At 54.6% G+C, this 88,484-nt stretch carries 70 protein-coding genes, 1 pseudogene and 1 CRISPR repeat array; of the genes and pseudogenes, 22 read left to right on the top strand and 49 right to left on the bottom strand.

Annotated elements, in window-relative coordinates; all coding sequences use genetic code 11:
- A partial coding sequence (locus ABD76_RS10635; RefSeq protein ID WP_197256706.1) for a DNA polymerase III subunit alpha occupies positions 1-3,072 on the bottom strand: 3,072 nt, incomplete at its 3' end.
- Between the two features lie 155 nt (positions 3,073-3,227).
- On the opposite strand from ABD76_RS10635, the gene ABD76_RS10630 reads away from it, so the two are divergent.
- From ABD76_RS10630 to ABD76_RS10620, 3 genes are all read left to right on the top strand, one after another.
- Positions 3,228-3,554 (top strand): YtrH family sporulation protein, encoded by a 327-nt coding sequence (locus ABD76_RS10630; protein ID WP_006679841.1) that lies wholly within the window; start codon positions 3,228-3,230, stop codon positions 3,552-3,554.
- A gap of 37 nt (positions 3,555-3,591) precedes the next feature.
- Complete coding sequence (locus ABD76_RS10625; RefSeq protein ID WP_197256704.1) at positions 3,592-4,089, top strand: sporulation membrane protein YtrI; 498 nt, start codon at positions 3,592-3,594, stop codon at positions 4,087-4,089.
- Positions 4,090-4,171: 82 nt separating this feature from the next.
- Positions 4,172-4,483, top strand: a complete 312-nt coding sequence (locus tag ABD76_RS10620; protein WP_172878808.1) for a YtpI family protein — start codon at positions 4,172-4,174, stop codon at positions 4,481-4,483.
- Positions 4,484-4,574: 91 nt separating this feature from the next.
- Here the strand turns inward: ABD76_RS10620 and ABD76_RS10615 are convergent, their stop codons facing one another.
- From ABD76_RS10615 to ABD76_RS10580, 8 genes are all read right to left on the bottom strand, one after another.
- Positions 4,575-5,909 (bottom strand): DRTGG domain-containing protein, encoded by a 1,335-nt coding sequence (locus ABD76_RS10615; protein WP_006679838.1) that lies wholly within the window; start codon positions 5,907-5,909, stop codon positions 4,575-4,577.
- A gap of 973 nt (positions 5,910-6,882) precedes the next feature.
- A complete protein-coding gene (gene ant(6), locus ABD76_RS10610; RefSeq protein WP_197256702.1) occupies positions 6,883-7,737 on the bottom strand; it encodes an aminoglycoside 6-adenylyltransferase in 855 nt (284 codons plus the stop codon).
- Between the two features lie 315 nt (positions 7,738-8,052).
- A complete protein-coding gene (locus tag ABD76_RS10605; protein ID WP_197256700.1) occupies positions 8,053-10,728 on the bottom strand; it encodes a YhgE/Pip domain-containing protein in 2,676 nt (891 codons plus the stop codon).
- A gap of 344 nt (positions 10,729-11,072) precedes the next feature.
- Complete coding sequence (locus ABD76_RS10600; RefSeq protein WP_197256698.1) at positions 11,073-12,026, bottom strand: ABC transporter permease; 954 nt, start codon at positions 12,024-12,026, stop codon at positions 11,073-11,075.
- 3 nt (positions 12,027-12,029) lie between these two features.
- Positions 12,030-13,106, bottom strand: a complete 1,077-nt coding sequence (locus ABD76_RS10595) for an ABC transporter permease (protein WP_197256696.1) — start codon at positions 13,104-13,106, stop codon at positions 12,030-12,032.
- Positions 13,093-14,634 (bottom strand): ABC transporter ATP-binding protein, encoded by a 1,542-nt coding sequence (locus ABD76_RS10590; RefSeq protein WP_197256694.1) that lies wholly within the window; start codon positions 14,632-14,634, stop codon positions 13,093-13,095. Before ABD76_RS10590 ends, ABD76_RS10595 begins: the two co-directional genes overlap by 14 nt.
- Before the next feature lie 65 nt (positions 14,635-14,699).
- Entirely contained in the window at positions 14,700-15,734 is a 1,035-nt protein-coding gene (locus tag ABD76_RS10585; protein ID WP_197256692.1) for a BMP family lipoprotein, read from the bottom strand.
- Between the two features lie 63 nt (positions 15,735-15,797).
- Complete coding sequence (locus ABD76_RS10580) at positions 15,798-16,979, bottom strand: phosphopentomutase (RefSeq protein WP_197256690.1); 1,182 nt, start codon at positions 16,977-16,979, stop codon at positions 15,798-15,800.
- Positions 16,980-17,136: 157 nt separating this feature from the next.
- On the opposite strand from ABD76_RS10580, the gene ABD76_RS10575 reads away from it, so the two are divergent.
- Positions 17,137-17,868, top strand: coding sequence for a Crp/Fnr family transcriptional regulator (locus ABD76_RS10575; protein WP_197256688.1), 732 nt, complete (start codon positions 17,137-17,139; stop codon positions 17,866-17,868).
- 281 nt (positions 17,869-18,149) lie between these two features.
- Entirely contained in the window at positions 18,150-18,860 is a 711-nt protein-coding gene (gene deoD, locus ABD76_RS10570; RefSeq protein ID WP_197256687.1) for a purine-nucleoside phosphorylase, read from the top strand.
- Positions 18,861-18,933: 73 nt separating this feature from the next.
- Here deoD and ABD76_RS29470 read toward each other — a convergent pair whose 3' ends face one another.
- The 3 genes from ABD76_RS29470 to ABD76_RS10555 all read right to left on the bottom strand — a co-directional run bounded on the left by ABD76_RS29470 (position 18,934) and on the right by ABD76_RS10555 (position 20,995).
- Positions 18,934-19,284: a prominin family protein gene (locus ABD76_RS29470; RefSeq protein ID WP_242069506.1), complete on the bottom strand. Its 351-nt coding sequence runs from the start codon at positions 19,282-19,284 to the stop codon at positions 18,934-18,936.
- Positions 19,285-19,414: 130 nt separating this feature from the next.
- Complete coding sequence (locus tag ABD76_RS10560) at positions 19,415-19,750, bottom strand: YlbF/YmcA family competence regulator (RefSeq protein ID WP_197256685.1); 336 nt, start codon at positions 19,748-19,750, stop codon at positions 19,415-19,417.
- A 69-nt stretch (positions 19,751-19,819) separates the two neighbouring features.
- Positions 19,820-20,995, bottom strand: coding sequence for a DUF445 family protein (locus tag ABD76_RS10555; RefSeq protein WP_197256684.1), 1,176 nt, complete (start codon positions 20,993-20,995; stop codon positions 19,820-19,822).
- A gap of 155 nt (positions 20,996-21,150) precedes the next feature.
- Between ABD76_RS10555 and ABD76_RS10550 the strand changes: the two genes are divergently transcribed.
- The 5 genes from ABD76_RS10550 to ABD76_RS10530 are packed head-to-tail and all read left to right on the top strand — an operon-like array spanning position 21,151 to position 27,352.
- Complete coding sequence (locus ABD76_RS10550) at positions 21,151-22,512, top strand: YheC/YheD family endospore coat-associated protein (protein WP_197256682.1); 1,362 nt, start codon at positions 21,151-21,153, stop codon at positions 22,510-22,512.
- A gap of 15 nt (positions 22,513-22,527) precedes the next feature.
- On the top strand, positions 22,528-23,682 hold the full coding sequence (locus ABD76_RS10545; RefSeq protein WP_197256680.1) for a YheC/YheD family endospore coat-associated protein: 1,155 nt from the start codon (positions 22,528-22,530) through the stop codon (positions 23,680-23,682).
- Complete coding sequence (locus ABD76_RS10540) at positions 23,679-25,055, top strand: YheC/YheD family endospore coat-associated protein (protein ID WP_197256678.1); 1,377 nt, start codon at positions 23,679-23,681, stop codon at positions 25,053-25,055. The genes ABD76_RS10545 and ABD76_RS10540 overlap by 4 nt, the downstream gene beginning before the upstream one ends.
- On the top strand, positions 25,052-26,161 hold the full coding sequence (locus tag ABD76_RS10535) for a YheC/YheD family protein (RefSeq protein WP_197256676.1): 1,110 nt from the start codon (positions 25,052-25,054) through the stop codon (positions 26,159-26,161). The genes ABD76_RS10540 and ABD76_RS10535 overlap by 4 nt, the downstream gene beginning before the upstream one ends.
- Before the next feature lie 21 nt (positions 26,162-26,182).
- A complete protein-coding gene (locus tag ABD76_RS10530) occupies positions 26,183-27,352 on the top strand; it encodes a YheC/YheD family endospore coat-associated protein (protein WP_197256674.1) in 1,170 nt (389 codons plus the stop codon).
- A gap of 58 nt (positions 27,353-27,410) precedes the next feature.
- On the opposite strand, the gene ABD76_RS10525 is transcribed toward ABD76_RS10530, so the two are convergent.
- The gene (locus tag ABD76_RS10525) at positions 27,411-28,106 is read right to left on the bottom strand and encodes an HAD family hydrolase (RefSeq protein WP_197256716.1); all 696 of its coding nucleotides are present in this window, start codon (positions 28,104-28,106) and stop codon (positions 27,411-27,413) included.
- 199 nt (positions 28,107-28,305) lie between these two features.
- Between ABD76_RS10525 and ABD76_RS10520 the strand changes: the two genes are divergently transcribed.
- A complete protein-coding gene (locus ABD76_RS10520; protein WP_197256672.1) occupies positions 28,306-29,310 on the top strand; it encodes a YpdA family putative bacillithiol disulfide reductase in 1,005 nt (334 codons plus the stop codon).
- Positions 29,311-30,407: 1,097 nt separating this feature from the next.
- Here ABD76_RS10520 and yfkAB read toward each other — a convergent pair.
- From yfkAB to ABD76_RS10495, 5 genes are all read right to left on the bottom strand, one after another.
- On the bottom strand, positions 30,408-31,559 hold the full coding sequence (yfkAB, locus tag ABD76_RS10515) for a radical SAM/CxCxxxxC motif protein YfkAB (protein WP_197256670.1): 1,152 nt from the start codon (positions 31,557-31,559) through the stop codon (positions 30,408-30,410).
- Between the two features lie 163 nt (positions 31,560-31,722).
- Positions 31,723-33,831 (bottom strand): MMPL family transporter, encoded by a 2,109-nt coding sequence (locus ABD76_RS10510; protein ID WP_206765604.1) that lies wholly within the window; start codon positions 33,829-33,831, stop codon positions 31,723-31,725.
- A 191-nt stretch (positions 33,832-34,022) separates the two neighbouring features.
- Positions 34,023-35,108: an HD-GYP domain-containing protein gene (locus ABD76_RS10505; RefSeq protein ID WP_197256714.1), complete on the bottom strand. Its 1,086-nt coding sequence runs from the start codon at positions 35,106-35,108 to the stop codon at positions 34,023-34,025.
- Between the two features lie 199 nt (positions 35,109-35,307).
- On the bottom strand, positions 35,308-36,135 hold the full coding sequence (locus ABD76_RS10500; RefSeq protein ID WP_197256666.1) for an undecaprenyl-diphosphate phosphatase: 828 nt from the start codon (positions 36,133-36,135) through the stop codon (positions 35,308-35,310).
- Positions 36,136-36,156: 21 nt separating this feature from the next.
- Positions 36,157-37,605 carry a bifunctional metallophosphatase/5'-nucleotidase gene (locus ABD76_RS10495; protein WP_197256664.1) on the bottom strand — a complete coding sequence of 483 codons (1,449 nt, stop codon included), beginning with the start codon at positions 37,603-37,605 and terminating at the stop codon, positions 36,157-36,159.
- A gap of 271 nt (positions 37,606-37,876) precedes the next feature.
- On the opposite strand from ABD76_RS10495, the gene ABD76_RS10490 reads away from it, so the two are divergent.
- Positions 37,877-38,938, top strand: a complete 1,062-nt coding sequence (locus ABD76_RS10490) for an HD-GYP domain-containing protein (RefSeq protein ID WP_197256662.1) — start codon at positions 37,877-37,879, stop codon at positions 38,936-38,938.
- An 11-nt stretch (positions 38,939-38,949) separates the two neighbouring features.
- Here ABD76_RS10490 and ABD76_RS10485 read toward each other — a convergent pair whose 3' ends face one another.
- From ABD76_RS10485 to ABD76_RS10435, 11 genes are all read right to left on the bottom strand, one after another.
- Positions 38,950-39,843 (bottom strand): polysaccharide deacetylase family protein, encoded by an 894-nt coding sequence (locus ABD76_RS10485; RefSeq protein ID WP_242069505.1) that lies wholly within the window; start codon positions 39,841-39,843, stop codon positions 38,950-38,952.
- Positions 39,844-40,457: 614 nt separating this feature from the next.
- Complete coding sequence (locus tag ABD76_RS10480; protein ID WP_197256660.1) at positions 40,458-40,655, bottom strand: hypothetical protein; 198 nt, start codon at positions 40,653-40,655, stop codon at positions 40,458-40,460.
- A 46-nt stretch (positions 40,656-40,701) separates the two neighbouring features.
- A complete protein-coding gene (locus ABD76_RS10475; protein ID WP_197256710.1) occupies positions 40,702-41,121 on the bottom strand; it encodes a DUF4183 domain-containing protein in 420 nt (139 codons plus the stop codon).
- Between the two features lie 172 nt (positions 41,122-41,293).
- The gene (locus tag ABD76_RS10470) at positions 41,294-41,578 is read right to left on the bottom strand and encodes a DUF4183 domain-containing protein (protein ID WP_197256658.1); all 285 of its coding nucleotides are present in this window, start codon (positions 41,576-41,578) and stop codon (positions 41,294-41,296) included.
- A 408-nt stretch (positions 41,579-41,986) separates the two neighbouring features.
- Positions 41,987-43,285 carry an IS110 family RNA-guided transposase gene (locus ABD76_RS10465; protein ID WP_197256656.1) on the bottom strand — a complete coding sequence of 433 codons (1,299 nt, stop codon included), beginning with the start codon at positions 43,283-43,285 and terminating at the stop codon, positions 41,987-41,989.
- Between the two features lie 344 nt (positions 43,286-43,629).
- Positions 43,630-45,027 carry a Fe-S cluster assembly protein SufB gene (gene sufB, locus ABD76_RS10460; protein WP_197256654.1) on the bottom strand — a complete coding sequence of 466 codons (1,398 nt, stop codon included), beginning with the start codon at positions 45,025-45,027 and terminating at the stop codon, positions 43,630-43,632.
- Between the two features lie 44 nt (positions 45,028-45,071).
- Positions 45,072-45,497 (bottom strand): Fe-S cluster assembly sulfur transfer protein SufU, encoded by a 426-nt coding sequence (gene sufU / locus ABD76_RS10455; protein ID WP_197256652.1) that lies wholly within the window; start codon positions 45,495-45,497, stop codon positions 45,072-45,074.
- Positions 45,484-46,710, bottom strand: coding sequence for a cysteine desulfurase (locus ABD76_RS10450; protein WP_197256650.1), 1,227 nt, complete (start codon positions 46,708-46,710; stop codon positions 45,484-45,486). Before ABD76_RS10450 ends, sufU begins: the two co-directional genes overlap by 14 nt.
- Positions 46,707-48,014 (bottom strand): Fe-S cluster assembly protein SufD, encoded by a 1,308-nt coding sequence (gene sufD / locus ABD76_RS10445; RefSeq protein ID WP_197256648.1) that lies wholly within the window; start codon positions 48,012-48,014, stop codon positions 46,707-46,709. The genes ABD76_RS10450 and sufD overlap by 4 nt, the downstream gene beginning before the upstream one ends.
- Positions 48,015-48,056: 42 nt before the next feature.
- Positions 48,057-48,839, bottom strand: coding sequence for a Fe-S cluster assembly ATPase SufC (gene sufC, locus ABD76_RS10440; protein WP_197256647.1), 783 nt, complete (start codon positions 48,837-48,839; stop codon positions 48,057-48,059).
- Positions 48,840-49,376: 537 nt separating this feature from the next.
- On the bottom strand, positions 49,377-49,847 hold the full coding sequence (locus ABD76_RS10435; protein WP_197256645.1) for a Dps family protein: 471 nt from the start codon (positions 49,845-49,847) through the stop codon (positions 49,377-49,379).
- Positions 49,848-50,167: 320 nt separating this feature from the next.
- Here ABD76_RS10435 and mtnK point away from each other — a divergent pair.
- A pseudogene (mtnK, locus tag ABD76_RS10430) lies at positions 50,168-51,375 on the top strand (S-methyl-5-thioribose kinase).
- Positions 51,376-51,496: 121 nt separating this feature from the next.
- Here mtnK and ABD76_RS10425 read toward each other — a convergent pair.
- Positions 51,497-51,799: a YunC family protein gene (locus tag ABD76_RS10425; RefSeq protein ID WP_197256643.1), complete on the bottom strand. Its 303-nt coding sequence runs from the start codon at positions 51,797-51,799 to the stop codon at positions 51,497-51,499.
- Positions 51,800-51,974: 175 nt separating this feature from the next.
- On the opposite strand from ABD76_RS10425, the gene ABD76_RS10420 reads away from it, so the two are divergent.
- Complete coding sequence (locus ABD76_RS10420) at positions 51,975-52,643, top strand: hypothetical protein (RefSeq protein WP_197256641.1); 669 nt, start codon at positions 51,975-51,977, stop codon at positions 52,641-52,643.
- Between the two features lie 66 nt (positions 52,644-52,709).
- Here the strand turns inward: ABD76_RS10420 and ABD76_RS10415 are convergent, their stop codons facing one another.
- From ABD76_RS10415 to ABD76_RS10405, 3 genes are all read right to left on the bottom strand, one after another.
- Complete coding sequence (locus ABD76_RS10415; RefSeq protein WP_206765603.1) at positions 52,710-54,614, bottom strand: putative bifunctional diguanylate cyclase/phosphodiesterase; 1,905 nt, start codon at positions 54,612-54,614, stop codon at positions 52,710-52,712.
- A 74-nt stretch (positions 54,615-54,688) separates the two neighbouring features.
- On the bottom strand, positions 54,689-55,057 hold the full coding sequence (locus tag ABD76_RS10410) for a DUF423 domain-containing protein (protein WP_087445208.1): 369 nt from the start codon (positions 55,055-55,057) through the stop codon (positions 54,689-54,691).
- A 370-nt stretch (positions 55,058-55,427) separates the two neighbouring features.
- The gene (locus ABD76_RS10405; RefSeq protein WP_197256637.1) at positions 55,428-55,625 is read right to left on the bottom strand and encodes a hypothetical protein; all 198 of its coding nucleotides are present in this window, start codon (positions 55,623-55,625) and stop codon (positions 55,428-55,430) included.
- Positions 55,626-55,760: 135 nt separating this feature from the next.
- Here ABD76_RS10405 and ABD76_RS10400 point away from each other — a divergent pair, with 135 nt between their 5' ends.
- From ABD76_RS10400 to ABD76_RS10385, 4 genes are all read left to right on the top strand, one after another.
- The gene (locus tag ABD76_RS10400) at positions 55,761-56,354 is read left to right on the top strand and encodes a hypothetical protein (protein WP_197256635.1); all 594 of its coding nucleotides are present in this window, start codon (positions 55,761-55,763) and stop codon (positions 56,352-56,354) included.
- Positions 56,355-56,358: 4 nt separating this feature from the next.
- Entirely contained in the window at positions 56,359-56,784 is a 426-nt protein-coding gene (locus tag ABD76_RS10395) for a DUF4091 domain-containing protein (protein WP_197256633.1), read from the top strand.
- A 175-nt stretch (positions 56,785-56,959) separates the two neighbouring features.
- Entirely contained in the window at positions 56,960-57,733 is a 774-nt protein-coding gene (locus ABD76_RS10390) for an IclR family transcriptional regulator (protein ID WP_197256631.1), read from the top strand.
- Positions 57,730-59,190 carry a sulfatase family protein gene (locus ABD76_RS10385; RefSeq protein ID WP_197256630.1) on the top strand — a complete coding sequence of 487 codons (1,461 nt, stop codon included), beginning with the start codon at positions 57,730-57,732 and terminating at the stop codon, positions 59,188-59,190. The genes ABD76_RS10390 and ABD76_RS10385 overlap by 4 nt, the downstream gene beginning before the upstream one ends.
- Here ABD76_RS10385 and ABD76_RS28990 read toward each other — a convergent pair.
- Positions 59,151-59,294 carry a hypothetical protein gene (locus tag ABD76_RS28990; protein WP_206765602.1) on the bottom strand — a complete coding sequence of 48 codons (144 nt, stop codon included), beginning with the start codon at positions 59,292-59,294 and terminating at the stop codon, positions 59,151-59,153. The two genes, ABD76_RS10385 and ABD76_RS28990, sit on opposite strands and share 40 nt — an antisense overlap.
- Positions 59,295-59,398: 104 nt before the next feature.
- Here ABD76_RS28990 and yhbH point away from each other — a divergent pair, with 104 nt between their 5' ends.
- The 3 genes from yhbH to ABD76_RS10370 all read left to right on the top strand — a co-directional run bounded on the left by yhbH (position 59,399) and on the right by ABD76_RS10370 (position 63,558).
- A complete protein-coding gene (yhbH, locus tag ABD76_RS10380; RefSeq protein WP_197256628.1) occupies positions 59,399-60,550 on the top strand; it encodes a sporulation protein YhbH in 1,152 nt (383 codons plus the stop codon).
- A complete protein-coding gene (locus tag ABD76_RS10375) occupies positions 60,547-61,995 on the top strand; it encodes a SpoVR family protein (RefSeq protein ID WP_197256626.1) in 1,449 nt (482 codons plus the stop codon). The genes yhbH and ABD76_RS10375 overlap by 4 nt, the downstream gene beginning before the upstream one ends.
- Before the next feature lie 579 nt (positions 61,996-62,574).
- A complete protein-coding gene (locus tag ABD76_RS10370; protein ID WP_197256624.1) occupies positions 62,575-63,558 on the top strand; it encodes an Rpn family recombination-promoting nuclease/putative transposase in 984 nt (327 codons plus the stop codon).
- A 234-nt stretch (positions 63,559-63,792) separates the two neighbouring features.
- Here the strand turns inward: ABD76_RS10370 and ABD76_RS10365 are convergent, their stop codons facing one another.
- From ABD76_RS10365 to ABD76_RS10295, 15 genes are all read right to left on the bottom strand, one after another.
- Positions 63,793-64,107, bottom strand: coding sequence for an aspartyl-phosphate phosphatase Spo0E family protein (locus ABD76_RS10365; protein ID WP_111154454.1), 315 nt, complete (start codon positions 64,105-64,107; stop codon positions 63,793-63,795).
- 363 nt (positions 64,108-64,470) lie between these two features.
- Positions 64,471-65,778, bottom strand: coding sequence for a helix-turn-helix domain-containing protein (locus ABD76_RS10360; RefSeq protein ID WP_197256622.1), 1,308 nt, complete (start codon positions 65,776-65,778; stop codon positions 64,471-64,473).
- Between the two features lie 268 nt (positions 65,779-66,046).
- Positions 66,047-68,278: direct repeats of the CRISPR family, unit length 32 nt; unit sequence ATTTCAATCCACGCATCCGCGTAAGATGCGAC.
- A 514-nt stretch (positions 68,279-68,792) separates the two neighbouring features.
- Positions 68,793-69,545, bottom strand: a complete 753-nt coding sequence (locus ABD76_RS10355; RefSeq protein WP_197256620.1) for a PIG-L deacetylase family protein — start codon at positions 69,543-69,545, stop codon at positions 68,793-68,795.
- Between the two features lie 61 nt (positions 69,546-69,606).
- Positions 69,607-70,623, bottom strand: a complete 1,017-nt coding sequence (locus tag ABD76_RS10350) for an N-acetylglucosamine kinase (RefSeq protein WP_197256619.1) — start codon at positions 70,621-70,623, stop codon at positions 69,607-69,609.
- Positions 70,623-72,131: an argininosuccinate lyase gene (gene argH / locus ABD76_RS10345; protein WP_197256617.1), complete on the bottom strand. Its 1,509-nt coding sequence runs from the start codon at positions 72,129-72,131 to the stop codon at positions 70,623-70,625. Before argH ends, ABD76_RS10350 begins: the two co-directional genes overlap by 1 nt.
- A gap of 10 nt (positions 72,132-72,141) precedes the next feature.
- Positions 72,142-72,909, bottom strand: a complete 768-nt coding sequence (locus ABD76_RS10340) for a creatininase family protein (RefSeq protein ID WP_338125098.1) — start codon at positions 72,907-72,909, stop codon at positions 72,142-72,144.
- A 364-nt stretch (positions 72,910-73,273) separates the two neighbouring features.
- The gene (locus tag ABD76_RS10335) at positions 73,274-75,823 is read right to left on the bottom strand and encodes an NEW3 domain-containing protein (protein WP_197256613.1); all 2,550 of its coding nucleotides are present in this window, start codon (positions 75,821-75,823) and stop codon (positions 73,274-73,276) included.
- 128 nt (positions 75,824-75,951) lie between these two features.
- Positions 75,952-77,688 (bottom strand): ABC transporter permease, encoded by a 1,737-nt coding sequence (locus ABD76_RS10330; protein ID WP_197256611.1) that lies wholly within the window; start codon positions 77,686-77,688, stop codon positions 75,952-75,954.
- Positions 77,685-78,782 carry an ABC transporter ATP-binding protein gene (locus ABD76_RS10325; protein WP_197256609.1) on the bottom strand — a complete coding sequence of 366 codons (1,098 nt, stop codon included), beginning with the start codon at positions 78,780-78,782 and terminating at the stop codon, positions 77,685-77,687. The genes ABD76_RS10330 and ABD76_RS10325 overlap by 4 nt, the downstream gene beginning before the upstream one ends.
- A gap of 54 nt (positions 78,783-78,836) precedes the next feature.
- Positions 78,837-79,871, bottom strand: coding sequence for an extracellular solute-binding protein (locus ABD76_RS10320; protein ID WP_242069504.1), 1,035 nt, complete (start codon positions 79,869-79,871; stop codon positions 78,837-78,839).
- A gap of 387 nt (positions 79,872-80,258) precedes the next feature.
- Positions 80,259-81,437, bottom strand: coding sequence for an ROK family transcriptional regulator (locus ABD76_RS10315; protein ID WP_197256605.1), 1,179 nt, complete (start codon positions 81,435-81,437; stop codon positions 80,259-80,261).
- Positions 81,438-81,687: 250 nt separating this feature from the next.
- Positions 81,688-84,375 carry a carbohydrate binding domain-containing protein gene (locus ABD76_RS10310; protein ID WP_242069503.1) on the bottom strand — a complete coding sequence of 896 codons (2,688 nt, stop codon included), beginning with the start codon at positions 84,373-84,375 and terminating at the stop codon, positions 81,688-81,690.
- A 741-nt stretch (positions 84,376-85,116) separates the two neighbouring features.
- Positions 85,117-85,908, bottom strand: coding sequence for an ABC-2 family transporter protein (locus ABD76_RS10305; protein ID WP_197256603.1), 792 nt, complete (start codon positions 85,906-85,908; stop codon positions 85,117-85,119).
- A complete protein-coding gene (locus ABD76_RS10300) occupies positions 85,905-86,618 on the bottom strand; it encodes an ABC-2 family transporter protein (RefSeq protein WP_197256601.1) in 714 nt (237 codons plus the stop codon). The genes ABD76_RS10305 and ABD76_RS10300 overlap by 4 nt, the downstream gene beginning before the upstream one ends.
- 34 nt (positions 86,619-86,652) lie before the next feature.
- Complete coding sequence (locus ABD76_RS10295; RefSeq protein WP_197256599.1) at positions 86,653-87,660, bottom strand: ABC transporter ATP-binding protein; 1,008 nt, start codon at positions 87,658-87,660, stop codon at positions 86,653-86,655.
- A 445-nt stretch (positions 87,661-88,105) separates the two neighbouring features.
- Here ABD76_RS10295 and ABD76_RS10290 point away from each other — a divergent pair.
- Positions 88,106-88,484, top strand: a 379-nt coding sequence (locus tag ABD76_RS10290; protein WP_197255191.1) for a transposase family protein, incomplete at its 3' end; no start/stop codon positions are given.

Genomic DNA, 88,484 nt, shown 5'->3' with positions numbered 1-88,484 from the left:
CCGCCTCCACACTTCCGGGAACAGCACGACCTCGGCCCGCTCCACGCGGTCCTCCAGCTCGGCGAAGGCCATCGGCTTGCCCTTCTTCGTCATAATGGTGCGGAGCGACACGATCATCCCGGCGACGATGCACTCGCTCTCGTCAGGCGCTTCGTGAAGGTCGACAAGCCGGTCGGTGTCGAGCTCCTCCAGCAATTGATCATATTCGTCCAGCGGATGCCCGGACAGATAAAGGCCGAGCAGTTCCCGCTCCAGCTCCAGCTGCTGCGGCATCGTGAGCGGCTGGACCTCGGGATACTCGATCGTCCAGTTGTTCACCTCGACGAGATCGAGGAACTGGATCTGCAAATCTTCCCGATCCTTGCGCCATTTCGCGGCCGCCTCCAGCGTCTCGTCGATCATGGCGAGCAGTTGGGCCCGGTGCCCCGGCAAGGAATCGAAGGCTCCGCCCTGAATGAGCGATTCGATGACCCGCCGGTTGCAGACCCGCAGATCGACCCGCTGGCAAAAATCGAGCAAATCCGTATAAGGCCGCTCCCGCCGCTCGCGAATAATGCTGTCGATCGCCAGCGTGCCGACATTCTTGATCGCGCCCAGGCCGAAGCGGATGCCGCCCGCGACCGGCGTGAACGGCACGAAGCTCTCATTGACATCCGGCGGCAGCACCTCGATGCCGAGCCGCCGGCAATCGTCGATATATTCCGCCACCTTCCGGTGGCTGCCCATATTGGCCGTCAGCATGGAGGCCATGAATTCTGTCGGATAATGCGCCTTCAGATAAGCTGTCTGGAAGGCGAGCACGGCATACGCCGCCGCATGGGCGCGCGGGAAGCCGTAGTCGGCGAAGCGGACGATCATGTCGTACACCCGGTTCGCCTCCTCCGAAGAGTAGCCCTGCCCCAGACTGCCTTCCACGAAATGCTGGCGCTGCTGATCCAGCACTTCGCGCTTCTTCTTCGACACGGCCCGCCGCAGCAGATCCGCTTCCCCCAGACTGAAGCCCGCCATCTTGGAGGCGATGTGCATAATCTGCTCCTGGTATACGATTATTCCGTAGGTGTCCCGGAGAATCGGCTCCAGATCGGGATGCGGGTATTCCACCGGCTTCAGGCCGTGCTTGCTCTGAATAAAATTCGGGATGAACTCCATCGGACCCGGCCGGTATAATGCAAGAACGGATATGATATCCTCGAACGACGACGGCTTCAATTCCCGCAGGACGCGGCGCATGCCCGCCGATTCCAGTTGGAATACGCCCGTCGTATCCCCTCTGCCCAGTAGCGCATAAGTGGCCGGATCCGTGTCGTCAAGCGCGTTCAGGCTGATCTCGTCTCCCGTATCCTTCTTCACCCAGCCAAGCGTGCGCTCGATAATCGACAATGTGCGCAGGCCGAGGAAGTCCATCTTCAGCAGCCCGACCGCTTCCAGATGCTCCATCGAATATTGCGTAAGCGCCGCATGCTCCGTCCCGGCCTGAAGCGGCACGTAATCGGTCAAGGGCTCGCGGCTGATGACGACGCCCGCCGCATGGGTCGAGGCGTGGCGCGGCATCCGCTCCACCTTCGCCGCCATGTCGAGCAGCTCGCCGATGCGCGGCTGGCGCTGCTTCCATTCGCGCAGCTCGCTGCTTGCGTTCAGCGCCTTGGCGAGCGTCATGCCAATCTGGTTCGGGATCAGCTTGGCCGCCCGATCCGTCTCGTTATACGGCACATTCAGCACCCGGCCGACATCCCGTACGGCCGCGCGCGCGGCCATCGTGCCGAAGGTGATGATCTGCGCGACCCGGTCATGGCCGTATCTGTCGGCGACATAGCGGATGACTTCGTCGCGCCGTTCGTCATTGAAATCGATGTCGATATCCGGCATCGTAATCCGTTCAGGATTGAGGAACCGCTCGAACAGCAGCCGGTACTTGAGCGGGTCCACATTCGTAATGCGCAAGCTGTAGGCGACCAAGCTGCCGGCGGACGAACCCCGGCCAGGACCGGTCATGATGCCCTGCTCATGCGCGAAGCGGATGAAATCCCACACGATAAGGAAATAATCGGAGAATCCCATCTTCTCGATCGTGTCCAGCTCATAGTTCAGCCGATCCTGCGCCGCCGCGCGGAACTCCTCTTCCGCCCAGACGGGCAGATCCGCGTAGCGCCGTTCAAGCCCTTCCTGGCACAGCTGCCGCAAGTAATCGGGGGCGGACACCCCCGGCGGCAGCGGCCCGAAGGAAGGCAGAATCGAGGCGCCAAGGTCCAGCGTCACCTGACATTGCTCCGCAATGCGCGCCGTATTCGCCACCGCTTCCGGAACGTGGCGGAACAGCGCGTTCATCTCCTCCGCCGACTTGAAGTACATCTGGGTCGTCCCCATCTTCAGCCGATCCTCGTCTTCCTTCGTCTTGCCCGTGCCGATGCAGATGAGGACATCCTGCACGGCGGCATCCTCTTCCTCCATATAATGGACGTCATTCGTTACCGCAAGCGGAATGCCCGTCGCCTCGCTGAGCGCGACCAGGCCGAGATTGACCTTCTTCTGCTCGGGCAGCCCGTGGTCCTGCAGCTCCAGATAGAATCCGTCCTTGAATATATCCCGATAGCGTTCCGCCGCCTCCCGGGCGGCCTCTTCGCGCCCGTGGAGCACATGCTGGGACACCTCTCCTCCAAGGCAAGCGCTCATCGCGATGATGCCGTCCGCATGCCGGCGCAGCGTGTCCATGTCCACCCGCGGCTTGTAATGAAATCCTTCCAAATGCCCGATGGACGTAATCCGCATCAGATTGCGGTAGCCTTCTTCGTTCTTCGCCAGCAGAATCAGGTGATAGATTGGCTGCTCCTTGCGGGAGCCTTTATCATGAAGCGACCCGGTCGTCACATAGGCCTCCATGCCGATAATCGGCTTGACGCCGTGCGCCAGGCAAGCTTTGTAGAAGGCGATGGTCCCGTACATGACCCCATGGTCGGTAAGCGCCAGCGCTTTCATCCCGTATTGAGCCGCCCGCGCGGCCAGATTCTCGATGCGGGCCGCACCGTCAAGCAGGCTGTATTCACTGTGAACGTGCAGGTGCACGAACGGTTCCATAGCCTTCCCCTCCCCTTCATGTGCCGTGCTATGCATGGGAACATATTTTCGTCTATCCTGTATTGTATCATATTTTTTCACGGAAATTCTATATATGTATAAAGGACATCTTGTCCGCCGTGCACCCGTGGGAGCAGGAAAGGAGAAACCATTCAATGGGTACGTTTCTGTCCAAAGCGCTCATCGATTTTTTCATCGCCTTCGGCGTCGTGCTGGGCGGATCAATATTGGCAGGCATCGGGGCCGTCGTCGCGCTGCAATCGCCGGTCGATACGATGCAGCATATTTCCGAGCAATTGAAAATATGGGCCGTCGTCGCCGCCGTCGGCGGAACGATCGACCCGATACGCGTCATCGAAAGCAACTTCCTGGACGGGAACCTCTCCCCGGTCTTCAAGCAGCTTCTCTACATCCTCGTCTCCTTCATCGGCGCCCATATGGGAACCGAGCTGATTCAATGGATATGCCGAAGCCGAATCTAATCGCAGACAAGCACCGGCCGCGAGAGGGGGCGGGCCTATGCGGTTGAAGGCAGTACCAAGATGGCTGGGCGACATCGCGCTCGTCCTGGTCGGAATCGTCATTGGCGCGGCGGTATATCATGCGATGCACTTGCACCAGTTCAACGAGCTGATGATGATGAACATCGACCTGCAGGACAGGCTCGCCCACTATAAGGCGGAGGCGGAGGATCTGCTTCGCTACAAGAACCGGCGGACGATTGTCAAGAGCATCGAGGTTCATATTTATGAACCCGCCACGGGCACGACTCTTCCCCAGGCCCATGAGACCGAGATTCGGCGCCGCCTGCTCAAGGATTTATCCAGCTTGAAGGGCAGGGACGTCTTCCAGATCGACGAGCATTCGAAGCTGGTCGAGGGGCTGCTGGCCAATAAAATTTATCCCGATGTGCATGAAAAGGATTATGCCGTACTGCTTCGCACGATGCTCGTCACGGAGGGCGTGCTTCACGTGTGGGTCGATGTAAAACCTTATATTCCGGCTAAGGTGCCCTAAATATTGGGATGCGGCGGGATTTGTGATACACTAGGGACAGCCATAACCTATGAAAAGCATGTGAGAAGGAGAGTTCTTCCTGATGGAATGGATTCAATGGACGCTGTTCCTGTTACTGTGCATTACATCCGTGCTGTCCGTCTTTTTCAGCATCCGCTCCCGGCGGCAGACGGACACGGTGCTCCGCGGCCTGTTCGCGGCCAGAATGAACATCTGCATGGGACTGATGCTGCTCTGCCTGGCCGGCATTCAGGCGATCGTGTACTCCGCCTCGACGATGCGCATCATCGTCGGCGCCGTCGTCATGCTGCTCGGGCTGTTCAATCTGCTGGCCGGCGTGCGCAACCATATGCACTTCCAGCGCATTCTTGACGGGGTCGGCTCCTCGAAATAAGCCGCCGCACACCGGTGCTCCCTCGCACGAAGGCGCATAAATAGCCTCTGACCGCGATGGGCAGAGGCCATTGGCCGTGGAAAGGCGGGGATCAGTCGTGATCGATCGACTGCATCGTCATCATCGCTTTGGCCGCCAGCACCTCTCCATGCCGAATCTCGACCTCCAGCTTGCAGAACTTGCGGCTCATTTCGATCAACTGGGGCTTCAGCGTGACGACATCTTCAATCTGGAGCGGACGGACGAAATACGTGGTGATATTGTCCATCACATGATCATAGCTCCGCATTTCCTTGACCGCCCGCAGCGCGGCTTGCGTCATCAGCGTCGTCAATATGCCCTCCGACACCGCGCCGAAGCCGTTGACCATCTGGGGCGTAATCGCCCCGCGGAACATCGGATTTCCTTCCTCGTCCCGCTGTTCCTCGAAGCCGTTCCATATCAAATCAACGAATGTCTCGCCCAATTGCGTCTCCTGGCGCGCGTCCCGCAACGCGTTCAGCACCTCGCGGCGCGTCACGACCGCAATCAGCTTCCGGCTCCGATCGACGACAGGAAGCAGCTCCACCCCTTCCCACACCATCGTATGGGCGGCAGTAGCCAGCGTCGTCTGCAGCGTGGCCGTCAGAGGGCTTCGCGTATACAGCTTCTCGATTGTCTGCTGGGAATCCGCGCCGAGCATATCCTTGTACGTCATCATCCCGATGACGCGGTTCCATTCGTCCACGACCGGGAAACGGCTGTGCCCCGTCTCTTCCCGCATCCGCTCGAAATCATGCACCGTGCTTGAAGGACGCAGCACATACATTTTCGATTTCAACGTGACGATATCCTCGATAATCATAATCTTCTTCTTGATTAAGCGGTCGAACAGCGCCCGGTTAATGATCGAGGCGACCGTGAACGTGTCGTATTTCGACGAAAAAATCGGCAGATTCAGCGCATCGGCCAGCAGCTTGACCTCGCGGCTGGTGCCGAACCCCCCGGTTATGAGGACGCCCGCTCCGTGCTGCAAGGCAAGACGGTGCGCATCCTCCCGGTTCCCGACGATAAGCAGGCTCCCGGCATCGATATAGCGCTCCATCGCGTCCAGCTTCATCGCCCCGATGACATACTTGTTCAGCGTTTTCTCCAGACCTTTGCCGCCGCCCAAAACATGCCCGCCTAAGATGTCGACCACTTCGCCGAAGGTCAGGTTGTCCGACATATTGCGCGGCTTCTTCTCGACGCGGACCGTCCCTATCCGCTCCTTCGTAATGACGATGCCGATGCTCTCGGCCTCTTTGACGGCGCGGTAAGCGGTCCCCTCGCTCACCGACATCTCCTTCGCCAGCTTGCGTACCGATATTTTCGTTCCCGGCTTCAAGCCCTCGATATGATGGAGCAACTGCTCATACTTCGTGACCGTCCCATCATTCCCTTCCATCTGTTACACCCCCGAACTCCGAACTGTTGTATACTGTATTTATGATAGCACATCTTTAAAGAACGATGCAAAAAAATCGGTTCCGTCGCTTCTGGCCCCCATCATGCATGGCAATCTTCGGATTCATCGGCGCTGCTGCGCCGTCGGAGGTCTGTGAAGTGGCGTATTATATTTCGGCGGCATTTGATTATAACAGCAATTTTCTTTCCGAAGCGTTAAACAAACGGTTGGATTCAATGGAAAATGACGGGGTGCAGCCGCTTAAACACCCTTCCGAGCCTCTTGGCATGCTCTCCCACCCGCTCAGGTTGGCGCTCGTATTTATATCCTTTTGTATTCTTATTAGCCGTCTCCCATCCACTCAGCCTCCCCGGGCCATACCGGGCGATCAAACGCCGAGCGATTAGACTTGTCCCCTCTAACCATGTGCTCAATCTCCCGTTCGGTCAGGAGAGAAAAAAATTCACTCGCATACCTCCATCCGTTCCCACGTCAATGCCATCATCTTCGTTCCATTTCGTCCATCATCCTTTAACTGCTCCATGCGCTATCTCCGGTTCAATCCTGATATTTCTTAAAAAAAGGGAATTGCCTTAAGAATATACATCTATTTATCAAAAACCGGCCTGAATCTTTGCTTACTGGTATGCCCCGCGTAAACGACATTAGGTATGCCAAACGTTCCGTGGCGCAAGCGGAGAGTTGCTGGAATGGGAGCCGGACAAAGGCGGGGGCGGGGAAAATGCAAATGCTCTTGATGCAGCAGGACGAGAGCGTGGGGGGGGAGTCATGTGTCTTTTTCTCTGAGTCGCTGGGATATTGGCCATAAGAGGCAAACAACGATAATCGGGTTACCGGAAAAAGGGGACTTCTTTAGGTATTTGCGACTGCTTGACCCTTCTGAGCTATGGGGAGACACGTGTATTGCACAAAAATATAACCGCCCACGTTAAGGGCGGCCATTTTATATCGTTCACATCAATGAATGATAGATATTTTGAGTATACTTCGTGATGGCTTCATCGTAGTCAGGATACTTGTATCCGAGACTTGCGGCCACAGCCTTAGAGTACATGCGAAATAATTCATGGCAAGTAAATAAAGACTGCCACATTTCTTCATAACCGTTCTGCGAATAGGTGGAGAGCAGCGATTCCCAATCTTCCTGCGGAAGATAGCGATCAATAAATTTATAGTTCTTCCCTGTGCTGAAGGTGAAGCCATGTTTTGAGCCAATCTGCCAAGTCATCATTCTCAATAAGTTCGGACGCGCAATTTCGTGGAAATGGTCAATCGCAAACAGGAGTTCTTTTCTCGCCAAGCCTTTTACGACATAAGTGGAAACCATCCAGAACTCATTGCAGCAGTCATCAAATTCTCTTGCAGTCGGCTTTTTTATCCAATATTGACGGTCGTCTGCGATCACTTCGTTGTTGATGCGAGCATCCTTATCAAGCAGGACCTCCACCAATCCGTCGCTCTTGACAAAATAATCCTCCGTCTCGCTAACCGGAATAAGGGTTAGGTCTATTTTGTTGCCGTCCTCGAAAAGAATGATATAGGAAAACCAATTGCCTAACTCCGGCGGAAAAAGCTCCATATCCTCGGGTTTTTGCATCATCAGCCGCTTCCCGAATATGTCCAGCCACTGATCATTTTCCTTGAATGAATCCATATCTGTTACAAAGCAGGAAATGTCATAATCTTGGAACGCGTCCGGGGGAATGTTGCGGTTTGTGCGCGAGCCTTCCAAGGTGACCAGTCGGATTCGCTGATCCTTTCTGGCGAAATCGATGAGCAGATTCATCATTTCTTGTTCACTTCTCAATGCATCGTCCTCCGTTCCAACCTTTTATCTTTTGTACAAAGGAAAGCAATGCGTCTCTGTGGGCGCATCAGTTGCAGGAAGGCTGACATTTGGTCCTTTGCCTCTCAGGACATGTAGCCGCAAGCTTGTTTTCCTTCTTCGACGTTATGTTTTCATTTTCCTGGCTGTCTTCGGAACGGAACCATTGTCCAACACCCGTTGCTGCGCAAAAAAGACGCCGGAACGAAATGTTCCAAGCGTCTTTCTTTTGGCTGCCATAGAGTTTAACCTTTTTCACGGTCTTTCTCTCTGCCGGTTCAGGCTGCTGCCGCAGCGTCAGCCGGTCACCGCGCTTGTGTCCGTCGACGGCTCCGTCTTCGCCAGCTTCCGGTGGCTGAGAATGAAATAGATCCAGCTGCCGATAAGCGACAGGACGAGGAAGATGGACAGCTTGCCGAGATTCAACCAGACGTATTGGATGTCGCCCACCGACACGACGCCGCGGAAGGCCCGGATGGTGTAGGTCATCGGGAACCAAGGGTGCAGCATCTGGAAAAATTTCGGCGTTAATTCAATCGGGAATGTGCCTGCCGTCGATGACAGCTGGAACACGAGCAGCAAAATGATAATGAAGCGCCCTACGTTCCCGAATGAGGTTATGAAAAATTGGATCATGGCAAAGAACGTTAAGCTGGTAACGAGACAGACGACGAAAAACATCGGCACGTTCGTGACCGGCAAATGAATCACATTGAGGACAACCAGTCCGGCAATGGCAACCTGCAGAACGCTCTCCACCGTCATGAACCCGTATTTGCTCGTCATCCAGGCCGTGCCGGAAGGCGGCCGGTTGTAGGTCTCCCGCAGCGGATAGACCATCGAGAACATCAATGCCCCGACGAAAAATCCAAGCGACAGGAAATACGGAGCCATGCCTACGCCGTAGGTCGTGACATCATGATTCTCGACTTTATCGCTGCCGACCGGAGACGTAATCATTTCATATGTCTTATCGGTCGGGTTCTGCTGCGCTTTATCCGCGCCTTCCTGCAGCTTCCGGCGAAGCTCCGCGCCGCCGGACAACAGCTGCTCCTGACCGTCCAGCAGCTGCTCGAATCCGCCGTTGATCGCATCCTTCGCTTGATCCACCTGATTCAGCATATCGCTCATCTTGACGAAGATCATGTCCTGCACCTTTTTGGCGGCTTCCTTCAGCTTCATCTCCGCCATGTCGTGCAGCATGTCGCGCGCCATCGGCTCCAGACTGTTCACCTTGTCATCGGCCGCCTGATGAATCTTGGCAATAATCTCCGGCGTCATCCGATCCAGTTCGTCGTTCGCCTTCCGGTGAAGGCGGGCGACGACCTTCGGCTCATACTCCATCCATTTGGTATCGACCGTATCATGAAGCTTGTCGGTCAGTTGTTTCGATTTTTCCTGATATATATCTTCGGCCACGAGATGCGCCTTGGCCAGCAGCTTCGGCGCCAGCTCATTCGCTTTGGACATCGCCACCTGCTGGGCAAGTGAGCGCACCTGCGGGTAGACCTGATCGAATTTCTGGTCCGCCGCCTGATGCAGCTTGGCGAGCAGCGCCGGCTTCAACTTGTCGAGCTCCTTGTTGACCATGTTGTTCAAATCCTGCTTCACCTTGTCGCGCAGCTGTTCCAGATTGGCCTGAGTCAGGTTTTCTTCGATCTGGGCTCGAACCTCTTCCAGCTGCTTCTTCACCGCTTCCCACTGCTGCTGGAGCTCCGGAGGCAGCTTCTCGCCGATCGGCTTCAGCTTCTCTTCCAGTTGATCGAGGTTCGCCTGGATTTTCCCCAGTTGCTCCTTCCCGCGCTTGATGGCATCGTCAAAGAGCTGATCCACTTTCTCATCAATGTAACGGTTCAGCGTCGAACGGATCGATCTGTCGACATTGTCGTACTCCTTGTCGATAATGCTGTGCATCTTCACCCGGGCAGCCGGCTCCATCTCGGTAATCGACTTGTCGACCTCCCGGCTGATTTTGCCCAAAACCTGGTTCAGATTGTTGTTGTACGCGTTGTCGATTTCCTGATGCAGCTTCTTGCGGATTTCCGCCCCATAGATGACGGACTGCTTATCGATCTGCTCGTGAAGCTTCTCCTTGGACAATGGCGAATACTCATTGACCATGTCGTCTATCCGCGTATGCACGGTATCATATACAACCTTGGTGTATTTCTCGGCTTCGGCATCGATGTCTTGATGAACCTTCTTCATCAACTCCGGCTTCTTCGTATCCATCGTTTTATTTATTTCATCATGAACCAGCCGATCTAGCTTCTTCTCGTTCTCGGCCAGCATCTTCTCGACCATCGTCTCCGCTTCCGCCGTCTTCGAGTCGACCTGCGCATTCAGCTCGTCCCGGAACATCTCGATTCCGTCGCCCAACTGGCTCAGACCGTCTTCGATTTTGCCGGCCCCTTCGCTGGCGGCGCCCAATCCTTCCGCGACGGTGTCGATCGCATTGAACATCTGCTCGACATAGGTCTCCGTCACTTTTTGCGACAGCTCCGATTTGATGCTCTGCACGACCTTATCGGAGATTTGGCCAGACAAGAAATTGTAGCTGCTGTTCTCCTTATAGATCAAATTCATCGGCTTCGGATCGGGGTCGAGAATCGTGGTTGCGTTATGCGACATCTCTTCCGGCACGATAATAAGCAAATAATACCTGTTCTCGCTTAATCCGCGCTCGCCTTCCTTCCGCGACACGAAATGGAAGTCCACCGCATCATTGCTGTGCAGCTTTTCAATCAGCTCCCGTCCGATCGCAATCTCCTTGCCTTCATACATCACCGGCCGGTCCTCATTAACGACTGCGACAGGCATGTTTTTCACATTGCTGTACGGATCCCAGTTCGCTACCAAGTAGACCCCGCTGTACAGCAGCGGTATAACCAGGAGACCAAGTACCGGAACCAGGACATCCTTCGAACGGATAACCCCCATGAATTCCGACCAAAAAAACCGAAGACTCTTCATGCTGTCACCTCCCCACTGACCGAATGACCATTTTGTTAAAATAGTTCTGACTTCGCAGATGTTTGATATTATACCTCCCGCCTTTTCAGAATTCAAACAGATTATTTTTGGCAATTCCCCTTAAAATGGTTCAAAAAAGGATTAAAATTGATATAAAAACAGCGATTTTCTCTTGTTTTAAAAAAATCGCGCATGGTCTGTTGGCCGGATGAAAGAAAGGGGACCGCAGCGGCCCCTGAAGCTACGAAGAATGTATGCGGCGGGGAATCCGAACATGAAAAAACCTCCCTCTTCCCCAACGGGAAGAGAGAGGCATAAGCCAGTGTATTCGCTTGTTGCCGATATTACCGCTTGCCCGGCTCATACGGCGCGCCCAGCGCAGACGGCGAATTGCTCTTGCCGGCCGTGAAGATCAGCACGAGAAGCGTCAGCACGTACGGCAGCATATAGAATACTTCCGTCGGTACCGCGTTGGCGAAGGAGTATAGCTGAACCTGATCGCGCAGCGCCTGCGCGAGGCCGAAGAACAAAGCGGCACACGTCGCGCCGATCGGATTCCAGCGGCCGAAGATAACCGCCGCCAGCGCGATATACCCCTGGCCGGAGATCGTGTTGGACGCGAAGCTGCTGTTCGCCGTCAGCGCAATCGTCGCTCCGCCCAGCGCGGCAATCGATCCGCCGACCATGACAGCCCAGCCGCGCAGCCGGTTGACCTTCACTCCGGCCGTATCCGCCGCTCCCGGGTGCTCGCCGACCGCCCGCAGCCGCAGGCCGAGCGGCGTCTTGAACATCACGTAATAGACGATGATGACGAGCAGCAGCGCGATATACGTCGTCGGGTAAGACTGGAAGAACGCTCTGCCGACGAACGGAAGATCGCTCAGCCAAGGAATGTGAATCCGGTGGAACACATTGCTGATGACCGGGGTCTCGGCCGCTCCGTCGAAGATGAGCTTCACCAGGAAGAAGGTGGAGCTGGCGGCGAGCATATTGACCACGATACCGCTAATGACCTGATTCGCTTTGAAGCGAACCGAGGCAATGACATGAATGCCCGAGAAGATCACGGTAAAGATAAGCGCGGCCAGACAGCCCAGCCATGGAGAAGCCGCACCCAGTCCCGCCTGTTCGGCGTAATAAGCCACAACCGCGGAGGAAAACGCGCCTGACACCATAAAGCCTTCCAAGCCGAGGTTGATAACCCCCGAACGCTCCGCAATGAGTCCGCCCAGCGCGGCGAAGACGAGTGCTGTTGCAAATACGAGAGTCCCGTTGATTAAAGATCCGAGCAATTCCATCTGTTATCCCTCCCGCTTCGCCTTTTTGGAACGTGAAAACCGTGTCAACAACCAACGGATAATGCCCGGTGCCGCGGCGAAGAAGATGATGATGCTGATAACCATCTTAATGACCTCGCCGGGAACGTTCGCTCCGAAGCTCATGCCCTGCGCTCCGTACATGAGCGCCCCGAACAGCGCGGCGGCCAGCAGGACGCCCAGCGCGCCGTTCATCCCAAGCAGCGCGACGGCGATCCCGTCGAAGCCGATGCCGGACGTCACGGAGGAGATGGCCATATATTTGAAGACGCCCAGCACTTCCATCGTACCGATCATGCCGCCCAGCATCCCCGAGAGGAAGAACGTTCGGGTAATGACCTTGGACACGTTCATGCCGGCATATTCCGCCGCATGTCTGTTATTCCCTACGGCGCGGGTCTCATACCCCCACTTCGTCCGGTTCATATACAGGTGATACCCTATAATGGCGATGATGACGATGAAGAATCCCCAATGGACGCGGGCCCCGCTCATCAAATCGCTCAGCCATCCGATCTGGATGCTGGCCGATTCCTGAATGTTCTGCGAACGGGAGGTCCCCGACTCGGCCATGAACGCCTTGATGACCATATGGCTGATATAGAGCGCGGTCCAGTTCAGCATAATGCAGGAGATAACCTCGTTGATGCCCCGCTTCGTCTTGAGCAGACCGACAAGCGCGCCCCACAGACCGCCCAGAATCGTGCCCGCGATAATCGCCACGATGCCGTGCAGAATCGGCGGCAGCGACATCATATTGCCCACGACGAGGGCTCCGAGCGATCCCATTACGATCTGGCCGTCCACCCCGATGTTGAACATGCCCGCGCGGAACGCAAGCGCAACGGCCAACCCGGCGAAAATAAGCGGCACGATCGCTCGCAGCGTCTCTCCCATGTCATAGGCGGAGCCGAAGATTTTCTCCACCAGAGACTGATAAGCCAGCAGCGGATCGTAGCCTCCGGCAAGCATAACGAGAGCTCCAATAATAATACCGAGGATGATGGCCACGAGAGAGATGATAACCGATTCTTTGGCTAGCATCGATTTAAGCTTGTTCATGACGTCCCCCCCCTTGATGCTTGCCGGCCATCATGAGACCCAGCTCCTGGTCTGTCGTTGTCTCCGGCGTCGTCTCCCCGACAATGCGCCCGTCGAACATGACGAGAATGCGGTCGGCCACATTCAAGATCTCTTCCAGCTCGAACGAGACGAGCAGTACGGCCTTGCCTGCGTCGCGCTGGGCGATTAATTGCTTATGCACGAATTCGATCGCGCCGACGTCCAGCCCCCGTGTCGGCTGGGCTGCGACGAGCAGCTTCGGATCTTTGTCGATCTCGCGCGCGATAATGATCTTCTGCTGGTTCCCGCCGGACATCGCCCGTACCAGCGTATGGATGCTTGGCGTCCGGATATCGAACTGCTCGACATACCGCTCCGCCACCTGCTCAACCGCCTGCCGATCCATGAAGCCTTTGCGGCTGAACTTCGGGCTGTCGTACGATTTGAGCACGGAGTTCTCGCTGACGTCGAAGTCAAGCACCAGCCCATGCTTGTGCCGATCCTGAGGGATATAGGAGATACCCTTGTCCGAAGCGTCCCGCGGCGACGCATCCGTCACATCCTGTCCCGCCAGCCGGATCTGCCCGCCCGCGGTCCGGCGCATGCCGGTAATCGCCTCAATCAGCTCATTCTGACCGTTGCCGTCAACGCCGGCGATGCCGACAATCTCCCCGGCGCGAACCCGAAAGCTGACGCCGTCCACGGCATGCTGCCCGTGCTCGTCCTTCACGATCAGGTTGTCGACCTCCAGCATCACATCCTGCGGCGCAGCCGGCGACTTGTCCGTCTTGAACTCGACATGCTTGCCTACCATCTTCTCGGCCAGCATCTCCGGATCCGTCTCGGACACCCGAACGGTGTCGATGACTTTGCCCCGGCGGATGATCGTGCAGCGGTCAGCGACCTCCATAATTTCCTTCAGCTTGTGCGTGATGAGCAGAATCGATTTGCCTTCCGCGGCCAGCCTCTTCATGATGTGCAGAAGCTCCTCGATCTCCTGCGGCGTCAGCACCGCGGTCGGTTCGTCGAAAATAATAATCTCGGCGCCCCGATAGAGCGTTTTCATAATTTCGACGCGCTGCTGCATGCCGACGGAGATCGACTCGATGACCGCCTCCGGCTTTACATTCAGCCCGTACTGCTCGGACAGCTGCCGTATTTTCGCAGCAGCGCCCTTCAAATCCATCTTTATGCCTCGCGTCGGCTCCATGCCGAGCACGATATTTTCCGTAACCGTAAAGGGGTGAACAAGCTTGAAGTGCTGATGCACCATGCCGATGCCGCATTCAATCGCCTTGTTCGGGCCGTCCATCACAATCGGCCGGCCGTTCAGCTCAATACTGCCTTCATCTGGCTGATATAATCCGAATACGATATTCATCAATGTCGATTTGCCGGCGCCGTTTTCGCCGAGAAGCGCGTGAATCTCGCCTTTTTTCAACTGCAGGCTGATTTGATCGTTTGCTACAATGCCGGGAAAGCGCTTTGTAATTCCTTTCAGCTCCAGTACGATATCTCCCTTGTGCATATGGCGTTCCCCTCCGTAACACGTCTCCCCGCCGGTCAAGCGGGCGGGGAGACGGTATGGTGAAATTAAGTCGTCGGCACTTCAATCTCGCCGTTTATAATCTTTGCACGGTATTCTTCGACTTTATCCAATACGTCCTTCGGCACGTTTTTGTCGGAGGTCGGCGCAATATCGACACCTTTTTCCTTCAGACCCATCGAGGTCACCTTGCCGCCAGGGAAGTTGCCGTCCGCCAATGCCTTGGAAATCGTGTAGACCGCTTCGTCGACCTTCTTAATCATCGAGGTCAGCGTTACATCATCGCCGAACTCAAGCGACTGGTCTTTGTCTACGCCGATAACCCACACGCGGTCGCCGCGCTTCACGCGCTCTTTCGCTTCATTGAACACCCCGTTCCCCGTCAAGCCCGATGCGTGGAAAATAATATCGACGCCATCGTCATAGAGCGTGGAAGCGGCCGATTTCCCCATATCGACGCGGGTGAACTGTCCCGTGTAAATCGCTTTGAAGGAAGCATCCGGATTAACCGCCTTGACGCCTTCGCGGAAGCCGGCTTCGAAGCGCTTGATGACCGGAATTTCCATGCCGCCGACGAACCCGATTTTGTTCGACTTCGTCATCGAGCCGGCGATAACGCCGACGAGGAACGCGCCTTCGTTTTCTTTGAAGGAGACGGAAGCGACGTTCGGCACGATGATGTCCGAATCGACGATACCCAGCTTCGTATCCGGATTTTCCTGCGCAATCTTCGTTACCGCCTTGTCGAGCGTAGCAGCAGTCGCCCAAGTCAGGTCATAGCCGCCCTTGACGAACTGATTCAGGTTTGGCTCCACTTCGCCGTCGTTTTTCGGCTCCAAATATTTGACTTCATAGCCAAGATCGTCGCGCAGCTTCTGCAGCCCTTCCCAAGCGCTCTGATTGAACGATTTGTCGTTCACGCTTCCCATATCGGTAACCATCCCGACCTTGAGCTTCTTCCCGCCGCCTTCAGCGCCTTCGCCGCCGCCGGCGTTCGTCCCCCCGGACTTGTTGCCGCAGCCGGCCAGAGCGAAGGTGAACAATAGCATCGCTGATAAGACCAACAACATCGATTTTTTCATGACGAGTTCCCCCTTGAGTTTAATGAATCCTTCTTCGTCTTGCATCTATCTGAAGCGAGCACGTCAGCGGGCCGTCAACAGCGATAAAAAGCTGGTCCCGTGACCTGTTCCCGTGACGCCGAAGTTTTCGGCCAGCGTAGCGGCCAAGTCGGCAAAGGTCGAGCGCACTCCGATGGACGCGGTCTTGCCCGCAAACGTCGGATTGTAGATGAGAATCGGCACATACTCGCGCGTATGATCCGTGCCGGCATGAATCGGGTCATTGCCGTGATCGGCCGTAATGATGAGCAGGTCTTTCTCGCCGACCCGTTCCATCATCTTCGGCAGCGCCAGATCGAACTCTTCCAGGCAGCGGGCGTAGCCCTCCGGATCGCGGCGGTGGCCGTACAGGGAATCGAAATCAACCAGGTTGGTAAAAATCAACCCTTTCCCGGCATCCCCCAACCGTTCGATCGTCGTCTCGATGCCGTGCGCATTGCTCTTGGTAGGATAGGAATGATTGATTCCGCTTCCGGAGAAGATATCGTTAATTTTCCCCACGGATACCACATCATACCCGCCCTCGGAGATGGAATTCAGCACCGTCTTCGCCGGCGGAGCAAGCGCGTAATCATGACGATTGGCGGTCCGCTTGAAGTTGCCCGGTTCGCCGACGTACGGCCGCGCGATAACGCGTCCGACGGCATATGGCGCGGTCAGCGTCATCTCCCTTGCAATCTCACATGCCGCATACAGCTCTTCCAGCGGAATGATTTCTTCATGCGCCGCAATCTGGAAGACGCTGTCCGCGGACGTGTATACGATCCAGGCTCCCGTCCGCATCTGCTCTTCGCCGTACTCATTCAGCACATCCGTGCCGGAAGCCGGGCGGTTGCAGAGTACCTTGCGTCCCGTCTTTTCCTCGAAAGCCTTGATGAGCGGCTCCGGAAATCCTTCGGGGTAGACCTCGAACGGAATGTCGACATGCAGGCCCATCAGCTCCCAATGGCCGGTCATCGTATCTTTTCCGACGGAAGTCTCCGCCATTTTCCCGTAGAAGGCCAGCGGAGACGCGGCCGGAGGAATATGCGGCAAATCCGCGATATTGCCCAGACCAAGGGCCTGCAGGTTCGGAAGCTGAATCGTCGGCACCCGCTCCGCGATATGGCCGAGCGTATGAGAGCCGGCATCGCCGAAGCGTTCCGCATCCGGAAGCTCCCCGATTCCTACGCTATCCATGACGACGACACATACTCGTTCAAACATGTTTACCACTCCTCTTCTGTTATCCAAGTTGTCTAATCGGACACTGCCGCCGGCACTTGGTTCTCCGGCGAATGTCATGTAATATATAGATGTATCATTGTAATTATGGTTTTTGGACAGGAAATATATCCATATTCCTGCCGAGAAAGGAGAATCCATGCTCAGCAGTTTGCAGCACGTTTTTTTGTTACAGGATTTATCGCAGGAGGATTGCGACCGTATTCTTCCCTTGCTGAAAACGCGAACCTATAAAAAGAACCAGGTTCTCATCCATGAGGATGATGATAGTTCCGATATATATATTCTGCGTGAGGGACTAGTAAAAGTATATCGCCTTTATCACGATAAGGAAATTATTTTGAACTTCCAGTTCCCCGGCGATATCATCGGCGAAATGGAGACGATCGCCACCTACCCTCGGCGCGTCGCTACCGTAGAAACGATGGAAACCTCCCATTTCTGGATCTTGAGCCGTTCCGATTTCATTGCGCTCATGGACAGACACCCGTCGGTGCTGAAGCGAGCCTATAACCGGCTGCTCGATCATTTGAGCAATATGAACAACAAAGTCCGCTACCTCTCGTATCTTGACGTGCGGCTGAAGCTGGCGAACTTGCTCCTGGACCTGTACTACAACCTGGGCAAGCCTGCTGAATCCGCTTACAAGATCGATTGTAAAGTAACGCATCACCTCTTGGCCAACATGATTGGCGTGACCCGGGAATCGATCTCGAAGGTCATGCGCGAACTGCAGGAGGAAGGCGTGCTGATGATGAGTCAGAAGTACATTTATATTACCGATTTGGAAAAGCTGCAATCGATGTGCGATGACATGGACGATTCGCCCGCCTACCGCAAATGGCGCTCGCAAGATATTTCCCAACCGTAAAAATCCATGGTGCAGAAAATGCGCCATGCGAGTATTGATCTGATGGCGGCTGCCGACGATAAGGTCGGGGGCCGTTTGTCATATCTTGATTATAATTGGCGAAGAAGGCGCATTCAGTTACCAACCCGTCAATAATTTGGTGAAATTGTTCACAGAATATGAGGGCCCGCCTTCACGGTTTTTGAATCCGCGTTCATGGTATCGTATAAAGACAAGTAACCGTTTTCATATTAATATAACGGTTCCAAATTAATTTGTGAAGGACATTGGAGGGATTCAGCATGAGTATTCATTTGGAAGCACAAGTTGGAGACATTGCGCCCGTCGCCTTGATGCCTGGCGATCCGCTTCGCGCGAAATATATCGCCGAAACGTTCCTTGAGAACGCCGTTTGCTACAACCAGGTACGCGGCATGCTCGGATACACGGGAACCTATAAAGGACATAAAGTATCGATTCAAGGCTCCGGCATGGGGATTCCTTCCTTCTCCATATATGCGACGGAACTGATTAAAGATTACGGCTGCAAAACCATCATCCGCATCGGAACATGCGGCGCGATTCAAGAAGACGTGAAGCTGCGCGACGTGCTGCTGGCGCAAGCGGTATGCACCGACTCTTCCATCAACAAGCATTACTTCCCGGATGCCGAATTCGCCCCGATTGCGACATTCGATCTGCTTCGCAGCGCCTATGAGATCGGCCAGGAAAAAGGGCTTCATCTCCGGGTGGGGAACATCTTCTCTTCGGATCATTTCTATGCCGACAATGTAGAAATGCAGACAAAGATGGGCAAATACGGGGTTCTCGCCGTAGAAATGGAGACGGCGGCGCTTTATATTTTAGCGGCCAAATACGGCATTGACGCCTTGGCGATGTTCACGGTCAGCGATCATATTCTGACCGGAGAGCAGACGACGGCCCAAGAGCGCCAGACGACGTTCAACGACATGATCGAAGTCGCGCTGGAGACGGCGATTCGCGGCAAATAAGACAACCGTACAGACAGGAAAATGGGGCAGCCTGCGGTCCATGCCAAGACCGGGCTGCCCCTTTTCTCCATATTCACTTCATCCGCACGATCTTGCGGCTCATCCGCTCCTCCCAACGCCGCATCTTCTCCTGTTTGATGCGCTCGAGTTCCCGTTCGGTCTCTTCATCCACGCCCAGGAGGCGGTGCAGGTGGGCGGCAATGATCAGCAGCGCGAACGCGCACCAGACGATGCCGAACCAGAAGGACGGCGTCCAGCCCGCCTTGAAAGACAGCGTCGGCAGTACAATGACAAGCATGACAAGGGCAGCTCCTATCGACAGGACATGCTTCCATATCTTACGCTTCGAAGAACGGAAATAAGACATTCGGTTCATCATGGCAATCGCTCCTTCATCGTCAACGATGACAGCCAGGGGCGCCATCGTACTGTTCTCCTATAGCTTGGCTATAGTAGAGCGTATGCCGCATCAATAGATAACATGCCAGATTCGTTCAGGCCGCAGCAAGTTCAGCCCTGTCTGCCGCGCCGGCCTCGCGCTTGGCGCGGCCGGATCAGCCATACAGATGGCCGAGCGCATCCGACACGATCTTGTTCACATCCTGAATGACGACCGCGAGCCGCCGTTCGGCTTCGAACAGCTTCGCGATCTCCGTATTCATGCTGATGACTTCATACAGCTTCTCCATTTTGTCAAGCTCCGATTGCTCCGGCATCTCGCCGGTCATCATCTTCTGCTGCATCTCCATCTGGCGCAGGCGGAAATCATCCAGCATCCGCTTGCTCTCCGCATCGGCCTCAATCGCCTTCATCGCCGTCTCGACGGCCATCGCCTCGTCCGATTGCTGCAAGGCGCGTGCCAGTTCATGGGCTTGATCGTATACACTCATCAGTTCTCATCCTTTCCGTTCTTCCTCGTTAGTCAGCATACCATACGGGAGCTGCCGCTGTCGCGGGCGCTATGAACCGATCGCGAGCAGAATCAACGACTGGATCAAGCCGATTATCCCCCCAAGCAGCGCCCCGAGCCATGTGATGGCGCGGAACTCCTTCCCCGATACGCTCAAAATAATCGTCTCCAGCCGCTCGATCGGGAATTGCTCCACCTGCGAACGGACCACATCCTCCAGACGGGCGGCGCGCATCACCTTGTCCAGATTGCGATCCAGCAGCCCGATCGCGTAATCGACGAGCCGCGGCACATAAGGCTGCCACGCCTCCTTGCTCTCCCCCAGCCAGCGGCTCGGCCGCGCGTCTCCCCACCGCTCCAGGCGGCGGCTCCACTGCAGCCATGACTTGGCCAGGCCGGTAATCAGGGCGGCAGGCTCGGAGCCGTCGCCCGACCAGGCGCGCACCAGCTCGGCCGGCGGCTGGCTCAGCCACTCCTCCAGCTTCCGCTCCAGCATCCGGGTCACGGTCTCATGAACCTTGTCGGAGCGGAGCTGTTCCGCCAGCAGGGGCGTGATCTTCGTCACCAGCTTGTCTTCATCGACGAAGATGGCCGCCATCACGCCCATGAAGCCCTTCGACCGGTCGACGAACTCCTTCGCCATCCGGAGCAGCATGCGCTGCCCGCTGGACGATAGCAGCTCCCGTTCGATCGACAGCAGGATGGCGGAAGCGGCCTTGCCAGCCAGCCGGTTCAGGCTCTCCTCCTGCCCTTCCGGCAGGAACTCGGACAGCGGACGCTCGTCCCAGCCGCTGCCCGCCAAGCCGCGCCGGATGCCCGACTCGGTCAGCTTGTCGAGCCGCTCCCCCCACGCCTCGCACAGCTCGGTCCAGCTCCGGCCCGGGAAGACGAGCGCCGCCCATTCGCGCAGCGTGCGCTCGTCTGCCAGCAGCCGGTCGACAAAGCCCGCCAAGCCGGCCGCCGCCCGCTCCCGCACCTCCGGCTGGCGCAGCATCGCCCTCAGCCCGTCGCTGGTCACCAAATATTCCGATACGACTTCCCCCAGCGAAGCCGCAATATCCGACTTCCGCTTCGGAATGAGACCGGGCGTGAACGGAACTCTCCGCCCGAACAGATGAATCGGCTGCCGCGGATGGAACAGCATCTTGATCGCAAAATGATTCGTAATGCCGCCGACGAAAGCGGCCACAATCACGCTAAATAGAATAAATAACCAATTGGGCACGCCGAATGCCTCCTTTCCTGATGTAGGTCAATCACCAAGGGAAATATGTCCTCATATGATGAAATTACGTATGCGGTTCACCTGTATTTGTATCGACTCTAGCCCGGTGCATACCGTGATTCATCATGCAAGTCGTCGTTGGAAGGAGAACCAACATGTTGAAATCAAAAGTGAGGCTCCACGTTGTGAGCGCCGGCATCTTGCGGGAAGACATGATCATGTTGGGCGAAAGCTATGTCAAGAAATGGAAGATTCCCGTAAACCACCCGATTACGATCCGCTTCGGTTCCTTCAGACAGAGCGTGACCGTAACCTCCGTTCCCAAATCTGACGGGCTCCGGATCAGTCACGCGCTTGCCCGCAATATGGGGCTGTCGAACGGCGCTCCTCTGCGGCTAACGTATGCCCAACAGACGTTGAGAATCGGACCGCTCATCGGCGTCCTGATCAGCCGGGATTATCCTGCCGTTCCGGATCGGCCGTTCGGCACGATTACCGCCTTCTGCCGGGAGATGGTCGAAGCCTGCCATTCCCAAGGAGCCGTTGCCTGCTTCTTCACGCCGGAACACGTGAAGGACACTCAACGGATACAGGCATGGGTTTATACCAAAGGAAGCTGGCAGCTTAGCAGCATGCCGATCCCGGATGTCGTGAACAATCGCTTAACGTCACGATCTCTGGAGAACAAACCTAGCGTACAGCATTTCATGAAAGAAGTAAAATCGTGTTACCAGTCCCATGTATTCAATGAAAAGTTTCTGGATAAGACCGAGGTGTTCGACGCGTTGAAGGCCAGTTCGGAGTTGACCCGCTACTTGCCGGAATCGCATCTGCTGCGCAGCTATTCTACCCTCAAGACGATGAGCGGACGCTATCAGACCCTCTTCCTGAAGCCGGCCCGGGGAAGCCTCGGCAAAGGCATCATCTGCATCAACCGTACCTCGGATAACGGATTTCAAGCCCTCTATTCGAATATTAGCGGCACCAAGCGCCAGAACTTCAGCAGCTTAACGAAGCTGTTCTCTACCCTGTCCGGGAAGCTGAAGACGAACCGCTATCAGATTCAGCAAGGCTTGAACCTGATCGATTATGCCAAGCGCCCGATCGATTTCCGCGCGCTCGTTCAGAAGAACATTCACGGCCGCTGGAGCATCACGTCCATCGTCGCCCGAACCGCGAGCACGCAGCATTTCGTGTCGAATGTGGCGCGCGGCGGAACGCTCAGCACCGTCAAGGAAGCAGTCGGCCGCTCCAATCTGCCGGCCGGAGCGAAGAGCGACATCGTGGGCAAGCTGCAGCGGGCGGCGCTCGATATCGCGCGCGGCATCGATACGCATATTCCCGCTCACTTCGGTGAATTGGGAATCGACCTGGCTGTGGATACGTCAGGCAAAGTGTGGCTGCTTGAAGTCAACTCCAAGCCTTCCAAAAATGACAATACTCCATTGAACGTGAACCGAGTCCGTCCCTCCGTCCGCAAAACAGTGGAATACGCCCGGTATTTGTCCGGATTTTGAGGAGGTGGCAGGTCAATGATGAAGAACCGAACCGAGGAGCCCGTTATCGGCGTTCTGCAGAACGAGTCGTCCGGAACGCCTCCCTTCACCGAGCCTGAATATTGCCGCAGGCTGTGTCAGGCCGGACGCAAACACGGCGTCCGGGTCATCGTATTCTCGCCCGCATGGGCCGACCTTGCTTCCGGCACGGTGAACGGTTATGTCTATGTCGGCCACCGATGGGAGCCCTGCACCGCCGCATTGCCTCCCCTTGTGTACAACCGGTGCGTATTCTCCGGCGGAAGCGCCAGCGCCAGAACATCAGCCACCCTCGCCAAGCTGCTGCGGAGCAGACGAACCGCCCAGTTGGGGGTAGGATTGCGGGGCAAATGGGACATTTACCGCGCCTTATCCGCCGAATCCGGCCTGAGCGCGATTCTGCCGCCCACTCATCTCTACAAGGGCAAGCGCAGCGTTGCTGCCGCGCTGTCCCGCTACGGCGGAAGCCTGTTCTTGAAGCCCCATGCCGGCTCCAAAGGGAAGTCTGCGTTCCGGGTCCAGTATCGCCGGACGGCACAGCGAGAAGACGGAAGCCATGCCCCCTTGCTGAACATCACGGGACGCGATCAACGCAACCGCCCGCTAACGATGCAATTTGAATATACCGAGGATGGATACGACTGGATTGCCAGTTTTATCGGCAGACGAACCTTTGTCATGCAGCCTTGCTTGTCTTTGCAGACGGAGGCGGGCGAGCCATTCGACATTCGTGTGCTGATGCAAAAAAATGACCGGGGCCGCTGGGCGATGACCGGCATGGCCGCACGCATCGGCACCCCTGACAGCGTTACTTCCAATCTCCATGGAGGCGGGCGGGCCGTGTCTGTCCTTCCATTTTTGAAGCGCGAATACGACCCGGAGCGTGCCGAGCAGCTCATGGAGCAGCTGCAAGCCTATAGCGAGCGCATTCCCCCTCTACTTGAAGCACGACACGGGCGTCTGATGGAGGTCGGTCTGGATTACGGCATTGATCGGGAAGCCCGCATGTGGCTGCTGGAGGTCAATTCGAAGCCGGGCAGGACGGTCTTCCGTCAGACAGGCGAGCGGGAAGCCGCCGTGAAATCCGTGGAAAATCCCATCTTGTATGCGCGCTATGTATTGGGTCGACATCTTAGGAGGGTAAGTCCATGAGTTTGACGGTATGCAACGTCCACTTAACACCTAAATCCGAGAAAACAGTGTATCTCTCCAACACCTTAATGAAGCAATTGAAGCTAACCGGCAAAAAATCAGTGCGGCTTCGATTGGGCAAGGCGACAATCCCCGCTACGGTGAAGCCGGTTAGGCGTCCAGGCAACCATGTCATCATTCCGGCCGGCCTTCGTTCCTTCGTCCGGGTGCCGAAATCCGGTATGGTCTATCTGCGCAACGATCAGGAGGGCGATCTGCAATTAGGGCCGCTGATCGGCGTCTTATCGGATTCCTCGCTGCGCACGCAGTCGCATCCGTTCGGCAGCCGAACCTCGTTCATTAAACAGATTTTGCGAGCCGGCAATAAGAAAGCCTTCGTCTTTGCCTTCGCTCCGCGCGACATCAATTGGCACAACGAGACCGTCCACGCCTACTTCCTGTCGGAATCCGGCAGTTGGATCAGGCGCACCGTTCCGCTGCCGGATGTCGTATATAACCGGCTGCCGAGCCGGCGGGCAGAGACGACGTCCTCGATCCAGATGCTGCGGGAACGGTTCGTGCGCCGGAATATCCCTTTCTTCAATTGGAGCTTCTTCAAAAAATCCGAAATCTACGAGCTGCTGGAAAACGATTTTGAGGCGAACCTCCATGTGCCTGAATCGGTCATGAATCCGACGCCGGACACGATTCGCGACATGCTGGCCCGCCATCACTTCGTCTACTACAAGCCGACTTCGGGAAGCCTCGGCATCGGCATCTACCGGCTGACATACCTGCCGAAGAAAGGCTATTTCGCACGCTACACGGTCAACGGCAAAAACACGCTGCTCCGCTTCAAGAATTTCTCCAGCCTCATCCGCATGCTGCAAGGAAGGCACGGCCGTTCGCTGCGCAACTATGTCGTGCAGCAGGGCGTTCGGCTTATCGAGATCGATGGCTGTCCGATCGACTTCCGCTTCCATATGCACAAGAACGGGGAGAATGACTGGACCGTTGTCGGAATCGGCGCCAAGAAAGCGGGAAAAGGCAGCGTTACCACCCACGTAAAAAATGGCGGCCAGTTGATGACGCCGGAGCAGGCTCTCCAGCGGATGTTTGGAGACAGAGCCGACGAAGTGCTTGCCAATATGAAAAAGGTAGCCATCGATCTGGCCTTGGCCATTGAACGGAATTATCCTCATTTGCTCGGCGAGCTCGGCTTCGACCTCGGCATCGACCGGGATGAGCATGTATGGATGTTCGAGGCCAATGCCAAGCCCGGGCGCTCGATATTCAAGCATCCATCCTTGCGCATAGAAGGTCAAGCATCCATTGAACATATTTTGGATCACTGTCTGTTCCTTAGCAAATTCCGCAGGAGGGATCCGATGTGAGTGGCACAAAGCAAGATCAGCTGCCGGTCGTCGCCATTCTGACGATCGAAGACGCCAAGGAAAAATTCCGCGGCAATCGCGACAACTTCCTGGATATTTTGCGGACGGGCAAGGATCTCGGTTTTACTGTATATATCGTGACCGCGAGGGATTTGATGCTCGGCGCCAATCGAATCGCGGGCTATGATTACAACGAAGATAAGAAGGCTTGGGAGCAGGAATGGTTCCCGCCTCCCCGCATCGTCTACAACCGCATACCGCTGCGGGAGGATGAGAATCTGCCTGCCGTCCGCCGCAAGATCGAGGAGATTCTGGCCCATCCGAGCATTCGCCTGTACAATCCTTATTTTTTCAACAAATGGCAATTGTTCGAATGGTTGAAAAAATCGAGGGCCACCCGGCCCTTCATTCCTGTCACGCGCAGGCTGCGCACCGCAGTCGCCCTGGCCAAAATGCTGAACAAACATCCCTATCTGTTCCTGAAGCCGGAGACGGGAAAAGCGGGCATGGGCATTATGACGCTGCGCGTCAACCATACGAAAGCGATGAAGTTCAGGTTGAAGACCCAGGACAAAAGGCGGAGCGCCCTGTTCAAATGCGCCACGATATCGAAGCTGTGGGCCCGGATACGCAAGCAGGCCGGTACCCATGATTATATCGTTCAACAAGGGATAACGCTGGCTACGGTGAACCGGCGGCCGTTTGATTTGCGGGTGCTGGTGCAGAAGAACAGCAAAGGCCAATGGGATATTACCGGTGTCGGCGCCCGTGTCGCCGGCTCTTCGAGCATAACGACCCATGTTCCCCGCGGGGGAAGCATCGAGGATCCCGAGAAGCTGTTGAGCGCGAATTTCGGCGTCGAACAAGCGAGGAGAACGATGGCCCGCACCAAAAACGCGGCCATCATCATCGCCCGGCAGATCGAACGCGGCTCCGGGCATATGCTAGGCGAGATGTCGATGGATTTGGGCGTGGATACGAACGGCAGCATCTGGTTCTTCGAAGCCAATGCGAAGCCGATGAAATTCGATGAGCCCCATATCCGGAGACGCTCGCTGGAACGTATTTTCCAGTATTCGGCTTATTTATCCCGAACCAGCGGATAACGTCAAAGAAGGTGAAGACGCTTGGATGAACCCGTTCTTGGCATTTTGACGCTTTATTTGAATGAGCAAAAGCAATTGGAAGAACGGCATATCTATCAGAAGATGATTGTGGCCGGGAAAAAGCTGGGGTTGACCGTCTTCGTGTTCACCCCGCAGGATGTCGATGAGCAGCACAAGCGCATTAACGGCATGTGGTACCACCCGGAGAGCAAGCGCTGGACTCGCAAATGGACCCGCTTCCCGACCATGATCTTCGATCGGTGCCGCATTCAGAAAAGCTACCGATTCGAGCAGTTGAAACGGTTCCGCAGCAAATACCCGAAGCTGCTTTATCTGAACCGTCCGCTCCGCAATAAATGGACGATCTACCAGGTGCTCTCCACAGTCCCATCCCTTAAGAAGTATCTTCCCGACACAAGACTGTATTCGGGAATTCAGGATGTGCAGCGCATGCTGAAGGAGCGGCCGCTGCTCTACCTGAAGCCGATTAACGGCACGGGAGGGCGCGGCATTCTTCGCATTCAGCGCCTCCGCTCCTCGGACGGCGTGGTCTATGTCGAAGGAAGAGATCATCAGCGGCAGGTCATCCGGCCGCAGAAAATGACCTACTCCCAACTAGCCGGTCGGCTAAGCTCCTGGAAAGCGAACGACCGCTATCTCATTCAGCAGGGCATCGCGCTCAAGCTGCCAAGCGGCCGCGTTCATGATTACCGGATGCTCGTTCAGAAGAACGGATCCGGCGTCTGGTCGGTTACCGGCTGCGCCGGCCGCGTCGGGCCGGTCAACAGCATCACCTCGAATCTCCACGGGGGAGGCCAGGCAGTGCAGATGGAGGATCTGTTGTCGCAGTGGATAGGCGACAAGACCCGCATCCAGCACATCCGCAAGGAAGCCGAAGCCCTAAGCCTTGAGGTAGCCGCCTTCCTCGAGAAGCGATATGATGCCCTGTGCGAGCTGGCGCTCGATCTCGCGATCGACCAGAAAGGGCGCATTTGGCTGCTGGAGGTCAATCCGAAGCCGGCGCGCGAAGTGTTCCACCGCATCGGCGACAAGGAGACATACCGCAAATCAATCGTGCGCCCGCTGGAATATGCATCCTGGCTGTATCGCAAAAAGGCGGGCATCAAGCTGCCGGATTCCGCGGCGCAGCCGCCAGAAGAGAGCAAGACGGAAGAGAAAAAGGACGCTTGAATCAGGGGCGTCCATCACATACGACAGGCGCAGCTCTCCGAGTCTGCGCCTGTCGCGGTTAAGAGGCTGTCGATCGGTATAAGTCCAACAGCTCGTCGAATTGGCGGATGATGACATCTGAACCCTCGAGCTCCTGCTCCTGACCAAAGCCGGCATATCGACAGCCGATGACGGCCAGCCCGTTCTCCTTCCCCGCTTCCACGTCAGAGGAGCGATCGCCGACCATCCAGGCCGAATCAATGCCATGCTCCGACTTCAGAAGGCGGACCAGCTCCACCTTGGTCGCGGTGCCTCTTCCCCCCGCGCTGTACAAGCCGGTGAACAACTCGTCCATGCCGAAGGTCTTCACGATCGCCTGTATATATTCCTCCAGTCCGTTGCTTGCAACGAACAGCTTCACGCCCTCGCGCTGCAGCTCGGCCAGGGTCTCCTTCACCTGCGGATACAGCTCCGCAATGCCTTCGTTCAAGCCGGACAGCTCGTATTGCAGCAGAAGCTCGTCCGCGCGGCGGTGGGCCTCCGGGCTGCCTTCCGGCATAACCCGCTTCCAGATGTCCGCCAGCAGCATGCCAAGCGACCCGAGCATCAGATCTTCCGGCGGCGTCGGCCCCTCGTGCAGTTTCTCGCTCCGCAATGTATCGAATACGCGATGGTATGCCGTTATCAACAGCGATTCGGTGCGGAACAGCGTCCCGTCCATATCGAAGATCATCGCTTCCGGCCGCGGCAGTCGGTCTGCGCGCAATGTGTCCATACTCACAGCAAGTCCCTCCATTTGTCGTCATAAAGTAAACGGTCAGTGACCCCACTATACCATATGCGGCGGCTGAACTGGAGCGTTTCCCCTTATTCTTCTCTTTAAAATTCTGTAACGGCCGCTGCCCGTTCACTTGAGGAACGGCTTCATATCGGATAACATCATAGTACAGCATGTAACACGGAGGCGAACCGATTTGGAACAAGTGATTATTATAGGCGCCGGTCCTTGCGGGCTGTCGGCCGCGATTGAATTGCAGCGCAGCGGTTGGGATCCGCTCATTATCGAGAAACAGTGCATCGTTCATTCCATCTACCGTTACCCGACCCATCTCCAGTTCTTCAGCACGCCGGAACTGCTGGAGATCGGCGGCATCCCGTTCGCGACCCCGAACGAGAAGCCGTACCGTCACGAAGCGCTCGTCTATTACCGCCGGGTGTCGGAGCAGTATGGGCTCCGCATCCGCTCCTATGAAGAGGTCAAGGATATCGCCAAGGAGGAGGACGGCATCTTCACGCTGCATACGGAGACCCGCAGCGGAGAAGCACTCACCTACCGGAGCCGGCATGTCGTCATTGCGACCGGTTATTTCGATTATCCGAACCTCCTGGGCATTCCAGGCGAGGATCTTCCGCATGTCACCCATTATTTCCAGGAGGCGCATCCGTACGCTGGCATGAAGGTAGTCATCATCGGCGGCAGCAATTCCGCCGTCGATGCCGCGCTTGAATGCGAGCGGGTGGGCGCCGAGGTAACCATCGTGTACCGCGGTACAGAGATCTCCGGTAATATCAAGCCATGGGTCCGCCCGATTCTGGAGAGCAAGCTCGCCAAGGAACGAATCCATATTCGCTACGACTCTCGCGTCGTCCATATTGCCCAAGATCGGGTTCGCATTGAGCGCGGGGACGGCTCGGCAGAAGAACTGAGCACTGACTTCGTGCTCGCCCTGACCGGCTTCCGCCCCGATCGCAAGCTGCTGGAATCGAGCGGCGTCCGCATGCAGGACGATCAGGACAAGCCCGTCTACGATCCGGAGACGATGGAGACGAACGTCCCTGGCCTGTTCGTCGCGGGCGTTATCGCATCGGGCCGCAACGCGAACGAAGTCTTCATCGAGACCGGCCGCTACCATGGCCGACTGATTGCCGACCATATCGGCCCCAACCCCGACGCCACGGAACCCCGGCCGAGCAACTGACATCCGTTCGGCCCCGATCGGACGGAGCGCCTGCGGTCCGCCAATGGACCAGCCTCCGTCCTCATTGGACTGGGCCATCGTCCGCAAACGTAGACGCGGCCCGCCCATTGAACGAGGCCCCATCGGTGAATCATGCTAGCCTCGTTGGACTATGCATCGTCCGTGAATGCACACGTGCTGTTCACATTGGACTATCCCCTTCCCTGAGGGAAGAATCCGTTCTAAGGAATATACCGCCGCCCCCCCGTGCTTTACATCTCAGGTTGCAAGCAGACCATCCTCCACCCCTTCCGCCGATTGCACCACTTTCCCCATTGCGTCTTGGTGAGCCTCTCTTTTTTGGATCTTTCCGCCAATAACCCATCCGGTCAGAGCGGCCTCACTTTCCGGTTCTTTACACCACTCTCCCTTCGCGTCAGGACCACCCTCTCCATACAGCTCTTTCCGCCACTATCCCATCCAGTCAGGGAGCTGCCCCATCTTCTGGCTCTTTACACCACTCTCCCTTCGCCTCAGGGACCACCCTCTCCTTTCAGCTCTTTGCTCCAGTATCCCATCCAGTCAGAGCGTCACTTTTCGGATCTTTCTATCATCCAAAATTTATAAAATGTGTTTTGTTTTCATGCTTTAACACTCCTACTCGTAACTCCTTGTTCCAATTATCTAGTATGGCCGTGCACTGTTCCTGATTCATGGGGAGATTGATTATAAGGCAACCACATCATCCAACTCCTGACCGGCAGGGAGACTGGTTATAAGGCAGACCGAATTCTTCCACCTTCCCTGACTGACGGGGAGAATGGCTGTAAGGCAGACAGAACTCTTCCAACTTCCTGACCGATAGGGAGAATGGCCATAAGACAGGCCAAGCTCATCCCAGCTTCCTGACCACGGGGAGCTTAGCAATAAGGCAGGTCAGATCTTCCGGCTTCCTGACCGACGGGGAGATTGACTATAAGGCAGCCAACACTCTTCCAACTTCCCTGACCGATGGGGAGAATGCTTATATGTATGGTCCATCATGCTTTCTCTTATGAAAAAAGGCGGATTGCCAACTGGCATCCGCCTATTCCTAACAATAAAGTCCAAGCTGTTGTTTAGTCTGCCAAGGCTGGCATGTGGGCCGTTCTCGCCTTGAAGTCGACGCCCTTGTAATACATGTCTGCGACGAGCAGATTCGGTCCGCAGCAGGCGGCCGCCGGGCAATGGCAGTCGACCGTGCGGGACAGCGGGTGGTCCTGCAGCCAGGAATTGAAAATATCGTCCAGCCGGCTCTCGTAAATGCTGCCGAAGGCCGGGATGTCCGCGAAGTCGGTCACAAAGACATCGCCGCTGAACAGGTTGACATTCAACCGGTTGCGCCCGTCCGGATCGTTCCGCAGCGTGACCATCGGCTCGGAACGGAGGCGCTGAAGGAGCTTCTGGTCTTCTTCGTTCGTATTGCATGCGAAGAAAGGAAGCGTCCCGAACAGCATCCAGATGTCCCGGTGACGGGTATCGAGCAGCCGATGTATCGACTGTCTCAGATCGGAGAGCGGCAGCACCGGAAGATTCTGCGCGAACGAGCTTGGGTACATCGGATGCACCTCATGGCGCCGGCAGCCCATTTCGACGATAAGCTGATGAATCTCGCTCAGCATGGTGTGGGTGCGGTAGTTGATCATCGACTCGGCTGAAATATACATTCCCGCCGCGCTCAGCCGCTTCGTGTTGTCGATCATCCGCTCGTACAACCGGGATGCGGCCCCGGACTTGACCTCATGGCTTGTATGTGTAAACCCGACCGCATGGAAATCTTCCATGCACGTATAGTTGAACGAAATGTGCATGACGTCCAAATATGGAGCGACCAGTTCGTAGCGGCCGATGTCGAAGGTCAGATTCGAGTTGATCTGTGTCCGTATGCCTCGTTCGCTGGCGTATTTCAAAATCGGAACGATATAGTCGGTTACGGTCTTCAGATGGAACATCGGCTCTCCGCCCGTAATGCTGAGCGTCTCCAGATGCTCGACCTCGTCCAGCCGCTTGAGCATGAGGGAGAGCGGCAGCTTCGGCGGCTCGCTCATCACAAGCGTGTGCCCGACCGCGCAATGCTCGCAGCGCATGTTGCACATCTGCGCCACTGTCATCTCGACGCTGGTCAGGACATGACGTCCGTACGCGCGCAGCGAGCGGATGGGATCCCAAGGATCATACGCGGGGCTGATCTGTTGCTTTTCCTTGACTCGTTCCATTTCTAGTTGATTCATGCTACATTCCACCTTATTTTTTCCATTAACCTGTTGTCTTGGATATCCATCTCCACCGTGCGCGAACAAAAACCTCCCCCGCCTGCCGCGCGGCCAGAGGCCAACGCATGCAACGGGAGCGCATAATCCGGGCGAAGGCGGCCATTCGTCCGACCAATAGCGGTTAAGCCGCATTCTTCTCCCTGCGCCGGAACCGCTTGGGCGCCCACCAATTGGCCCGCCCCATCAGCTTCATCAGCGAGGGCACGAGGAAAATGCGAATCAGGGTCGCATCAAGCAGAACCGAAGCGGCCAACCCGAGGCCGATCGCTTTCATCATTTCATTATCCGTGAAAATAAAGGCACCCACCACGACAATCAGAATGAAGGCGGCGCTCGTAATGATTCCGCCGGTCTTCATGAGGCCATCGGCCGTGCTGTGCTCGTTATGTCCCGTACGCTCGTATTCCTCGGCAATCCGCGACAACAGGAAGACTTCATAATCCATCGATATGCCGAAGACGACGCAAAATATGATGACCGGCAGCATCGCCACCACCATGCCGGTCGAGGTGACCTGGAACAGATCGGCCAAATATCCGTGCTGGAAAACAAGCACGACGATACCGAGGCTCGATCCGAGACTCAAAATGTTCATCAGCACCGCCTTCAAGGGAAGCAGAACCGAGCGGAAGGCGATGAACAATACCAAGTAGGTCACTATCAAGATGAAGACGACGACATAAGGGAGCGCCCCGGTGATTCGCTCGATAATGTCGAGCTGCATCGCCGGTCCGCCTGTTACATATTTGGCGGCCATTCCGCTCTGGAGCTCCCAATTCCGCAGGCTGTGGACAAGATCGCGCACTTCCTGCCCTTCCGGATCGCTATCGGGAATGACTTGCATGACGATAAGCCGCTCCTTCGCCAGATGGCTGCTCTCCAATTGGGCACGCAGAGAAGGATCCTTCAAAGCCTCCGCCTTCGCCTCCGGGCCTGGGAGCCCGCTCATCAGGCTTACGTAACTGTCGACGCGCCTCACTCCATTTATCCGGCTGAGCTCGGCCTGCCAGGCTTCCGCCTGCCGGATCGTCCCGGCGTCCGTATAGGGCCGCTCCGTGCGCAGCGCGACGAGAATCGGGTTCAGTTCCCGCTTGTCGTATGCCTCGTTCAGCAGATCGGAGCCGGCACGCGACTCATACTTCGGCGGCAGCATCTCCGCGTCCGGAATGCCGATATTCATGCCGGCCATCGGCAGCGCGAGGCCGGTCAGCAGGACGAACAGGATGATGACAATCGTAATCGGCCGCTTCATGACGCTATGCGCGATTCGGCGCCAGAAGGCGCTGCCTCCATCCGCGTCCCGGATGCGGACCCAAGCCGGAATGACCGGAAAGCGGTTGATGCGCTCGCCGAAGACACCCAGGAGAGCCAGCAGCAGCGAATTGCCTACGATGACGGACATCGTAACGACGAGCACGCCGCCCAGACTCAAGGAACGGAACAAAGCCAGATCGATGAACGCCATCGCCACCAGCCCGATCAGCACCGCCACCCCGGAGAAGAAGATCGAGCGCCCGGCTTTCTGGGCGGTCATTGCCACCGCCGCTTCAACCGAGCCCTGCTGCCGCAGTTCTTCCCGGAAGCGGCTGACCATGAACAGCGCATAATCTATCCCGACGGCAAGCCCGAGCATCGTGACGACATTCGGGAGAAAGTTGCTGAGCGAATCCGTCGCGAACGAGATGAAGTAAAGCAGGCCGAGGGTGATGGTCACACTGACGACACCGACGATGAGCGGCAGCAATCCGGCCAGCAGCGTGCCAAAGACGGCTAGCAGGACGACGAGCGCAATCGGCAAGCCAATCAGCTCCGACTTCACAATGTCCCGCTTGCTTGCAACCTGCATATCGTAATAGACAGGGGTCGTTCCGCTCACATAGGTGTCCGCCTGCGGAAGATCCGGTATCCGGCTGCGGATCTCCGGATATTTCTCCAACGCTTCGTTCGTATCCAGATTGAGAATGATATGGACGGCGACCACATCCTGCCGCGCATTATCCTTCCGCCCTTCCTTGCGAATACGGACGTCACTGACGTACGGCTCCTGCTTCAGTCCGGAAAACCGTTGTTCTATCTGCCTGAATATGTCTTCCGTCATCAAGGAGGAGCCATCCCGGCTCTCGTAGACGATATCCATGGTCGTCGAAGAGAGCCCGACCTCGCTGCGAAGAACGGACAACCCCTGCTCCGATTCGCTGCCGGTCGGCGTAAACCCGTTATCCTTAAGCATCGAAGGAACCTGCAGGGCCAACAGAGACATGGCCAAAAAGAAAACCGTCCAACCGATCCACACAGCGTGTCGTCGACGGTATATCCATTGTCCCCATGCCCAAAAAAAGCCTCGGCTGTCCGTTTCCCGCACGTTGTCGCCCCCTAACCACTCTTATTATAGCTTCATTGTAAGCTTCCCGAGTGACAGGGTCAATTTTGGACGTGCGAGCTGACGATCGTCACATTCAGCGACCGGGCCAGATCGACCTCGTACGGCACGGCGAGCTCTTCTCCCTCGGGTCCGGTCAAGATTCGCACAATCGGACGCTGAGGGTATTCCGAATGTATGCGGGCGACGACGCCGGTCTCCCCGGTGCTCAGGCGGACGGACATTCCGATGGGATAGACGGCAAGCCGATCGCGGAACACGGCGAGCATCGATGCATCATAGAGCGTATCTGCCCCCGTGTACAGCAATTCCAACGCGACGTGGGGCAGGGTAGCTTCCTTATACACCCGATGCGACGTCATCGCATCATAGGAGTCGGCAATCGCGACCCATTTCGCATACTCATGAATTTCATCGGAGCGAATTCCGCGCGGGTACCCGCTTCCGTTCAGACGCTCATGATGCTGGAACGCGCAATGAGCGGACAGCAGCGGAATATTCGGCTCCTCCTTCAGGATGAGGTAGCCAAGCTCGGCATGCCGCTTCATCTGGGCGAATTCCTCATCCGTCAGCTTGCCGGGCTTGTTCAAAATATTCAGATCAATCTGCGTCTTTCCGATGTCATGAAGCAGCGCGCCCATGCTCAATACCCGCTGCTCCTCCTTCCCGTATCCGTGATGGATGCCAAGCAGCGTCGTGTAAATGCAAACATTTAACGAGTGCTGGAACAGGTAGTGATCGGTCGCCTGCATATCGGTCAGCATGATCATCGCGTCTTCGTGACCGGACAGCTCGTCGATAATCGAATCGAGTATGCCTCCAAATGCTTTGCCGAGCGAAGAGGACTGACGCGGCTGCTTCCGTGATGTCGACTCATTCATCATCTGCTTGAACTGGCGCCGGATCATGACCGCCGCTTCCCTGCGCGTCTTCTCGCTCAACAGCGAAGGAGCCTCGATGCCTTCCGTCCGGTTATCCTCAATGTACACATAAGAGATGCCCATCTTTGCGAGCCGGTCGATATATGCTTCGGACAACTGTACCGCCTCGCCCAACAGGACGAGGCCTTCTTCATTGAAAATTTTTTTCGCTAGCCGCATGCCGGGACGGCAAGCCTGAATTGGCATCCAACGCACACATGGTCAACCCCTGCTGTTTTCTGATTTGGCAATCCCTTTTCCTCTTCTCGTACGACTCTAGCAGCTACTCTATCATAGCAAAAATGCCGCCGCGCGCGAAGAGGCGAAAGTTGTTTTCTGTCGCTTCCCGGAGCATGCTGCCGGCAGAAGCTGTCGGAAGGTGACCGCCCGCATTGGCATCGCCCTTTTAACGTAAAATGAAGAACCAGAACAGCCCGGCAAGCACGAAGCGGTAGATGGCAAAATGGCGCAGCCGGATGCGCTGGATATGCTTCAGAAAGGTAACGACAACGAGATACGCCACGATAAAGGAGACGATAAAGCCGAGGGCGAAAAAGCCGATAATATCCAGGCTCAGCATCCGATATCCGTCAATCAGCTCGTAGCCGCTCGCCAAGAACATAATGGGAATCGCCATTAAAAAGGAGAAGTCGGCAGCCGCCCGATAGCTGACCCCGCTCAGCATGCCCCCGGACATCGTCGAGCCCGAACGGGAAAAGCCCGGAAAAACGACAGATAGAATCTGGTACAGTCCGATCAGCAGCGCCTGCAGGTATGTAATGTCGTCCATCGTCTCCGCGGCCGGCTTGCGCCGGGAGCCGAACCATTCCGCAATCCACATAAATACGCCTCCGGCCACAAGGGCCCACAAAATCGTCGCGGTATTGTCGAACTGGCTCTTGATGTAATCCCGGGCGAAGTAAGCGACGATGAGCGCCGGTCCGATGCCAAGCGCCACGTGGATCAGATTGAGCCGCTTCGTCCGGACATGCCCCTGGGCTACCGTCCGGCTTCGCAGTCCGAGCATCGCAAGAATCCGCTCCCAGTACACGACCGTAATCGCGAGAATCGCGCCCAACTGGATGACGATTTCGAACGTCTTCAAAAACTCCTCCTGCTCGGCAATGCCCATAAGCCGGGTCGTCAAAATCATATGCCCGGTAGAGGAAACCGGAATAAATTCCGTCAAGCCTTCCACGATGCCCAATATAACCGCGATCCAAATATAGACCATGACAGGTGTCCACCTTTCCGACTAACGATAATGGACAATCGTAAGCCGCTCCTCGCGGCAGCGGCGCAGCTCCTCCGCCTTCCGCAGCTGGACGGCCAAAATATCGCGCAGCATCTCCGGCAGGAAAAATGTGATATCCTGTCCATTTTTCAAGCTCGGATAGCCTCCGCCAAATACAAACATGTCGATCGTGCCGACGACGAGACGATCGTTATCGGCTATTTCCCGGCCATCGAGCCACAGCCGGATCCGCTCGTCGTCCGGGCCGCGCCTCCATTCCACCTGGAGCCCGTCCACGCACAGCGTGCCAAGCTGGCCCCCGCGGAATCCGTAGCCGCGGACGACCCGGCCGTAAGCTTCCTCGTGCAGGCTCTCCCGGATTGCCTGCTTCACGTCCGCTCCGGATAGCTGCATCCGGACCGGATTGATAGGGGATGGACATAGCTTATGCAGCATGCCCTCGGTCACCGTTCCGGCCGGCAGATCCCCCAGCAATTGGCCGGCATTGACGAGGCCGATATCCGCCCCGGTATGATCGCGCAGCGCTTGGGCCAGCAGTTGCCCGAAAGGAGACGGCCGATCGTAGCGCACGGTGAGCGGCTCCGCAACCTGAGCGACAGGGACGGACAGTTGCCGGGCCGCCTCGGCCCTGGCCTGGAGCAGTTCGGCCTCCACGATCGGATCAGGCAGCTCTTCGGTCACCGGGACGCAGCGCACCGACAGCTCCAGTTCGCCCGAAGGGGCCCGACGGCACTCGGCCACGCCCAGATGGTCGCCGTATTTCCCCGCCGCCAACAGCCAGGTCCGGCCCGCTTTATGCCCGTCCGGAAGCAGGTGATGGCTGTGTCCGCCCAAAATAAGGTCGATCCCTTCCGTGCTTTCGGCCATTTTCATATCCGTCGTCAGTCCGCAGTGCGACAGGACAACGACCAGATCGACGCGAGGACGGAGAACAGAGACCGCCTCCTGAACGGAAGATATCGGATCGCCGACCTCCCAACCGAGCAGTCGGTAATAGTCGACGTAAGGCGCAGTGACGCCGACGATGCCCATCCGAATCCCGCCCCGCTCTATCTCGATCCACGGCTTCAGCCAATCCGGACGCTGCCCGGTGCCGAGCGCGGTGACGTTCGCGGCCAGGACGGGAAAACGGGCATTGCTCCGGTATACTCGCCCAAGCCGCTCCGGCACGAATGTCAGCCCTTCATTATTGCCGATCACGGCGGCATCATAGCCTAGCCGGTTCATAAGCCGCACATTCGCCGCGCCATAGCTCCCCTCCGTCTCCATATAAGCCCGGTCCATGTGATCGCCGCCATCCAGCAGCACAATCTTTTCCCCGCAATGCCGGCGGTAACGGTTCATAAGCGAGGCCAGACGGGCCGCTCCGTCCCAATGGCTATGAATATCGTTCGTATACAGCAGCAGAATCGAATCCGAATCCGATGTATTCCATTGAAGCGATGGCATCGTATTCCCATCCTTCCCTTCTCTAGAATGGCGTGCACTGATTAGAATAGCATGTGTCCGATTCGCGTGGCTACAGGGGAAGAGCGGAGGGATGGCCGGCCATCGAGGCTGGATGGATCGGATTATACAAGCCCTACTACTCTGTATACGAGCGGTGGGCCGATTTCATGACCGATAATTTTTAAGTAAAATGGGAAATGCTGTTGTCACGCTCCGATGAAGTTGATATGATTACGGTACATATGTTGTCTATTTTTGGCTAGGACGGTGAATGAACGTGAAGGTTCATGTCTTAAGCGTTACGGACGGCGATATCGTGGCGAAGGATATTTTTAATTCCCACGGTCTTCTTGTGATCTCCGCCGGAACGAGATTGAAGGAGAAGGACATCGCCCTGCTCCTGCGGCATCATCTTGATTTTATCGATATTGAAGAAAGACAAGCCGAATCGATGACAACGCTTCCACAACTCGCTTCCTCTTCCGGAGCGGATCGGCTGCAGTCTTCCTACAGGGAAGCGGTCGCCGGAGTTGAGAATCTATTCTATGAGGCGGCTGCCCATGGTCATATACAAGATGAGCAAGTGGAAAAGACCTTGACCCCGCTGATTCACCAGATAAAAGCGGAACGGGATGTCGTCTCTCTGCTCTTGAGGATGGGGGCGGAAGATGACTGCACCTACCAGCATTCGGTGCAAGTCGGAATGCTCTCCTATTATTTGGCGAAGTGGCTCAATTATAATGAGGCGGATGCGGTGCGCGTCGGCAAGGCCGGCTTCCTTCATGAGATCGGCATGGCCCTGGTGGATGCGGATACCTCATGGCTGGAAAGGGCGGGAATTCAGAGCGAGGAAGAAGCCGAGAAGTTGAAAAAGCACACCCGCTTCGGGTGCGACTTGCTTCGGGGGACCTATGAAGACGAATGGCTTTATCTGGCCGCGCTGCAGCATCACGAACGGCTGGATGGAAGCGGTTATCCGTTCGGCCTGAAGGAAGACGAGATTCATCCCGTCTCCCGTATTGTCGCCATCGCCGATGTATACAGCGAGATGACCTCGGCCTGCAGCGGCCTGCCGAAGCAGAACCTGTTCTGCGTATTGCGGGAACTGCACGCGATGAGCTTCGGCCAATTGGATCCTACGATGACCCATACCTTTATTCGGAACATGATTCCGAACTTCCTGCACAAGCAAGCCCGCCTGAATGACGGCCGGACGGGAGTCATCGTGATGTCGAATCAGACCGAACTGTTCCGCCCGCTCGTGCAAATCGATCAGGAGTTCGTCGATCTGGCGCAGCGGAGACAGTTGGAAATCGAGCATGTGTACATGTAACCTCACTTTTCTTATTTGCGGGGCGTTTTCACTTCTCCCTTGACCCGGTGCGCCATCAACTCGGAGACCGTGACCATGGAGTAGCCCCGCTTTTTGAGCTCCGGCAAAATCGTCTTCAACGCCTCCACCGTCTGCGAACGGCCCTCCGCGAAATCATGCATCAGCACGATGTCCCCATTCCGGGCCGAATTCAAAACTTTATTGACAATGCGCTGAACTCCTGGCGAGCTCCAGTCCTTCGTGTCCTGATGCCACGACCACATGACGATGCGGTAATCGTTGGCACGGGCGACATCGACAAGCTGTTGGTTATAGTAGCCGCCAGGCGGGCGATACAAGTGAGGGGCCGTTCCGGTCACCTCTTTAATGAGGCGGTGCGCCTTCATCATATCCTCCTCGATCTCGGCGGCCGATATCCCGCGGCGGAAATATTTATGGTAGTATGAATGGTTCCCGATCTCATGTCCTTCACGGAGAGTGCGCTTCGCCAATTCCGGGTTATCCTTGAGCCGCCAGCCGACCAGGAAAAAAGTCGCCTTGGCGTCATACTGCTTCAGTAGCTCCAGAATGGCAGGCGTATTTTTCGGATCAGGGCCATCATCGAAGGTAAGGGCAATCCGCTTGCCGGCTGACGGCACCTCCCAAACGATATCTCCCCGCTCTTCGAAATAAGCCCGATCCTTGCGTACCGGCTTCCCGGCAGCGCTCATCGCCATTGGGCTCAGCTCTTCCATAGCTGCAGCAGCAAGCGCTCTCCCTTGGGCAGCCATATCTCCGGAAGCCTTCCCCGCAGCCTCCCCTCTATGTACACTCGTCTCCGCCGTAACGAACAGCAGGGCTATTGCCGCAAAGCAGATCATCCCGATTCGTGCCGCTCGTTCCAGGCGTTTCCTTACGCGTTTCATGTCGCTTCCTCCTTCACAACTGCTGTCGAACATTCTCTGCGGTGCGCGATGCGGCGCAAGCAGTGTAGATTCACTTATTATGCGCCAGCGGAGGGAAGACATTCATGGGGAACCGGATTACGAAGGATTCTGCGTCGGCCGAAGGAGCTTGGGGACAGAAAAAATGTGGAAAAACTGTATATCTGGTTTCTATTGTTCAATTGATTCAATTACACGAAAGCTGCCTGAAGAATTTTTCTTCAAGACAAGAATATAGAGTATATTCCGATTGCTATCATTAGCAGAGATAATGCAGGTCCCTCTAGAGAAATCATGTTCTGCACCTTCATCTATTTGAAAATTATCGCCGTAGGTCGCTTTCACATACTGTCTGGCGAATTCAAGCGTCGCCTGCTTCTCGATATAGATGTACGATCGATATCCAGCAAAAAGGATTATCTGGGCGGCGAGAACGAGCCAATTCATCAATCGGCTATATATCTATCATATACTGGTTCAATCAAGGTGATATTTTCAGATGATGAACAACTTTCGGGTATTATCCCTCACAAAGATGGATAAATCAAGTAATTATTATTATTTTATATAATTATCGGGAGAAAAGGAAACTTACTCTACTTCATCGCCAGTGGTTTCAACTCCTGCTGCACTTCATTCTTGTAACGATGTATCATGCCGATCGTCCGCGGCCGGTCAGCCGTCTCCAGGACAAGATGCGTTCCAGCCGGAACGGGCGTCAGCCCCCTGCCGCGAGACAGGCGGCATGCAGGACGCCGTCCCGGATGCCGCGTAAGACAATTCGCCGGCAGCACACAACGTATCCCCCACCATCAAGGTGAGGGAACGGTGCCTGCTGCCTCATAGTTCCGGTTTCAAGATGATTCGGATGAATTGAAGGGTAATGGGAACTCCCTGCTCGGGGACCCCATCGATTTGGAGGAGACCTTCCGTAACGGTATATGCGTTGAGCGGCTGCAGCATACCGTTAATAAATAAATTAAAGTATGAGACCGTTCCTGGGTTCAGTATGCTGCTGCTCTGGAATTGTGCGAGTCCATCCCCGTTCGTGTATGCGTTTCGAACCCCGTCCGCGATCGTAATGAACTGAAAGGTCTCCACCTGCAAAATCTCGGGAGCCGGCGGAGGAACCGGTTCCCCCGGGAACACCGCCCGACAGTCCGGAGGAGGGGAAAGGGAATTACACGGGCCTTTGGCAGAAGGATCGAGAAAGCCGATTTTCAAGGCTGGATCCCACGGTTTTGCCGTAACGCGAATCATTTGATTGTCCACGTTGATTGTTCACCCCCATACAAGTGGTGTGGCATCTTATTCCTATCGTATGCCGTTTACGTTTATGGGGACCTACCAGAAGCACAAAAAAAGCTGTTCCGGAAAGCGGACTCCCGAAACAGCCAATGAGATGCTTACTTACGAAACCGTGTAGCCGTTATTAATTGACTACAAATTCGACCACGACAGGAGTGGCACCATCCAACACATTTCCATCCGGAATCGTAATCGTCGTCGTTGTTACGGTTGACGTATCCCCCAATTGGACGACTCCATTGATGTAGAGAGTATAATAGGCAAAAGATCCTGGAAAGGCTGTAGCAGCGGCGCCGGTATCGTCAGTAAATTCAGTTGCCGCTATCGCGAACGTAGCGCCTGTACCTGTACCGTCGCCAATTGTCGCCTGAAATCTCCGGCCCGCCAAAAACGGTTTAGTAATTGCCATTCCTTTCACCTCCCTCAATAAATTAATGTTTTCTTCGTTTTTCTAGCTATTACGCATGTTTTTATCTTTGACCTACGAAGCGCTTGAGGATAATATTTGACGGAGAGTGAATATATGGGATCGACCTGTCGGCGGGAATAGAGGTGGTGGTCACCTCGTTTTAAAAGCCGTATGGTCGCATATGGATCTCCACATGTTCCCTCGCGGTTAACCCTCCCATATCTCCCTGGGTCGATGCCCTTACATTCCTTCGTTCTACCTCTCAAGGGGTGGAGGCCAGGTTAGCTCCTTAACGGGGTCGATGCCCTTATGGTGATGATTTCTCCCAGCCTATCCGTGCTTCGTTTGTCAAAGATCAACTTGTGTATAAGCGCGAAACGAAAAGTAGGTTGCTACGCTGCGAATGAATCAAGCCACTGCTTGCAATTGTGCCTCCCGATGTGGGCCGAGCACCTTACTGCTGTCATAGTTCTTCTGTTTACGGCCTAGTTCAAACAAGACGCGGATGAGTTTGCTGCAGATCGCAATCATGGACTGCTTCTTTTTCAGCGGGTTATCCCGGCGTGTGGTGAAGTACAAGTGCAGTGCCCGGAACTCTGGGTTCTTGGCGATCATCGTGAGTGTCGCCCGGAACAGCAAAGCCCGAAGGCGACAGCGCCCACGCTTGCTAATGGTTGTTTCTCCTTTGTGAAGCCCGGAGCTGTTTTCCCGTAGGCTCAGACCGGCGTGACGGACGATTTGTTGGCTATGGTCATAGCCGCCCAAGTCTCCGACTTCCGCCAGGAATCCTGCCACAGTGACGAGGCCGATGCACGGAATGCTCAACATGTGGCTCGCACCAGGAATCTGTTCCACCAGACCCGTCACAAACTCCATCAGTTGCTCAATCTGCCTGCACAGCATGGCATATTGCTCCAAATACATGGCTAGCTCATGCTTGGCCGCCGTAGCGCCTTCTGTGAGGCCGATGGACTTTCGGGCTTTCCGGTAGAGCAACTCCGCTCTCTTGGGGCCAACAGCTCGCTTCACGTCGTTCTTCTTCAAGGTCCCCACCACCGTTGTTTCGCCTGCGGCTATGACATCTTGCGGCAACGGAAAGTTCGTAAGCGTAATGAGTGAGGCCTTGCCTTCCCAGTCTTTAAAAACTTGCCTATATTCGGGAAAGAAGCGATCCAGCCAATTGTGAATTCTTCCTTTCACGCGGTTCAAATCCCCACACAGACGGTCTCGCTGATTCATAAGCACACGCAGGTCGGCATAGATGCCCTCTGGCAGCTGTGGCTGTGTATAGCGTCCGTCAATGACGAGTTTGGCGACGACTTTCGCATCTTTGATGTCGTTCTTGGTCGGCGAGTTGTCGTCGAGTTCCTTGCTTTTCTTGACGTGATGCGGGTTGACAAGCACAACCTCAATGCCACGCTGCTTCAGGAAATGAAACAGCGGGAACCAGTAGTGACCGGTTGGCTCAACGCCCAGCAGTATATCCGTTAGCCCATGCTCTTGCTTGATGGATTCAGCCCATGCTAGCAGGTTCAACAGGCCATTCTCGTCGTTCTGGAACAAGCACCGCTTGCCTAGTTCGATGCCTCGATAATTAAAGGCACGAGCGACGTGGTTGTGCTTCGCGATGTCGGTTCCAATGACCAGCGTCGTTTCGGAAATTCTCGAAATCCGTTGATTTTGCTTGTTCGATTGGGTAAACTTCATAATGAGCGTCCTCCTCTTAATTAGGGCAGTGAATGTACGGTATTCCGAGACCCAGCATACAGGAGGCGCTTTTTGTTTTGCAAACTGCATTTTAATTCATTACAGGAATAGCTCCTTAATCACGGGATGCTATATTTAATGCAAGCGGGACAAGGAATGAACTGTACAACTGACTTGAGGAAATCATACATTTTCAGTAAATTAAGAAATTATATGGATAAAACGTTTTCAGCTAGGGGATATGCTATGAGGCACTCTCAGGGCAAAAAAACGTGCCCGCTTGACGTCAACGGCAACGTTGGGTCAAGACGGACACGTATGAAACACTTGATTTATTTATGAAATTACCCGATACTGCCTTCCATCTCGAGCTTGATGAGACGATTCATCTCAACCGCATATTCCATCGGCAATTCCTTCGTGAACGGCTCGATGAAGCCCATGACAATCATTTGTGTCGCTTCGTCTTCCGTCAATCCGCGGCTCATCAGATAGAACAGCTGATCCTCCGACACCTTGGACACGGTCGCCTCATGCTCCAATTGAATGTTGTCATTCATGACTTCGTTATACGGAATCGTATCGGACGTGGATTGATTATCCATGATGAGCGTATCGCATTTGACATTGGCCTTGGAGCCTTCGGAATTCCGGCCGAAGGACGCGATGCCGCGATACGTTACTTTGCCGCCATGCTTCGAGATCGACTTGGATACAATTGTCGAAGTCGTGTCTGGCGCCAGATGAAGCATTTTCGCGCCTGCATCCTGATGCTGGCCTTTGCCCGCTACCGCGATGGAGAGCACCGAGCCTTTGGCTCCCCGTCCCTTCAAAATAACGGCCGGATATTTCATCGTCAGCTTGGAGCCGATGTTGCCATCCACCCATTCCATGTTCGCGTTCTCTTCGCAGACCGCACGCTTCGTAACCAGGTTGTAAATATTCGGCGCCCAGTTCTGAATCGTCGTATAGCGAACGCGGGCATTCTTCTTGACGATAATCTCGACGACCGCGCTATGCAGCGAGTTCGTACTGTAGATCGGAGCCGTGCAGCCCTCTACATAATGCACGAAGCTGTCTTCGTCGGCGATGATGAGGGTGCGCTCGAATTGCCCCATGTTCTCGGAGTTGATGCGGAAATACGCCTGCAGCGGAATTTCGCATTTGACTCCCTTCGGCACATAAATAAAGCTGCCCCCGGACCATACGGCGCTGTTCAATGCCGCGAACTTGTTGTCCGCCGGAGGAACGACCGTGCCGAAGTGCTCCTTGAATATTTCCGGATGCTCGCGCAGAGCCGAGTCGGTATCCATAAAGATAACGCCTTGCTCTTCGAGCTCCTTTTGCATGCTGTGGTAGACGACTTCCGACTCGTACTGCGCGGATACGCCGGCCAGGAACTTCTGCTCCGCTTCCGGAATTCCGAGCTTGTCGAACGTCTCCTTAATCTCCGCAGGCACTTCTTCCCACGTCTTGCCCTGCTTCTCGGAAGGGCGAACATAATATTGGATATCGTCGAAATCCAATTCATCTAGGTCGCCGCCCCAACGCGGAAGCGGCATTTTCTCGAATTGCTTCAGCGACTTCAAGCGGAAATCAAGCATCCAGTCCGGCTCGCCCTTAATCTTGGAGATCTCCCGGACGATTTCCGGAGTCAATCCTTTGCCCGATTGGAAAATCGATTGGTGATTATCGCGAAAGCCATATTTATATTCCTCAAGTTCTGGCATTTCTTTCGCCATGGTGCATTACCTCCTCCGTACGTTATCCACGTACCTTCTCGCCGTTATTTCGTCGGCTCTTCAATCCCTTTGCGCAGCGCGTTCCAGGCCAGCGTCGCACATTTGATCCGGGCCGGGAATTTGCATACGCCAGACAGTGCTTCAATATCCTCATACTCGTCGAATGTCACGTTCTCGCCTTTCACCATGGAGGAGAATCGTTCAGCCATCTCAATCGCTTCTTCCAACGTTCTGCCCTTGACCGCGTCGGTCATCATCGAGGCGCTCGACATGCTGATCGAGCAGCCCTCTCCGGTAAAGCGGGCATCGATGACTTTATTATCCTCCACCATAAGCTGCAAAGAAATGCGATCGCCGCAGGTCGGATTGTTCAATTCGATCGTGACCGCATCGGAATCGAACGTACCGCGGTTGCGCGGCTTTTTGTAATGATCCATGATGACGCGCCGGTACAAATCATCCAATTGCATCGCTGAAATACTCCTTTGTTGCCCGCAAGGCTTCTGCCAGACGGTCGATGTCTTCCTCCGTATTATACAGATAGAAGCTGGCCCGTGCCGTCGCGCTTGCCTTGAGCCAGCGCATCAGCGGCTGGCAGCAGTGGTGGCCGGCGCGAATCGCAATGCCCTTCGAATCGAGAACGGTCGCGACATCATGCGGGTGAACATCATCCAGATTGAAGGTAACGAGACCGATCCGGTTCTTCTTCGGACCGTAAATCGTAATCCCTTCAATCGCGGAGAGCTGCTCGACCGCATATTGCGCCAGCTCATGCTCATGAGCGGCAATCGCGTCGAGACCGACCTCTTCGAGGAACTTCATCGCCGCGGCCAAGCCGACGGCTCCGGCAATAATCGGCGTGCCGCCTTCGAAGCGCCACGGGATCTCTTTCCATGTCGACTCATACAGGTCAACATGGTCAATCATTTCGCCGCCGAACTCGACAGGCTCCATCTTGTTCAGCAGCTCTTTCTTGCCATACAACGCTCCAATGCCTGTCGGAGCGCACATTTTATGCCCGGACAGCGTATAGAAATCGCAATCCAAGTCCTGGACGTCAATCCGCATATGCGGCGTGCTCTGCGCCCCGTCGACCACCATCACGGCGCCGTGGCGATGCGCGATGGCCGCGATCTCCTTCACCGGATTGATAACGCCCAGCACGTTCGAGGCATAGGTGACCGCGACAATCTTCGTCCGATCCGTCACGGTCTGTTCCACGTCCGCCAGGTCAATCGTTCCATCCTCTTGCAGAGGAATATATTTCAACGCAGCGCCGGTTGCCTTCGCAACCTGCTGCCACGGAATGAGATTGCTGTGGTGCTCCATCGGCGTCAATACGATCTCGTCGCCTTCCTTGCACACGGAGCGGGCATAGGAGGAGGCAACCAGATTCAGCGCCGACGTCGTGCCGCGAGTGAACACAATCTCCTCCGGATGCCGGGCACGAATGAACCGGGCTACTGTCTCGCGCGCTCCTTCATAAGCATCCGTTGCCCGGGAACCGAGCGTATGCACGCCGCGGTGGACGTTCGCATTGTCCCGTTCATAGTAGTCCTGAATAGCACGGATAACCGCTGCCGGCTTCTGCGAAGTAGCCGCATTGTCCAAATAGACGAGGGGGTGACCGTTAATCTCCTGACTCAGTATCGGAAACTGCTTACGAAGCTCGCGCCCTATCATTGTCCTAACTTCCTTTCGATGTACCGGCGCAGCAGATTCTGCAGATGCTCATTTGGCAGTTCGGCCACGACCGGAGCCAGGAACCCGCGAATAATCAGGTTCTCCGCCTCCTCCTTGGATATGCCGCGGGACATCAGATAATAGACTTGCTCAGGATTCACTTGCCCGGCCGATGCGGCGTGTCCCGCCTTGACGTCGTCCTCGTCGATGAGGAGAATCGGGTTGGCGTCGCCGCGGGCTTTCGGGCTCAGCATCAGCACGCGTTCGGTCTGCTGTCCGTTCGCCTTGGAAGCGCCCTTCTCGATCTTCGTAATACCGTTGATGATGGAAGAAGCGGATTCACGCATCACCGCGCGAGTAATCATATCGCTCTCGGAAGCGAGGCCGATATGAACGGCCTTCGTCGTAATATTCAGCTTCTGCTCGCCGCTGCCGACGCAGATGACCTTCGCGTCGGAGGTTGAGCCGTTGCCCGTCAGAATCGAGCAGGTATCGGAAGCTCCATTGCCGTTGTTCATCTCGCCGACGACCCACTCAATGCGGCCGTCATTCTCTACGATGGCACGGCGGAACGAAATATCCGTCGTCGCTTCGCCGAGATGGTGAATCGAAGCGTAAGTCACCTTCGCCCCCGGCTTGACGAACACTTCCACCACGCCGTTGTGCATCACCGGTTCGGTCAACGGGCCGGACACGTAATTATCAACATAATTCACCCGGCTGTTCGCATCGGCGACAATTAACACATGCGGCGCGAACGTAGCCTTGGAATCATCGGTATAGAATAAAGCTTGCACCGGTACGTCCACTTCTACATTACGAGGCACGTACAGGAATACGCCGCCGTTCCACAGCGCCGCATGCAGCGCTGCAATGCGGTGCTCGTCAGCCTTGACGGCCTGCATCAGATACAGCTTCACCAGCTCTTCATACTCGCGTGCCGCCGTATGCAGATCCGTGAAGATGACGCCTTTGGCAGCCAGTTCGGCATTCAGCTTGCTGTATACGACCGCGGAATTATGCTGCACCAGCACATTTTCCGGCTCCGCGCCTTCGCCGAACACAGCGCGGGCGCCTTCCGGAAGAGCCGCGAAGCTGTCCGCCGCCGCGCCTTCCGCATACTGACCGTATGCATCCAGATCCCAACGGTCGATTTTCGTTTTTTCAAATATCGGGTTATCCAGTGTTGCCGCCTTGTCCAAGGCCTGCAGCCGGAACTCGGTCAACCATGCCGGTTCGTTATTGCGGGCGGAAAGGTCGGCTACCGCATCCCGGTTCACTGGTAAAGTTATTTGCGTGCTCATCGGTTCCATCGCTCCTCCTGTCAATCGAATTGCTGAATGTCGTTAGGCGTCTTGTCCAACCGTCTCATCGGCGATGCCAAGCTCTTCCTTAATCCAGTCGTAGCCTTCTGCTTCAAGCCGCTCCGACAGCTCTGGTCCGCCGGATTTGACAATGCGGCCCTGCATCATCACGTGGACGAAGTCAGGCTTGATGTAGTTCAGCAACCGTTGATAGTGAGTGATAATCAAGAAGCCGCGATCTTCGCTGCGCATCGCATTGACGCCGTTCGCGACGATCTTCAGCGCGTCGATATCCAGACCGGAGTCGATCTCGTCAAGGATAACGATCTTCGGTTCCAGCATCATCATTTGAAGAATCTCGTTCCGCTTCTTCTCCCCGCCGGAGAACCCTTCATTCAAATAACGGTGAGCGAACTCTTCGTTCATCTCCAATTCCTTCATCTTCGATTCCATCTGGCGGATGAACTTGATGAGGGAGATCTCGTTGCCTTCCCCGCGGCGCGCGTTGATGGCGCTGCGAAGGAAATCGGAATTCGTAACGCCGGCAATCTCGCTCGGATATTGCATCGCAAGGAACAGCCCCGCGCGTGCGCGCTCATCGACTTCCATTTCCAGCAAATCTTCGCCGTCGAGCGTGGCGCTGCCTTCGGTTACTTCATATTTAGGGTGGCCCATCAGAGCGGATGCCAATGTACTTTTCCCTGTTCCGTTCGGCCCCATGATGGCGTGCACTTCCCCGCCCTTCATCGAGAGGCTGATGCCTTTCAGAATCTCTTTACCTTCAATGGTCGCCTTCAAACCATTAATGACGAATTCAGTTGCCATGTGTCGTAACCTCCAGATTGATGGATTTGTTAAAAAGATGTATACTTTAAATTAAAGATTAATCTTTTGCAAGAGCCTTTCTTATATAGTAATCATTATAAAGTGATTATCAATGATTCTCAATATATAATATTAGTACATCGGGATATATAAATCAACCTTGCAACAGACAAGCCGACGCCAGCCTGCATAATGAAGAAGCGAACATAGCGAACCTCTTCTCCCTTCCGTTCATTCCGACCTTGCATCCCTCTCCGTCCCTCAGCTCCTGCCTGCGAGAACTCGGCTCGAAGTTCGGCAACCGATCCGCGGTAATTTATTGGATAACGATGACACCCTTTCTCACCATTGTCGCATAAATCAAAAATATTAATGCAAACGAAGCCTGGGCCGCCTCCGACATTATCGCTGTTGAAGTGAATCCCGCCCAAATGCAATTACGCAGAAGAAGCATCCCTTGCCATACCGCAAGGGATGCTTCGCCTTCAAGCTATTCTTATTCGGCCGCCGACAGATGCCGATAGACCCATCCCCGGTTTACGCCATCTGGTGAACGGCTTTGGAGGCATTTCCAAGATAAGAGCTCAGCATCCAGATATGTTTCTCCAGATCGCCCTGCATGCCGATCAGCATATCGTTGGTCACGTTGTCTCCGATGCTGTCGGCTTCCTTCAACGCTTCTCCGAATTCGGTAATCAATTGATTGAAATCCTCGATCAATTGCTTGACCATATCTTCGGCGGTCTCGTTGCCGCGCGCTTCCGGAATCGTCGCGTTCGCCGCATACTCCTTCAACGTAGCGTAAGGCTTGCCGCCGATTGTAAGCAATCTTTCCGCCACTTCATCCATTTTCTCCGTGATTTCATCATAGAATTCTTCGAACTTCTCATGAAGCGTGAAGAACATATCGCCTTTGACAAACCAATGATAGTTGTGAAGCTTGACATACATCAGATTCAAGTTGGCTACTTGCTGATTCAACATTTGCTGCAATTTTTGGTTCGACATAAGTAAAACGCCTCCTGAGTTTTGAATTATTTCTTGTTGATAATAATTCTAATATAAGAATGAGTTAATTTCAACCCCTTGACGGAAATTTTGCATCATTTTATACCGTCCCGGAGCTCCGCATCCCTTATCCAATAAGTACCCTTAGCCGGCGTCTTTGAATCCCGGGCCCTAAGCTGCTCATCCTCCAAATTTAAAGTTTCCACAGGAAAAAAATCCGCTATACTAAATCGCAACAGTCTTGGAGCGAGTTTATTGCACAACCTCTTAGATGGAAGATTGTTCATGTTCATTTTAGTACCGGGAGGTGCCTGTCTACGATGACTTATCACACAGCTTACCGGCCTTTGAGCCTGGAGGATGCCGTGGCTCTGGCCCGCGGGATCGAAGGACTGTTCCCGCCCGATCTGCCTCTTCATTGCGAGGAAATTGGCGACGGCAATTTGAATTTGGTGTTTCGGGTGTTCGGCGTCGCGGAGGGAACCGATGAATCGACTTCCCCTCGACGTATTATTATCAAGCAGGCGCTCCCGTATGCAAAAGTGGTGGGAGAATCGTGGCCGCTCACTTTGGATCGGGCCCGAATCGAAAGCGAAGCCCTTTTGAATCAAGGAAGGCTCGTCCCTCATCTCGTTCCCAAGGTCTATGCGCATGATCCGGAGCTAGCGCTCACCATCATGGAAGATCTGAGCGGCCATACGATTATGCGCCACGGGCTGATCCAATCCGCCTCGTATCCGCTGTTCGCCGATCATATTGCGGAATTTATGGCGCATACGTTGTTCTTCACCTCGGACCTGGGATGCAATCAACAGGAGAAAAAACGAATCGCGGCTTCGTTCACCAACCCCGAGCTGTGCAAAATAACCGAGGATCTGATCTTCGACGATCCCTATACCGAATCACCGAATAATAACTGCGAGGAAGCGCTGCGCGAGGATCACCGCAAGCTGCAGGAAGATGGGGCCCTTCATCTGGAAGTGATGCTGCTCCGGGAGAAGTTCCTGACGCAGGCTCAGGCTTTGCTTCATGGCGACCTTCACACGGGGAGCATCTTCGTCACGCCGGACTCGACCAAAGTAATCGATCCGGAGTTCGCCTTTTATGGCCCGATCGGCTTCGATATCGGCGCGGTCCTGGCCAATCTGCTGCTCAATGCGGCAGGCCATGAATATTGGAGTACGGACGAAGATGCCCGGAAGCGGCACCGCGCCTATTTGCTGGCAACGGCTGAAGCGGTGTGGACCGGGTTCGACTCCCGCTTCCGCTCGCTGTGGAACGAGCAGGGCATCGATCGTTTGTCATTTACCCCTGGATACCAGGATCTATATATGGAACGAATTTTTTGCAGGATGCAGTCGGTTATGGCGGCTGCAAAATGATTCGCCGGATTGTCGGCCTTTCCCATGTCGCCGACATTGACCGCATTGAAGATGATGCAATCCGGCTGCGGGCGCGATCCATTCGGGAAGCGATCTCCGCCGCCGAGTCAGCTTTCGGTGAGGAGTACGCCCATGGCCTTTCCTAATTAGCGCAATCCGGGACCGCTTGTCCCTTATCGTTACCGCTTGAAAGATGATTCGCGAAGGCGAAAAGCCGGCTGCTTTTCGCCTTCGGTATACGTATCCAGCCAGAGGCTCCGCTTCCGCCTACGCCATCCGCGCGAGCGCATCTCTTCCCGTCATGCCGGCACGAATGCCCCGGTTCTCCGCTTCGGCGGTCACCGACTCGAGCGGCGCTTCCAGCAACTGCTCCAGCGTGCGGACCCCGACGGCCCGCCCTGCAATAATGCGGCGATCCTTGAGCTTTTCATTCAGCAGACCGACATCGAGCGCACCGCACATAATGTATCCTTCCTCTGTCGTAATCGCGAGCAGCGTCGTCTTTGGAAGTTTGACTTCAATGCCTAGAACGGTCATGCCGTCCACAGCCATTGGCACCATACGCATCATTTTAAATTCCCCTTCCGCCCAAGATGATACCATGGTATGCATCCCCACTGCGGAAGGTCCCTCAGGGAAATGAAAATCTTTTTGCCAATAATAGTTCTTATGGACTATGCTATGATTTTTGTCCCGTATTATAATGGGTTCATCTAGGCTAATTGTCCAGGTTGGAGGAATCAACATGCTGTATCCCATAACATCAACATCTAACGTGTACAAATTTAATGTCGACATCCTGGTCAAAGGCGAATCCAATGCAGCCACCTTGGAGAAGCTGCTCCACCTGCTTCATGCTTCACCGGATGTGCTTGATCTCCGAATTCAATCCGGTGCGCAAATGGGATCCCTGTTGAATCTGATGGAAGCCATGCAGCAGAACAACATGGATGAGACTCCATTCGGCAAGCCAACCGCAACTCGAGGAAGGAACCAAAGCCCCCATGCGGCGGATACCGCAGGAGAGAAGAAAGCCGAAACGGCAGCGGTACGCTCGCTTGTCCCTGACTCCCGTCCGGTGCCGGTCACGAAGTCCAGTCAGACGGATACCGATTCCCCGGAACAAGAGAGCCCCATCGCGGGGAACGCTGACTGTCCGGGGAAGAAAGGCCAAGCTCCTTCCGCTACGCGAATGAGACTGGTTTTGACAGAGCTTCAGATCAAGCGTTATATCGAGCACAATTCCCTCGTCCGGCTTACCGTCAACAAAGGAAAAGGAAAAATGTTGAGCATTCCTTGCCGGATTCTGAATTATGACCCCGTCAATCAACTGCTGAATGTGTACCATGTCGATGAAAAAAATGTCTACGCCTACCAACTGTTCGAAATCGAATCGATGGATGCCCATAATTAATGCAGTACAAGAACAGCCGCCACGGAAGTCCCAACGACTTCGCATGGCGGCTGTTGTATCGCCAGCCTATGTTATGTATGTCCCGCAATGTTCGCGGAATAACTGCTCGAACCGCTGGCAGGACAGCGGCGGACTGAAATAGAACCCCTGAATTTCATCGCACTTATGCTTCTGCAGGAACTGGAGCTGCTCCTCCGTCTCCACCCCTTCGGCAATGACCTGCATATTCATATTGTGTCCCAAGGCGATAATCGCGGACACAATCGCCGCATCATTCGGATCCTGCTGCAAATCGCGGACAAACGATCGGTCGATCTTCAGCCGATGAATCGGGAAATTTTTGAGATAATGGAGCGAGCTGTAGCCGGTGCCGAAATCGTCAATGCTGATGGCTACCCCCATATCCTTCAATTGCTGCAGCACGGGAGACGCTCTGGGCACGTCCATGGTCATGCTCTCCGTAATCTCCAGGTCGAGGTAGGCCGGATCCAGGCCGGTCTTGGCCAATACGTCCTGGACCGTCTTCGACAGGTTGTCCATTTCGAACTGGCGGACGGACAGGTTGACCGATACCGGTATCGGCGGAAAGCCCTTCTGCTGCCATTCTTTATTTTGCCGGCAGGCCTTTTCAAGCACCCATGTGCCCAGGGCGACGATGAAGCCGTTCTCCTCCGCGATCGGAATAAATTCCCCCGGCGAGATCAATCCGCGCACGGGATGATTCCAGCGGACCAGCGCTTCCATGCCGACGATGCGCTCCGTATTCATGTCGAACTGCGGCTGATAATACAGCTCGAATTCCTCTTCCTTCAGCCCCCGCCGCATGTCATTTTCCAGAGTCAGCCGTTCCAGCGGCCGATCATTCATCTCCGGCACATAGAACAGGAAGCCGTTCTTCCCCTGCTCCTTGACGCGCGACAGCGCCAGATCCGCTTGCTTGATCGCCTGAGCCCCGTCTGTCGAGCCCGGGTTGTCGACCATCGTAATGCCGATGCTCATCGTCACATGAACCGGAACATCGTTCAAGCAGAACGGTTCTTCCAAGACGGACAGCCATTGCGCGATCCGCTTGTGCACCTCAGCCTCCGATTCCACGAACGTGAAAAAGCAGGCGAATTCGTCGCCTTCCATGCGGGCCACCACGTCATTGTCTGTCATCGTCCGCAGCAGCCGCTCGGCAATCTGCATCAGCAGCATATCGCCGAAATCCGTCCCGAACGTATCATTAATCCGCTTAAACCGATCGAGGTCCATGTACAGTACGGCTATCGAGAAGCGCTCATTGACGGCCATCCCGATGGCTTCCTCCAATCGCTGCATGAACATCCGCCGGTTCGGCAGCCCGGTCATATCATCGTAATAGGACATGTACCGGATCCGCTCCGCCATATGGCGGTCCGGGCTCGGATCCTGCAGGCAGACCGAATAGATCGGCCGTTCCGCTTGGGGGCAGGCCCCATCGGCCAGACGGACAATCCGGGCTATCCAATCCTGGCGAAAGCCCTCCTTATGGAACCCGGCAAGCGCAAGCTCCTTCTCGCCGCCCGGTTCGAGCTCCTGCATGGCGTCCAATATTTTCCGCTTGGAGCATTCATCCATCACCTTGGACAATGCCGGCCTATCTTCTTCATATCCCGTTACGCCCCGGAATGAACGATTCACACCCTTAACCGCGCCATCCCTCTCTATAAAAAAAATCGGAACAGGCACATGATTAACCAAATATGCCCACTCCGAACCGGCCGGTGCTCTGTTGTCACGTATACACCGAGTCTGGCGGATTGCCTCTCGCCGAAGCGGCTTGACCCGCCATTCGGATACCATAATGTACGCCACCGCGGCTCCCCACAGGATCCCGATACCGATTCGGAGAACGCCCTCCGACAGCAAAAAGACGACCGCCCCTCCGATGCACGTTATGGCCGCCAATAACGATGTAACGACGAACAGCGACGTTCTTCGCGGTTCCATCCTCGGTTCTTCTATCTGATTATTCACCTTGCACTCTTCCTTCCGGCCCCTAGTCTCAACCCGTCCGCTTGATGCTATCTTCGCGCCGCCAAGGCCAGCATGAGCCAGCCGATAAGGAAAGCGACGCCTCCAATCGGCGTAATCGCACCCAGCATGGAGAATCCGGTGAAGCATAGCAAATACAAGCTCCCCGAGAAGATGATCATGCCCGTGAACAGGAGTCGGGCCGACCACTGCACTTTCTTCTGGTCCGCCAGTTTATCCGCCAGGATGGCAATCAGAATCAATCCAAGCGCATGCGCCATATGATATTGAACCGCCGTCTCATAGGTCGCCATCCGCTCCGGTGTCAGCCTTGCCTGCATAATATGCGCACCAAACGCCCCCAGCGCAACGGACAACAACATATTCAGGCTTCCTATCATTGCGTAGCGTCGCAGCATGTTGCCAGCTCCTTTATGGATCATTTGGTGATCTATACTATTTTACGATTCTATCTTATCTGAATCCGCCGCCTTTTTCCACAATGAAATGGAAGGATGTCTTTATGAAGAGGTGAATATATACCAACAATCGACAAGGCTTATACACGGGCCGCACACCTTTGGGATGACGAAACGGAAAAATGACGAAAAAACGGACGGCAGCACGCATATGGCTGTCGTCCGTCTCCGTCGTTGCGCGTATGTAGACCTGGATGGATCAGGAGGATGGGGCGCAGCGGGTCCCCAGGCTCTCCCGAGCCCGCCAAGCACGGACGCTGCATCCTCCCGTTCCGGCGATAGCTTCCGGATTCATTAACCGGGACAGCGGTTATTTCGCGTTCTCGCGGACAATGACCCCATCCTTCTTGCGATAGGGCTCGGTCGCTTCGTCAATTATTTCCTGGCCGCCTTTGACCAAATATTCGTCGATTACGTTCGGCCAGTCCGCGATCGGCTCTTTGCCATAGATCATCTTGATCATATGGTCGATAATGAACTTCGAGCCGGTATCGCCGGTCCCTGCCAAATCCGGGTACTTCGGATTGTGTTTTTTTATGGTTATGCGGCTACAGGAAAATCCGCCCGCATGGAGAAATTGTAGAAAGCGTTATCATAAGAATCAAGAGAAAGTTACTCTTCCATGTAAAGGTGGCATGAAACTATGGCAAATCACGTGCTGGACACCCGCATCCTCAGCTCCTTAGTCAAGGTTTTTGCCGACGAGCCGCTGCAGGCTCCCGACTTCCGCACCGCAACCGTCCTGCAGGGGGAAGCCCTGCACTTTCAGCTTGCCTACCGGGGCGAAGAGCTGCTGAAGGAAGCGGCCGTATCAGTGCGCGGCGGCGTAGCGGAAGCGATCGCGGTCCACAAGGTCGAGCTGGTTCCGTCCGAGCTGCCCATTTACGCACATCATGACGGCAATCTGCTCCGCACCGCCCCCGGCCTCTATCCCGATCTGCTGGCGCCTGTAGAGCCCCGGGAGGGCATCGTCATCTGTCCCGGACAATGGCGGGCGCTCTGGATTACCGCCGAGATCGATGAACGTTGGGCCGCGGGCGAGCATCCGCTCACGGTCAGCCTGACGAGCAGCGGGGGCGAACTGCTCGCCGAGGAGACGTTCACGCTCACCGTCCTCCCGGCCGCCCTGCCCAAGCAAGAGCTCATGCATACCGAATGGTTCCACTGTGACGGCATCGCGGACCGGGCTCATTTCCATATTTCGGACGAACCGCGCGTCGAGCAGATGGATTCTTAGCGCAATGCGGTGGAGGCCCGTATCCGATCTGCTGGCGGGGTTCCCGGTGATGGATGCCTTGTCCGATTATGATTTTTATCAGAGCGGACTCGTCCAGGTGCCGGTTCCGGCCAACAATCATATCGAGCCGTTCATCGAGAACGGCGTGAAGCCGCTCTGGACCTATTACTGCTGCTCCCAGTACCGGGAGGTGTCGAACCGCTTTTTCGCGATGCCTTCGGCGCGCAACCGCATTCTCGGCTGGCAGCTCCACAAATTCCAGGCCGACGGCTTCCTCCATTGGGGCTATAATTTCTACTACTCGCAATATTCGCGGAAGCCGATCGATCCGTTCCGCACGACGGACGCGGCGTACGCCTTCCCGTCCGGCGACGCCTTCCTCGTCTATCCCGGCGCGGAGGGGCCGCAGCGGAAGGCAAGCCCCCTCTGAGGCGATAACATAACCGGTTATACGGTAACCAGAAGCCGGCTCGCGCAGAGCCGGTTTTTATTGCAGCAGAGCCGGTTTTTTTATTGCATTACAAGCAAAACCAAAGTATCATATGTATTATTAATTAGTAACTTATATGATACTAAAACTCTAAAGTCCAATGGAGGTGCAAACGATGGCGGCTTCCGCACCAGGGTTGATCAGCGGGCTTCGCATTATGGAGGCGATCGTCGAATCCGAATCCGGCATCGGATTCAATCAACTGAAGGCGGCGGCGGAATTGAGCGCGGCCAGCCTGAACCGGTATTTGCAGGTGCTGCTCGAGCAGCAATATGTGGAGAAGGACGCGAATCACCAATATGTGGCCGGGCCGAAGCTGTTCGCCCTGATGCAGCGGGCCGAGCATCATCACGGGATCCGCGGCGCAAGCGGCCCGGTGCTGGACCGCATCTCCCGGGAGGCGGGCTGCACCGCGCTCTGGATTGATTTCCGGCATGGCCGCATGATCTGCCGGGACAAGCGGGTGCATCCGGAAGGCGTCGCGATGCAGCAGACGGGCGAGATCCGGACCGATTACCCGCTTCATCCCTGGGGCTTCCTGCTGCTGGCGCATGTCGATGAAGCGACGCGGCGCTTATATCTCGAGCACGCGGAGGACGGAGCCTTGGCGCCATATCGTCCGGATGCGGCGGCGCTGGAGCGGTATATGGCCGACGCCGCGGAGCGCGGCCTGGCGGATGATCAAGGGGCCATCCTCCCCCATATTCGCCGGATCGCCGTTCCGGTCTATGACGGGGAGCGCCTCGCCGCCGCGATTGCCGTCGGCATGCCGGGCACTACCTTCGAGGCCCCGTTCATTCGCCGCATCTATGAGCTGCTGCAGGACGAGGCCGCGCAGGTGACGAAGCTGCTGCAGCCCGCGATTCAGGAAGGGAGAGGGGAAGCATGAATATGGATGTGAACAAGAACTTGAACCGCAGCATGACGACAATGAACGCCAAAAGCGCGCATCCGAATGTCATTTACATTTTGGCGGACGATATGGGATATGGCGACATTTCTTGTCTGAACCCCGGGTCCCGAATCGCGACGCCGCATCTGGATCGGCTCGGGCGGGAGGGCCTCATCTACACCGATGCGCATTCCTCCTCCGCCGTCTGCACCCCTTCGCGCTACAGCATCCTGACCGGACGGTATAACTGGCGTTCGGAATTGAAGGAAGGCGTCCTGTGGGGGTATTCTCCCAGCATCCTCGAAGAGGGCCGGATGACGGTCGCATCCTTGTTCAAGCAAGCCGGCTATCGTACGGCATGCTACGGGAAATGGCATCTCGGGCTCGATTGGCACCGGAACGGCCCCGCGGCCGAGGACGTCGATTTCAGCCAGCCGATTCGGCGCGGTCCGGTCGATGCCGGGTTCGACGAATTCTACGGCATCAGCGCCTCGCTCGATATGCCGCCCTATGTTTATATCGAAAATGATGCCGTGACAGAGCTGCCAGATCGGCTGACCCGCAGCGATGACCGCAAAGGATTTTGGCGGGAAGGCCCGACGGCGCCCGATTTCCGCCATGAGGAGGTGCTGCCCCGGCTGACCGAGAAAGTGCTGGAGCGGATTGAGCGGGGCAGCTCGGCGGGGGACGGCAGCCCGTTCTTCATCTACTTCCCGCTGCCCGCCCCGCATACGCCCATCTTGCCCGCGCCGGAATTCGTCGGTCGCTCGGGAACCAATCTGTACGGAGACTTCGTCCTTATGGTCGACGGCGTCGTGGGCGCGATTATGCGCAAGCTGGAGGAATGCGGGATCGCGGAAAATACGGTGGTCCTGTTCACGAGCGACAACGGCTGCTCCCCGAGCGCGGATTATGAGGAGCTGGCCCGCTGCGGCCATTACCCGAGCTACGTCTTCCGCGGTCACAAGGCCGATATTTATGAAGGCGGCCACCGCGTGCCGCTGCTCGTCCGCTGGCCTGCGCGCATCGCGGCGGGCACCGTCTCCGACGAACCAGTCTGCCTCGTCGACTTCATGGCGACGGCTGCCGGCTTGACGGGCCAGACGCTCCCTGACGACGCGGGCGAGGACAGCGTCAGCCATCTCCCCCTCTGGCTCGGGACGGGCGGAACGGAGCCGCTTCGCGAAGCGATCGTGCACCATTCGATCGACGGCTCCTTCTCGATTCGCAAGGGCGAATGGAAGCTGGAGCTGTGCCCCGGCTCCGGCGGCTGGAGCGATCCGGCGCCTGGACAAGAGCCTCCCGGCGCCCCATCGTTCCAGTTGTACCGGTTATCCGACGACATCGGCGAGCGGCAAAATGTAATCGATCGCTTCCCTGACATCGTCCAGGAGCTGACGGCCCTGTTGACCCGCTATATCAAAGAAGGACGAAGCACGCCAGGCGCGCCGTAGCCCAATACGGGCATGCCGCGGTGGAGCCAGCTCCACTGGATGGAATAAGCCGGGCGGCCCAAGCGGCCGTCTCCGGCGCACCGCCGCCGCAGGCAAAGAATCATCGTCATCCTCCCTCATCAATCCCGGCCCTCCTGAATAAAGTGAGTAGAAAGCGATTCATCTGCTTATTCAGGGCATTTCACTTGGTTAGTAAGGAGGGCCATCTATGACCAACCCGTTGTTTATCGTGTCCCGCGAGGACTGGTCGCTCCATCGCAAAGGATATCAGGATCAAGCGCGCCACCAGCAGAAGGTTAACGACGCGATTAAGCAGAATCTCCCCGATCTCATCACCGAGGAAAACATCATCATGTCCGACGGCAAGCAAATCATTAAAGTTCCGATCCGGAGCCTGGATGAATTCCGCTTCGTCTACAATTTCAACAAGAAAAAGCATGTCGGCCAAGGAGACGGCGACAGCCAGGTCGGAGACGTCCTCGGCACCGACGGCTCCCAAGGCGCAGGCAAAGGGCAGCAGGCCGGCGATCAGGCCGGGGCGGATGTCATCGAAGCCGAGGTCAGCATCGCGGATCTCGAAAACATGCTCTTCGATGAGCTCGAACTGCCTTATTTGAAGCAGAAGGACCGGGATCAACTGGAGACGACCGACATTCGGTTCAACGATATTCGCAAAAAGGGCATCATGTCCAACATCGACAAGAAGCGGACCATTCTCGAAAACCTGCGCCGCAATGCGCTCGCCGGCAATCCGGGCATTCACCGCATCAGTCCGGACGATCTGCGCTTCAAGACGTGGGAGGAGATCGTGAAGCCCCATTCCAATGCGGTCATTATCGCCATGATGGACACGTCCGGCTCGATGGGCTCGTTCGAGAAATATTGCGCGCGCAGCTTCTTCTTCTGGATGACTCGCTTCCTGCGACGCCAATACGAGAAGGTCGACATGATCTTCATCGCCCATCATACCGAGGCAAAGGAAGTAAGCGAGGACGAATTTTTCACGCGCGGCGAGAGCGGGGGCACGATCTGCTCGTCGGCCTATTTGAAGGCGCTGGACATTATCGACAGCCGGTTCCCGCCTTCTTCCTACAATATTTATCCGTTCCATTTCTCGGACGGCGATAACCTGACCAGCGATAACGAGCGCTGCGTGAAGCTGATCGGCGAGCTGCTGAAGCGCGCCAACCTGTTCGGCTACGGCGAAGTGAACCAATACAATCGCAGCAGCACGCTCATGTCCGCGTACCGCCATATTCAGAACCCCCACTTTATGCACTATGTCATCAAGGAAAAAGCCGAGGTGTACCGCGCGCTCAAGCATTTTTTCAAAAAACAGCCGGAAGGGGTGCGCTCATGACAGCCGACGACATGCAGACGCTGAACTATGCCATCGACGAGATTACCGAGATCGCGGCCGGCTTCGGGCTGGACTTCTATCCGATGCGCTACGAGATCTGCCCGGCCGATATTATCTACACATTCGGCGCGTACGGCATGCCGACCCGCTTCAGCCACTGGAGCTTCGGCAAGACTTTTCATAAAATGAAGATGCAGTACGACTTCGGGTTAAGCAAAATCTACGAGCTCGTCATCAACTCCAACCCGTGCTATGCCTTTCTGCTCGAGGGCAATTCGCTCATTCAGAACAAGCTGATCGTCGCGCATGTGCTGGCGCATTGCGATTTCTTCAAGAACAATGCCCGCTTCTCCGCGTCGAACCGCAATATGGTCGAGAGCATGTCGGCGACGGCCGAGCGCGTCATGCAGTATGAGCTGGAATACGGGACGCAGGCGGTGGAGAGCTTCATCGATGCCGTGCTCGCGATCCAGGAGCATATCGATCCGCAGATCGTGCGGCCGCGAACGCTCGACAAGCAGCGCTACATGGAGCTGAAAATGCGCGAGCAGCGCGAAGGGAAGCCGCCCGGACCGCCGGGAGCCTACGACGATCTGTGGGCGCTCGAGGAAATGAAGGCGGCGATGCACTCCGCCTCATCCCGGGCGGAGATGGCCGACCGCCGCTTCCCGCCGGAGCCGGAGAAGGACATCGTCTGGTTCATCCAGGAATTCTCCCCGGTGCTGGAGGATTGGCAGCGCGACATCATGACGATGCTGCGCGATGAGATGCTTTATTTCTGGCCCCAGATGGAGACGAAAATCATGAACGAGGGCTGGGCCTCGTACTGGCATCAGCGCATCCTGCGGGAGCTGGATCTGACACCGGAGGAGACGCTCGAGTACGCGAAGCTGAACGCTTCGGTCGTACAGCCGTCGCGCCACAGCCTGAATCCGTATTATTTGGGCTTGAAAATATTTGAGGATATCGAGAAGCGGTGGGATAACCCGACGCAGGAGGAGCGCGATCGGTTCGGCCGCCAGCCGGGGCAGGGCCGCGCCAAAATTTTCGAGGTGCGCGAATTCGACTCCGACCAATCGTTCCTGCGCAATTACTTAACGAAACAACTGACGGAAGAGCTGGACCTGTACATTTTCGAGAAAAAGGGCCCGGAATGGAGAATTACCGATAAATCCTGGGAGAACATCCGCGATCAGCTCGTCTACTCGCGCGTCAACGGCGGCTTCCCCTTCCTTGTCGTCGAAGACGGCGACTACCACCGGAACGGGGAGCTGTTCCTGAAGCATTATTACGAGGGGCTCGAGCTCGATCTGAAATATCTCGAACGGACGCTGCCTTATGTCTATACGCTGTGGGGCAAAGCCGTCCACCTCGAGACGAAGGTCGAGGAGAAGATGGTGCTATTCACCTATGACGGGAAAAAGGTGTCGCGGAAGTTCATGTGAGCATTTCGGTTGTATCGGGGCTGGCCCTTCTCTTGAGGAGAGAGGGGCCTGTTTTGTATCTGCTTCGGGTCGGGGCAGGTTCAGATACCCGTCTGCAGCCGTGAATAGAGATCATCCTCTATTCGTGTGGCGCAATGTCGCGGTTTGAAGTGTATTCAATCATGCTATACCATGCACATCGTCCTTGTGTCGCGGATTATTTAAAGAGATGTCTTTCAAATAGTGGACACTTTTCTGTGAATGGGATATAGTACAACCAAACGAATGAACACTATATATTGTATCTAGTTCATATAAATATGTCCATATGTAGATTTTAATCTTTGAGAGAGAATAACCCCTTCGTGTCCACCTTTGTATGGACATTTGGCAAAAATGTATCTCCTAGGAGTACAATAATTCTAGAATTGAAGTCCAAATCACCGGCCATACGTTTCCTCCCCCGCTCTGTGTTCGATGCTGATCCACGAATCCACGTATTCCAGAAGTCAGTAGCTACTCGACTTCTTTTCCCAGCTATTCCTTACCGATTATAATCAGGTATAATAAAGGAAAAGATGGCAGGAAGGAGAGGCATGTATGGGGACGGAAACTGATGAACACAACACGGTACATCACCGCCACGATACATCATATCGCTTCCTGTTGTCCAGCAAAAAACTCTTTGTAGAGTTACTTCGCTCCTTTGTTCAAAAAGAGTGGGTAGAACGTATAGATGAAACGAACGTTCAGGAAATCCCCCATTCGTTTGTTCTTCAGGACTTCAAGCGCAAGGAAGCCGATTTGGTGTACCGCGTGAAGCTGAATGGACAAGATGTCGTATTTTACTTGTTGTTGGAAATGCAGTCCAAAGTGGACTTCCTCATGCCATACCGCCTGCTACTTTATCAGGTTGAGATCTGGCGCTATCTTTTGAAAGATCAGGAAAAAACGAAGGGCAAGCCAAAAACATTCCGGCTGCCTCCCATTGTGCCAATTGTGCTGTACAATGGGAAGAGACGCTGGACCGCCAGTCGCCAATTTCGCCAGTTGTTAGCCAATGAAACGATGTTCGGTTCGGAACTCCTGAATTTTGAATATGTCCTTATTGATGTTGCACGATATACAGAAGAAGAGTTGTTGGCTCTTTCCAATACGATTGGTTCTGTGTTTTTGCTTGATCAGACGGCGGATCAGACGGAATTACTGAATCGGCTCGGCAAGCTGATGCATACCATACAGCAATTACCAGAGGAAAGCCAGCAGCAATTGGTCGCCTGGATGGCGAATATATTAAGTCAGAAATTGCCGGAAAATGAACCGCATTTGCGCGAGCTTATCCAGAACGTAAAAGGAGGCGTATCGGTTATGGGGCTTGAAAAAACCTTGGATGCCATTAAGCGTGAGGGCAGACGCGAAGGCAGACGCGAAGGCAGGAGAGAAGGCAAACAAGAAGGCAAGCGTGAAGCCAAAGAAGAAGTTGTCAAGCAAATGATTGCCGAAGATCTGGATCCTGAATTGATCGCGAGGGTAACAGGCTTCCCTGTAGATATTATCGCAAAGTTAAGGGAACAATCCCATTGATTTATATTACGGGTCGTTTCATTTTGAAACGGCTCTTTTTGTTCCCATAACATTTGAGTGTGATCGGGGACGGTTGAATAAAAACTGCCGATTACCCGTTTCCTGCTCGTATAAATCGAGATAGTCATAAAATCAAAATACAAGAGCAGTGAAGAGTTATGCCTCCTGCTTGTTGTTGTGCCGTTTGCATCCGCGTAGGATGCGACTCGATTTTGAATCTAAAAACCTTTCATTTCAACGAATATCCATGTTCAGAATGGCTGTGCCCCCTCCCCATTCCGCTTCATCACATCGCCTGTCAGAATGGATGTCCAAATGTTGCCCGTGTCTTTCCAAGGAGAACTTATCATCATACCGCTGGACTTTATATCGGCTTGCGGCATTCTTTCTCTTCTGATATTCCAAAAGGTAAATATCCAGCTCTTGGCTCAATTCTACGACCGTCTTATCGGTGAAATTCTTCTTCTCTGCGGCCACTTGTATCATTTGCTGCCGTACGCTCTCGATTTTGTATCTCAAGCAATCGACTTCGTCAAGAAAAAAAGACATGAAAGTTGCTCCCTTCCACGTATTGTATAACGTTGGGTGCCTGCATCTACATGTTGCTCTTGGTGCAACTTTATCACGTTTTTCCTTTAATTCCCTCATTCTCTTTCAAGGAAAATTCGACAAAATTTATCATTTTTTTCAATAATAAAAGAGACGCTTGGTATACGGCGTCCCTTGAGTTAATTCAATTACTGAACTTTACCAACCAGTATCGTAAATATACTGAACATAATTAGCGACGAAATCTGTAGGGGCAATAGTGATTGAAAAAAGAATGATAACAAGTAATAAGGATTTTGTTCGTTTCATATTTATCCCTCCCGCTGTTAAGTAACGATCCGTTCTCATCGGAATCGATATTCCTTATAAAAAGGAACTGTTACCCAAAACATTGCATTGATTATAAAGTAATTGGAGTTTTTTTAGCGTTTCAACATCCATCATTTTATCCCTATCAGTATATAGCTTTATAATTAGACTACAACATTCTCGTTCATTTAAAATATCGTTCACTTGGGAATATCGTAACGCACTTTCCAAATAACACTGAATTCCGTTTTCAATGTTCCCTATAGAAACGCAGTAGTTGCCTTTTAGTTTATAGAAATGGGCCAACTCAGACTTCTTATATGGTGTAATGTATGGAATAGAGACAATTTTATTTTCCCACTTTAATAGCTTTTCAATAGATGCCCAATCATTCATTTCAAGATATACTATCATGAGTTGGTTGATAACATGCAACAAAGCATTATCGCCGCAACTTTGCAAACATTCTTGAAGCTGTGACAAGGCGAGTTCTTTATCCCCTTTCTTCGCATGCAGAACAGCGGTCATTAATTTCGCATTATCTTTTATGTGAGGATAAGGAAATGTCATATACTGTTTCAGATATGATTCGCTCAAGTCATACTCGCCTAAATAGTAATAAGCATTATTAATTACAGCAATAGATTCTGATTTGACTAAGCTAACCGGTATATCCTCGGCCACGTTGTTCATGCATAGATCAATGCTCTCTTGAAAGCGCCGCAAGTTATACGCATGAGTTCCCAGCTTATAATATAAGGTCGCTCGTTCTTCTGCCGATAAAAAATCAACATAATGTAAAACATATCTGCCCGAATCATAGGTTGCATGTAGTTTAGTAAAGTCATTTCTTTCAATAAGATATTTCTGAAAAAGAGCTTTGGCGACAAACTTATTGATACCGTGCCCACGGGACTGACGGATAATGAGATCGTACAAGGCGAGTTTGAGCGAGTCGTTGTTCACTTCCTGAGATACAAACTCGTACAATCTTTCCATCAGATCGATGCTGTCCAAATCCTTGCTATGTAAACAGGCAGATGCCGTTTTAATAATTAAATCGGTTAAATCCGCTCCATCTCCCTTGATTACTTCTCGTAAGATTCCGAACAGAACATCGGATTTTTGCCCTATTTCAAGATATGGTTGTATGACTTCACGAATAGGTATATGTAATGCGTTAGCTATGGGATAAACCTTTTCAAATGAAGGACGTTCTACCTCATCATTTTCAATTTTGGAGATATAGCCTGTGCTGACGCCTGACAACTCGGCAAGTTGGCTTTGTGTAAGATTGGCTTTATTTCTGTATTGTCTTATGCTGTCGCCAATAGTGGAATATTGTAGCGACGACGCTTCCATATCATCACCCTTCCAAGACATCTTTATTTTGATACTACCATAATATTGAATTGATGTAAATAAGATAGAGGGACTTGGAAAGCAAGTATACTGACGTTAAAACAGATAACATGCTTTCCTGTCTGACGTCCTTTTCAGCAGTTTTCGCACCCGCCAATTGACGTGTCCCTTGCACTGTTAAAACGAGGGCACATACAAGCATTCCAATCCATCTATTTTAAGTAGGATGCGGCTATCGTTTTGGTGCCGACGCAGGTAATTCAGCGTTATTTCAATCCACGCATCCGCGTAGGATGCGACGAAGGTGAATCCGGTGCTGCTCAAAGACGTGGTAATTTCAATCCACGCATCCGCGTAGGATGCGACTTAGTGCCAACAAGCCGGAGATACCGGATGAGGCGGGATTTCAATCCACGCATCCGCGTAAGATGCGACGCTTCTGGCAGATGGCCTACGGCAGCACCGGTACAATTTCAATCCACGCATCCGCGTAAGATGCGACAAAAAGCCCGTTATATCAACGATTGTCAGACGTTATTTCAATCCACGCATCCGCGTAAGATGCGACGGTCTAGTGGGCGCAGTAAAAGTTGACATTGCGATTTCAATCCACGCATCCGCGTAAGATGCGACTAGCTGGACAGGATATGAGGTGAAAGGGTATTACATTTCAATCCACGCATCCGCGTAAGATGCGACTAGTCATCGGCAATAAAAAAGACAGCTCATAGTCGATTTCAATCCACGCATCCGCGTAAGATGCGACCTCGGTAACTTCGTGTCGATGCTTATCGGTTCCGATTTCAATCCACGCATCCGCGTAAGATGCGACTTGCGAGTGATGACGGCATTGCTCGCGAATGGGTACATTTCAATCCACGCATCCGCGTAAGATGCGACGCTATCCATTCGCAAGATGGGCCACGGTCGAGGCGATTTCAATCCACGCATCCGCGTAAGATGCGACGCCCGCATTCTCAGTCTTGTGCTCGCCGAAATAATCATTTCAATCCACGCATCCGCGTAAGATGCGACGAAACAGAGGGGCGGGTTTTCCGCAAGATATAGTCTATTTCAATCCACGCATCCGCGTAAGATGCGACTTAAATTCCGTAACATAGTCCGGAGCATTCTGCGATTTCAATCCACGCATCCGCGTAAGATGCGACAGATCGTGAAGGCGTCACAGGAGCGCATCGCTAACATTTCAATCCACGCATCCGCGTAAGATGCGACTAGCTGGACAGGATATGAGGTGAAAGGGTATTACATTTCAATCCACGCATCCGCGTAAGATGCGACCATCGCAAACCGTTACGTCAGCTTCGACGATAAAATTTCAATCCACGCATCCGCGTAAGATGCGACTCGAGGATCTTCGCAACATCGTCCGGTTCGCGATTTCAATCCACGCATCCGCGTAAGATGCGACTAACGCTCGTGCTCACGAACAAGGACGGGACCCAATTTCAATCCACGCATCCGCGTAAGATGCGACAAGCTTGGTGAGCATGACCGCGATTTATACGTTCTATTTCAATCCACGCATCCGCGTAAGATGCGACAGAGGAGCGCGACATTGGACAACGGGAGTTATCGAATTTCAATCCACGCATCCGCGTAAGATGCGACATCAGCACGCGCCGGTCTTCGAATGACTTTAGCGATTTCAATCCACGCATCCGCGTAAGATGCGACCCGATTGGCCCATTCGACGGTACAATTTCACCCGTGCCATTTCAATCCACGCATCCGCGTAAGATGCGACTACGTCGATGTGTGGGTTACGGGCTTTCGAAAGATTTCAATCCACGCATCCGCGTAAGATGCGACCCTAAAAGGATGAAAGTAGCCAAGGACGACACGATATTTCAATCCACGCATCCGCGTAAGATGCGACGCCAGCTTTGGCGGCAGCCCGGCCAGACTCCGCCGATTTCAATCCACGCATCCGCGTAAGATGCGACGGGATTAACGATATGAAAACGATGGACATGGCGATATTTCAATCCACGCATCCGCGTAAGATGCGACTTGCTAAGTCAATCACACCTTCAACTTCCATGCCCGATTTCAATCCACGCATCCGCGTAAGATGCGACACGATGGGTATTTCTTCCCAATTTCAAGCCACGTTATTTCAATCCACGCATCCGCGTAAGATGCGACAATGATGGACACTATTAAAATTCCAACTGATATATTTCAATCCACGCATCCGCGTAAGATGCGACACCGACTCTAATCGCTCAACTTTACGCAATTCACGATTTCAATCCACGCATCCGCGTAAGATGCGACATAATATTGCTCGCGTGAAATTCCTTCAGGTCCAATTTCAATCCACGCATCCGCGTAAGATGCGACCGGCAGCATGCGACGCTTCCATGGCGTCACTCCGATTTCAATCCACGCATCCGCGTAAGATGCGACTGGAATCGCCGAAAAGTCTTGTGCGAATCCATATCATTTCAATCCACGCATCCGCGTAAGATGCGACAGCGAAAATTGACTGAATGTGTCAAATGTACATTCAATTATGATTGAATAATTCAGAAAATGAATATAAAAATCAAAATTACATTAAATCTATAGCTCTTCTTCGGCTAATTTGGATAATAATGTGATAATCGTGGTGCGAATGTCCCGGGGATTTCATGTGCACTATACATTCGCACCAGCAGTTACACCCTATCATCAATTTGTACAACTCTGCTCTCCTCGCCAGGGCGAAGGGGCTGGATATTCCCCTCTTCTGTGGCTCCCTCAACTTGTTCTTTCAATGAGTATATCATGGGCCAGCATGATAAGGTAACGGCCGTTGCGTTCACGGGAAGTCCCTTGAGGGCGTGTTGCTAACGCGAGGGGAAGCCCCGGTTGTTGGCCCGGGGCCTAGCGACACGGGGCTATGTTCGGGCAATATGTCAGTGCCGCTGGCTCTGACGAGGAACGGCTCATGGGGGCTGCCATTCGACTCAACGGTAAGCCAGATGAATGGCGCCCCTCCGCTCCCTTCACCCCAGCTCCATCTCCGGCAGCTCGTCGAGAGCCGCCGGGGCCGTATTCGGCGGGACGAGCTGGCCATTCGCCCGGACCAGAGTGTAGTATTCGTAGTCGCCGATGACGGTGAAGTCGCCGTCCATGACCCCGGGGTAGGCGCGGTTCACGGAGTAGATCTGGCTCCGGTAGGCCTGCAGGGCCCGCCCTTTGTGCTGGCGGAAGCCGCGGATATCGGCTCGCGCCGTGATCGGGCAGGTCTGGGGCGGGCCGGAGTCCGGGCAATGGTCATAGTAATGAGGGATCGAGGTGTAATAGAGCGATGGCTTCCTCCCCTCCGGGTAATGCGCTTCGGCCCGTTCGACCGCTGTCTCCGTAGCCCGGGAAATCGCGATATGATCGGGATGTCCGGTCACCCCGTCCGGCGGAAACGTAACAATGACGTCGGGCCTTCGCTCGACAATCGTGGACTGAATCCGGTCCGCCAGCGCATACATGCCAAACGACTTCAGCTCGCCGTCCGGATACCGGTACAGCACGAGTTCGGCGACGCCGAGGATGGAGCAGGCGTTCCGCAGCTCCTGTTCCCGGTACCGTGCCAATTCTTCGCGTGAAGTGAATCGGAATTCGCCCGACCTCCCCTTGCATCCCGAGGTGGCGCACGCGAGAATGACGTCGTGGCCCGCACTGCTCAACCTGGCTATCGTCCCTCCGGCCGCAAAGGATTCATCGTCAGGATGAGCGAACACGAATAGCCATCTTTTCCTCATTTCCCTTTAGCCTCCCGCCGTTCAGCGGTTCCTCGCATGTATGGAGCATCGTTTAACGTTATCATTCACACGTTTCCCCCTTCCCTTTTTCTCTAAAGTAGGATAATCCCATGGCTATAACGCCGTAGATCGGCTCTCGGCGTGCCTCGTCCCATTGGACATGCGGCGCGTATGCTTCAATCCGGCGCATCAGAGCTTCCCGGACGTGACTTTCATGCTGCAGCACGCCGCCCTGCATAATCGCAACAAAGGGGTCGCGGTGGAAGGATAAATGACGAATCACCGCGGCTGCGGCGTAAAACAGCTCGTCAGCGGCTGCCGTTAATATTCGCTGCGCTTCCTTATCCCCGGCGGAGGCGGCCTGGCTGACGGCGCGGGAGAGCCGGCTAACGGTATCAATGGAATAGGCTGACCCGTATATCCAGTCGAACAACTCCTCTTCCCGCTCCATGCCTAAATACGGCAGCACCCATTCCTTAAGCCTCGTGCCTGCTCCCCTTCCGTCATAGGCCCTCAGAATCGCCAGCGCCGCCTGCTTGCCGATCCAATAGCCGCTGCCTTCGTCGCCGACACGGTGGCCCCAGCCGCCCGCCCTGGCCGTCCTTCCGTGCCCGTCAATGCCGTATATAATCGAACCGGTTCCGGAAATCACCAATATCCCCGGCTGACCGCCGGTCGCGCCCAGCAGGGCGGCGTAGCCGTCGTTCTCCACGATCAGGTGCCCGACCTGAAGCGGCAGCAGCGCGAGCGCCTCCTCTACCAATCCGGTGACGGCGCGCCTGTCGGACTCGGTATCCAGGCCGGCCAGGGCGAATACGGCACATTCGACTTCCACATTCGCTTCCCCTTCATTCGCATCCGGTATGACAGGACATCCGCCGCTCCGCTCCAGATCCGCGATCGCTTCGCGGATCGCCGCCGCCAGCTCGCGCATCGCTCCCTTTGTCCCGCTGCCATGGTAATTGGACGGGCCGCCTTGGCCCCGTCCGAGCATATGGCCCTGCCTATCCGTAAAGACGGCAAGGGATTTCGTCCCCCCGCCGTCGACGGCCAGCAGGGGGATGCGGCGTACCGCCATCAAGTACCACTCCACTCCAGGATGACTTCGTCCAAATGCCGCATCGCCCGCCGAATCTTCTCCTGCGCCTGCCCAACCCATTTCAAATGCGCCTGCTGCTCATTCACCCGAATTCCGATCATGCGCTTCACTTCCTTCGGGCTCGGCCCTCCAGGCAGCGAACGAATATCCACAAAATGCGCGGGGTCGAGCGCTTCGCCCAGCGTTTCTTCGCTAAGCGTCGTATCTCGCCCGATATGGCGACGCGCGCTCTCGTTGACGAGAGAAAGCGTAATCTGATCGGCCGCCATTCCTTGCGCCAAGGCCTGCCGCACCACGTCGCTGACGATATGATGGGCCTTGCGGAACGACAAACCATCCGTTCGGACAAGGGTATCCGCCAGTTCGGTCACCGTGGCGAAGCTTCCCTGCGTCCGCTGGCGCAGCACCTCCTTGTTCACTTCCATCGTGCCGATGACGGCGGCGAACAGGCGGTAGATGCTGTCCATCATGTCGAGGCTTTTCCAGGCATAAGGCTGCATGTCGTCCTCGGTGTCCACGATGTCGCCGAACGGCGTATTGTGGATCATCGTCAGCACCGTGTTCGTATTGCCGACGCAGCTCGACAGCAGGGCGCGCATATGCTCGAACGAGACGGGATTGCGCTTCTGCGGCATGATGGAGCTGATCTGCACATACGGGGCCGCCACATGTAGCGCGCTGAACTCCTGCGTGCACCACAGCAGCATATCTTGAACGACCCGGCCCAGATTGATCGCCGCGAGTTGTACAGCCGTCGCGATCTCGCCCAGGTAATCGGCCCCGCCGATGGCGTCATAGGAATTATCGATTAGTTCATCAAAAGCAAGCAGCTCCATCATCTGCTCCCGGCTAATCGCGAAGCCCGATGTCGTGAGCGCCGCCGCGCCCATGCTGCTGCGGTTGCAATTGGCGTAGGACGCCATCATTCGCCGGATGTCCCGGTTGAGCGAATCGGCGACCGCCATCATGTAATGCGCAAGTGTCGTCGGCTGCGCCTGCTGCGTATGGGTGTAGCCGATCATCAGCGTGCCGGTGTGGTCGCTGGCGAACAGCAGCAACTGCTCCTTCAGATTCAGCGCGGAAGCCAGCGTCTCGAGCAGCTTCTCCCGCAGCACCATCCGGTAGATCGCGATGCCCATGTCATTCCGGCTGCGCGCCAGATGCAGGTTGCCGGCGATTTCGCCTGCATGCTCCAGCAGTTGATGCTCGACCTGGAAGAACAAATCCTCGAACTGCCCGGTATAACTGGCTTGGCGAAGCGCCTCCGTGTCGATGGCCCGAATCGCGCTCGCGATCCGCTTCGCTTCGTCAAGCGACACCAACTGCTGCCGCTGCAGCATGATAAGATGGGCCTTGTTGATCGCCATCATCGGACCGAGCAAATGGGTTTTCGCTTCATTAAAAGCAGGATCCAGCACCACCTCCGCGTACGTTTTGCCAGGGAATGAAGTTCCTTCCGCTTCTATCCATTTTTCACGATATCCCATAGCGCAAATATCACTCCTTCTTCTTGTCTGTTCTCCTCGCCAGCCACTCCTGGATGAGCAAGTTCATATTGCGGCTCGCTTCCTCCACGATGATTTGCCCCGCCTCAAGGGAGCTCTGCCGGATGCGGCCCGTATAGCCGTCCCAGCCTTGCGGAGTTCCTTCGACCAATACATAGGGCACAGAAGATAATGGGGGACCTGCGTCCAGTTCAAGGTCCGATTCCTGTACGGTTACCATTTCCGGGCGGAAGGCCTTGACGGCGGACATTTCGTACGGTCCCCCATGCCCACGGCCAGCCGTTCCTTGAAAAAGCCCCATTCGCTGCGTGAACTCGACGCCCGCCATCTGCCACCAGTTGATCAGAAGGACGCTGGCGTCAGGATAGGCGCCGGTTACCTGTTCGGCTGCGGTGCGGGCCGGCCCCATATTGGCATCGTGGGCGTTCAGCAGCACGATATGGCGGATGCCGAGCCGGCATATGCCTTCGACGACATCGGCGAGATAGTCGATAAAGACTGTAGGGCGAACCGGGATCGTGCCCGGATAATGCCGGGTCTTGCCGGGACAGGCCGAGTACGGAATGGCCGGATAGATCAAAGGATGCAGGGAAGGGTCAATCCTCTCCGCGAAGCTCTCCGCCAGGATCGTATCCGTTCCGAGCGGAGCGTGCGGACCATGATATTCCACCGAGCCCAACGGAACGACGGCGAACTGCGTCTCCCTTGTCATTTGCTCGATATCCCGCCCGTGAACTCCGATTGCCTTCAATGCTTGCACCTCCTCATGCGAGCGAAAATGGGAGAGGGCCCCGAAGGGGGCGAAAAGCTGGAGCTTTTCACTTCCGCAACGAAAATTGCTCGTGATGCCGTCTTATTGCGGTATCCGTTCGGGTTGGCGGCTCACGCTCCGTCTTTTCACGGTAATCCGTCCGGGTTGACGGCTCACGCTCCGTCCTTTCACGGTAATCCGTCCGGGTTGACGGCTCACGCTGCGGTCTTTTCACGGTAGTCCGTCCGGGGCCCTCGCCGATGATGCCATGCTGCGCAGATAGCCGTAACAGGTTGGGGACTATCAGACAATTATCACGCAGCGATCGGGCAGTGTTCAGAGTCGCATGGTTGCGATTGCGTGTACCGCCTTCTTATTGATGCTGGCTAATCATATTGACGAACATCCGCATGGAGCCCGGAACGAGCGCCGGAATCTGGCGGTACCAGACCAGGGAGCTGTACGTATACACCCCTTTGCCGTAATGCGCGGTCAGGAACGTGCCCGTGAACTCCTTCTCCCCCGGGTCGCCGTTCGAGATGAGCGCCGTATATTCCTTGCCCCATTGCGACGGATTGTAGGCGGAGCGGTCTTGAATCCAGCCGCGCCAATCCTGATCCGCGATCTTGTTCGGCATGTTGAACATCGGGTGATCCGGGGCCAGCATCGTTACCTTCGAATTCTCGTCCGTGACGCGCCACTGAATGAGCGGCGTTCCGATCGTAATCGGATACGGAGCCAGCTCCGGCGACCATTTGTCCTCCGGCTTATGATACTGAACGACCAGATTGCCGCCGTCCTTGACATAGCTGAGCAGCCGCTGATTGCTTGGAATCAATTCCGGGCGGAAGGCGTACGCGCGAATGCCGAGCACGATCGTGTCGTACTGGGACAGATCGCCGGATTCGATATCCTTCGCATCCAGGTTGACGACATCGACGCCCGCCTGGCGCAAATAGTGGTCGATGTTGTCAAACCCGCTGGACACGTAGCCGACCTTTAATTGGTCCGGCACCTTCAGGTCGAAGGCCTGGATGCTGAGCTCCGCCGGCTGGATCAGATATGTCCTGCCGATATGCGCGTAGTCGATCGCCTGCGCCCCATGTGTGCTGAGCACGGCGCCGTTCTTCGCGATCGCCTTCACGGAAAAGGTGCCCGGCGCCACGTTCGAAGCCGCCTTGACCGTAAATGCGGCGGACTTCGTTTCGCCCTTGGAGGCGAAGCTTAGCTCTTCCGCGGCAGGCTCAACCGTCCAGCCTTCCGGCACGTTCAGCGAGACCGACGCTTTGGATGCGCCCGGCGTGTAATTGCGCACGGTCACCTTCACCGGAATCGGCTCTCCCGCCCGGAGCGTATTCAGAATCGTGGCGTTCGGGCTCAGCGTCATCGAGTACGGCGGCAGTACAGCCACGGCGTTCCGCGGAGCAACATCCAGCGTCGTGGCCGTGCCGTACGCCTCATATTCGACCTTCCCCTGGAACACCGGACGGTCATAAGGCTTGAACAGCGGCGCGTTCGCGGGCACTGTCACCTCGAAGACGGCGGATGCCGTCTCGTTGTAGCCCAATTGCTCGAAGCGGGTCGCCCCGGCCGGAGCGGCCTTCCAGCCTGCGGGGACGCGAAGGCTCAAGTTAACGTTGCGCAAGATCGTTGATCCGCCGTTGAAGGCCGAGACAACGACCTTCGTCGTCTGGCCCGGCACCAGCTCGCTCTCGGCCGGCTTGACCTTCGCCACCATGGACGCCGCTTCCATGCTGGCCTGATTCAGCTGTGCATCCTTGACCTGAAGCCGGTGAAGCAAATCCTCCTTGGCTGCCGCCTCCAGGCCGGATGCTTTGACATCAGCCAGCGCGGTCTCCACATCGGCCTTCATTTTATGAACCTGCTTCAGGACGCCGGCAAAGCTTGGATAGGCGGTAACGACTTCATTCGCGTCCTTGTGCAAGGCGCGCAAATCACGGGCCACCTTGCTGTCTTTGTCCTTCGCCTCGATGTCCTTCGCCAAATCCTCGAAGGTGAAGGCAATGCCGTCGAAGAAGTCATTCTCTTTCTCCTTCGATGTGACCGTGCTTAGCTCGAGCTTGTAATACTTGCTGAACAGCTCGCCTTGCCCGGGGCCTTCGTCATACACCCTGCCCATCCCCTGGCTGCGGTGCATGAAGCGGGATTCTTCCCCGAGCTGCAGATATGACGCGCCGTAGATTTCATCGTAGTCGCCAACCGGCACGTTCACGCTGTAGTCCTTGGAATGGGCCGGCACGTACAACTTCTTGATTTGCCAGGGGCGCAAGCCCTTTTTCAGATGTTCAGGAAAAATGTCCGGATTCGCCGCATCCTTGAACGCCCTGACGGTAAGCACGTTGATCGTGCGGTGATGTCCGTGCGTGGAGGCTTCGTTCAAGAACGAAGGAATGATGACATCCGGGCGCAGCTCGCGAATTTTCCGAATCAAGCGCTCGTAGACGACCGAATCGCCCCATTTGTCCAGCGTCTCCTCCACGCTCTTCGAAAAGCCGAAATCGTAAATCGGATCGTCCAGCTTCTCGCCGAGTATCCCCAGCGTCACGTTGGTGATGCGGGATGCTTCCTCCAGCTCGCGGGTCCGAATGACGCCGAGGGCCTGCCCCAGCTCGCTCCCGATCTCGTTCTGTCCGCCCTCCCCGCGAACCGCAATCACGCTCGAAGTGCTCACGCCTCGCCCCAAGGACAGATAAGCCAAGGTCGCGCTGTGCTCATCATCGGGGTGGGCCCCCGTGTTCATGGCGCTCGCGATCGTCGTCAACGGCCGAATCGCCTTCCACAGATCGGCAATCCCGCGATCCGCATGCACGGGTTGGGCTTGAGCGGACAGCAGGGCGCTGCCCGCCAGCACCGCGCTTATGACCATGGAACAGAACCTCCAAGCTGACTTGCCTCTGATCATCAAATCCCTCCTCGAATGGTGGATTGTTTGTCAGCAGGGAATGGCCTGTTCCCCGCTGCATATCATCACGTGGTTGGCGAACCCCTAGGTGTTCCCACGAAATGACCTTCCTTCCAATTAACCGCCCGTTACATGGCTGCGCTGTCGCCCGTTATTTTGCGCGAGACGAAGAGCACAAGTATGATCAAGGAAATTTGCAGCACGCCGTACGCGCATGCCGTACCGAATTCAAATGAATACATCCGCTGAAAAATCTCGACGGATAGCGGGGCGCTTCTGGCGGTAAAGAGCAAAATGGAAGAGACGAATTCCCCGATGCCCTGCACGAACGCGAGCAGGGTACCCGCCAAAATCCCGCTTAGCGCCATCGGGAACACGACCCGCCGGAAGCTGTACCACCACGATGCGCCCAGATTGCGCGCCGCCTCTTCGACGGAGGCGTCCATCTGGACCAGGGTGGCGGAGGTGGAGCGGAACACTAACGGCAAATGGCGGACGAAATACGCCAACGGAAGTATCCAGAAGCTGCCGATCAGCACCTGATTGAAGCTGAATACGGTAGGCTCGCTGAAGGCGGCGATCAGGTTGACCGCGACGACCGTGCCGGGCAAGGCCCACGGAAGCATAATCAGCGCGTCAAGCAGCGTTTTTCCCCGGAAGGACAAGCGCACCATCGCGTAAGCGGCAGCGACGCCGAAGATCACATTGCCAATGGTGGCCACGAAGCTCATCTGGAAGCTGTTCGCAATCGGCCGCCACGTTTTGCTGTCGGTGAACAGCTTTACGTAATGCTCCACCGTATATTCGGGAGGCAAAATTTGCGTCGTCCACCTGCCGTCCGCCGAGAACGAGATCAGAACGAGAACGAGTATCGGAAGCAGCAGCACGATGACCCCTGCGATGGACAGGAGCATGGCGACATATTTGCCCGCGGCGCTCTTCACTTCCGTCCGATGCACGCTGACCCCCTTGCTCATGTTCTGGTAATTGCGCAGGCCCTGATACCAGCGCATGACGAGCAGGAACGCGATCGACACGACCGACAGGATGGTGGACTGCGCGGCCGCCATATCGAGATTGCCGTTCGTCCGGGACAAATAAATCTGCATCGTCATCGTCCGCTCAATGCCGAAAATGAGCGGAGCCGTATACGAAGCCATCGCGATCATGAACACAAGCAGCGACGACGCGACCAAGGCCGGAGTCAGCATCGGCAGAATAACGCGCCGCCATATGTAGAGCCGTCCCGCGCCGAGACTGGCCGCCGCCTCTTCCAGCGACGGATCGAGATTGCGGATCGCCGACGATGCCGTCATGTAAAAGTACGTATACATCGTGAACGTATGGACGACGAGCACGCCCCAGATGCCCTTTAACGCAAACGGCACCTGTTCAAGCTGAAGCAGCTCCTTGAGCGCCCGCGGAATAATCCCGCTCTCTCCATAGAGAAACGTAAACGACAGCACGCCGACGAGCGGCGGCAAAGCCATCGGGACAAGCACGAGGACGGCGAGGATTTTGCGGCCGGGGAACTCGTAGCGTTCCAGTAAAAAGGCCATCGCAACGCCGACAATCGCGCAGGTGATTACGCTTAACACCGAAATATAAATGCTGGTCCAGAGCGCTTCCAGATTGGAGGTATGCTCCAGGCTAAAAAAGCGGGCATAGTTGTGAAGCGAGAGTTGATCCTCTGCCTGAATGCTTTGCATGAACGTCTGGAACAGCGGATATACGACATAAGCCAACAGCACCAAAAACAAGGGCGCGACCAGGACATAGACAAAATATGGCGACTGCGTAATGGAAACGGGCCTGAATGGAGCAATCCCCGGTTTCCTCGGTTTTATGTTCCGTTTCGGTATCATCGTTCATCCCCTCTGTATTCCAAAAAATAGATGCTTTCTTTTGGAATGAACAAGGAAATCGCTTCCCCTCTTCCGCGTACCCGATGCCCTTGATTGACGAACATCGCCTTCAATGGCCGCCCCGCCGCTTGCGACACATAATTCACGCTCACGCCCGTAAATTCGGAGATGATCACGCTGCCGTGGACGACATTGTCCGCGGGCTCCCCTGGCAGGGACTCGCGTATCGATTCCGGACGTATGGACATCGTGATGCGCTTGCCCGGTTCCAGCTCGCAGTCCGGCGAAGCGTTCGCAGCCAGCCCCGTCAGGACCAGATCCGGAGCGACGCGAATGACCGCTTCTCCGTCTGCGATTCGTTCCACGGTTCCTTCCCACAGATTGGATTCCCCGATAAAGGAGGCGACAAACCGGTTGACCGGACGATGATAAATGTCCGCCGGGCTTCCTATCTGCTGCACCACCCCGCCCTGCATCACCATAATCCGGTCCGACATCGCCATCGCCTCGGCCTGATCATGCGTAACATAGATCGTCGTGATCCCGAGCTCCAGCTGCAGTCTTTTGATTTCGATTCTCGTTTCTTCTCTCAGCTTCGCATCCAGATTCGATAACGGCTCATCGAGGAGCAGAATTTGCGGCTCGATCACCAGCGCGCGAGCCAACGCGACCCGCTGCTGCTGGCCGCCGGACAATTGATCGATGCGGCGGCTGCCGTAGCCCTCCAGATGGACTTGCTTCTGCGCGCGTTCGACGCGCCGCACGATGTCGGATTTCGCGACCTTTCTCACTTGCAGCCCGAATGCGATATTTTCAAACACCGTCATATGCGGAAACAATGCATAGTTCTGAAACACCATTCCCGTGTTGCGCTTGTTCGGGGGAAGTGTCGTCACATCGTTGCTGCCGAACAGGATGCGGCCCTCGCTCGGATAGTAGAAGCCCGCGATCATTCGCAGCGTCGTCGTCTTGCCGCAGCCGCTCGGCCCGAGAAAGGTGAAAAATTCCCCCGGTTGAATCCGGACATTGACATCCGCGACTCCCTTTACGTTTCCGAATTGTTTGCTCACATGATCCAGGTTGACCTCTATCAAGTTGCTTGCCCCCTTGGTAATGTGCTCAGGCGGAGGAGCCCCCGCCCGAATGTGTTAGTTGGACCCTTTGCCCTTGATGTTCTCGTCCCAATGCTGCATCCATTCCTTCTCCTTCTCCGCCATGACCGCCCAATCCAGCGGCAGCGGCTTCAACTCCAGTCCCTGCAGCCATTCCGGGAGCGTGTCCTTGCTGATATCCGTACGCGTCGGAATCTGATACAGCTTCTCCGCCAGTTCCACCCGCAGATTCGAATCGAACAGGAATTCGTAAAATTTCATCGCCGCTTCCATGTTCTTGGCGCCTTTGACTACGCCGACCCCATCGACCAAAATCGGGGCGCCGCTGGCCGGATAGATGAAGTCGAACGGCTGCTTCTGCAATTCCTTCTGAATCATGATATCCTGCAGATTCCACAGCGACAGCGTGCCTTCCTCGCGCGCCAGCTTCAGATACAGGTTGGTCGGATCCTGAGCGTATTCCTTCGTATTGGCGTCGAGCTTCTTCAGCCACTCATAGCCTGGAGCAGGATCGTTCGCGTCTTGACGGTAGATCATGGCCGAATATATCGTTCTCATCGTTCCGGAGGCGAGCACGCCGCGAATAATGATTTTCCCTTTGTGCTTCGGATCCAGCAGATCATCCCAATCTTGGGGCGCTTCTTCTTTTTTCAGCGCCGCGGAGTTGTACATGATCACTTCCGGCAGCAGCATTTCGCCATACCAGCGATCCTCGCTGTCCTTGTAAAGCTCCGGAATGCTGTCGGCGAAGCTCGGCTTCACGCTTTCGAGCAGCCCCTCATCCGCCGCCGTCATCAGGGCCGACTGCGTGCCGCCCCACCAGAAATCCGCCTGCGGGTTCGCTTTTTCCCCGCGCACGCGCTCCAAAATTTGCTGCGCCCCCATCGTAAGCACTTCCACCTCGACCTCGGGATGCTTCGCTTCGAACTTCGGAATAATCTCCTCGACGACATTCTTGTCTCGCGCCGTATAAATGACGAGCTTCTGCTTCTCCGAGCCGTTCGTTCCCGCCGGCTGGCCGCCTTCGGATGCGGTGCTGCCTCCGCAGGCCGTCACCATCAGCATGACCATGCTAAGAATTGCCCCTATCCACCACTTGAGTGACTTTTTTGCGTATCCCATCATTGACCTCCGTGAATTTTTTTCTTGTTTTTTCTGAAAAACCATCACTTTTGAAAATCTATGATCTGTTACAAAATTACTAATAAGTTAATTAATAGTATTTTTTATTAATAAAACGCATTCGGAAAAAACATAAAAAGCCCTGTCCTGTCGCAGCTCGATACCTTTCATATCAAGCTATCCCTTTTTTGGAATCTTGGTGTTGTTGTTCGTTGGAGAGTTGAGCGTTGTGTTCGGGTTGCTGCTCTTTTATTTTCATGATGAGGATGTATCTGAACCGTCCGGATACAAAGACGGCAGGATGAAGTAAAAAGAGCGGATATGGTTGGGTTTGTGTTACTTTTTTACGTTTGCAGATGACGAAAAAGCTTCGAGCGCGCAATGGATCGCCCCGATAAGTCCCGCCTGATCGCCAAGCGCAGCCATTTTGATCGGAGGAACGGAAGGAACCCAATCGTTGAGCCATTGCCGGATGGCAGAGATCCCATCGTCCCCGATATGCAGCATTTCACCGCTCAGAATCAGCAGCTCCGGATCGATGACGCTCGTCATATTGGCAATGCCATAGGTCCAGTGCCGGCAGACGTCGTCAAGCAGTCTCCGGGCCCCTTCATTCCCGCGGCCCGCATGGTCGACGATCTGCTTCATAATGCTCGTATCGTCGTCGATCGCTGGGAGGACGCTTCTGGCCTTGTCGCGGATCGCCCGTATGGAATAATTCCGCTCGAATATGCCGTATTCTCCTGTAACCTGCTTCCCGACGGGGCCGATGACCATATAACCAATCTCGCCGCTCGCTTCCCTGGCTCCCCGGTAGAGCTGCCCGTCGATCATGATTCCGGCGCCGATGCCGGTGCCCGCATACATGTACACCAGATTGGAATGTCCGACCCCGATCCCCTTGTAAAATTCGCCAAGCGTCATCAGATTTACGTCATTCTCAATCGCAACGGGAAGGCCCAGGACCGCCTCGATTTCCCGCTGCACCGGCAGCCCCATCCATCCGGTGCTCGGCGCGTGGCTTACCGTCCCGGCGCTTCGCCGCGTGATGCCCGGCAATCCGAGCCCCATGCCCAGCAGCCATTCTTTGCGGAATCCGCTCTCGTCAAGCAGGGCCGCCAGCCCTTGCTCAATGCTCCGGATGGCCGTGTCCCCATTCATCGGATGCGGAAGGCATGTCGCGCGCTGGACAAGCAGTTCTCCTCGCAGATTGGCAATGGCCAATTGGAGGGTGCTGCCTTCGAACACCGCGCCGATGACGCCGTATGCTTGAAAATTATATTCCAGAAGAATCGGTTTTCTGCCGCCTGTCGATTCTCCAAACCCCACCTCGTTGATTAATCCTTCCGCAATCATCTCATCGACCAATGCGGATACGCACGGGCGGCTCAGCTCCGTTAATTTCGCCAAATCGGCTCTCGATACACGCGGATGCTCTCTCAACTGATGAAGAATGCCTTCCCGGTTCATTTGCTTCACCAGCTTGGCATTTCCCGTCTGGCCTTTGCCAATCAATTCACTCCCCCCCTTTCCGCTAGGTTGGTAGTTTGTTAAAGTAATTAACAAAGTTTGGATGCCTCCATTTTATTGTATCCGCTTACAAGGTGTCAACCTTAATTTTTCTTGATCCGTTACTCCGTTCATCTCCCGGCGTTCCTGTTCTCATCTTGCTGTTCAGCCGGCAGTTCAATCCTTATCCGAAAAACAGCCGATGACAGCGGTCATCGGCTGTTGCATCCTGCGAGAAGCAAACGGCAGGCCAGGATTAGCGGGTGTTGCCCGTAATCTGAATTTTCTTGACACTGGCTTGATCGATGTAATAAATATGCTCGTTGCCTTGAGCGTCCTTGGCCAGCGTCATGAAGGCGATCTCCTGGAACGTGCTGCCGTTATCCTCGGACAGGGTGACATGCTCCAGTGTCTGCGGATCGATGACGGTCATCCGATCCGCCAGATCGATGTACAGCAAGCCGTCCTGCCCCCAATGCGGATGGTATGGGCGCCAGAAGCCGTAATTTTTCACATGCGGATAAATGTTTTTATAATCAAGAACGCGATACGTCACCGGGTCGAGCTTGAAGATGATCCCGTCGACGCCTCCCCAGACGTTCCCGTCCGGCCCGATCGTCAAGCCGCTAATCATGACGGGCTGATCCAGCTCGGGAATATCCAGCGCAAATTCCGTGATCTTTTCTTTTTTGGCGACGTCCCACACAAACATTTTTGCCGTTTTCTCGGTTGCGCCGATGCCGAGTCCGCCAAAGACGGTGGTCGAACCGAATATTTTCCCGTCCTTATAGGCCAGTCCGTTAATGCTCTGATTGTGGACGATATTCCGGTACACTTCCTTCTGCCCCGTATCCGGATAGTAGAGCGTAAGCGCGCCGCCTAATTTGCCGTAATCGGGGATCGTGCCGATCATGATAAAATCATCCGCCGCCCGCATCACATAAGGACGATCCTGTTCCGACCCGATCTGGAACACCGCCTTCGCTTGGGGAACCGGCTGTGTCGGGTCCAACGAATAAATATGTCCTCCCGGATAACTGCCGAAATACATATCGTTGCCGTAAGCGACCATTCCCTCCGCCTGCCCGAGGCTGAATGTCTTGAACGTGTCGGTGCGCGGATCGAACTGGACGCCAACCCCGCCCGGATAACCGCTCATGTATACGTTGCCATCAGGACCGTTCTCCATATTGTGCAGCGGATTGGCCGAGCCCTGGACAACGGAAGGAAGGGTCTTGCTCGTCTCCGCGTCTACATTGAATACGGAGGTCTTGCCGTCGCGCTGCATCGTGACGAACGACTTGCCCGGGAAGCCCGGATCGTCGCGGAACTCGACCCAGGCGGCGCCGCGGAAAGAGGTGCCATATCTCATGGAGGTCATCCGCGCTTCGAACGTGGTCAGATCGATCTCGGTGATGACCCCGTTGGCGGGAACATACACTTTGCCGTCCTTCGTCACGAGCTGGTTGAAGGAGAATACGCCGGCGCCTTGCGTGCCGCCGATGTTTTTGCCGACGACATGCGGCAGCCACTCTCCCCGTTCGAGATCATAGAACAGCAAGGCCATCTGCGGATCGCCGAATTTCACCAGCAAATAACGATCGACGATCGCCATATCGTAGGCAAACGGTACATCTGCCGGATTCACGCCAAGCAGCCCCGCGACCGGTCCGGAAATGACCTCCTTCTCGCCGCTCTCCGCATTGAGCTTCACGATCGCCCCCGTGGAGCCGATCCCCGCGTAAACATAGCCGTTGTCATACGCCATTGACCGCACATATTCCTGATTGTCCATCATGCGTCCATAATCGCGGTATGTTTTCGCAACCGGATCGTATTTGAACACTTTGCCTTGCTGGAAGGTGCCGCCATACACATTGCCCTTCTCGTCGGTGACGAGCGACCAAATCGATTTCTCGCCCGGAAGCGGCTCGCCCAGACTGGCCACGGTCTTCGTCCGCGGAGAGTAGCTCCACAACTCTCCCCGGTTGCTGCCCGTCATAATCGCCGCGATATAGACGGTTCCATCCGGAGCGATCGTATGGCGCCATACCGTATGAACTCCCTCCAACGGGAACGAGCGGAGCAGCTTGTTGCTCTCGATATCCACGACGCTGAACACCGCCGTATCTCCCTGCGCGGTCGAGTACATCGTCGCCCGCCCGTCCTCTACGCCGGCGACGGCATCGTTGATCGCGACCGTGAAGACGGGAATGCCCAGATCAACCGGCGGAGCAAAGGTTCTGCCCTTGAAGCTGATATCTCCGGTTGGCGGATCGCCCGGCGATTTCTTCGGATAGGTCACCTCGAAGTCATCGTAAAAGACTTCCGCCATCTGGTACTTGTTCACCGAGGCGAAAATACGCGCCGTCACCGCATTCGCAGGCGCCTTGCCCGACACTTGCACCTTCTGCCATTCGCCGTAGCCTGTTGACACATGCTGAAGCATATCGTCGCCGACCTGTTTGCCGCTGGCGTCATAATAGCGGAACAGCAGACTGGCGCTGCCGCTCTTCAGCAGCATCATGACCGATCCGGTATAGGTCGTGCCCGGTTCTACAGCCAGCGGATCGCTCTGGACCGCGACAGCATGATCGCGGCTCGTATCCGTAATCTTCAAGCTGCGCTTGCCGCGGTACGCTTCTTCCCTGCTGATCTCATGGCTGACCGCGCCTTCCACGCTGGCGAATATCGATGTCCAGCCCGGAATCGAGTCCTTCGCTGTCTGCTGCTCGAAGCCAGGGTTCTTCAAAGGCAGCGCCTTCTCCTCGGAGCGGGTCTCTCCCTTGCCTTTATTGCCGGCTTTCGCCGCGGCGGCCTGATTGTTCGGATGTCCTTCCGCGCCGGCCCCGACGACGGCAGTGCCGCATGTAAATACAACCATCAGTACGGCCAGCACGGCGCTAATTCGGCTGATCCGCTTGCTTCTCCATGATACCATCATCATTCCCCTCCTTCGTGTCTTGACTTGCTGCCGCCACCGCATGCGTATTTATTGTAAGCGTTATCAAAAATGCTGGGCGGCTTTGACTTGGGATACCTATTGCTTTCCGGTAACATGTAACCTGGCAATGAGCCGCCATTGACTCACGCTCTCCTAAACTCTAAACTTTAAACTCTCCAGACTTCCAACTGCTTTGACCTTGCCTTCGCCATGCTCCTTGTCTGCAATTGTATTTCCTTGCCTTCCGCCGCAAGCTTCGCGACTCCCGATGGCCGCCGGATCACCTCCTTTTATTGAATCAGGTGCTTATGTAGTATACATGATGCAAAAAAATTGGGTGATCAACGAACAGAAGCAGGAATTAGATTACAACTGGTTCATGTCTTCTATATTACTTCGGTTAATGGGGATGTCAATTCGCAGGCGATTTATAGACAGATTATAGACAGCACGGAAGGAATCGGGGCAGTCTTATTCCCCGATTGAATGTTCGGAGTGGGGAAACGATCTCTGAATCCTTGTTCCTGACAGGGATGAAACCAATGATTTCACGGCAAACTTACGATTAAGCAGTTCTACTGTGATTTTCGAGTGCCGTAAGCTTCACGGATTTTCTTGAAAATTTGAAGAATTAGATGAAATCACCTCCTCCAACCCGGCGCTCTTGAGCTTATTTTTATTTGCGTAACCGATCCATATTGAGCGGAAGCATGCAAAATGTATCGAGAGCGAATACCGCTCCTAACTCGCACTTGCATATCTAGAAATTCCCCACTTCCACTGAAAACGAACAACAATCCCGAATAAGATGAGAAAACATAGATAAAACACGAAATAGTTAATAGATAAGCTTCCCTTAAGATACTCTGCAGGCAAATTTACAGCCGTGATCACCGGGAATACAGTTGATAAAATGATTTGAAGAACTCTTGGATACACCTCTCTTGGACGTGAGGCGAAATCCAGCATATACTCAGGCACTCCTGCTATCTTTTGCGGCCTATCAACCCAAAATGCAAGACAGACAAACATTTGGTTCAGTAAATAATAGAAAATAACCCCAAGTGCGACAAACAATATGTAAATGAGCACATTTAAAGCGTTCAACTCGATTTTTATATAAGGAAGGCAGTAGAAAAAGATGGAAGAAGGAATAATCATATTGATTGCACTCGGAAAATCCAATTGTTTTAAACTGCATAAAAACAGTGAATCGACAGGGCGCAATAAATCGTAATCTAGTTTTCCATTTAAAATATTCTCCATTAAATTCTCATGGGAAGCAACAAAAAAGAACTGGTACAGGTAACTTATAAATTGAAATGTCGATAATAGAACCAGGAAATCATAGATTTCCCACCCTGCAATTGATTCTGTATACTGAAAAAAAACAACCGTTCCTATTATATCGGCAATTGCGAATAACGTACCAAATACGATAATAAATGTGGAAGTCATTCTATAAGTAAGCATTTGAGCAAGGCTTTGCTTGCCAAGGAGCTTAAGAAGCGCTACATACCTGATTGGGTTCATGCGTTTACTCCTTCATATTTACGTAATCCTTTCATGAATAACCACTTATATCCAATCGAGAACACTACTAGCCAACAGCATGATAACAGTACATAGTACTGTACATCATGATATTCTAACTTTCCTTGCAGCAATTTTGTATTAACATATCCCAACAAAGGGAAGGGAGTGAAATTAATGACACGAAACCATATATCAGGAAGTAAATCGAGAGGATACAAATTGCCCCCCAGTATAGCCATCATTGCGTTATAGAGTGGCTTCAGCGGCCACATCTGAATGAGCCAAAAGCTCAAGCAGCTTAAAAAGGCACCGAACATAAACAGTAGTAAAAAGTTGCTTAAAAACAAAAATAAACCGAGTATGTTCAGAGAGGGCCAAGTTGCTAATCCTGTCGCGAGAAAAATGAGGGTTAGCATGAAAGTGAGTAGAGCATCAATAATTTTACTCCCTAAAAATTGAGCCGCACTGTCGGCTAGAAAAGAGTAAGGCCGAATGAGATACATATTAAATACTCCATTTCTTACTAAAGAAGACAGTCGAAAAAAATGAGAAGAAGAAAAAATGACACTAATGAACGCGCCGAGCAAAAAATAAGTCACCATATCATCATGATAATATCCATTGATTGGGCCTGATTGATCTATAATTACTATCCAGACAAACAAACCTACTATCATTTGAATGATCATCAGTACAATACTAGACATGATGTTCCATCGATAAGCGAGCGTTATCAACATATTATTTTTTACTATTATCCAAAAGGTTTTCATTCTCTTCTCCATCTGATAGTAATCTTGTAAATAGGGTATACAGCTTCTCTTCAAAAGGAATATCGTATGTCTGGATATGAGTTACAGTATATAACTGTGTAAGTTTTGATAACAGTGTATTCAAATTTTCAGATGCAAGGTGAGTCTCCCATTGTCTATCGCCCGTTTTTTTTAAGCCCCAATGAGCTAACGACTCATGTTCTTTAATTTGAATCTTTAATGTCATTTCGTGATGATTTTCTTCTTGAAGATGGCGAAGTAGGCCATCATAATGAATCGAGCCTTGATTGAGAATGACCAACCTTTCTGCAATTTCTTCAATATCTTTTGCATAATGGCTTGTCAGAATAACTGTCGTTCCATATTCACGATTAATTTCCTTAATAAACGAACGGATTGATTTTTGACTTGCCATATCTAATCCTATTGTAGGTTCGTCCAGAAGCAGGAGCTTTGGGGAATGGAGAAGGGAAGCTATGATTTCAAACTTCATCCGTTCCCCAAGCGATAATTTTCGGACAGGAACTTGTATACAATGTTCAACATTAAGTTTATGCACTAATTCATCAAGCCGCTTTTGAAATGTCACATCATCGACTTTGTAGATTTCTTTTAGTACTTGTAACGTATCAATCGGGGGTAAATCCCATGTTAGCTGACTTTTTTGACCTAGGACGACTCCTAATTTCCGTAGAAAATCCGGAGTTTTTTTAAATGGAACATGTCCCATCACTTCAACGGTTCCACTTGTCGGATGAATCAGACCGGACATAATCTTCATCAAGGTTGTTTTACCCGCGCCATTTGGCCCAAGTAATCCAATCAATTCACCAGCTTGAATAGACAGATCAACCGACTTAATTACTGTTTTATGTTCGTATTTTCTAAAAATAAAATCTTGAAAGGCCCCTTTGAGCCCTTGCCGTTTACGGTAAGTAATGTAATTATGAGTCAAGTTTTGGATATTTATCTCCATAATGTATCTTCTCCAAACGGCTTTATTAAGCGTTTACTAAAATGTTGCGTCCTCGTAATGAAGGTAAAACAAGTGAGCCATGCCTAACCAAATGAAATCTTTCAAGCCCCGGTATTATGCAATTGACGCAAGTTATATCACTCTTGGAAGAGTATAGTACATTAGCATATATTTTAAAACCATTTTTAGTAACTTTATTAATGAGAATAGCAAGATAGTCTTCTAAGCTGTCATTTTTTATCTTTTCTTCATTTATAGTAATCATAATATTATTTTTTTCGAATTGACCACCACTAATATCGAAATCTACGCAGTTTTTATATTTTTTCAAGGCTCAAAACCGTAATCAGTGCTTGACGAAATAATCTCAGGCTGAAAATGGAAAAACATCTGCTAATCCTGTAATGTTGTAAGTCTCACCGAACAACAAAAAAGGAATAGACAGATGCAAAACCAGTATATCAATGAATTGCTCGACATACCAGAGCTAAAAATCCGCCAAATCCTGTCCATCGATGCCGATGAACTTCACATAGAAGCTTTCCCCATCAGCGAAAAGCAATGCTGTCCGTGCTGTGGGTCGGATCAAAATGTCATCCGCAAAGGAAGCAATGGCATACGGATCGTCCGACATCTTCCCGTGTTCGAGAAAAAAACCTATCTGCACGTGCCCTCCATTCGCATGTTCTGTAAACACTGCGAAGCCGGATTTGTATGGATGTATGAATTTGTCGGCCCCAAACAGCGCTACAGCAGTCTCTTTCGATTCCATACCGTTGAACAATCGCTTGGTTCTACAGCAGCGCATAGCGCTCGCATGCAGA

It is taken from the genome of Paenibacillus dendritiformis (genome assembly GCF_015845845.1).
GTDB classification, from domain to species: domain Bacteria; phylum Bacillota; class Bacilli; order Paenibacillales; family Paenibacillaceae; genus Paenibacillus_B; species Paenibacillus_B dendritiformis_C.
The sequence above is the reverse complement of the archived record's forward strand: the minus strand, read 5'-3'. Positions and strand labels throughout refer to the sequence as shown.

Bases quoted from the DNA above. Each gene is read 5' to 3' on its own strand.
- ABD76_RS10630 (WP_006679841.1), top strand. From the start codon at position 3,228: ATGGGTACGTTTCTGTCCAAAGCGCTCATCGATTTTTTCATCGCCTTC.
- ABD76_RS10625 (WP_197256704.1), top strand. From the start codon at position 3,592: ATGCGGTTGAAGGCAGTACCAAGATGGCTGGGCGACATCGCGCTCGTC.
- ABD76_RS10620 (WP_172878808.1), top strand. From the start codon at position 4,172: ATGGAATGGATTCAATGGACGCTGTTCCTGTTACTGTGCATTACATCC.
- ABD76_RS10615 (WP_006679838.1), bottom strand. From the start codon at position 5,909: ATGGAAGGGAATGATGGGACGGTCACGAAGTATGAGCAGTTGCTCCAT.
- ABD76_RS10605 (WP_197256700.1), bottom strand. From the start codon at position 10,728: ATGAAGAGTCTTCGGTTTTTTTGGTCGGAATTCATGGGGGTTATCCGT.
- ABD76_RS10600 (WP_197256698.1), bottom strand. From the start codon at position 12,026: ATGGAATTGCTCGGATCTTTAATCAACGGGACTCTCGTATTTGCAACA.
- ABD76_RS10595 (WP_197256696.1), bottom strand. From the start codon at position 13,106: ATGAACAAGCTTAAATCGATGCTAGCCAAAGAATCGGTTATCATCTCT.
- ABD76_RS10590 (WP_197256694.1), bottom strand. From the start codon at position 14,634: ATGCACAAGGGAGATATCGTACTGGAGCTGAAAGGAATTACAAAGCGC.
- ABD76_RS10585 (WP_197256692.1), bottom strand. From the start codon at position 15,734: ATGAAAAAATCGATGTTGTTGGTCTTATCAGCGATGCTATTGTTCACC.
- ABD76_RS10580 (WP_197256690.1), bottom strand. From the start codon at position 16,979: ATGTTTGAACGAGTATGTGTCGTCGTCATGGATAGCGTAGGAATCGGG.
- ABD76_RS10575 (WP_197256688.1), top strand. From the start codon at position 17,137: ATGCTCAGCAGTTTGCAGCACGTTTTTTTGTTACAGGATTTATCGCAG.
- deoD (WP_197256687.1), top strand. From the start codon at position 18,150: ATGAGTATTCATTTGGAAGCACAAGTTGGAGACATTGCGCCCGTCGCC.
- ABD76_RS29470 (WP_242069506.1), bottom strand. From the start codon at position 19,284: ATGGCGCCCCTGGCTGTCATCGTTGACGATGAAGGAGCGATTGCCATG.
- ABD76_RS10560 (WP_197256685.1), bottom strand. From the start codon at position 19,750: ATGAGTGTATACGATCAAGCCCATGAACTGGCACGCGCCTTGCAGCAA.
- ABD76_RS10550 (WP_197256682.1), top strand. From the start codon at position 21,151: ATGTTGAAATCAAAAGTGAGGCTCCACGTTGTGAGCGCCGGCATCTTG.
- ABD76_RS10545 (WP_197256680.1), top strand. From the start codon at position 22,528: ATGATGAAGAACCGAACCGAGGAGCCCGTTATCGGCGTTCTGCAGAAC.
- ABD76_RS10540 (WP_197256678.1), top strand. From the start codon at position 23,679: ATGAGTTTGACGGTATGCAACGTCCACTTAACACCTAAATCCGAGAAA.
- ABD76_RS10525 (WP_197256716.1), bottom strand. From the start codon at position 28,106: ATGGACACATTGCGCGCAGACCGACTGCCGCGGCCGGAAGCGATGATC.
- yfkAB (WP_197256670.1), bottom strand. From the start codon at position 31,559: ATGAATCAACTAGAAATGGAACGAGTCAAGGAAAAGCAACAGATCAGC.
- ABD76_RS10510 (WP_206765604.1), bottom strand. From the start codon at position 33,831: ATGCTTAAGGATAACGGGTTTACGCCGACCGGCAGCGAATCGGAGCAG.
- ABD76_RS10505 (WP_197256714.1), bottom strand. From the start codon at position 35,108: ATGCCAATTCAGGCTTGCCGTCCCGGCATGCGGCTAGCGAAAAAAATT.
- ABD76_RS10500 (WP_197256666.1), bottom strand. From the start codon at position 36,135: ATGGTCTATATTTGGATCGCGGTTATATTGGGCATCGTGGAAGGCTTG.
- ABD76_RS10495 (WP_197256664.1), bottom strand. From the start codon at position 37,605: ATGCCATCGCTTCAATGGAATACATCGGATTCGGATTCGATTCTGCTG.
- ABD76_RS10490 (WP_197256662.1), top strand. From the start codon at position 37,877: ATGAACGTGAAGGTTCATGTCTTAAGCGTTACGGACGGCGATATCGTG.
- ABD76_RS10485 (WP_242069505.1), bottom strand. From the start codon at position 39,843: ATGAAACGCGTAAGGAAACGCCTGGAACGAGCGGCACGAATCGGGATG.
- ABD76_RS10475 (WP_197256710.1), bottom strand. From the start codon at position 41,121: ATGATTCGCGTTACGGCAAAACCGTGGGATCCAGCCTTGAAAATCGGC.
- ABD76_RS10470 (WP_197256658.1), bottom strand. From the start codon at position 41,578: ATGGCAATTACTAAACCGTTTTTGGCGGGCCGGAGATTTCAGGCGACA.
- ABD76_RS10465 (WP_197256656.1), bottom strand. From the start codon at position 43,285: ATGAAGTTTACCCAATCGAACAAGCAAAATCAACGGATTTCGAGAATT.
- sufB (WP_197256654.1), bottom strand. From the start codon at position 45,027: ATGGCGAAAGAAATGCCAGAACTTGAGGAATATAAATATGGCTTTCGC.
- sufU (WP_197256652.1), bottom strand. From the start codon at position 45,497: ATGCAATTGGATGATTTGTACCGGCGCGTCATCATGGATCATTACAAA.
- ABD76_RS10450 (WP_197256650.1), bottom strand. From the start codon at position 46,710: ATGATAGGGCGCGAGCTTCGTAAGCAGTTTCCGATACTGAGTCAGGAG.
- sufD (WP_197256648.1), bottom strand. From the start codon at position 48,014: ATGAGCACGCAAATAACTTTACCAGTGAACCGGGATGCGGTAGCCGAC.
- sufC (WP_197256647.1), bottom strand. From the start codon at position 48,839: ATGGCAACTGAATTCGTCATTAATGGTTTGAAGGCGACCATTGAAGGT.
- ABD76_RS10435 (WP_197256645.1), bottom strand. From the start codon at position 49,847: ATGTCGAACCAAAAATTGCAGCAAATGTTGAATCAGCAAGTAGCCAAC.
- ABD76_RS10425 (WP_197256643.1), bottom strand. From the start codon at position 51,799: ATGATGCGTATGGTGCCAATGGCTGTGGACGGCATGACCGTTCTAGGC.
- ABD76_RS10420 (WP_197256641.1), top strand. From the start codon at position 51,975: ATGCTGTATCCCATAACATCAACATCTAACGTGTACAAATTTAATGTC.
- ABD76_RS10415 (WP_206765603.1), bottom strand. From the start codon at position 54,614: ATGGAACCGCGAAGAACGTCGCTGTTCGTCGTTACATCGTTATTGGCG.
- ABD76_RS10410 (WP_087445208.1), bottom strand. From the start codon at position 55,057: ATGCTGCGACGCTACGCAATGATAGGAAGCCTGAATATGTTGTTGTCC.
- ABD76_RS10400 (WP_197256635.1), top strand. From the start codon at position 55,761: ATGGCAAATCACGTGCTGGACACCCGCATCCTCAGCTCCTTAGTCAAG.
- ABD76_RS10395 (WP_197256633.1), top strand. From the start codon at position 56,359: ATGCGGTGGAGGCCCGTATCCGATCTGCTGGCGGGGTTCCCGGTGATG.
- ABD76_RS10390 (WP_197256631.1), top strand. From the start codon at position 56,960: ATGGCGGCTTCCGCACCAGGGTTGATCAGCGGGCTTCGCATTATGGAG.
- ABD76_RS10385 (WP_197256630.1), top strand. From the start codon at position 57,730: ATGAATATGGATGTGAACAAGAACTTGAACCGCAGCATGACGACAATG.
- ABD76_RS28990 (WP_206765602.1), bottom strand. From the start codon at position 59,294: ATGATTCTTTGCCTGCGGCGGCGGTGCGCCGGAGACGGCCGCTTGGGC.
- yhbH (WP_197256628.1), top strand. From the start codon at position 59,399: ATGACCAACCCGTTGTTTATCGTGTCCCGCGAGGACTGGTCGCTCCAT.
- ABD76_RS10375 (WP_197256626.1), top strand. From the start codon at position 60,547: ATGACAGCCGACGACATGCAGACGCTGAACTATGCCATCGACGAGATT.
- ABD76_RS10370 (WP_197256624.1), top strand. From the start codon at position 62,575: ATGGGGACGGAAACTGATGAACACAACACGGTACATCACCGCCACGAT.
- ABD76_RS10365 (WP_111154454.1), bottom strand. From the start codon at position 64,107: ATGTCTTTTTTTCTTGACGAAGTCGATTGCTTGAGATACAAAATCGAG.
- ABD76_RS10360 (WP_197256622.1), bottom strand. From the start codon at position 65,778: ATGGAAGCGTCGTCGCTACAATATTCCACTATTGGCGACAGCATAAGA.
- ABD76_RS10355 (WP_197256620.1), bottom strand. From the start codon at position 69,545: ATGAGGAAAAGATGGCTATTCGTGTTCGCTCATCCTGACGATGAATCC.
- ABD76_RS10350 (WP_197256619.1), bottom strand. From the start codon at position 70,623: ATGGCGGTACGCCGCATCCCCCTGCTGGCCGTCGACGGCGGGGGGACG.
- argH (WP_197256617.1), bottom strand. From the start codon at position 72,131: ATGGGATATCGTGAAAAATGGATAGAAGCGGAAGGAACTTCATTCCCT.
- ABD76_RS10335 (WP_197256613.1), bottom strand. From the start codon at position 75,823: ATGATCAGAGGCAAGTCAGCTTGGAGGTTCTGTTCCATGGTCATAAGC.
- ABD76_RS10330 (WP_197256611.1), bottom strand. From the start codon at position 77,688: ATGATACCGAAACGGAACATAAAACCGAGGAAACCGGGGATTGCTCCA.
- ABD76_RS10320 (WP_242069504.1), bottom strand. From the start codon at position 79,871: ATGGTCATGCTGATGGTGACGGCCTGCGGAGGCAGCACCGCATCCGAA.
- ABD76_RS10310 (WP_242069503.1), bottom strand. From the start codon at position 84,375: ATGATGGTATCATGGAGAAGCAAGCGGATCAGCCGAATTAGCGCCGTG.
- ABD76_RS10305 (WP_197256603.1), bottom strand. From the start codon at position 85,908: ATGAACCCAATCAGGTATGTAGCGCTTCTTAAGCTCCTTGGCAAGCAA.
- ABD76_RS10300 (WP_197256601.1), bottom strand. From the start codon at position 86,618: ATGTCTAGTATTGTACTGATGATCATTCAAATGATAGTAGGTTTGTTT.
- ABD76_RS10295 (WP_197256599.1), bottom strand. From the start codon at position 87,660: ATGGAGATAAATATCCAAAACTTGACTCATAATTACATTACTTACCGT.